General features: G+C 64.6%; 108 protein-coding genes and 3 tRNA genes (2 of these 111 running past the window's edge). 68 read left to right on the forward strand and 43 right to left on the reverse strand.

Annotated elements, in window-relative coordinates; translation table 11 throughout:
• On the reverse strand, nucleotides 1-686 hold the 5' portion of the coding sequence (tyrS, locus tag FNJ84_RS05395) for a tyrosine--tRNA ligase (RefSeq protein WP_143791996.1). It extends 562 nt beyond the left edge of the window; only the first 686 of its 1248 coding nucleotides appear in the window; it begins with the start codon at nucleotides 684-686; its stop codon lies off the left edge, out of view.
• Nucleotides 687-747: 61 nt separating this feature from the next.
• Here tyrS and FNJ84_RS05400 point away from each other — a divergent pair, with 61 nt between their 5' ends.
• The 7 genes from FNJ84_RS05400 (at nucleotide 748) to FNJ84_RS05430 (ending at nucleotide 4929) form a co-directional block, all read left to right on the forward strand.
• On the forward strand, nucleotides 748-1845 hold the full coding sequence (locus FNJ84_RS05400; RefSeq protein ID WP_143791997.1) for an anhydro-N-acetylmuramic acid kinase: 1098 nt from the start codon (nucleotides 748-750) through the stop codon (nucleotides 1843-1845).
• A gap of 145 nt (nucleotides 1846-1990) precedes the next feature.
• The gene (locus FNJ84_RS05405) at nucleotides 1991-2878 is read left to right on the forward strand and encodes a PRC-barrel domain-containing protein (RefSeq protein ID WP_185968430.1); all 888 of its coding nucleotides are present in this window, start codon (nucleotides 1991-1993) and stop codon (nucleotides 2876-2878) included.
• A 150-nt stretch (nucleotides 2879-3028) separates the two neighbouring features.
• Nucleotides 3029-3105, forward strand: a tRNA-Asp gene (locus tag FNJ84_RS05410).
• Nucleotides 3106-3131: 26 nt separating this feature from the next.
• A tRNA-Asp gene (locus FNJ84_RS05415) sits at nucleotides 3132-3208 on the forward strand.
• Between the two features lie 206 nt (nucleotides 3209-3414).
• Nucleotides 3415-4152, forward strand: a complete 738-nt coding sequence (locus FNJ84_RS05420; protein ID WP_143791998.1) for a calcium-binding protein — start codon at nucleotides 3415-3417, stop codon at nucleotides 4150-4152.
• Between the two features lie 96 nt (nucleotides 4153-4248).
• Nucleotides 4249-4809, forward strand: a complete 561-nt coding sequence (locus FNJ84_RS05425) for a histidine phosphatase family protein (protein WP_143791999.1) — start codon at nucleotides 4249-4251, stop codon at nucleotides 4807-4809.
• Nucleotides 4810-4853: 44 nt separating this feature from the next.
• A tRNA-Val gene (locus FNJ84_RS05430) sits at nucleotides 4854-4929 on the forward strand.
• Here FNJ84_RS05430 and cbiB read toward each other — a convergent pair.
• From cbiB to FNJ84_RS05455, 5 genes are read right to left on the reverse strand one after another with little or no spacing between them, the layout of a single operon-like run.
• Nucleotides 4917-5894, reverse strand: coding sequence for an adenosylcobinamide-phosphate synthase CbiB (cbiB, locus tag FNJ84_RS05435; protein ID WP_143792000.1), 978 nt, complete (start codon nucleotides 5892-5894; stop codon nucleotides 4917-4919). The genes FNJ84_RS05430 and cbiB overlap by 13 nt on opposite strands.
• The gene (locus tag FNJ84_RS05440; protein WP_143792001.1) at nucleotides 5891-6433 is read right to left on the reverse strand and encodes a histidine phosphatase family protein; all 543 of its coding nucleotides are present in this window, start codon (nucleotides 6431-6433) and stop codon (nucleotides 5891-5893) included. The genes cbiB and FNJ84_RS05440 overlap by 4 nt, the downstream gene beginning before the upstream one ends.
• Before the next feature lie 30 nt (nucleotides 6434-6463).
• Complete coding sequence (locus FNJ84_RS05445; RefSeq protein ID WP_143792002.1) at nucleotides 6464-7768, reverse strand: TRAP transporter large permease; 1305 nt, start codon at nucleotides 7766-7768, stop codon at nucleotides 6464-6466.
• A complete protein-coding gene (locus FNJ84_RS05450; protein WP_143792003.1) occupies nucleotides 7769-8323 on the reverse strand; it encodes a TRAP transporter small permease in 555 nt (184 codons plus the stop codon).
• Entirely contained in the window at nucleotides 8320-9285 is a 966-nt protein-coding gene (locus tag FNJ84_RS05455) for a TRAP transporter substrate-binding protein (RefSeq protein ID WP_255471058.1), read from the reverse strand. Before FNJ84_RS05455 ends, FNJ84_RS05450 begins: the two co-directional genes overlap by 4 nt.
• A gap of 123 nt (nucleotides 9286-9408) precedes the next feature.
• Between FNJ84_RS05455 and FNJ84_RS05460 the strand changes: the two genes are divergently transcribed.
• The 13 genes from FNJ84_RS05460 (at nucleotide 9409) to FNJ84_RS05520 (ending at nucleotide 22448) form a co-directional block, all read left to right on the forward strand.
• Nucleotides 9409-10482 (forward strand): CaiB/BaiF CoA-transferase family protein, encoded by a 1074-nt coding sequence (locus FNJ84_RS05460; RefSeq protein WP_143792004.1) that lies wholly within the window; start codon nucleotides 9409-9411, stop codon nucleotides 10480-10482.
• Nucleotides 10483-10587: 105 nt separating this feature from the next.
• The gene (locus tag FNJ84_RS05465; RefSeq protein WP_143792005.1) at nucleotides 10588-11751 is read left to right on the forward strand and encodes an isovaleryl-CoA dehydrogenase; all 1164 of its coding nucleotides are present in this window, start codon (nucleotides 10588-10590) and stop codon (nucleotides 11749-11751) included.
• On the forward strand, nucleotides 11748-12293 hold the full coding sequence (locus FNJ84_RS05470) for a lysozyme inhibitor LprI family protein (RefSeq protein ID WP_143792006.1): 546 nt from the start codon (nucleotides 11748-11750) through the stop codon (nucleotides 12291-12293). The genes FNJ84_RS05465 and FNJ84_RS05470 overlap by 4 nt, the downstream gene beginning before the upstream one ends.
• Nucleotides 12294-12295: 2 nt before the next feature.
• Nucleotides 12296-13825 (forward strand): AMP-binding protein, encoded by a 1530-nt coding sequence (locus FNJ84_RS05475; protein ID WP_143792007.1) that lies wholly within the window; start codon nucleotides 12296-12298, stop codon nucleotides 13823-13825.
• Nucleotides 13822-14289 (forward strand): lysozyme inhibitor LprI family protein, encoded by a 468-nt coding sequence (locus FNJ84_RS05480; protein ID WP_143792008.1) that lies wholly within the window; start codon nucleotides 13822-13824, stop codon nucleotides 14287-14289. The genes FNJ84_RS05475 and FNJ84_RS05480 overlap by 4 nt, the downstream gene beginning before the upstream one ends.
• Before the next feature lies 1 nt (nucleotide 14290).
• A complete protein-coding gene (locus FNJ84_RS05485; protein ID WP_143792009.1) occupies nucleotides 14291-15895 on the forward strand; it encodes a carboxyl transferase domain-containing protein in 1605 nt (534 codons plus the stop codon).
• 8 nt (nucleotides 15896-15903) lie between these two features.
• Nucleotides 15904-16317, forward strand: coding sequence for an ASCH domain-containing protein (locus FNJ84_RS05490; protein ID WP_363323839.1), 414 nt, complete (start codon nucleotides 15904-15906; stop codon nucleotides 16315-16317).
• 79 nt (nucleotides 16318-16396) lie between these two features.
• Nucleotides 16397-18334, forward strand: coding sequence for an acetyl/propionyl/methylcrotonyl-CoA carboxylase subunit alpha (locus tag FNJ84_RS05495; protein WP_143792010.1), 1938 nt, complete (start codon nucleotides 16397-16399; stop codon nucleotides 18332-18334).
• Entirely contained in the window at nucleotides 18331-18984 is a 654-nt protein-coding gene (locus tag FNJ84_RS05500) for a glutathione S-transferase family protein (RefSeq protein ID WP_185968431.1), read from the forward strand. The genes FNJ84_RS05495 and FNJ84_RS05500 overlap by 4 nt, the downstream gene beginning before the upstream one ends.
• Nucleotides 18977-19834: a hydroxymethylglutaryl-CoA lyase gene (locus FNJ84_RS05505; RefSeq protein ID WP_143792011.1), complete on the forward strand. Its 858-nt coding sequence runs from the start codon at nucleotides 18977-18979 to the stop codon at nucleotides 19832-19834. The genes FNJ84_RS05500 and FNJ84_RS05505 overlap by 8 nt, the downstream gene beginning before the upstream one ends.
• A complete protein-coding gene (locus tag FNJ84_RS05510) occupies nucleotides 19831-20343 on the forward strand; it encodes a hypothetical protein (RefSeq protein WP_143792012.1) in 513 nt (170 codons plus the stop codon). The genes FNJ84_RS05505 and FNJ84_RS05510 overlap by 4 nt, the downstream gene beginning before the upstream one ends.
• Before the next feature lie 11 nt (nucleotides 20344-20354).
• The gene (locus FNJ84_RS05515) at nucleotides 20355-21137 is read left to right on the forward strand and encodes a crotonase/enoyl-CoA hydratase family protein (RefSeq protein ID WP_143792013.1); all 783 of its coding nucleotides are present in this window, start codon (nucleotides 20355-20357) and stop codon (nucleotides 21135-21137) included.
• Between the two features lie 126 nt (nucleotides 21138-21263).
• Nucleotides 21264-22448, forward strand: coding sequence for an MFS transporter (locus tag FNJ84_RS05520; protein WP_143792014.1), 1185 nt, complete (start codon nucleotides 21264-21266; stop codon nucleotides 22446-22448).
• Here the strand turns inward: FNJ84_RS05520 and FNJ84_RS05525 are convergent.
• Entirely contained in the window at nucleotides 22369-23124 is a 756-nt protein-coding gene (locus FNJ84_RS05525; protein ID WP_143792015.1) for a DUF599 domain-containing protein, read from the reverse strand. The genes FNJ84_RS05520 and FNJ84_RS05525 overlap by 80 nt on opposite strands.
• 78 nt (nucleotides 23125-23202) lie before the next feature.
• Here FNJ84_RS05525 and FNJ84_RS05530 point away from each other — a divergent pair, with 78 nt between their 5' ends.
• The 5 genes from FNJ84_RS05530 (at nucleotide 23203) to FNJ84_RS05550 (ending at nucleotide 27827) form a co-directional block, all read left to right on the forward strand.
• Entirely contained in the window at nucleotides 23203-23454 is a 252-nt protein-coding gene (locus FNJ84_RS05530) for a YdcH family protein (protein WP_255471059.1), read from the forward strand.
• 33 nt (nucleotides 23455-23487) lie between these two features.
• The gene (locus FNJ84_RS05535) at nucleotides 23488-24933 is read left to right on the forward strand and encodes an FAD-linked oxidase C-terminal domain-containing protein (protein ID WP_143792016.1); all 1446 of its coding nucleotides are present in this window, start codon (nucleotides 23488-23490) and stop codon (nucleotides 24931-24933) included.
• Complete coding sequence (locus FNJ84_RS05540; protein WP_143792017.1) at nucleotides 24923-25960, forward strand: FAD-binding protein; 1038 nt, start codon at nucleotides 24923-24925, stop codon at nucleotides 25958-25960. Before FNJ84_RS05535 ends, FNJ84_RS05540 begins: the two co-directional genes overlap by 11 nt.
• Nucleotides 25961-27268 (forward strand): glycolate oxidase subunit GlcF, encoded by a 1308-nt coding sequence (gene glcF / locus FNJ84_RS05545; protein WP_143792018.1) that lies wholly within the window; start codon nucleotides 25961-25963, stop codon nucleotides 27266-27268.
• A gap of 103 nt (nucleotides 27269-27371) precedes the next feature.
• Entirely contained in the window at nucleotides 27372-27827 is a 456-nt protein-coding gene (locus FNJ84_RS05550) for an Hsp20 family protein (RefSeq protein WP_143792019.1), read from the forward strand.
• 101 nt (nucleotides 27828-27928) lie between these two features.
• Here the strand turns inward: FNJ84_RS05550 and recR are convergent, their stop codons facing one another.
• The 16 genes from recR to FNJ84_RS05630 all read right to left on the reverse strand — a co-directional run bounded on the left by recR (nucleotide 27929) and on the right by FNJ84_RS05630 (nucleotide 42406).
• Nucleotides 27929-28528 carry a recombination mediator RecR gene (gene recR / locus FNJ84_RS05555; RefSeq protein WP_143792020.1) on the reverse strand — a complete coding sequence of 200 codons (600 nt, stop codon included), beginning with the start codon at nucleotides 28526-28528 and terminating at the stop codon, nucleotides 27929-27931.
• 21 nt (nucleotides 28529-28549) lie between these two features.
• Complete coding sequence (locus FNJ84_RS05560; RefSeq protein ID WP_143792021.1) at nucleotides 28550-28894, reverse strand: YbaB/EbfC family nucleoid-associated protein; 345 nt, start codon at nucleotides 28892-28894, stop codon at nucleotides 28550-28552.
• A gap of 3 nt (nucleotides 28895-28897) precedes the next feature.
• Nucleotides 28898-30706 (reverse strand): DNA polymerase III subunit gamma/tau, encoded by a 1809-nt coding sequence (locus FNJ84_RS05565; RefSeq protein WP_143792022.1) that lies wholly within the window; start codon nucleotides 30704-30706, stop codon nucleotides 28898-28900.
• A 68-nt stretch (nucleotides 30707-30774) separates the two neighbouring features.
• Nucleotides 30775-31482 (reverse strand): urea ABC transporter ATP-binding subunit UrtE, encoded by a 708-nt coding sequence (gene urtE / locus FNJ84_RS05570; RefSeq protein ID WP_143792023.1) that lies wholly within the window; start codon nucleotides 31480-31482, stop codon nucleotides 30775-30777.
• Between the two features lie 3 nt (nucleotides 31483-31485).
• The gene (gene urtD, locus FNJ84_RS05575; RefSeq protein ID WP_143792024.1) at nucleotides 31486-32226 is read right to left on the reverse strand and encodes an urea ABC transporter ATP-binding protein UrtD; all 741 of its coding nucleotides are present in this window, start codon (nucleotides 32224-32226) and stop codon (nucleotides 31486-31488) included.
• Nucleotides 32223-33446 (reverse strand): urea ABC transporter permease subunit UrtC, encoded by a 1224-nt coding sequence (gene urtC, locus FNJ84_RS05580; RefSeq protein ID WP_370454581.1) that lies wholly within the window; start codon nucleotides 33444-33446, stop codon nucleotides 32223-32225. The genes urtD and urtC overlap by 4 nt, the downstream gene beginning before the upstream one ends.
• A 5-nt stretch (nucleotides 33447-33451) precedes the next feature.
• On the reverse strand, nucleotides 33452-35353 hold the full coding sequence (gene urtB, locus FNJ84_RS05585) for an urea ABC transporter permease subunit UrtB (protein WP_143792230.1): 1902 nt from the start codon (nucleotides 35351-35353) through the stop codon (nucleotides 33452-33454).
• Between the two features lie 61 nt (nucleotides 35354-35414).
• Complete coding sequence (urtA, locus tag FNJ84_RS05590; RefSeq protein WP_143792026.1) at nucleotides 35415-36695, reverse strand: urea ABC transporter substrate-binding protein; 1281 nt, start codon at nucleotides 36693-36695, stop codon at nucleotides 35415-35417.
• Between the two features lie 280 nt (nucleotides 36696-36975).
• The gene (ureG, locus tag FNJ84_RS05595; RefSeq protein WP_143792027.1) at nucleotides 36976-37593 is read right to left on the reverse strand and encodes an urease accessory protein UreG; all 618 of its coding nucleotides are present in this window, start codon (nucleotides 37591-37593) and stop codon (nucleotides 36976-36978) included.
• The gene (locus FNJ84_RS05600; protein WP_370454584.1) at nucleotides 37590-38225 is read right to left on the reverse strand and encodes an urease accessory protein UreF; all 636 of its coding nucleotides are present in this window, start codon (nucleotides 38223-38225) and stop codon (nucleotides 37590-37592) included. Before FNJ84_RS05600 ends, ureG begins: the two co-directional genes overlap by 4 nt.
• A complete protein-coding gene (locus tag FNJ84_RS05605) occupies nucleotides 38221-38694 on the reverse strand; it encodes an urease accessory protein UreE (RefSeq protein ID WP_255471060.1) in 474 nt (157 codons plus the stop codon). Before FNJ84_RS05605 ends, FNJ84_RS05600 begins: the two co-directional genes overlap by 5 nt.
• Nucleotides 38695-38702: 8 nt before the next feature.
• Nucleotides 38703-40406: an urease subunit alpha gene (gene ureC, locus FNJ84_RS05610; RefSeq protein ID WP_143792029.1), complete on the reverse strand. Its 1704-nt coding sequence runs from the start codon at nucleotides 40404-40406 to the stop codon at nucleotides 38703-38705.
• Entirely contained in the window at nucleotides 40407-40712 is a 306-nt protein-coding gene (locus tag FNJ84_RS05615; protein ID WP_143792030.1) for an urease subunit beta, read from the reverse strand.
• 3 nt (nucleotides 40713-40715) lie between these two features.
• Nucleotides 40716-41279 (reverse strand): HupE/UreJ family protein, encoded by a 564-nt coding sequence (locus tag FNJ84_RS05620; protein WP_143792031.1) that lies wholly within the window; start codon nucleotides 41277-41279, stop codon nucleotides 40716-40718.
• Between the two features lie 11 nt (nucleotides 41280-41290).
• Nucleotides 41291-41593, reverse strand: a complete 303-nt coding sequence (locus tag FNJ84_RS05625) for an urease subunit gamma (RefSeq protein WP_143792032.1) — start codon at nucleotides 41591-41593, stop codon at nucleotides 41291-41293.
• Nucleotides 41594-41602: 9 nt separating this feature from the next.
• Nucleotides 41603-42406 carry an urease accessory protein UreD gene (locus FNJ84_RS05630; RefSeq protein ID WP_143792033.1) on the reverse strand — a complete coding sequence of 268 codons (804 nt, stop codon included), beginning with the start codon at nucleotides 42404-42406 and terminating at the stop codon, nucleotides 41603-41605.
• Between the two features lie 330 nt (nucleotides 42407-42736).
• Here FNJ84_RS05630 and frr point away from each other — a divergent pair, with 330 nt between their 5' ends.
• The 7 genes from frr to FNJ84_RS05665 all read left to right on the forward strand — a co-directional run bounded on the left by frr (nucleotide 42737) and on the right by FNJ84_RS05665 (nucleotide 50551).
• Complete coding sequence (gene frr / locus FNJ84_RS05635; protein WP_143792034.1) at nucleotides 42737-43300, forward strand: ribosome recycling factor; 564 nt, start codon at nucleotides 42737-42739, stop codon at nucleotides 43298-43300.
• 28 nt (nucleotides 43301-43328) lie between these two features.
• Nucleotides 43329-44048, forward strand: a complete 720-nt coding sequence (gene uppS / locus FNJ84_RS05640; protein ID WP_255471061.1) for a polyprenyl diphosphate synthase — start codon at nucleotides 43329-43331, stop codon at nucleotides 44046-44048.
• A 44-nt stretch (nucleotides 44049-44092) separates the two neighbouring features.
• The gene (locus FNJ84_RS05645; RefSeq protein WP_255471062.1) at nucleotides 44093-44875 is read left to right on the forward strand and encodes a phosphatidate cytidylyltransferase; all 783 of its coding nucleotides are present in this window, start codon (nucleotides 44093-44095) and stop codon (nucleotides 44873-44875) included.
• Between the two features lie 4 nt (nucleotides 44876-44879).
• Nucleotides 44880-46037 (forward strand): 1-deoxy-D-xylulose-5-phosphate reductoisomerase, encoded by a 1158-nt coding sequence (gene dxr / locus FNJ84_RS05650; protein WP_143792037.1) that lies wholly within the window; start codon nucleotides 44880-44882, stop codon nucleotides 46035-46037.
• Nucleotides 46034-47365: an RIP metalloprotease RseP gene (gene rseP / locus FNJ84_RS05655; RefSeq protein WP_143792038.1), complete on the forward strand. Its 1332-nt coding sequence runs from the start codon at nucleotides 46034-46036 to the stop codon at nucleotides 47363-47365. The genes dxr and rseP overlap by 4 nt, the downstream gene beginning before the upstream one ends.
• 106 nt (nucleotides 47366-47471) lie before the next feature.
• Nucleotides 47472-49820 (forward strand): outer membrane protein assembly factor BamA, encoded by a 2349-nt coding sequence (gene bamA / locus FNJ84_RS05660; protein ID WP_143792039.1) that lies wholly within the window; start codon nucleotides 47472-47474, stop codon nucleotides 49818-49820.
• On the forward strand, nucleotides 49820-50551 hold the full coding sequence (locus FNJ84_RS05665) for an OmpH family outer membrane protein (RefSeq protein WP_143792040.1): 732 nt from the start codon (nucleotides 49820-49822) through the stop codon (nucleotides 50549-50551). Before bamA ends, FNJ84_RS05665 begins: the two co-directional genes overlap by 1 nt.
• Here FNJ84_RS05665 and FNJ84_RS05670 read toward each other — a convergent pair.
• Nucleotides 50548-51486, reverse strand: coding sequence for a nucleoside hydrolase (locus FNJ84_RS05670; protein ID WP_143792041.1), 939 nt, complete (start codon nucleotides 51484-51486; stop codon nucleotides 50548-50550). The two genes, FNJ84_RS05665 and FNJ84_RS05670, sit on opposite strands and share 4 nt — an antisense overlap.
• Before the next feature lie 138 nt (nucleotides 51487-51624).
• On the opposite strand from FNJ84_RS05670, the gene FNJ84_RS05675 reads away from it, so the two are divergent.
• From FNJ84_RS05675 to FNJ84_RS05700, 6 genes are all read left to right on the forward strand, one after another.
• The gene (locus FNJ84_RS05675; RefSeq protein ID WP_185968432.1) at nucleotides 51625-52539 is read left to right on the forward strand and encodes a MoxR family ATPase; all 915 of its coding nucleotides are present in this window, start codon (nucleotides 51625-51627) and stop codon (nucleotides 52537-52539) included.
• Nucleotides 52539-53768 carry a VWA domain-containing protein gene (locus tag FNJ84_RS05680; protein ID WP_143792042.1) on the forward strand — a complete coding sequence of 410 codons (1230 nt, stop codon included), beginning with the start codon at nucleotides 52539-52541 and terminating at the stop codon, nucleotides 53766-53768. The genes FNJ84_RS05675 and FNJ84_RS05680 overlap by 1 nt, the downstream gene beginning before the upstream one ends.
• Before the next feature lie 119 nt (nucleotides 53769-53887).
• Nucleotides 53888-54349, forward strand: a complete 462-nt coding sequence (locus FNJ84_RS05685) for a carbon monoxide dehydrogenase subunit G (protein ID WP_143792043.1) — start codon at nucleotides 53888-53890, stop codon at nucleotides 54347-54349.
• A 39-nt stretch (nucleotides 54350-54388) separates the two neighbouring features.
• Nucleotides 54389-54886, forward strand: a complete 498-nt coding sequence (locus FNJ84_RS05690; RefSeq protein WP_143792044.1) for a (2Fe-2S)-binding protein — start codon at nucleotides 54389-54391, stop codon at nucleotides 54884-54886.
• Between the two features lie 15 nt (nucleotides 54887-54901).
• Nucleotides 54902-57262 carry a xanthine dehydrogenase family protein molybdopterin-binding subunit gene (locus tag FNJ84_RS05695; RefSeq protein WP_143792045.1) on the forward strand — a complete coding sequence of 787 codons (2361 nt, stop codon included), beginning with the start codon at nucleotides 54902-54904 and terminating at the stop codon, nucleotides 57260-57262.
• 13 nt (nucleotides 57263-57275) lie between these two features.
• The gene (locus FNJ84_RS05700) at nucleotides 57276-58073 is read left to right on the forward strand and encodes a xanthine dehydrogenase family protein subunit M (RefSeq protein WP_143792046.1); all 798 of its coding nucleotides are present in this window, start codon (nucleotides 57276-57278) and stop codon (nucleotides 58071-58073) included.
• Nucleotides 58074-58166: 93 nt separating this feature from the next.
• On the opposite strand, the gene kdsA is transcribed toward FNJ84_RS05700, so the two are convergent.
• Nucleotides 58167-59012 carry a 3-deoxy-8-phosphooctulonate synthase gene (gene kdsA / locus FNJ84_RS05705; RefSeq protein ID WP_143792047.1) on the reverse strand — a complete coding sequence of 282 codons (846 nt, stop codon included), beginning with the start codon at nucleotides 59010-59012 and terminating at the stop codon, nucleotides 58167-58169.
• 218 nt (nucleotides 59013-59230) lie between these two features.
• Here kdsA and FNJ84_RS22325 point away from each other — a divergent pair, with 218 nt between their 5' ends.
• A complete protein-coding gene (locus FNJ84_RS22325) occupies nucleotides 59231-59362 on the forward strand; it encodes a hypothetical protein (RefSeq protein WP_255471063.1) in 132 nt (43 codons plus the stop codon).
• Nucleotides 59363-59483: 121 nt separating this feature from the next.
• Nucleotides 59484-59732, forward strand: coding sequence for a hypothetical protein (locus FNJ84_RS22170; RefSeq protein ID WP_143792048.1), 249 nt, complete (start codon nucleotides 59484-59486; stop codon nucleotides 59730-59732).
• Between the two features lie 279 nt (nucleotides 59733-60011).
• Here the strand turns inward: FNJ84_RS22170 and FNJ84_RS05715 are convergent, their stop codons facing one another.
• From FNJ84_RS05715 to FNJ84_RS05735, 5 genes are read right to left on the reverse strand one after another with little or no spacing between them, the layout of a single operon-like run.
• Nucleotides 60012-60842, reverse strand: a complete 831-nt coding sequence (locus FNJ84_RS05715; protein WP_143792049.1) for a sulfite exporter TauE/SafE family protein — start codon at nucleotides 60840-60842, stop codon at nucleotides 60012-60014.
• A gap of 3 nt (nucleotides 60843-60845) precedes the next feature.
• The gene (locus tag FNJ84_RS05720) at nucleotides 60846-62636 is read right to left on the reverse strand and encodes a gamma-glutamyltransferase family protein (protein WP_143792050.1); all 1791 of its coding nucleotides are present in this window, start codon (nucleotides 62634-62636) and stop codon (nucleotides 60846-60848) included.
• A gap of 25 nt (nucleotides 62637-62661) precedes the next feature.
• Nucleotides 62662-63429 carry a LamB/YcsF family protein gene (locus FNJ84_RS05725; protein ID WP_143792051.1) on the reverse strand — a complete coding sequence of 256 codons (768 nt, stop codon included), beginning with the start codon at nucleotides 63427-63429 and terminating at the stop codon, nucleotides 62662-62664.
• Complete coding sequence (locus tag FNJ84_RS05730; RefSeq protein WP_143792052.1) at nucleotides 63429-64445, reverse strand: biotin-dependent carboxyltransferase family protein; 1017 nt, start codon at nucleotides 64443-64445, stop codon at nucleotides 63429-63431. The genes FNJ84_RS05725 and FNJ84_RS05730 overlap by 1 nt, the downstream gene beginning before the upstream one ends.
• Nucleotides 64442-65191, reverse strand: coding sequence for an allophanate hydrolase subunit 1 (locus tag FNJ84_RS05735; protein ID WP_185968434.1), 750 nt, complete (start codon nucleotides 65189-65191; stop codon nucleotides 64442-64444). Before FNJ84_RS05735 ends, FNJ84_RS05730 begins: the two co-directional genes overlap by 4 nt.
• A 194-nt stretch (nucleotides 65192-65385) precedes the next feature.
• Between FNJ84_RS05735 and FNJ84_RS05740 the strand changes: the two genes are divergently transcribed.
• From FNJ84_RS05740 to FNJ84_RS05755, 4 genes are all read left to right on the forward strand, one after another.
• Nucleotides 65386-66390 (forward strand): hypothetical protein, encoded by a 1005-nt coding sequence (locus FNJ84_RS05740; RefSeq protein WP_143792054.1) that lies wholly within the window; start codon nucleotides 65386-65388, stop codon nucleotides 66388-66390.
• Nucleotides 66391-66584: 194 nt separating this feature from the next.
• Complete coding sequence (locus FNJ84_RS05745; protein WP_143792055.1) at nucleotides 66585-68744, forward strand: malate synthase G; 2160 nt, start codon at nucleotides 66585-66587, stop codon at nucleotides 68742-68744.
• Between the two features lie 109 nt (nucleotides 68745-68853).
• The gene (locus FNJ84_RS05750; protein ID WP_143792056.1) at nucleotides 68854-70008 is read left to right on the forward strand and encodes an RsmB/NOP family class I SAM-dependent RNA methyltransferase; all 1155 of its coding nucleotides are present in this window, start codon (nucleotides 68854-68856) and stop codon (nucleotides 70006-70008) included.
• 89 nt (nucleotides 70009-70097) lie between these two features.
• A complete protein-coding gene (locus FNJ84_RS05755; protein WP_143792057.1) occupies nucleotides 70098-72158 on the forward strand; it encodes a PAS domain-containing sensor histidine kinase in 2061 nt (686 codons plus the stop codon).
• Between the two features lie 70 nt (nucleotides 72159-72228).
• Here the strand turns inward: FNJ84_RS05755 and FNJ84_RS05760 are convergent, their stop codons facing one another.
• Nucleotides 72229-72813: a sulfotransferase family protein gene (locus FNJ84_RS05760; protein WP_143792058.1), complete on the reverse strand. Its 585-nt coding sequence runs from the start codon at nucleotides 72811-72813 to the stop codon at nucleotides 72229-72231.
• Nucleotides 72814-73047: 234 nt separating this feature from the next.
• Here FNJ84_RS05760 and recA point away from each other — a divergent pair, with 234 nt between their 5' ends.
• From recA to FNJ84_RS05785, 5 genes are all read left to right on the forward strand, one after another.
• Nucleotides 73048-74115: a recombinase RecA gene (gene recA, locus FNJ84_RS05765; protein ID WP_143792059.1), complete on the forward strand. Its 1068-nt coding sequence runs from the start codon at nucleotides 73048-73050 to the stop codon at nucleotides 74113-74115.
• A gap of 241 nt (nucleotides 74116-74356) precedes the next feature.
• Nucleotides 74357-75376, forward strand: a complete 1020-nt coding sequence (locus FNJ84_RS05770; RefSeq protein WP_143792060.1) for a hypothetical protein — start codon at nucleotides 74357-74359, stop codon at nucleotides 75374-75376.
• A gap of 76 nt (nucleotides 75377-75452) precedes the next feature.
• Nucleotides 75453-78110, forward strand: a complete 2658-nt coding sequence (alaS, locus tag FNJ84_RS05775; protein WP_143792061.1) for an alanine--tRNA ligase — start codon at nucleotides 75453-75455, stop codon at nucleotides 78108-78110.
• Nucleotides 78107-78406, forward strand: coding sequence for a DUF1330 domain-containing protein (locus FNJ84_RS05780; RefSeq protein WP_143792062.1), 300 nt, complete (start codon nucleotides 78107-78109; stop codon nucleotides 78404-78406). Before alaS ends, FNJ84_RS05780 begins: the two co-directional genes overlap by 4 nt.
• A gap of 63 nt (nucleotides 78407-78469) precedes the next feature.
• On the forward strand, nucleotides 78470-79264 hold the full coding sequence (locus tag FNJ84_RS05785; RefSeq protein WP_143792063.1) for a class II glutamine amidotransferase: 795 nt from the start codon (nucleotides 78470-78472) through the stop codon (nucleotides 79262-79264).
• Here FNJ84_RS05785 and FNJ84_RS21930 read toward each other — a convergent pair whose 3' ends face one another.
• Complete coding sequence (locus FNJ84_RS21930; RefSeq protein WP_185968435.1) at nucleotides 79265-79714, reverse strand: DUF4177 domain-containing protein; 450 nt, start codon at nucleotides 79712-79714, stop codon at nucleotides 79265-79267.
• A 312-nt stretch (nucleotides 79715-80026) separates the two neighbouring features.
• Here FNJ84_RS21930 and FNJ84_RS05795 point away from each other — a divergent pair, with 312 nt between their 5' ends.
• Nucleotides 80027-80461 carry a cell wall hydrolase gene (locus FNJ84_RS05795; RefSeq protein ID WP_255471077.1) on the forward strand — a complete coding sequence of 145 codons (435 nt, stop codon included), beginning with the start codon at nucleotides 80027-80029 and terminating at the stop codon, nucleotides 80459-80461.
• A gap of 228 nt (nucleotides 80462-80689) precedes the next feature.
• On the opposite strand, the gene gatB is transcribed toward FNJ84_RS05795, so the two are convergent.
• The gene (gene gatB / locus FNJ84_RS05800; RefSeq protein WP_143792065.1) at nucleotides 80690-82204 is read right to left on the reverse strand and encodes an Asp-tRNA(Asn)/Glu-tRNA(Gln) amidotransferase subunit GatB; all 1515 of its coding nucleotides are present in this window, start codon (nucleotides 82202-82204) and stop codon (nucleotides 80690-80692) included.
• 74 nt (nucleotides 82205-82278) lie between these two features.
• Complete coding sequence (locus FNJ84_RS05805) at nucleotides 82279-82797, reverse strand: hypothetical protein (RefSeq protein WP_143792066.1); 519 nt, start codon at nucleotides 82795-82797, stop codon at nucleotides 82279-82281.
• Between the two features lie 211 nt (nucleotides 82798-83008).
• On the opposite strand from FNJ84_RS05805, the gene FNJ84_RS05810 reads away from it, so the two are divergent.
• The 3 genes from FNJ84_RS05810 (at nucleotide 83009) to FNJ84_RS05820 (ending at nucleotide 85450) form a co-directional block, all read left to right on the forward strand.
• Complete coding sequence (locus FNJ84_RS05810) at nucleotides 83009-83674, forward strand: transglycosylase SLT domain-containing protein (RefSeq protein ID WP_143792067.1); 666 nt, start codon at nucleotides 83009-83011, stop codon at nucleotides 83672-83674.
• On the forward strand, nucleotides 83674-84054 hold the full coding sequence (locus FNJ84_RS05815) for a YigZ family protein (RefSeq protein WP_143792068.1): 381 nt from the start codon (nucleotides 83674-83676) through the stop codon (nucleotides 84052-84054). Before FNJ84_RS05810 ends, FNJ84_RS05815 begins: the two co-directional genes overlap by 1 nt.
• Before the next feature lie 106 nt (nucleotides 84055-84160).
• Entirely contained in the window at nucleotides 84161-85450 is a 1290-nt protein-coding gene (locus FNJ84_RS05820; protein WP_143792069.1) for a sorbosone dehydrogenase family protein, read from the forward strand.
• A gap of 24 nt (nucleotides 85451-85474) precedes the next feature.
• Here the strand turns inward: FNJ84_RS05820 and FNJ84_RS05825 are convergent, their stop codons facing one another.
• On the reverse strand, nucleotides 85475-86212 hold the full coding sequence (locus FNJ84_RS05825; protein ID WP_143792070.1) for a cytochrome c biogenesis CcdA family protein: 738 nt from the start codon (nucleotides 86210-86212) through the stop codon (nucleotides 85475-85477).
• A 207-nt stretch (nucleotides 86213-86419) separates the two neighbouring features.
• Between FNJ84_RS05825 and FNJ84_RS05830 the strand changes: the two genes are divergently transcribed.
• Genes FNJ84_RS05830 through FNJ84_RS05840 form a run of 3 tightly spaced genes read left to right on the forward strand, consistent with a single transcriptional unit; the run spans nucleotide 86420 to nucleotide 90581 of the window.
• Complete coding sequence (locus tag FNJ84_RS05830) at nucleotides 86420-86800, forward strand: hypothetical protein (RefSeq protein ID WP_143792071.1); 381 nt, start codon at nucleotides 86420-86422, stop codon at nucleotides 86798-86800.
• Nucleotides 86797-89670 carry a response regulator gene (locus tag FNJ84_RS05835; RefSeq protein WP_143792072.1) on the forward strand — a complete coding sequence of 958 codons (2874 nt, stop codon included), beginning with the start codon at nucleotides 86797-86799 and terminating at the stop codon, nucleotides 89668-89670. The genes FNJ84_RS05830 and FNJ84_RS05835 overlap by 4 nt, the downstream gene beginning before the upstream one ends.
• Entirely contained in the window at nucleotides 89667-90581 is a 915-nt protein-coding gene (locus FNJ84_RS05840; protein WP_143792073.1) for a diguanylate cyclase, read from the forward strand. The genes FNJ84_RS05835 and FNJ84_RS05840 overlap by 4 nt, the downstream gene beginning before the upstream one ends.
• Before the next feature lie 405 nt (nucleotides 90582-90986).
• On the opposite strand, the gene FNJ84_RS05845 is transcribed toward FNJ84_RS05840, so the two are convergent.
• Nucleotides 90987-91457, reverse strand: coding sequence for a GNAT family N-acetyltransferase (locus FNJ84_RS05845; RefSeq protein ID WP_143792074.1), 471 nt, complete (start codon nucleotides 91455-91457; stop codon nucleotides 90987-90989).
• Nucleotides 91454-93271, reverse strand: a complete 1818-nt coding sequence (locus tag FNJ84_RS05850) for a M3 family oligoendopeptidase (RefSeq protein WP_143792075.1) — start codon at nucleotides 93269-93271, stop codon at nucleotides 91454-91456. The genes FNJ84_RS05845 and FNJ84_RS05850 overlap by 4 nt, the downstream gene beginning before the upstream one ends.
• A 149-nt stretch (nucleotides 93272-93420) precedes the next feature.
• On the opposite strand from FNJ84_RS05850, the gene FNJ84_RS05855 reads away from it, so the two are divergent.
• From FNJ84_RS05855 to FNJ84_RS05870, 4 genes are read left to right on the forward strand one after another with little or no spacing between them, the layout of a single operon-like run.
• Nucleotides 93421-94008: a YdeI family protein gene (locus FNJ84_RS05855; protein ID WP_143792076.1), complete on the forward strand. Its 588-nt coding sequence runs from the start codon at nucleotides 93421-93423 to the stop codon at nucleotides 94006-94008.
• A 56-nt stretch (nucleotides 94009-94064) separates the two neighbouring features.
• Nucleotides 94065-95288, forward strand: a complete 1224-nt coding sequence (locus FNJ84_RS05860) for a glycosyltransferase (protein WP_143792077.1) — start codon at nucleotides 94065-94067, stop codon at nucleotides 95286-95288.
• A gap of 30 nt (nucleotides 95289-95318) precedes the next feature.
• On the forward strand, nucleotides 95319-96728 hold the full coding sequence (gene cysS, locus FNJ84_RS05865) for a cysteine--tRNA ligase (RefSeq protein WP_143792078.1): 1410 nt from the start codon (nucleotides 95319-95321) through the stop codon (nucleotides 96726-96728).
• A complete protein-coding gene (locus tag FNJ84_RS05870; protein WP_143792079.1) occupies nucleotides 96725-97492 on the forward strand; it encodes a squalene/phytoene synthase family protein in 768 nt (255 codons plus the stop codon). Before cysS ends, FNJ84_RS05870 begins: the two co-directional genes overlap by 4 nt.
• Before the next feature lie 4 nt (nucleotides 97493-97496).
• Here FNJ84_RS05870 and FNJ84_RS05875 read toward each other — a convergent pair whose 3' ends face one another.
• Entirely contained in the window at nucleotides 97497-99389 is a 1893-nt protein-coding gene (locus tag FNJ84_RS05875) for a propionyl-CoA synthetase (protein ID WP_143792080.1), read from the reverse strand.
• Between the two features lie 139 nt (nucleotides 99390-99528).
• Nucleotides 99529-101808 (reverse strand): NADP-dependent malic enzyme, encoded by a 2280-nt coding sequence (locus FNJ84_RS05880; RefSeq protein WP_143792081.1) that lies wholly within the window; start codon nucleotides 101806-101808, stop codon nucleotides 99529-99531.
• A gap of 138 nt (nucleotides 101809-101946) precedes the next feature.
• Here FNJ84_RS05880 and FNJ84_RS05885 point away from each other — a divergent pair, with 138 nt between their 5' ends.
• The 6 genes from FNJ84_RS05885 (at nucleotide 101947) to FNJ84_RS05910 (ending at nucleotide 107488) form a co-directional block, all read left to right on the forward strand.
• Nucleotides 101947-102342, forward strand: coding sequence for a cytidine deaminase (locus FNJ84_RS05885; protein WP_143792082.1), 396 nt, complete (start codon nucleotides 101947-101949; stop codon nucleotides 102340-102342).
• Nucleotides 102339-103631 (forward strand): thymidine phosphorylase, encoded by a 1293-nt coding sequence (locus FNJ84_RS05890; protein ID WP_143792083.1) that lies wholly within the window; start codon nucleotides 102339-102341, stop codon nucleotides 103629-103631. The genes FNJ84_RS05885 and FNJ84_RS05890 overlap by 4 nt, the downstream gene beginning before the upstream one ends.
• Nucleotides 103624-104814, forward strand: a complete 1191-nt coding sequence (locus FNJ84_RS05895) for a phosphopentomutase (protein WP_143792084.1) — start codon at nucleotides 103624-103626, stop codon at nucleotides 104812-104814. Before FNJ84_RS05890 ends, FNJ84_RS05895 begins: the two co-directional genes overlap by 8 nt.
• The gene (locus tag FNJ84_RS05900; protein WP_143792085.1) at nucleotides 104811-105779 is read left to right on the forward strand and encodes an adenosine deaminase; all 969 of its coding nucleotides are present in this window, start codon (nucleotides 104811-104813) and stop codon (nucleotides 105777-105779) included. Before FNJ84_RS05895 ends, FNJ84_RS05900 begins: the two co-directional genes overlap by 4 nt.
• Entirely contained in the window at nucleotides 105776-106414 is a 639-nt protein-coding gene (gene upp / locus FNJ84_RS05905; RefSeq protein ID WP_143792086.1) for a uracil phosphoribosyltransferase, read from the forward strand. Before FNJ84_RS05900 ends, upp begins: the two co-directional genes overlap by 4 nt.
• Before the next feature lie 90 nt (nucleotides 106415-106504).
• Nucleotides 106505-107488: an SPOR domain-containing protein gene (locus FNJ84_RS05910; RefSeq protein ID WP_221931936.1), complete on the forward strand. Its 984-nt coding sequence runs from the start codon at nucleotides 106505-106507 to the stop codon at nucleotides 107486-107488.
• A 164-nt stretch (nucleotides 107489-107652) separates the two neighbouring features.
• Here FNJ84_RS05910 and FNJ84_RS05915 read toward each other — a convergent pair whose 3' ends face one another.
• The 3 genes from FNJ84_RS05915 to FNJ84_RS05925 form a co-directional block, all read right to left on the reverse strand.
• Complete coding sequence (locus FNJ84_RS05915; protein ID WP_143792088.1) at nucleotides 107653-108675, reverse strand: hypothetical protein; 1023 nt, start codon at nucleotides 108673-108675, stop codon at nucleotides 107653-107655.
• A gap of 116 nt (nucleotides 108676-108791) precedes the next feature.
• Nucleotides 108792-109697 carry an RNA polymerase sigma factor RpoH gene (gene rpoH, locus FNJ84_RS05920; RefSeq protein ID WP_143792089.1) on the reverse strand — a complete coding sequence of 302 codons (906 nt, stop codon included), beginning with the start codon at nucleotides 109695-109697 and terminating at the stop codon, nucleotides 108792-108794.
• Nucleotides 109698-109862: 165 nt separating this feature from the next.
• The gene (locus FNJ84_RS05925; protein ID WP_143792090.1) at nucleotides 109863-110882 is read right to left on the reverse strand and encodes an RluA family pseudouridine synthase; all 1020 of its coding nucleotides are present in this window, start codon (nucleotides 110880-110882) and stop codon (nucleotides 109863-109865) included.
• On the opposite strand from FNJ84_RS05925, the gene FNJ84_RS05930 reads away from it, so the two are divergent.
• The gene (locus tag FNJ84_RS05930) at nucleotides 110881-111186 is read left to right on the forward strand and encodes a DUF6476 family protein (protein ID WP_143792091.1); all 306 of its coding nucleotides are present in this window, start codon (nucleotides 110881-110883) and stop codon (nucleotides 111184-111186) included. The two genes, FNJ84_RS05925 and FNJ84_RS05930, sit on opposite strands and share 2 nt — an antisense overlap.
• Here FNJ84_RS05930 and FNJ84_RS05935 read toward each other — a convergent pair.
• On the reverse strand, nucleotides 111177-111425 hold the full coding sequence (locus tag FNJ84_RS05935; RefSeq protein WP_143792092.1) for an accessory factor UbiK family protein: 249 nt from the start codon (nucleotides 111423-111425) through the stop codon (nucleotides 111177-111179). The two genes, FNJ84_RS05930 and FNJ84_RS05935, sit on opposite strands and share 10 nt — an antisense overlap.
• Before the next feature lie 117 nt (nucleotides 111426-111542).
• Here FNJ84_RS05935 and lgt point away from each other — a divergent pair, with 117 nt between their 5' ends.
• A protein-coding gene (lgt, locus tag FNJ84_RS05940; protein ID WP_143792093.1) for a prolipoprotein diacylglyceryl transferase crosses the window boundary here: on the forward strand, nucleotides 111543-112140 show its 5' portion. It continues 239 nt past the right edge of the window; the window shows 598 of its 837 coding nt (coding positions 1-598); the start codon lies at nucleotides 111543-111545; its stop codon lies off the right edge, out of view.

The following is a 112140-nucleotide window of genomic DNA, read 5'->3' on the forward strand; positions in this document are numbered from 1 at the left end:
AGCAAAGGCGAGGTCAGGCCCCAGATCTCGCGGTCCAGCACCCGGCGGGTCAGGTCGATGCCGTTGATGATATTGCCCCATTGATCCGAGCCGCCCATCTGCAACCGGCAGTCATAGCGCCGATACAGCTCAAGGAAATCATAGGCTTGCAGGATCATGTAATTGAATTCCAGGAAGGACAGCGATTGTTCGCGATCCAGCCGGGATTTCACCGATTCAAAGGCCAGCATGCGGTTGACGCTGAAATGCCGCCCGATATCGCGCAGAAAATCCAGATAGTTCAGCCCGTCCAGCCATTCCGCATTGTTCAGCATCAGCGCGCCGCCATCGTCGCGGTAATCCAGGTAGCGGGCAAAGACCTGCTGCATCCCGTCGATATTCGACTGGATCTGTTCCGGCCCCAGCAGCGGGCGTTCGTCGCTGCGGAAAGACGGATCGCCCACCTTGGTGGTGCCGCCACCCATCAGCGTGATCGGCCGGTGGCCGGTTCTCTGGAACCAGCGCAGCATCTTGATGTTCAGCAGATGGCCGACATGCAGCGATGCCGCCGTCGCGTCATAGCCGATATACGCCGTAACCGAGCCGCTGCTGAGCGCCTCATCCAGCGCCTGATAATCGGTGCAGTCGGCCAGAAAGCCGCGTTCGATCATGATGCGCAGGAAATCGGATTTGGCGTGATAGGTCATCGGGGTGGTTCCTTTCCAATGGCGCGGATATACCGCCGGCAGGACCAAAGGGAAAGGCGCGATGATCCGGGCTTTGGGGATGATGTCGGGAACCTCGCTGGACGGGGTCGACGCGGCAATGATCGAGACCGATGGCGTCAGGATCGACGGCTTTGGCCGGTCGGCCTATCGCGCCTATTCCGATAATGAGGCCGCGGTGCTGCACGGCGCGCTTGGGCAGTGGCAGGATGGCCCGAACGTGGCCGAGGCCGCCGAAATCTCGCAGTCCAGCCATGCCGCGCTGGCCGAGTCCTTCCCCGAGGCCGAATTGATCGGCTTTCACGGTCAGACGCTGGCCCATGATCCGGGCGGGCGGGGCACCCATCAGGCCGGCGACGGCGCGGCGCTTGCCCGCGCGACGGGGCGGCCGGTGGTCTGGGATTTTCGCAGCGAGGATGTGCGGCAGGGCGGCGAGGGCGCGCCGCTGGCGCCGTTCTTTCACTGGGCCTGCGCGGAATGGGCCGTGGGGCAGGGGCATCTGCCGGTGGCCCCGGTGGCGTTTCTGAACCTTGGCGGGGTCGGAAATATCACCTGGGTCGATCCCTCGGCCCCCGCGCCCGAGGCGCCGGGCGCCTGCCTTGCCTTCGATACCGGCCCGGCCAATGCGCCGATCAATGACCTGATGCGCGCCCGCCTGAGACAAAGCCATGACCGGGGTGGGGCGCTGGCTGCGTCGGGGCGGGTCGATCCGGCGGTGGTCTCGGAATTTCTGCGCCATCCGTATTTCGACCGGGTGCCGCCCAAATCGCTGGATCGCGATGCCTTTGCCGGTCTTGCCCCGGCCGTCGCGCCCTTGTCCGATGCCGATGCGGCGGCGACGCTGGTGGCGGCGCTGGCAGGTTCTGTGGCGGCGGGCTTCCGCTGGTTGCCCGAGACACCGGGAACCGTTCTGGTCTGCGGCGGTGGTCGCCACAATGGTGCGATCATGGCCGCGCTTCGGCAGGCCTTGCCGGCCCTTGTCCAGCCGGTCGAAAGCGCCGGTCTGGACGGGGATATGCTGGAGGCACAGGCCTTTGGCTGGCTGGCGGTCAGGGTGCTGCGGGGGCTGCCGACCTCTGGCCCCTCGACGACGGGGGCACCGGCGCCGATCTGCGGCGGCCGCATCAGTCAGCGGCGTTAAATCGGCGATAATCAAAAGTTTATCGGCAATATGTGGCAAGATTCCGCCGGTCGGAAACCGGGGCGGAACGGCCGATATTGTTCTGCGTTGTGATTGCGACGGGCCAAGCGCCCGGTTGGAAGACTCGTAAAGAGGAGTAGTCATAATGAAACGCTTGCTGATGAGCGCCGCAATCGCAGCCCTGGCCGTCCCGGCCTTTGCCCAGGACACCACGGCCCCCGAAACGGTCATGGAGGATAGCGCGCAGGCCGCAGAGGATGCCGCGTCGGATGCTGCTGATGCGGCAAACCAGGCTGCGGATGCGGCAGGTGATGCCGCCGCCGATGCGGCAGATGCCACCGGTGACGCTGCTGCGGACGCGGCCGATGCTGCTGCCGACGCCGCCGATTCCGCGGGCGAGGCGGCGGATGCTGCTGCCGATGCCGCAGCCGAAGCCACTGATCCTGTGATGGCCGATCCGGCTGCCGCGGAAGGCGAGATGGCCGCCGAGGCCGAGATGCCCGCCGAAGAGCCCGTGGTGGCCCCTGATGTCGCAGCACCTGCGATCAGCGCCGCCAATCCCGGCATGTTGTCCAGCTGGATCTCGGGTTTGCAGATCTATACGACCAATATGCCCGCCGACAGCGAATGGGGCGTGCTGGAAGGCGACGCGATTCCCGCCGAATGGGCGTCGATCGCCAAGGTTGGCGACATTGTAATCGACAATGATAACAATGTGATCGGCTATATTGCGGATATTGGCGGCTTCCTTGGCATCGGTGCCAAGAAGGTTCTGCTGGGCACCGAGGCGATCAAGCTGGGCCATTTCGGCAATGATTCGGTCTTTGCCACCAACTACACCAAGGAAGAGCTGGAGGCGCTGCCCGAGTTTGACGACAGCACGGTGCTGCCGCTGCCGGCTGTGCCTGTGGCTGATGCGCCGATGCCGGATCCTGCGGCAGACCCTGCGGTTGATCCCGCCGCAGCACCTGCCGATCCGGCGGCCGATCCAGCCGCAATGCCCGCCGAGGCAGAGGCTCCGGCCAGCAACTGACCCCGGCCATGTAACCCGTATCTTTTTGACGATTATCTGGGGGCGCCTTCGGGCGCCTCTTTTTTTCGCGCGATCCGCACTTGACCTTGTCGCGCGCTCTGCGTAAACCGCCCCTCACCCCGGCGGGCGATCGACCGGGGAGGTGAGTGTGCGGTTGTAGCTCAGTTGGTTAGAGTACCGGCCTGTCACGCCGGGGGTCGCGGGTTCGAGCCCCGTCAACCGCGCCACACACACCTTTCGCCCGGATATATGCGCGGTTGTAGCTCAGTTGGTTAGAGTACCGGCCTGTCACGCCGGGGGTCGCGGGTTCGAGCCCCGTCAACCGCGCCATCCATCCCCCCCTTGGACACATTCAGCTGATCTGATCCTGGTTCGCGCCTTGTTGCGATCGGTATTTGCCTGGCTGCGGGCCTTGCTGACATTTCTGTGATGATTTTTCTGCCTTGTCGGCGGAATAACCGTCCTGTCGCCACGTTTCCGACATGAACGGGCCGGATGGTCCGTCATCGCAGGCGAATGAAAAAGGAGCGAACAAGATGGCAAGAATCAATGGCACGGATGCGGCCAACCTGCTGCGCGGCACGGGTTTTGCGGACCTGATTTTCGGGCGTGACGGCGAGGACCGGATCTATGGCAATGCCGGCGCCGATACGATCTATGGCGGCGACGACGATGACCTGATCTATGGCGGTTTCGGTGCCGACCGGATCATCGGCGGCAAGGGCGAGGATCGCATGTATGGCGAGGCCGGCAATGACGTCATGACCGACGTAAGCGGCAATGACTACATGTCGGGCGGCGGCGGCAATGATCTGATGCTGCCGGGCGAGGGCAATGACACCGTCTTTGGCGGCACCGGCAATGACACGGTTCGCGCCGGCGAGGGCAATGACCGCGTCATTCTGGGCACGGGCGACGACTATGCGATGGGCGGCGAGGGCGATGACGTGCTGGCCGGAAATGGTGGCCGTGACCGGCTGATCGGCGGCGAGGGTAATGACGTGCTGGATGGCGGCAATGGCAATGACCGCCTGACCGGGGGGACCGGGGCTGACCGGTTCGTGTTTACCGCCGGCCGCGATTCGATCACCGATTTCGAGCCGGGTGACGACGATATCGACCTGCGCAGCTGGGGCGGGCTGGACAGCTGGTCCGATGTCTCGCGGCAATTGCGGCAGGTCGGTGACGACGTGCATTTCGTCCAGGGCAATCATCGGCTGGTGATCGAGGACACGCGGCTTTCGCAGCTGGACGCTGACGATTTCCTCTGGTGATTGACCTGCCGGGACCGATCCGGCAATCAACGGGGCAGGGCGGCGCGGGGTCGTCCTGCCCCGAAATCATGACCTGAAGAAATTGCGCGGCAGCTGATGTATCCTGATCTCTATCTCATGCGGCACGGCCAGACGGAATGGAATGCCGAGGGCCGGATGCAGGGTCGGCTTGATTCGCCGCTGACGCAACTGGGCATCGCCCAGGCCCAGGCCCAGAATCGGCTGATCCGCGGCGTCGAGGCGACCTGCTATGCCAGCACCCTTGGCCGCGCCCGCCAGACCGCCCAGATCGTCTTTGGTGACCGGCCCTATCAACTGGATGATCGGCTGGTCGAGATCAGCATAGGTGCGTTCAGCGGCATGCTTTACAGCGATCTGGTGGCGGCGAAGCCCGGTGTTTTCCAGATGCCGGGGCTGGGCTGGTATGATCATGCACCGGGTGGCGAGGGCTTTGCCGGCCTGACCGCGCGGGTGCGCGATTTCCTGGACAGCCTGACCGGCCCGGCGCTGATCGTGACCCATGGCATCACGCTGCGGATGATGCGGATGCTGGCGATGGGCTGGGACATGTCACGTTTCGAGGATCTGCCGCAATATCAGGGTGCGGTTCAGGTCATCCGCGATGGCCAGCACGAGATCTGGCGCGAAGACGGCTAGGTGGCTTGCCAGCCCCGGCCGGTCGGGCTAAGACCTGCGCCGTGGGGCGGTTAGCTCAGTTGGTAGAGCGTTTCGTTTACACCGAAAATGTCGGGGGTTCGAGCCCCTCACCGCCCACCAGTCCCAAATTCCGGCAGCCACAAACCTGAGGCGATGACCAGGATGGTCGCAGCCAGCGCCAGCTTTGCCAGCAGAAGGGCAGCCATGACTTGCGCCATGCGGATGACGGCGCCGCGATAAAGATCCAGCCCGCGTTGAATGTCGTGCGGCGCAGGGTCGGGTGCCTTGCCGTTAAGCCAGGGCTCCTGGGCGATCCGCTCGCCATATTGGCGCGGCCCCGACAGGCGCACGCCAAGGGCCGCGGCCATGGCGGCCTCGGGCCAGCCGGCATTGGGGGAACGGTGCTGGTGGGCCTCGTGCAAGGCGCATTGCCACGCTGCACGGGAATCGGCGGCCCAGGCAAACAGCAGCGCCGTCAGTCGGGCAGGGATCAGGTTCGCCACATCATCCAGCCGTGCGGCGAACTTGCCGAATTTCTCGTATCGCGCATTGCGATGGCCGATCATCGAATCCAGCGTGTTGATGGCCTTATAGGCCGCCACGCCCGGCAGCCCCGCCACCGCCAGCCAGAACAGCGGTGCGATCACGCCGTCGGATGCGTTTTCAGCAAGGCTCTCCAGACTGGCGCGGGACAGGGCGGGCGCGTCGGCCTGCGACACGTCCCGTCCCACGATCATCGAGGTCGCCTGTCGCGCGGCGGGCAGGTCGCCTGCCATCAGCGGGCGGGCGACGGCGGTGACATGGTCATAAAGCGAGCGCGCGGCGATTAGCGGCCAGGCCAGCAGCCCGGCGATCCAGGGGCCGAAGGCCTCGGCGATGATCCAAGCGGGCAGGGCGGCGGCGGCGATGGTCAGGGCCGTGGCCAGCGCGCCTTTGGCGATGCGGTGGGGGCCGTGGTTCAGGCGTGTCTCCAGCGCCGCGATCAGCCGGCCCAGCCAGGTGACCGGGTGGCCAATGCGGCGATAGATCCGGTCGGGCCAGCCGATCAGCGCATCCAGCGCAAGCGCAATCAGGGCGGTGATCATGGCGCGGTCAGGTTCACGGCCTCGACCGACCAATCGGTGCCGGCACGGCGCAGGATGGTCAGCGACAGGGGCGAGATGGTGAAGGACAGGGCCGCCGGGCCGACCACCAGCGACAGGGCCGCGCGGACGGTGCCGGCATGGGCGACGATCACGGTATCCTGCCGCGCCTTGGCCAGGCGGGGCAGCACGCGGGCCGCCATATCGGCAAAGCTTTCACCGCCTTCGGGGCGGTGGCGGGCAAGTTCGGGCGGGGCAAGCTGGCCAAGGTCGGGCAATTGGTCGAAGGGCAGGTTTTCCCATGCGCCGTAATCCTGTTCCCAAAGCTCGGGATGCAGGTCGGGGGCGTCCAGGCCAAGCGCATCTGCCGTCTGGCGGCAGCGCAGCGCCGGGCTGGTCCAGACCTGCGGCACATGGGCGATGCGCGTGCGGATGGCGGCAAAGGCGGCCGCATCGCTGCAATCTGCGGCGATGTCGCGGCGACCGGCCAGACGCCCCTCATGCAGGGGCGTGGCGTGGCGGATCAGGTAAAGGCGGGTCATGGCGGCACCCCTCTCAGGATGCCGCCACACCTAGCGTGCCATCATGGTCGAGGGCAACCACAGCGCGATGCCGGGAAAGGCCATCAGGATCAGCACGGCGGCCACCAGCAGCAGGAAGAACGGCAACGCACAGCGGGCGAGGTCAAAGATGTTCCGCCCCGTCACCGATTGCAGCACGAACAGGTTGAAGCCCACCGGCGGGGTGATCTGGCTCATTTCCACGACGAGGACCAGGAAGATGCCGAACCAGATCGGGTCGATCCCCGCAGCCAGCACCATCGGCAGGATCACCGAAACCGTCAGCACCACCATGGATATGCCGTCCAGGAAACAACCCAGCACGATGAACAGCGCCATCAGCGCGATCAGCAGCCAATGGGCGGCAAAACCCTGCTGCCCCACCCAGGCCGCCAGCGCGCGGGGAATGCCGGTATAGCCCATGGCGACGGTCAGAAAGGCCGCGCCCATCAGGATGAAGCAGATCATCGCGCTGGTCCGCGCCGCCCCCAGCAACGCCTGCACGGCATCTGCGCGGCTTAGCCCGCCCGTGGCCCATGCGATGATCATGGCGCCCAGAACACCGATCACCGCCGCCTCGGTCGGCGAGGCGATGCCAGCATAGATCGAGCCGATCACCGCCACGATCAGCCCCACCACCGGCACTAGCAACCGCAGCGCGGCCAGTTTCTCGCGCCGGGTGGAAACCGGCTCGGCCGGGGGCATCTTTCGGGGATTCAGCAGCGCCCAGGCAACGATCCAGCCCGAAAACAGCAAGGCCAGCATCAGGCCGGGCAGCACACCCGCCAAAAACAGCCGGGCGATGGATTGTTCGGTTGCCGCGCCATAGACGATCAGGATGATCGAGGGCGGGATCAGAAAGCCCATCGTGCCGGACCCGGCCAGCGATCCGACCGAGATATCTGGGTCATAGCCCCGCGCCTTCAGTTCGGGCAGCGACATGCGCCCGACCGTGGCGGTGGTGGCGGCTGATGATCCGCTGACAGCGGCAAAGACGGCGCAACCCAGCACATTGACATGCAGCAAGCCGCCGGGCAGCCGGCGGGTAAAGGGTGCGAGCCCCCGGAACAGGTCCGATGACAGCCGCGATCTGTACAAGATCTCGCCCATCCAGATGAACATCGGCAGCGCCGTCAGATCCCAGACATTCAGCGCGCCCCAGACCTTTGTGGCAAAGACCGGGCCGGGCGGCGCGGGGGCGGCGGTGACCATCGCCACCAGGCCCACGCCGATCAGCGCAAAGCCGACCCACAGGCCGGTGGCCAGCAACCCGAACAGGACCACGATCAGCAGCAGCGACAGCGGCAGAACCTCCATCTACTCGGCCCCCAGATCAGATTGCTGCTCGGCGGCCAGAAAGCCCGGAACGCCGCCCGACAGCAGGGTGACAAAGGCATCGACCAGCGCCACGGCCAGCAACCCCAGCCCCGATGTCATTGCCCCCTGCGGCAGCCATAGCGGGATCTTGACGATCCCGAAGCTGAGCGAATTGAACTGCCAGCTGTCCAGCGCCTGCAAACCCGAATGCCAGCTTGCCCAGATCGCCAGCCCCGCCGCCGTGGCGATGGCCAGCAAGGTGACGATCCGGCCCGCAGCCGCGGGCAATGCGCCGGTGATCATCGTCACCCGCACGTGCCCGCCCTGCTGCAAGGTTCCCGCCAGCGCCAGGCATGATGCCGCGACCAGAAGAAAGCCGCCGATCTCGGCCAATGAGGGCACGGCGATCTGCAAGGGGGCCGCGCCCATGGCCATGGCCAGCCGGTCGATCAACCGGCCCGCGACCTGCACCAGCACCAGCACGGCAATGGCCACAAGGCACAGGCAGGCCAACCACAGCCCCGCGGCATAGGCGCGGTCCAGCGCAGCCCTCATTCGGCGCGATAGGCGTCGACGACGGCACGACCGGCATCACCCGCCCGTTCCAGCCATTCAGTCGTCATCGTCTCGCCGATGGCCTGCAACTCGGTGCTGAAGGCCTCGGATGGCGGGGCGACGGTCATGCCGTTCTGGGCCAGCGTGGCGGTTGCTTCTTCCGCCTCGACGGCGGACATGTCCCAGCCCCGCGTCTCGGCCTGGGCGGCGGCCTGGATGATGGCGGTGCGCTGATCCTCGGGCAGGGCCTCGAAGGCGGCGGTGTTCACGATGACCATGTTCTTGGGCAGCCAGGCCTGCGCATCGGTGTAATAGCTGGTAAAGTCCCAGGCCTGCGATGTCACCCCGGTCGAGGGCGAGGTCGCCATGGCGCTGACCCGCCCGGTCGAAAAGGCGGTGGGAATATCACCCGCCTCGACCTGTGTTGGCGTCGCGCCAAGTAGCTGGGCCAGCCGTTCCGTCGCCGCGTTATAGGCGCGCATGTTCTGGCCCTGGAAGCTGGAGGCGTCGCTGACCGCATCCTTGGTATAGATCCCCTGACCCGGCCAGGGCACGACGAACAGCAGCGTCAGCCCCTGATCGGCCAGTTTCTGCGTGATTGCCGGCTCGCTGGCGTCCCAAAGCTTCAGCGCCTGTTCGTATCCGGTGGCGAGGAAGGGGACCGAATCGACCTCGAACAGCGGGTCTTCATTGGCCAGCCGGCTCATCAGAACCTCGCCGATGGGGGCCAGGCCCTTGCGCACCGAATCCTTGATCTCGGGATGCCCGAACAGGCTGCCGGAACTGTGCACGGTGATGGTCAGCTGGCCATTTGTGGCGGTGGCGACCTCTTCGGCGAACTGGGTGATGTTGCGGGTGTGGAAATCGCCATCGGCATAGGGCGTGGCCATGTCCCAATTGGTCTGGGCCAACGCCGGGCCGGCCATGGCAAGAAACGCGATGAGGCTGATCTGTCTGGTCATTTTTATTCTCCCTGTGATTGCCCGCAGGTTGGCCGGGCGGGTGGCGCCTGTCAACGCCGACGGTCGGGCTTGCACTGCACGCGAGGGCGGGCAAATCTGAAACCGGGAAGCGGGGGACAGGATATGGGCGCGCTGGACGGGTTGCGGGTGGTCGAGATCGCGGGGCTTGGCCCCACGCCCTTTGCCGCGATGTGGCTGGCCGATCACGGCGCACAGGTCATCCGCATCACCCGGCCCGGCGCGCGGCACGTGCTGGGCCTTGATCGTGACGTTCTGGACCGGGGGCGCGACTGGATCGAGCTTGACCTGAAATCCGACGCCGGCCGCGAAACCGCCCGCAGCCTGATCGCCCGCGCCGATGCGCTGATCGAAGGCATGCGCCCCGGCGTGATGGAGCGTCTTGGCCTTGGTCCCGGCGATTTCCCCGAGAATGCGGCCCTTGTCTATGGCCGGATGACGGGCTGGGGGCAAAGTGGGCCTCTGGCGCATTCGGCGGGCCATGACATCACCTATCTGGCGATCACCGGCGCGCTGCATGCCATCGGCCCGGCCGGGCACCCGGTGCCGCCGCTGAACCTGCTGGGCGATTTCGCTGGCGGGTCCATGTATCTGGTCGCAGGTATGCTGGCGGCGATTCTGCATGCCCGCCAGACCGGGCAGGGGCAGGTGGTCGATGCCGCGATCAGCGACGGGGTGGTGCACCTGATGGCGATGATCTCGGGCCTGCGGGCATCGGGCATGTGGGCCGACCACCGGCAGGCCAATCTGCTGGACGGGGCCGCGCCCTATTACGCGGTTTACGAATGCGCCGATGGCCGGCATCTGGCCCTTGGCGCCATCGAACCGCAATTCTGGGCCGAATTGCTGCACCGGCTTGGCCTTGATGCCGCCAATCTGCCCGACCGTGCCGATCCGGCGAATTGGCCCGCGATCCGCGCCGCGCTGGCCGGCATCATTGCCCGCCGCAGCCGCGATGATTGGGCCGCCCTGCTGGAAGGCACTGATGCCTGCGCCGCCCCGGTCCTGTCGATCGACGAGGCCCCGACCCATCCCCACATGCAGACCCGCGCTGCCTTTCAGGGCGGCCAGCCCATGCCCGCGCCGCGCCTGTCGTCGACGCCGGGGGGCGTGGGGCAGGGCCGCCAGATCGCCATCAAAGAGGCGCTTGCCAGATGGCAGGCAACGGCTCACGGTTGACGGATGGGCCCGGCTCGCGCACGGTTTTCCTTGACGCAGGCGGGGGCGGCAGGGCATAAGGCAATTAACTGAACGACCGTTCAATAAACTGGAGGGGGCCGGACGATGTTCACGCAAGGCATGGAATTTGATCTGGGCGAGGATGTGAATGCGCTTCGCGAGATGGTTCACCGTTGGGCACAGGATCGCGTGAAGCCCATCGCCGCCGAGGTTGACCGCAGCAACAGCTTTCCCAACGAATTATGGCCCGAAATGGGCGAGCTGGGTTTGCTGGGCATCACCGTCCCGGAGGAATATGGCGGCTCGGGCATGGGCTATCTGGCACATGTGATCGCGGTCGAGGAATTGGCCCGTGCATCGGCCAGCGTCAGCCTGTCCTATGGCGCGCATTCGAATCTGTGCGTGAACCAGATCAAGCTGAACGGCAGCGATGCACAGCGCGCGAAATACCTGCCCAAACTGTGCAGCGGTGAACATGTCGGCGCGCTGGCCATGTCCGAGGAAAGCGCCGGTTCCGATGTGGTCAGCATGAAGCTGCGGGCGGAAAAGAAGAATGATCGCTATGTGCTGAACGGCAACAAATACTGGATCACCAACGCGCCCGATGCCGATACGCTGGTGGTCTATGCCAAGACCGACCCCTCGGCCGGGTCCAAGGGCATCACCGCTTTCATCGTCGAGCGTGGCATGGCCGGCTTTTCGACCAGCCCGCATTTCGACAAGATGGGGATGCGCGGCTCGAACACGGGCGAGTTGATCTTTGAAAATTGCGAGATCCCGTTCGAGAACGTTCTGGGCGAAGAAGGCCGCGGCGTGCGTGTGCTGATGTCGGGGCTGGATTATGAACGTGTCGTGCTGTCGGGCATCGGCACTGGTATCATGGCTGCCTGTCTGGACGAGGTCATGCCCTATCTGCGCGACCGCAAGCAGTTCGGCCAGCCGATCGGGTCCTTCCAGCTGATGCAGGCCAAGATCGCGGATATGTATGTCGCGCTGAACACCTCGCGGGCCTATCTTTACGAGGTCGCGCGGGCCTGCGATGCGGGTCGCGTGACCCGGCAGGATGCCGGCGGCGCGGTGCTGTATTGCAGCGAACAGGCGATGGTGCAGGCGCATCAGGCGGTGCAGGCGCTTGGCGGCGCGGGTTTCCTGAATGACAGCGTGGTCAGCCGGCTGTTCCGCGATGCCAAGCTGATGGAGATCGGCGCCGGCACCAGCGAGATCCGCCGCATGCTGGTCGGCCGCGAGTTGATGGGCCTGATGGGATGAGCCACATCGCCCGCCTGCGCCTTGTTCCGCGCCTTGCACTGTGCCTTGCCCTTGGGGTTCCGGCCGTGATCGGACCTGGCGCGGCATGGGCGCAGGACGAGGGGCTGGATTACGACCCGCTGATCCTGGAAACCTGCCTGGCTGGGCGGCAGGCCGACCGTCAGGCAGAGTGTATCGGTATTGCCGCAGATCGCTGCATGGCGACGGGGGCGGGCGGCTCGAATGTCGGCATGGGCGGCTGCCTGGCGGCCGAGGCCGACCAGTGGGACGCGGCCCTGAACGCAAGCTATGCGTCATTGCTGGCGCAGGCCGAGGCCGCCGATGCCGATCTGGCGCAGCTGGGCTCGGCCGCCGGGCCGTCTGCGCCGGAATTGCAGGCGATGCAGCGCGACTGGATCGCCTTTCGGGATTCCGCCTGCGGATATGAGGTCAGCCGCTGGCAAGGCGGCAGTGGCAGCGGTCCGGCCTCGCAGGGGTGCCGGCTGCGGCTGACGGCCGCGCAGGCGATCTGGTTGTCCGGCTATGCCGGGACCCAGCCATGAGGATGCTGGCTGAAAAAGGCGACTATCAGGCCCTGCGCGACGGGTTCCGGTGGAACTTCCCGGCCCGGCTGAACATGGCCGATCAATGCCTGTCTCATCCCGGCGCGGCCACGGCGATCATCGAATATGATGGCAGCCCGCGCCCGGTCCGCTTTGCCGAACTGACCGCCATGACTGACCGGCTGGCCCATGCGCTGCGGGCCGAACGCGGCGAGCGGGTGGCGGTGCTGCGCACCCAATCCGCCTGGACCGCCGCCGCGCATCTGGCCTGCTGGAAATCGGCCGCCATATCGATCCCTCTGTTCAAACTGTTCGGCCCCGAGGCGCTGGCCCTGCGCCTGCGCGACGCGGGCGTCCGCACCGTCATCGCCGATCCCGAGGGCCGCGAGATGCTGGCGGGTTTCCCCGATCTGCGGGTGATCGTCCCCGAGGATGGCATGCACGATTCAGGCCCCTTCGTGACCCTTGAGACCGGCCCCGAAGATCCCGCCGTGATCATCTATACATCCGGCACCACCGGCGCGCCCAAGGGGGCGTTGCATGGCCACCGTGTGCTGACCGGCCATCTGCCCGGCGTCGAGATGAGCCATGACCGTCTTGGCCAGCCCGGCGATTGCCTGTGGACCCCGGCTGATTGGGCCTGGATCGGCGGGCTGTTCGACGTGGCCATGCCCGCGCTTGCGCTTGGTGTGCCGGTCGTTGCCGCAAGAATGCCGAAATTCGACCCCGCCGCCGTGGATGCGCTGATCCAGGGTTGCGGCGTGCGCAACGTCTTTTTCCCGCCCACTGCGCTGAAGTTGTTGAAGGCGGCGGATGTGGCCATTCCGGGGCTGCGCAGCGTTGCCTCGGGCGGCGAGACCCTGGGTGCGGAAATGCTGGACTGGGGTCAGCGTGCCTTTGGCCTGACGATCAACGAATTTTATGGCCAGACCGAATGCAACATGGTCGCAAGTTCGGCCGCCTCGCTGTTTCCGGCGCGGCCTGGCGCCATCGGCAAACCGACCCCCGGCTTTGATGTGCAGGTGATCGGCGAGGACGGCCAGCCCTCGGATGGCGAGGGCGACATTGCCGTACGGCGCGGCGCGGGCAGCATGATGCTGGGCTATTGGAACCGCCCTGACGAGACGGCGCAGAAATTCCGCGGCGACTGGGTGCTGACCGGGGATCGTGGCGTGATCGAGGATGGCTATATCCGTTTTGTCGGGCGCGATGATGATGTGATCACCAGCGCCGGCTATCGCATCGGCCCGTCCGAGATAGAGGATTGTTTGCTGAAACATCCGGCGGTCGCGCAGGTTGGTGTGATTGGAAAGCCGGATGACATCAGGACAGAAATCGTAAAGGCTTACATTGTCTTGCGTGATGGATTTGAACCATCTGATGAACTTTCCGCTGAGTTGCAGGCGCATGCGAAACGACTGTCGGCGGCGCATTCCTATCCGCGCGAGATCGCCTTTCTGGATGCCTTGCCGATGACGGTGACAGGCAAGGTCATGCGGCGCGAGCTGCGCAAGCTGGCAGAGGCGGAATGATGTTCGCCCGGATCATCCTGTTGCTTGCAGGCCTGTCTTCGCCCGCCCAGGCGCAGGATGTCAGCTTTGATGGCAGCATCGTCGAGGCCTGTTTCGCCAGGACGCGCAGCGGCATGACGGATCCCGATTGCATCGGTATCGCCTCGGCCGCCTGTCAGGTCGCCACACCGGGCGGTGACACGACATTGGGCATCTCGCAATGCGCGATGGCTGAAACGGCGGCATGGGACGCGATCCTGAACCGTGAATATCGCGCCGCACGGTCGGATTTCGCCGATATTCCGGGGATCGGCGATCTGCTGCTGGCGGCGCAACGCGGCTGGATCGCCTTGCGCGATGCCGATTGCCGGATTGCCTATGACCGATGGGGCGGCGGCTCGATGCGCAATATCGCCTCGGCCAATTGCCAGATGGAACACACGGCGCAACGGGCGCTGGAACTGAAACACATGCGGGAGCCGTGAGATGAAACTGAGATCGCAGGCGCTGACCAATTCCGACAGCTTCCGGGCCAACCGCGAGGCGCATCTGGCCCTGCTGGCCACCGCGCGCGAGGCCGCCGATGCCGTTCTGGCCGGTGGCGGGCCGAAAGCGATGGAGCGGCACACCTCTCGCGGCAAGATGCCGCCGCGCGAGCGGGTGGCGAATTTGCTGGACCCCGGCAGCCCGTTTCTGGAAATCGGCGCGACGGCGGCACATGGCATGTATGACGGCGACGCGCCGGGCGCGGGGGTGATCGCCGGGATCGGGCGCGTGCATGGGCAGGACGTGATGGTCGTGGCCAATGACGCGACGGTCAAGGGCGGCACCTATTACCCGATGACGGTCAAGAAACACCTGCGCGCGCAAGAGATCGCCGATCAATGCAACCTGCCCTGCGTCTATCTGGTCGATAGCGGCGGCGCGAACCTGCCCAATCAGGACGAGGTTTTCCCCGACCGCGACCATTTCGGCCGCATCTTCTATAATCAGGCGAATATGTCGGCCAAAGGCATTCCGCAAATCGCCGTGGTCATGGGGTCGTCGACCGCAGGCGGCGCCTATGTGCCCGCCATGTGCGACGTCTCGATCATCGTGCGCGATCAGGGCACCATCTTCCTTGCTGGCCCGCCCTTGGTGAAGGCCGCCACCGGCGAGGTCGTCAGCGCCGAGGATCTGGGTGGCGGCGATGTCCACACACGCCTGTCCGGCGTGGCCGATTACCTGGCCGAGGATGACGCGCATGCGCTGGCCATTGCCCGCCGCGCCGTGGCCAATCTGAACCGCCGCCTGCCGCAAACCGTGATGTGGCAGGCGCCCGAGGCCCCAGCCTATGACCCCGAGGAAATTCTGGGCGTCGTCCCCGGCGACCTGCGCACGCCCTATGACATCCGCGAGGTGATCGCCCGCGTGGTCGATGGCTCGCGCTTTGACGAGTTCAAGGCCCGCTATGGCGAGACGCTGGTGACAGGCTTTGCCCATATCGAGGGCTGCCCGGTCGGCATCGTCGCCAATAACGGCGTGCTGTTTTCGGAAAGCGCCATCAAGGGCGCGCATTTCATCGAGCTTTGCAGCCAGCGCAATATCCCGCTGATCTTCCTGCAAAACATCACCGGCTTCATGGTCGGTCGCAAATATGAAAACGAAGGCATCGCCCGCCACGGCGCCAAGATGGTGACGGCGGTGGCCACGACCAAGGTTCCGAAAATCACCATGCTGGTCGGCGGCAGCTTCGGTGCCGGCAACTACGGCATGTCGGGCCGCGCCTATTCGCCCCGCTTCCTCTGGACCTGGCCCAACAGCCGCATCTCGGTCATGGGCGGCGAACAGGCGGCGGGCGTTCTGGCCACCGTCCGTCGCGACGGGATCGAGCGCAAGGGTGGCACATGGTCGACCGAGGAAGAAACCGAGTTCAAACGCCCCACCATCGAGATGTTCGACCGCCAGTCGCACCCGCTTTACGCCTCGGCGCGGCTTTGGGACGATGGCATCGTCGATCCGCGCAAGACCCGCGAGGTGCTGTCGCTGAGCCTGCGCGCCAGCCTGAACGCGCCCATCGAACCGACGCGCTTCGGCGTGTTCCGGATGTAAGAGTGGTGATGATGGCTGCCTCCGGCGGGGATATTTCAACGAGCGAGAAAGCCGTGGGGTTCACCTTCGGAGATTCGCGTGCGTTGAATGCTGAATTGCTGGATCTTGTCCGTTCGGGGCGCAAAACCGCGACCTGCGGCGCCTTGCGCGATTTTCAGGATGGCGGTGAAGCCATGCCTGTGGTCGGGCGACAGGACGTCGCGCTGGATTGGAATGGCAAGCCCGCGCTGCTGATCGAGACGGTCGAGGTTACCATCCGCCGCTTTTGCGACCTGCCCGAGGATTTCGCCCTTGCCGAGGGCGAGGGTGATTTCGAGGCTTGGAAAACCGGCCATATCGCCTTTTTCACCCGCAACGGTGGCTTCGATCCGCAGATGGAACTGGTCTGCGAACGCTTCCGTCTGGTCGAGGTACTGTCATGACTTCTTCTTCATCCAAATATCCCGCGGGGGTCCGGGGGCGCGAAGCCCCCGTCCAACGCCACCAAAGCAAGGAGCCGCCATGTTCCAGAAGATCCTGATCGCCAATCGTGGCGAGATCGCCTGCCGCGTCATCGACAGCTGCCGCCGCATGGGCGTGGCCACCGTCGCGGTCTTTTCCGATGCCGATCGGGGCGCGCGCCATGTTGCCATGGCCGATGAGGCCGTGCACCTGGGCGGCCCCGCACCCGCTGACAGTTACCTTAAAGGCGATGCCATCATCGCTGCCGCCAAGGCCACCGGCGCGCAGGCGATCCATCCGGGCTATGGTTTCCTCAGCGAAAACCCCGATTTCGTCGATGCGGTGGAAGCGGCGGGGCTGGTCTTTATCGGCCCCTCGGCCAAGGCCATCCGCGCCATGGGCCTGAAGGACGCCGCCAAGGCGCTGATGGAAAAGGCCGGCGTGCCGGTCGTGCCGGGCTATCACGGCAGCAATCAGGACCCGGCCTATCTGGCCGAGCAGGCGGGCAAGATCGGCTATCCGGTGCTGATCAAGGCCGTCGCTGGCGGCGGCGGCAAGGGCATGCGGCAGGTCAATGATCCCAAGGATTTCGCCGATGCGCTGGTCTCGGCCCAGTCCGAGGCGAAGAATGCATTCGGCAATCCCGATGTGCTGATCGAGAAATACATCCTGCAACCCCGCCATATCGAGGTGCAGGTCTTTGGCGACGGTCACCGCGCCGTCCACCTGTTCGAGCGTGACTGTTCCTTGCAGCGCCGCCACCAGAAAGTGATCGAGGAAGCCCCGGCCCCCGGTATGACGCCCGAGATCCGCAAGATCATGGGCGCCGCCGCCACTCGGGCTGCCGAGGCCATTGGCTACAAGGGTGCGGGCACCATCGAATTCATCGTCGATGGCTCGAACGGCCTGCGCGAGGATGGCTTCTGGTTCATGGAGATGAACACCCGCCTGCAGGTCGAACATCCCGTGACCGAGGCGATCACCGGCGTCGATCTGGTCGAATGGCAGCTTCGCGTGGCCAGTGGCGAACCCTTGCCCGCCCGGCAAGAGGACCTGCATATCCACGGCCATGCCTTCGAGGCCCGGCTTTACGCCGAGGACGTGCCTGCGGGTTTCCTGCCCGCGACCGGCATGCTGGCGCATCTGCAATTCCCCGATCATGCCCGGATCGAGACCGGCGTGCGTCAGGGCGACACGATCAGCCCCTGGTATGACCCGATGATCGCCAAGATCGTCACCCATGGCCCGACCCGCGCCATCGCCCTGCGAGAGCTTGAGGCCGCGCTGGTCGATACCGAGGTGGCGGGCTCTGTCACCAACCTCGATTTCCTTATTGCCCTGACCCGGCATCAGGGGTTCCGCGATGGCGAAGTCGATACCGGGTTGATCGGGCGCGATCTGGATGCGCTGGTCGCGGCCAGTGAGCCCGATCCGCGCACCCGTGCGCTTGGTGTCATCGGTCTGGCGGGGCTGGACAAACCCGACACCAAGGGCGGCATGACCCTGTGGCAGCCCCTGCGCCGCACCATCACCTGGGATGGCGGTCAGGCCGTGCTCGAGGTGCTTGGCCCCGGTGCCGCCCGCGTCACGCTGGACGATGGCACCCCGCGCGAGGTGTGCTGGCGGGGCGACCGCTGGTGGGTCGATCAGGCGCTGCGGCGTCACCGCATCGTCAGCCATCCCGCTGGCGTCAGCGTCTTTGGCGGGCGCGCCGTGCATCTGACGCCGCTGGACCCGCTGGATCGCGACTCGGGTGCCGGCGGCAATCAGGCGCTGACCCTGTCGCCCATGCCGGGGCTGGTGAAGTCGGTGCATGTCGAGGCCGGTCAGGCGGTCAAGGCCGGTGACCGCCTTGCCGTCTTGGAGGCGATGAAGATGGAGCACAGCCTGACCGCCGCCCGCGATGGCGTGGTGGCCGAGGTTCTGGCCCGCGCTGGCGATCAGGTCGAGGCCGGCGCGCCCCTGATCCGCCTGGAAGAGGAAGAGACCGTCGCATGATCCGCCTGCACCACATTCCCGGCTCACGCTCGATGAGGGTCGTGTGGCTGCTCGAAGAATTGGGGCTGGACTACCAGTTGCAGGAATGGTCGCTGACCGATGGCGGGCTGCGCAGACCGGAATTTCTGGCCATGTCGCCAGCCGGTCGGGTGCCCGCGCTGGAAATCGACGGCCGGTCGATCTTTGAATCCTCGGCAATCGTGCAATACCTGACCGAACGCGAGGGGCGGCTGGCGCCCTTGCCCGGACAGGCCGACCGCGTCGCCTTTCTGGAATGGATGGGTTTTGCGGAAACGCAGGCCAATATCGTGCAGGCGCTGAACATCCAGCACATCTTTCTGCGCCCCGAGGCCGCGCGCTCGATCCCGCTGATGCGGCTGGATACCAAGCGTCTGGCCGTCACCGCGCGGGCACTGAATGCGCATCTGGCGGGGCAGGATACGTTGCTGCCCGGTGGTTTTTCCGCCGCCGATTGCATGCTGGGCTTCAATATCGACGCGGTTTTCCGCTTTCTTCCCGCCGCCGACTATCCCGCGCTTGCGGCCTATCGCGAGCGGATGCAGGCGCGGCCTGCCTATGCCCGCGCCGAGGCCAAGGCGGGCGGGAACGGCATTTACACGCAGGATTTCTACGAGGTGCCCGATGCCTGATCCGGTCGAGATCTTTGAAATGGGTCCGCGCGACGGGCTCCAGAACGAAAAGCGGCTGATCCCGGCTGCGGAAAAGATCGCGCTGGTCGACCTGCTGTCAACGGCGGGCTTCCGGCGGATCGAAGTCACCAGCTTCGTTTCCCCGAAATGGGTGCCGCAGATGGGCGATGCCGCCGAGGTCATGGCCGGCATTACCCGCACCCCCGGCGTCAGCTATGCCGTGCTGACCCCGAACCTGAAGGGCTATGAGGGCGCGCGGGCCGCCCGTGCCAGCGAAGTGGCGATCTTCGCCAGCGCGTCCGAGGGCTTCAGCAAGGCCAATCTGAACGCCACCATCGCGGAATCGCTGGAACGTTTCGCCCCGGTGGTTCAGGCGGCAGCGGCGGATGGCGTGCCGGTGCGCGGCTATGTCTCGATGGTGACGGACAGCCCGTTCGAGGGCGATGTGCCGCCCGGCGACGTGGCCCGCGTGGTGGCGGCTTTACGCGACATGGGTTGTTATGAGATCAGCCTTGGCGACACGATCGGCCATGCCACGCCGGAAAAGATCGACGCCATGCTGGGCCGGGTGCTGGACGAGGTGCCCGCGAACCGGCTGGCCGGGCATTACCATGATACGATGGGCCGGGCGCTGCTGAACATCGACGCCAGCCTTGCGCGCGGCCTTCGGGTCTTTGACGCGGCGGTTGGCGGGCTTGGCGGCTGCCCCTATGCGCCCGGCGCCAAGGGCAATGTCGCGACCGAGCGGGTGGCGGCGCATCTGGCGGCGCAGGGCTATGAGACCGGGCTTGATATGGAGGTGATTGCGCGCGCCGCCGAGATGGCGCAGGGCATGAGGGCAGCGGCATGACGCCCCGCGCTTCCCTGATGGCGCTGGCACTGCTGGCGGGTTGTGCCGCGCCGGTGGTGGTTCAGCAAGCTGCGCCTGTCACTGGCCCGATGGTATCCGCCGCTGCGATGCCAGACCGCGCCAGCCTGCGCCGCATCGGCTATCGCAATTGCGACGGCTACGCGATGGAGCTGCTGGCGCCCCGGCAGGTCTCGGTGGCCTCGGTCGCGGGGCAGGCGCTGTATCTGCGGGCCTATCCCTATCGCGCCGGCGGGGCGATCCAGACGCGGTTGCCGGGCGTTGCGGCACGCATCCAGCAGCAAACCGGCAGCGGCTGGCGTGATTTGCCGGTGGTCGCGGCAGGATCAGGCAGCACGGGCGGTGCGACGGCTTCGGTGTCGCTGGCCGGGCAGTTGGGGCAGGTTGCACCGCAGCCCGGCCATTACCGGCTGTGGCTGGGGCAGTTTTCGGCCAGTCGTGGCGGCGCCACATGCAGCATGTCGCCCGTCTGGCAATTCGATATCGGTTGAGGGAAGTCACCATGTTCAACACCATTCGCATCGACACTGACGCGCGCGGCGTCGCGACCCTGTGGCTGGCGCGACCCGAGAAACACAACGCCCTGTCGGCCGAAATGATCGACGAGCTGACACAGGCGGCCGCGCAACTGGGCGCTGATCCGGCGGTGCGGGTCGTCGTGCTGGCGGCCGAGGGTGCCAGCTTCTGCGCCGGCGGTGATCTGGGCTGGATGCGCCAGCAGATCGGCGCCGATGCCGAGACCCGGCGCAAGGGCGCGCGCAATCTGGCGATGATGCTGAACGGGCTGAACCTGCTGCCCAAGCCGGTGATCGCGCGGGTGCAGGGCAATGCCTTTGGCGGCGGCATCGGCATGATGGCGGTCTGCGACATCGCCGTTGCCGCGCGCGGGGCGAAATTCGGCCTGACCGAGGTGCGGCTTGGCCTGATCCCTGCCACCATCGGCCCCTATGTTCTGGCCCGCATGGGCGAGGACAAGGCGCGCAGGGTCTATTTCTCGGCCCGACTTTTCGACGCCGACGAGGCGGTGCGTCTGAACCTTGCCGCCGCAGCCGTCGGTGCCGCCGATCTGGATGCCAGCATCGAGGCCGAGATCGCGCCCTTCCTGCAAGCTGCCCCCGGCGCGGTGGCCGCCGCCAAGGCGCAATGCCGCGCCTATGGCCCGGTGATCGACGAGGCGCGAATCAATGACAGCATCGACCGGCTGGTTGCCGCGTGGGAAGGTGACGAGGCCCCCGAAGGCATCACCGCCTTCTTCGACAAGCAGAAACCACGCTGGCAAAGCTAGCCCGGCGCCCGGCGCCCGGCGCCCGATCCTGCCATGCGGTTTCTGCAAGCCAGCCCTTCATCTTTGTCGGGTGATTTTTGCTGCATTGCGGCATAATGGTATACCGGAACACCCCCGGAGTCTGTCATGTCTGAAGCGCGCAATCTTCGCCCCGCTATTCTTGCCCTGTCGCTTGGTGCCTTTGCCATCGGCACCTCGGAATTTGCGGCCATGGGGTTGCTTCCCTATTTCGCCGCTGATCTTGGCATCACCGATCCGCAGGCGGGCCATGTGATCAGCGCCTATGCGCTTGGCGTGGTTGTGGGCGCGCCACTGACCTCGATCCTGGGGGCGCGGCTGCCGCGCAGGCGCTATCTGGCGGCGCTGATGGCCTTTTATGGCGTGATGAACCTGCTGGCGGCGGTGCTGCCGGGCTTTGCCACGCTGACGGGGATGCGTTTTCTGGCGGGGCTGCCGCATGGCGGGTTCCTGGGTGTGGCGATGCTGTATGCTGCCGATGCGCTGCCGCGTGAACAGCGTGCGCGGGGGGCGGCGCAGGTCATTCTGGGGCTGACCGTGGCCAATATCGTCGGCGTTCCGCTGGCTGGTGCGCTTGGGCAGGGGATCGGTTGGCGATGGGGCTTTGCGCTGCCGGGGGTGCTGGCGCTGATCTCGGCCTGGGCAATCCTGAAGCTGGCGCCGCGCGTCGGAGGCAATCCGAATGCCCGCCCGCTGGATGAACTGGCCGCGCTGCGCAACCCGCGCGTGCTGTGGCTGCTGGCAGTGGGCGCGATCGGCTTTGGCGGGCTTTTCGCCGTCTACTCTTTCCTGACCGCCGCCATGCTGGCCACCACCGATGCGCCCGGTTGGGCGATCCCGGCCACGCTGGCGGTCTTTGGCGTCGGCGGCACGCTTGGCACCTGGGCCTCGGGCCGGCTGACCGAGATCTGGGGCGTGAACAAGACCGCCTATGCCAGCCTCGCCGCCATGGCCGTGACCCAGCTTTTCGCCGCGCAGGTGGTGGGGAACTGGCCCCTGATGATCCTGTCCAGCTTCCTTCTGGCGGCTGGCGCCGGGTTGGTCATTCCGCTGCAAACGCGGCTGATGGATGTCGCGGGCAATGCCCAAAGCATGGCCGCCGCGATGAACCACGCCGCCTTCAACGCCGCCAATGCGCTTGGGCCGCTGCTGGCGGGCGCGGCCTTGGCTGCGGGCTGGGGCTGGCAGTCCAGCGGCTATGTCGGCATCGCTCTTACGGCTGCGGGGGCGTTGATCCTGACCCTGGCAATCTGGCATGAGCGGGCAGGCGCGGCGCAGGCAGGCTGCGCATGATCACCCGGCGCGACCGGCTGGCAAATTCGCGCCGCCAGGTGATGAACAGGACCATTGCGCTGGCCACGATCAGCGCCCATGCCCCGGCCAGCCAGGCCAGCGCGGCAATTGCGAAATAGACGCTGCGCAGCCCGGAATTGAAGCTGCGGGCGGCGGTGATGTTCAGATCGGCGGCTTGGTCGGCGCGCGGCATTGCCTCGGGGTCGTCGGGGTCGTTGGGCACGGCGGCCATCATGATCGCGCAATAGCCGAACAGTCGATGCGCCCAGACAAATTTCAGAAAGGCGTTGACGACAAAGAACATCGGCACCAGCAGCTTGATTTCCCACAGGATCGCGCCGCCGCTGTCCAGTTCGAATTCCTGGGCCAATCCGCGCAGCCTTTCCGTATTGCCGATCAGCGCCAGCGTGCCGCCGATGGCGATCATGCAGGCCGATGCGAAAAAGGCTGTGCCCTCGCGCAGGCTGGTCAGGATATTGCCGTCGAAGATGCGTGGCTCTCGGGTCACGAAATGGCGCATCCATTCGCGGCGGAACCGCTTCATCAGCACCGAGACCGAGGGCTTGCCCTGCGGCGGATGCTCGGTGAACCAGCCGATCAGCAGCCAGCCTCCGAAAAGCAGGGCAAGTGCCGCAAGATCGGCGGGGTCAAGGATCATGTTCATCGGCAGGGTCATGGTGAATTTCTATGCTGTGCCAGCGGCCATTGAAAGCCCTCTGGTGCTGTCCTATCGTCAATGCACGCGACAGCTTTGATGACAGGAGAGATCATGGCGGCCCCTCATGCGATTCACGAAGAGTTTCCCGACGATGCGCAGAAGATCCACGATCTGAAGCTGTCGAACAACCATTTCGCCCGCTTGCTTGAGGAATATGACGAGGTGAATGACAAGGTCCACAGCGCCGAAAGTTATAACCCTCCGATCACCGACGAGGCCGAGAAGCAGCTGCGCCAGCAGCGTGCGCATCTGAAGGACCAGATCGCGGCCATGCTGTCCGGCGCATGAAGCCGCGCCCACCGGAATTTGGAGGAGGTTCCGATGCAGATGCCCACGCCCGATGCCGGCGTCATCGCCCGCCGCGACGCCATCACCGCGCGGCTGCGCATCGCCTTGCCCGATGCGGTGATCGACGATCCTGCCGAAACCCGCGCCTATGAATGCGACGCGCTGTCGGCCTATCGCTGCCCGCCCTTGGCGGTGGTTCTGCCGCGCTCGACCGCCGAGGTTTCGGCGGTGCTGCGCATCTGCCATGACGAAGCTGTGCCGGTTGTGCCACGCGGGGCCGGCACCAGCCTTGCGGGCGGGTCGATGCCAACCGCCGATGCCGTGGTGATCGGCCTTGCCCGCATGACCGAGGTGCTGGAAATCAGCCCCGAGGACCGGCTGATCCGCGTCCAGACCGGGCGCACCAACCTGTCGGTCTCTGGCGCGGTGGACGGCTTGGGCTTTTTCTATGCACCCGATCCATCATCGCAGCTGGCTTGCGCCATCGGCGGCAATATCGCGATGAACTCGGGCGGGGCGCATTGCCTGAAATACGGGGTCACGACCAACAATCTGCTGGGCGCGACCATGGTGCTGATGGATGGTTCCGTCGTGGAACTGGGCGGCCCGATGGGCGAGGCGGGCGGGTTGGACCTGCTGGGTGTGGTGTGCGGGTCCGAAGGCCAGCTTGGCATCGTGACCGAGGCCACGCTGCGCATCCTGCCCAAGCCGCCGGGCGCGCGGCCGGTGCTGATCGCCTTTGACGACAGCGAAACCGCGGGCGCCTGTGTGGCCGCCATCATCCGCGCCGGCATCCTGCCCGTCGCCATCGAATTCATGGACCGCCCCTGTATCCGCGCGACCGAGGCATTCGCCCATGCCGGCTATCCCGATTGCGAGGCGTTGCTGATCGTCGAGGTCGAGGGCACGCCCCCCGAGATCGACGAACAACTGGCCCTGATCCGCGACATCGCCATGCGCCACAAACCGCTGGAATTCCGCGAATCCCGCAGCGAGGCCGAATCCGCCCGCATCTGGCTGGGTCGCAAATCGGCCTTTGGGGCCATGGGCCAGATCAACGACTATATGTGCCTTGACGGCACCATCCCGGTTTCGGCCCTGCCAACGGTTCTGGCTCGCATTGGCGAGATGTCGCGCGAGGCGGGGCTGGGCGTCGCGAATGTGTTCCATGCAGGCGACGGCAACATGCATCCGCTGATCCTGTATAACGCCAATACGCCTGGCGATCTTGAAAAATGCGAGGCGCTTGGCGCTGACATCCTGCGTCTTTGCGTCGAGGTTGGCGGCTGCCTGACGGGCGAGCATGGCGTCGGCATTGAAAAGCGCGACCTGATGGATGTGCAGTTCGATGCTGCCGATATCGAGGCGCAGATGCGCGTCAAGGATGTGTTCGACCCGCAATGGCTGCTGAATGCGGCCAAGGTGTTTCCGCTGGACGCATCCGCCAGCCGTCGCGAGGCCCGCCCCAATGCGGCCTGAAACCGAACAGGAACTGGCGGGGATGATCCGCGAGGCCGGCGAACCTCTTTCGATTACCGGCGGCGGCACGCGGCTGCATCCGGGCGAAGGGCAGGGCGCGCGGCTGGACATGACCGGACTGACCGGGATCACCCTTTATGAACCCGAGGCGCTGACGCTGGTGGTTCGGGCCGGCATGCCGCTGGATCAGGTTCAGGCGGCGCTGAAGGCAGAAAATCAGATGCTGGGTTTCGAACCTGATGCGCGGGCCGGTTCGACCATCGGGGGCGTGGTGGCGGCCAATGCGTCCGGGCCGCGCCGGGTGCAGGTCGGGGCCTGCCGCGATGCGCTGATCGGCGTCCGTTTTGTCGGCGGCGATGGTGCGGTGGTCAAGAATGGCGGGCGGGTGATGAAGAACGTCACCGGCTATGATCTGGCCAAGCTGATGGCGGGCAGCCGCGGCACGCTTGGCGCGCTGACCGAGGTGGCCTTTCGCACGACGCCCATTCCGCCGGTCACGCTGACGCTGTCGATCCCGGCGCTTGGTCCGGCTGCGGCAATCCCGGCCCTGACCGCCGCCCTGACCGGCCCTTACGAGGTTTCGGCGGCGGGTTGGCTGCCCGGCCATGGTGCGGTGTTGCGGATTGAGGGGCTGGATGGTTCCGTCAAGATCCGCCGCAAGGCGCTGTTGCAACGGCTGGCGGGCTTTGGCGAGGTGGTCCATGCCAATGCCGATTGCTGGCGGCTGGCCCATCCGCGTGATCCGGCAGGTGGCGATCTGTGGCGGATCGTCTGCCGGCCCAGTGAGGCGCCGGCGCTGATTGCGGCTTTGCCGGACATCGCCGCGGTGGATTGGGGCGGCGCGCTGATCTGGGCGGTTCTGCCCGCGGGCACCATGCCGGCGCTGCCGCGGTTTTCGGGCCATGCGATGCGTGTCTCGGGCGATGCGCCCGCCTTGCTGCCTGCCGCCGATGCCGTGGCCGCCCGCTTGGCTGCCGGGCTGCGCCAGCGCCTCGACCCGCGCGCGATCTTTCAGGGGATAGGCTGAATGCAGACCAATTTCACCGAAGAACAGTTGAAGGATCCACAGATCGCGCGGTCGAACAAGGTGCTTCGCACCTGCGTTCATTGCGGCTTTTGCACCGCGACCTGCCCCACCTATCAGGTGCTGGGGGATGAGTTGGACAGCCCGCGTGGCCGCATCTATCTGATGAAGGACATGCTGGAATCCGGCCGTCCCGCAGATGCCAAGACCGCGCTGCATCTGGATCGCTGCCTTGGCTGCCTTGCTTGCATGACCACCTGCCCCTCGGGGGTGAATTATGCCCAGCTGATCGAACATGGCCGCGAACATGTCGAGAAAACCCTGCGCCGGCCCTGGCGCGACCGGGCGTTGCGCTGGATTCTGAAAGAGGTGATCCCGCATCAGCGCCGCTTTCGTCTGGCGCTGTTCGGCGCGAAACTGGCGCGGCCTTTCAGCCGCCTGATCCCCGATCAGCGTTTGCGCGCAATGATCGCCATGGCCCCGGCCAGCATCCCGCCTGTCAGCCGCAATGACGATGGCCAGACCTTTGCCCCGGTCGGTGAAAGGCGCGCCCGTGTCGCGCTGATGATCGGCTGCGCGCAACGGGCGCTGGATACCGATATCAACGACGCCACCATCCGCCTTTTGCGCCGCGCCGGATGCGAGGTGGTGATCCCCGAACGCTTTGGCTGCTGCGGCGCGCTGACCCTGCATATGGGCCGTACCGATGACGCCAAGGCCAGCGCCCGCGACAGCATCCACCGCCTGCTTGCCGCCGAGCAGCAGGGCGGGCCGCTGGATGCGATCATCATCAACACTTCGGGCTGCGGCACGACGATCAAGGATTACGGCCACCTGTTCGAGGGCGATCCGATCGAGGCCGATGCAAAGCGCGTCTCGGGACTGGCGCTGGATGTGACCGAGTTTCTGGAGCGTCATGGTCTGCCGCAGGGTCGGGCAAGCGGCCGTGTGGCCTATCACTCGGCCTGTTCGCTGCAACATGGCCAGCGGGTCAAGATGGCACCGAAAACCCTGTTGCAGCAGGTCGGGTTCACCGTGGTCGAGCCTGCCGATCCACATCTGTGCTGTGGCTCGGCCGGGACATACAACCTGTTGCAGCCCGAGATCTCGGGCGTGCTGCGCAGCCGCAAGGTCACCACGCTGGAGGCTACCGCCCCCGACATCATCGCGGCCGGCAATATCGGCTGCATGGTCCAGATCGGCGGGGGCACTGCGCTGCCGGTTATCCATACCGTGCAGCTGCTGGATTGGGCCACGGGCGGGCCGAAACCTGTGGCGCTGTATCGTGCGGGGCTTGAAAAGGCCGGCTGACGATCCCAGCTTTGCTTCAAGGCCGGATGGCGGATCCGCACCGGCCCGATGCCCGCCCGGTTGCCGGGGGGCAATTGACGCATCGCTTTGAAAGGATGTCACAATGCGTAACTTGGACCTGACGCCCCTTTACCGGGCCTCTGTCGGTTTTGACCGTATCGCAGATGCCATGGACCGGGCGCTGACCAGCGATCTGGCCCAGACCAGCTATCCCCCCTATAACATCGAAAAGACCGGCGATAACGCCTATCGCATTTCGATCGCCGTGGCCGGTTTTGCCGCCGACGATCTGTCGGTCGAGGTTCGTGACGGTGCCGTCATCGTCTCGGCCCGCAAGGCCGAGGAAGAGGGCGAGCGAAAGTTCCTGCATCGCGGCATTGCCACCCGCGCCTTCGAGCGCAAGTTCACCCTGGCAGATCATGTCCGCGTCAGCGGCGCCAGCCATGTCGACGGCATGCTGCATGTCGATCTGGTGCGTGAGATCCCCGAGGCGCTGAAGCCCCGTCAGATCGCGATTGAAAAGCTGGACGGCCGCCGGGTCGAAAAGCTGGACGCCTGAGCTTTTGCGTCCCGCGATGGCTGGGGGCTGTCTGCCCCCAGACCCCCGAGGATATTTTCGTGAAGAAGAAGGGGCGTGGCCGGTCGGCTGCGCCCTTTTCGTTACAGGCGGCGGCGGGCGCGCAGCGCGGCGGTGATTGTGCCGTCGTCGAGGTAATCCAGCTCGCCGCCAATGGGCACGCCCTGCGCGAGGCCCGTGACGGTGGTGCCGCTACCTTCCAGCGCGTCGGCGATGTAATGGGCGGTGGTCTGACCATCGACGGTGGCGTTCAGCGCCAGAATGACCTCGGTGACGCGGTCGCGGGCGATGCGGTCGACCAGCGCAGGGATGCCCAGATCTTCGGGGCCGATTTCATCCAGCGCGGACAGCGTGCCGCCCAGAACGTGATAGCGGCCCTTGAAGGCATGGCCGCGTTCCAGTGCCCAAAGGTCAGCCACGTCCTGCACCACGCAGATCTCGCCCGTGGCGCGGGCGGGATCGGTGCAGATCGCGCATTCGTCGCGGTCGGTGATGTTGCCGCAGGTCAGGCATTCGCGCGAATGGGTCGCGACACTGTCCAGCAGCTGCGACAGCTGTGCCATCTGCCCCGCACGCTTGCGGATCAGATGCAGCACGATCCGGCGGGCAGAACGGGGGCCAAGTCCGGGCAGCCGCGCCATCAGCGCGATCAGTGCCTGGATATCGTCGCTGCCTTCAGCCATGATCGCAGACCATCCGATGCCTCAGAAGGGCAGTTTCATATCAGCAGGCAGGCCAAGTTCCTGGCTGATACGCGCCATTTCCTGCTGCGTCCGGTCCTGTGCCCGGCGCTGTGCATCCTTGATCGCGGCAAGGATCAGGTCCTCGACCACCTCTTTTTCAGAGGCGACAAAGATCGAGGGGTCGATGTCCAGTGCCGTCAACTCGCCCTTGGCTGTTGCGGTGGCCTTGACCAGCCCGGCCCCGGCATCGCCGGTGACCGTGATCGCCGCAAGGTCGTCTTGCAGCTTTTGCATCTTTTCCTGCATGTCCTTGGCCGCCGCCATCATCTTGGCCATGTCGCCAAGACCGCCCAAACCTTTCAGCATGTCCTAAACCTCGTCCTCGAAGGGGTCCCATTCCTCGACCTCGGCCAGAACGCCGCCGGTCGTCTCATGGGGTGATGTAGCCTCGGCATCGGCCGTTTCAACCGGCTCGGGAGCGGGGGGCGTGGTGATGGTGGTGATCCGGGCGCCGGGGAAGGCCGCGAACACCGCCTGAATCGTGGGGTTCCGCATTGCGTCGGCGCGGGCCTTTTCATCTTCGGCTGCGCGGATTTCCGCAATGGTCGGCGCGCCGCCCGTGTTGACGACGCTGACACCCCATCGCTGCCCGCCGGTCCAGCCGCGCAACCTTTCGGCAAGCCGTTGGGCCAGATCGCGGGGGGCATCGCCGCGCGGCTCGAACTCGATCCGGCCGGGGCCGTAGCGCACCAGCGCGACGTGCTTTTCCACCTGTGTCAGCAAGACCATGTCGCGCATCCGGGCGATCAGTTCGACCACCGCGGCGAAATCAGGGAAAGCCGCGAAAGCCTCGGGCGCGATGGCAAGGGCGGTTGCCTGACCCGAGGGCTGGACCGCGACCGGTGCCGGCCGGGCGGCAGCGCGCGGCGCCTGCATCGCAGGCGACGACCCAAGATTCTGGCCCCCGTTCTGACCGGGCGCGGCGGTCTGGGGCCGGGTGAACTCGCCCGCTGCCTGTGCCTGCTGGACCTTGCGGATCAGCGCCTCTGGATCGGGCAGGTCGGCGACATGGGTCAGACGGATCACGGCCATTTCGGCGGCCATCATCGCATTGGGCGCCGCAGATACCTCTTCCAGCGCTTTCAGCAGCATCTGCCACAGCCGGGTCAGCACCCGCATCGGCAGTTTTTCCGCCAGATCCTTGCCGCGCGAGCGTTCGTCGGGCGACACGGTCGGGTCGTCGACGGCCTCGGGCGTGATCTTCACGATCGAGATCCAATGCGTGATCTCGGCCAGATCGCGCAGCACGGCGACCGGATCGGCGCCATCGGCATATTGCGCGCCCAGTTCCGCCAGCGCCGCTGCCGCGTCGCCGCGCAGGATCATCTCGAACAGGTCGATGACCCGGCCCCGGTCGGCCAGCCCCAGCATGGCGCGCACCTGATCGGCGGTGGTTTCGCCCGCGCCATGGCTGATCGCCTGATCCAGAAGGCTGGTCGCGTCGCGGGCGGACCCTTCGGCCGCTCGGGTGATCAGCGCCAATGCGTCATCGGTGATTTGCGCGGTTTCGGCGGTCGCAATCTTGCGCAGCAGCGCGATCATCACCTCGGGTTCGATCCGGCGCAGATCGAAGCGCTGACAGCGTGACAGCACGGTGACGGGCACCTTGCGGATTTCCGTGGTGGCGAAGATGAATTTCACATGCGGGGGCGGCTCTTCCAGCGTCTTCAGCAGCGCGTTGAATGCGCTGGTCGACAGCATGTGAACTTCGTCGATGATATAGATCTTGTAGCGAGCGCTGGCCGCCCGGTAATGCACGCTTTCGATGATTTCGCGAATGTCGCCCACGCCGGTGCGGGATGCGGCGTCCATTTCCAGCACATCGACATGACGGCCCTCGCTGATCGCGACGCAATGTTCGCATTTGCCGCAAGGCTCGGTCGTCGGGCCGCCATTGCCGTCGGGGCCGATGCAGTTCATGCCCTTGGCGATGATGCGGGCTGTGGTGGTCTTTCCCGTCCCGCGAATGCCCGTCATGATAAAGGCCTGCGCGATGCGGTCGGCGGCAAAAGCGTTCTTCAGGGTGCGCACCATCGCGTCCTGACCGACGAGGTCGGCAAAGGTCTCGGGCCGGTATTTTCGTGCCAATACCTGATAGGTCTGTTCGGTCTCGCTCATGCCTGCCCCGTTATTGCCGCGCCACCTTAGCGGGGCGGGCAGGGGGCGGCAACAGCGCGTCGAGGCGCCTATGCCGCCGCCAGCCCTGACAGCCGCCGATGCAGGTCGTCGCGGGCGACCGTGCTGCGGGGTCCGCCCATGACGACCGCGCCGCGTTCCAGAAGCGCGAAGCTGTCGCCAAGATCATAGGCGAAGTCGAAATACTGCTCGACCAGCACGATGGCCATGTCGCCCCTGTCGCGTAGCGCCGCGATGACGCGGCCGATCTGGGCGATGATATTGGGCTGAATGCCCTCGGTCGGCTCGTCCATCAGCAAGACGCGCGGCCGGATCACCAAGGCGCGGGCGATGGCAAGCTGCTGTTGCTGCCCGCCTGACAGGTCGCCGCCGCGCCTATGCGCCATTTCGGCCAGCACCGGGAAGCTGTCATAAATCTCATCGGGCACCCGCCTGTCTGCGCGTGGAAGGCAGCCAAAGCCGGTTTCCAGATTCTCGCGCACGGTCAGCATCGGAAAGATCGCGCGGCCCTGCGGAACATAGCCCACGCCGCGACGTGCCATGTCCTGCGCCGTGACCGCGCCCAGCTTTTCACCCATCAGGCGCAATTCGCCGCCCGAACGCGGATGCCGCCCCGCCAGCAGGTTCATCAGGCTGGTCTTGCCCACCCCGTTATTGCCCATGACACAGGTGACCTGACCCGGCTGTGCCGACAGGGACACCCCGTGCAAAATCTGCGAGCCGCCGTAATGCAGCGCGACGTTTTCAGCCTCGATCATCTTTCATCGCCCCAGATACACTTCGATCACCTCGGGATTGGCGGATACGTGATCCAGCGATCCCTCGGCCAGAACCGCGCCCTGATGCAGCACGGTTACCCGGCAAGCCAGCCGGCGCACGAAATCCATGTCATGTTCCACCACGACCACAGCCCGCGTTTCAGCCAGACGGCGCAGCAGCGTGGTGGTCTGTTCGCGTTCGGCCAGGGTCATGCCGGCGGCGGGTTCATCGACCAGCAGCAGGCGCGGTTCCTGCGCCAGCAGCATGCCGATTTCCAGCCACTGCTTCTGGCCGTGGCTCAGTTCGCCCGCTTTGCGGGCCAGTTGATCGCCCAGGCCCACCTCGCTGGCCAGTTCCGCAATGCGCTGGCTGCTGTGTTCTGACGGTTTCCAGCGCAGCACCCTGAACGGGCCGCGCGGGGCCTTCAGCGCCATGGTCAGGTTGCCCGCGACCGACTGATCCTCGAACACGGTGGGGCGCTGGAATTTGCGGCCCACGCCGGCACGGGCGATCTGTGCCTCGCTCAGCTTCAGAAGCGATTGCGATTTCTCGCCCCACAGCACCTGCCCCTGATCGGGGCGGGTCTTGCCGGTGACGATATCCATGAAGGTGGTCTTGCCCGCGCCATTGGGGCCGATCACCGCACGCAATTCCCGCGCGCCAATGCTGAAGGACAGGTTGTTGATCGCCTTGAACCCGTCGAAGGATTTCGAGACGCCGGATACTTCCAGAAGCGCGGTCATGCTTCGGCCTCACTTTCGCGCAATGCACCCAGATCGGGGCCAAGATCCTTGCCACGGCGCATTGGCGGACGCAGCCCGGCCAGCGCGTCGATGATGGATGACAGCCCGCGCGGCGCGAACAGAGTGACACAGACAAAGGCCAGCCCCAGAAGCACCTGCCACCAATCGACCCAGTTGACGGTATAGAAGCCAAGGTTCAGGTCGGGCGCCCGCCCCCCGGTGAACCAGCTTGACAGAAGCGACACCACCACCGCGCCGATGACCGCGCCATACAGTCGCCCGCGCCCGCCAATCGCCACCCAGACCGCCAGATAGATCGAGGCGATGGGCGCCAGCTCTGCCGGGTTGATGATCCCGGCCTGCGGGTAATAAAGCGCCCCGGCAATGGCGCAGATCATCGCCGAAAGGGTGAACACCGTCATCTTATAGGCCTCGACCGAATAGCCCAGAAACCGCACGCGGCTTTCGTCGTCGCGGATGGCGCGGATGACGCTGCCGAATTTGCCGCTGACCAGCCAGGCCGCCAACACATAGCACAACGCCAGAGCCGCCGCCGATGCCCAGAGGAACCAGACCGAAATATCTGCCTGTGACACATGGGTCAGGCCGGGGATGTTCTGCAACCCGGACAGCCCGTTATTGCCGCGAAAGCCGCTGTCATTCTGATAAAGCCACAGCGCCAGCGCCAAGGTCATCGCCTGTGTCAGGATCGACAGATAGACGCCATTCACGCGCGAGCGGAAGGCAAGCCAGCCGAACAGAAAGGCAAAGATGCCGGGCACCGCCAGCACCAGCAGAAGTTGCATCGGCAGGCTGCCTGCAAAGGCCCAGGTCAGCGGCAGCTCGGCAGATCCGACGACGCCGAAGATCTGGCCGGCAATGCCGTCACGGATCTCGGTGGCAGTGGGCGGGATCTGGGCATTCATCAGCGTGGCGGTGACGATCTCGCCGGTGCGGGCATACATCAGCCACTGCCCGATCATATAACCGCCAAGGGCGAAAAACGCCATGTGGCCAAGCGACAGGATGCCGGCATAGCCCCAGACGAGATCCATCGCCAATGCGGCCAGCGCAAGGCATAGTGTCTTGCCAAGCGTCTTGACCATCGAGGTCGGGATCGCGCCGGTGCCTCCGGCCTCGGACATGACGGTTACGGTCAGGGTAAAAATCGCCAGTATTGCCAGAAAGGCCAGAACCGAGGGGTTTTTGCGGATGAACATGGGGATCAGGCCTCTGCCGCGCGGCCCTTTTGCGGCATGATGCCGCGTGGCCGGAACTGGATGAAGATGATGATGAACAGGATCATATAGGTCTGGGCGGCCAGCGTATTCGCCGGGTTCAGCACCTCGATCCCCTTTTGCAGGCCACCGATCAGCGCGGCCCCGGCCAGCGTGCCCCAGATATTGCCGACCCCGCCGACAACCACCGTCATGAAGCTTTGCACGATGTAATCGCTGCCCAGTTCGGATGTGACCTTGGCAAACAGCCCGATGGCCACGCCTGCGATACCGGCGATGCCAGAGCCAAGACCAAATGTCATCATCGCCACGCGGTCGGGGTTGATCCCCATGCTTGCAGCCATGCCGGGGTTTTGCGTCACCGCGCGGACCTGAAGGCCCAGCCTTGTGCGGTTCATCACGATCAGGAACAGCCCCAGAAACAGCAGCGCCAGAACGAAGATCGCCACCCGGATCGAGCTGATCGAAACGTCACCGCCAAAACTGACCGATCCTTCAAGCCATGCGGGGGCCGTCAGCGGACGGGCCTGTGTGCCGAAGATGTTCTTGGCGATCTGTTGCAATGCGATTGACACGCCAAATGTCGCCAGCAGCGTTTCAAGCGGGCGCTTGGCCAGATGCTTGATGACCAGCTGATACAGCAGCACCCCGGCAAGGAAGGTCACGGCGAATGCCGCAGGCAGCGCCACGACAAGCGAGACCGTGCGATCGGAAATCAGCGTTTGCACCACATAGCCGGTATAGGCGCCCATCATGATGAACTCGCCATGGGCCATATTGATGACGCCCATGACGCCAAAGGTGATGGCCAGCCCGATGGCCGCGAGGAAATAGATCGAGGCCAGAGACAGCGCGTCCAGCGCCAGATCGGCGGCCTGCAATGTGCCCTCGCGCGTGGCCATGCCGCGCAGGGCGGCGCGGGCGGCATCGGTTATCTTTGGTTCAGGCTCGACATAAAGGTCGGCAAATTGATGTGCCTCAAGCGCGGCCGTCACCTGATCGGCGCTGGCGGCGGGCGCGACCTTGCCCTCGGCCACCAGCGTGGCATAGGCCGCATCGCGGCGGTCGGGATCGGTCAGTTGCCCGATCGGAACCCCGCCCACGCCGCCATTCTGAATATTGCCGGCAAGAGCCGCCTTGATGTCTGCATCGCTTGGCCGGGCCTCGGCCAGGCCTGCATCGACCAGCAGGCGATAGGCCTCGGCGCGGGGCAGGGTGTCGCTGCCCGGTTCCAGTTCGGCGGCGAGATTGGCGCCCTCGGGCAGGGTCGTCGCGGCGATCCGGTTCGTGGTCAGCAATGGGTTCAGCACCGCCTGAAAATCGGCGCCGGTATCGCCGCCAAAACCGTCGATGGCGTCCAGCCGCGCCTGTGTGTCAGGGTCGAAACGGATGGTCAGCAGCCGTTCCAGACGGGCGCGACGTGCGGCCAGCACCGGGTCGGTTTCCGCCGCCGCCTCGCGCAGGGCTTGCAGATGGCTTTCATCGGGTTCCCGCGCGATGGCGGCCAGCGCGGCGCGGCGGCGGGCGGGGTCGGGATCGGTCAGTTGGAACTGCACCAGCGCCGCAGCGATCAGCCCGCGCACACCGGAATTGGGGCGCAGCGCCTTGACCTCGCCCTTGACAGGAACGCCGGTCACGGCATCAATCGCGGTATCGCCCTCGATGATGGCGAAACGCTCGCCCGCAAGGCCAAGACGGCGATCCTCCCATGCCTCCAGCACCGGACCGGCCGAGGGGCCGGCCGTGGCCAGCGCCGCGATCACCGGGGCGATGGTCTGGCGAGAGGGTTTCGAAATCTGGTCGCGATGAGTGTCCAGCACGTTCGCCAGATCCTGCGCCCAGACAGGCGAGGCAGCCAGCAAGAGCAGCGAAAGAAGAAGGTGACGCATCATGTCCGCCCGATTGGTTCAGATACGGCGACCCGGATGCGCCGGGCCACCGCTGCCTTGGTCAGTAATTCGACTGCACTTGCACGCAGCTATTGGTGGTGGTGTTCCACATGCCGCATTGCTTGCCCGGCCAATCGGCATCCAGCACGGCGCTTTCGGGCAGGAAATCGGTCCAGGCGTCGCCGGCCACCGGCTCGGTCTGGCTGACGATGTCGAACTGGCCATCGTCGCGGATCTCGCCGATCAGCACCGGCTTGGTCAGGTGGTGGTTCGGCAGAACCTGCGCCGTGCCGCCGGTCAGGTTGGGCACCTCGACGCCGACAATGGCATCCAGCACGGCATCGGTATCGGTGCTGCCTGCCTTTTCCACCGCCGCGACCCAGGCGTTGAAGCCGATCATCGTGGCCTCCATCGGGTCATTGGTCACGCGGGTCCCGCCCATCTTCGCCTTCCATTCGGCGATGAAGGCGGCATTGGCGTCACTCTCGGCGGTTTCAAAGTAATTCCAGGCGGCCAGATGCCCGACGAGGTTGGCGGTATCCAGACCCGACAATTCCTCTTCGCCCACCGAGAAGGCCATGACCGGGATGTCATCGGCGGAAACGCCCGCAGCGGCGAGTTCCTTGTAGAAACCCACATTGGCATCGCCATTGATGGTCGAGACGACGCCGACCTTCTTGCCGTCCTTCCCAAGCGCAACCACATCGGCCACGATCTTGGACCAGTCGGAATGACCAAAGGGGGTGTAGTTGACGAAGATATCACCCTCGGCGACGCCCTGAGCTTTCAGATAGCTTTCCAGAATGGTATTGGTCGTGCGCGGATAGACATAGTCGGTCCCCAGAAGCGCCCATTTCTCGACGCCCAGTTCCTCGGTCATGTATTCGACCGCAGGGATCGCCTGCTGGTTCGGCGCGGCGCCGGTATAGATGACGTTCTTGCTGCTTTCCTCGCCCTCATATTGCACCGGATAGAACAGCAGCCCGTTCAACTCCTCGATCACCGGCAGCACCGATTTGCGGCTTACCGAGGTCCAGCAACCAAAGATCGCATCGACGCCCTGCACGCTGATCAACTCGCGCGCCTTTTCCGCGAAAAGCGGCCAGTCCGAGGCCGGATCGACCACCACGGCCTCGATCTGCTTGCCAAGGATGCCGCCCTTGGCGTTCTGCTGATCCACCAGCATCAGCACGGTATCCTTCAGCGTGGTTTCCGAAATCGCCATCGTCCCCGAAAGCGAATGCAGCACCCCGATCTTGATCGTTTCATCCTGCGCCCATGCGGCAGCCGCAAAGGCCATCACCGCGCAGCCGGCCATCAGGCCCTTCATCACTCGCGTCATTCTTCGTCCCCAGATTTTTGGCCGCAGAGACGCTGCCGCTTCCCCCGGCAGGGGCGCGGTGCTAGTCTGACGCGGCAACCTTGTTGCACCCGTGCGGCGGTGTCGTTTCCAAGGCTTCGCCGCCGCACACTACCGGTCTGTATCCGACCTTTCGCACTTGCAGCAAAAGCTGCCGAAGGGCCGAGGGCAATGATTTGCGGCGCTTTTTCGCAGGCCCGCCCGGATCTGCTGAATTTCGCGCCACCCGCCGTGCGGGCTGGTCAATTCACGGGCAACCCGCCTATCCGCGCGGCTTAAGGCCCCCCTCGCGGATCAGAAAATCGGCAATCTCGGCCACGCCCTGATCATGCCGCAGCGCCGCCATCACCACCGCCCGCCCGGCCCGAGAGGCCCGCGCATCGCTTTCCAGCAGTGCCGTATCGACGCCGACATGCGGGCCCAGATCGGTCTTGTTCACCACCAGCAGATCGGATCGCGCCAGCCCCGGCCCCTTCTTGCGCGGAATATCCTGCCCGGCGGCGGTGTCGATGACATAGATCGTCAGATCCGCCAGTTCCGGGCTGAAGGTCGCGGCCAGATTGTCGCCACCGGATTCGATCAGGATCAGTTCCAGGTCGGGAAAGGCCGCGTTCAGGTCGGCGATGGCGGCCAGGTTGATGCTGGCATCCTCGCGAATTGCGGTATGGGGGCAGCCGCCGGTCTCGACGCCCCTGATCCGCTCCTGCGGCAGGACCTGGGCGCGCATCAACGCCTCGGCATCCTCGCGGGTATAGATGTCATTCGTTACCACGGCCATCGACAGGCGCGGGGCCAGCGCGCGGGCCAGCTTCTCGGTCAGCGTGGTCTTGCCTGCGCCGACCGGGCCGCCGATGCCGACGCGAAGGGGTCCATTGCTCATGTCCTGAAAATCCTCGTTTCCATCGTCTCATGCCGGGCCTGCGCGATCTCGGCGCCAATCGCGCAGCCTCCCAGATCGTCCTCTGATGCCACTGCCGCCCGCGCCGACAACCGCAGGATCAGCGGCGCCAGATCGGCCAGCACCTGCTGACCCTCACCTTGCCCCAAAGGCAGAAACCGCACCGCCGCCTGAACCAGGGCCAGCGCCTGCCCATGCAGATAAAGCCCGATCATCTCGGCGGCAGGCAGACCCAGCCCCGCACAGGCGCGACCCACGGCCACCGGCAAAGGCGCAGGCGAGGCGTCCGCCCCCATCAACCCCGCCGCGACCCGCGCGAAAGCCGCACCCTGTTCCATCACCTCGGTGAACCGCTCGGCGGTCAGACACATCGCCCGCGCCAGATCGGCCAGCGCGCCATGATGCGCCCCATCCTGCAAGGCCAGCGACAGGATCACCGCATCCGACCAGCCAGAACCATATTCCAGCACATCCACAATCCACCGTGCCAGCGTCGCCCCATCCCGCACCGCGCCGCTATCCATCGCCCATTCCAGCCCCTGCGCATAGGCGAATGCCCCGGTCGGAAAGGCCGGAGACAGCAGCTGAACCGCCAGCAGGCGCCCCGCTTCAATGGGAATGACCGAATGTCCGTCCATGACCATAGGCCCCTCCCTCAGGGCGGAACGGGGCAAAGCTGCGAGTGATCGTCGCGCCCAGTTGCACCAGCATCGCCTCAAGCACCGGATCGGCGCGGATCACCAGATGATCGCCCGCCAGGTCGCAGGGGCAATGCCGGTTGCCGATATGCCAGGCCAGACGCGGCAGATCGCCCGAAATCACCAGAACCTGCTCGCGCGCCTCGACCACCTCGACCACGCGGCCATCGTCCAAGGCAAAAGCGGCGCCGACCGAAAGGCTGATCGTCTGCGGCAGATCCACCAGAAACCCCGCACCGCCATCCGTCACCAGCCGCTTGCGCCGCAAACAGCGCCCCTCGTAATCCAGCACCACACGCCCGGCCACCGCCCGGCCATGGCCTGCCTCAAGAACCGCGCCCGCCACGCCCAGATCCATGGGTTTCTCTTTCGCATAAATACCCATTTCCGACCTCAAAACAGGAAATACCGCTGCGCCAGAGGCAATTCCGCCGCCGCCTCGCAGGTCAGCAGCACGCCATCCGCCCGCACCTCATAGGTCTCGGGATCGACCTCGATCATCGGCGTCGCATCGTTCAACCGCATATCGGCCTTGCCGATGCCGCGCGTCCCCTCGACCGCGATCATCGCCTTGGCCAGCCCCTCCCCGCAGCCCGCCTCAAGCCCCGCGCGGCTGACGAAGACCACCGCAGCCGTTTGCGCCGCCCGGCCAAGCGCGCCGAACATGGGCCGCGAATACATCGGCTGCGGCGTCGGGATCGAGGCATTGGGGTCGCCCATCTGCGCCATGACAATCTGCCCGCCGATCAGCGACATCTCGGGCTTGGCGCCGAAAAACGCCGGATGCCAGATCACCAGATCGGCACGCTTTCCGACCTCGACGCTGCCGACATGACCCGAGATCCCATGCGCCACTGCCGGGTTGATGGTATATTTCGCCACATAGCGCCGGGCGCGCAGGTTGTCATTCGCGCCCGCCTCGCCCTGCAACCGCCCGCGCTGGACCTTCATCTTATGCGCCGTCTGCCAGGTCCGGGTGATCACCTCGCCCACGCGGCCCATGGCCTGACTGTCCGATGAGATGATCGAGAAGGCCCCCAGATCATGCAGAATATCCTCGGCCGCGATGGTCTCGCGGCGGATGCGGGATTCAGCAAAGGCCACGTCCTCGGGGATCGAGCGGTCGAGGTGGTGGCAGACCATCAGCATGTCCAGATGCTCTTCGATGGTATTTTTCGTATAGGGCCGCGTCGGGTTGGTGGATGAGGGGATCACGTTCTGCGAGCCCACCACGCGGATGATGTCGGGCGCATGGCCGCCGCCCGCGCCCTCGGTGTGATAGGCGTGGATGGTGCGGCCCGCGATGGCGGCCAGGGTGTTTTCCACGAAGCCGCTCTCATTCAGCGTGTCGGTATGGATCATCACCTGGATATCCTGCCCCTCGGCCACGCCAAGGCAGCAGTCGATGGCGGCGGGGGTGGTGCCCCAATCCTCGTGCAGCTTCAGCGCGCAGGCCCCGGCGCGGATCTGTTCCTGCAATGCCTCGGGGCGCGAGGCGTTGCCCTTTCCCGCAAGGCCGATATTCATGGGCAGGGCATCGGCGGCCTCCAGCATGCGGCGGATATGCCAGGGGCCCGGAGTGCAGGTGGTGGCCAGCGTGCCATGGGCGGGGCCGGTGCCGCCGCCGATCATGGTGGTGATGCCGGAATGCAGCGCGTCATCGACCTGCTGGGGGCAGATGAAATGGATGTGGCAGTCAATGCCGCCTGCGGTGACGATCCGGCCCTCGGCGGCGATGATCTCGGTTCCGGGGCCGATGATCAGGGTCACGCCCGGCTGCGTATCTGGGTTTCCGGCCTTGCCGATCCCGGCGATCCGGCCATCCCGCAGCCCGATATCGGCCTTGTAGACACCCGCGTGGTCAAGGATCAGCGCATTGGTCAGGACCGTATCCATCGCCCCGCCCGCGCGCGTAACCTGAGACTGACCCATGCCGTCGCGGATCACCTTGCCGCCGCCGAATTTCACCTCTTCGCCATAGATGGTCAGGTCGCGCTCGACCTCGATCACCAGATCGGTATCGCCAAGCCGCACCCGGTCGCCGGTGCTCGGCCCGAACATATCGGCATAGGCCGCGCGGGACATTTCAACAGGCATCTACAGCGCCCCCATGACTTTGGCGTTGAACCCCCAGACGGCGCGACCGCCCGCATAGGGGATCAGCCGCACCTCGCGGCGTTGGCCGGGTTCGAACCGGACGGCGGTTCCGGCGGGAATATCCAGCCGCATCCCGCGCGCGGCGGCGCGGTCGAAATCAAGCCCCGCATTCGTCTCGGCAAAGTGGTAATGGCTGCCGACCTGCATGGGGCGGTCGCCGGTATTGGCGACCATCAGGGTGATCGTCTGGCGGTTCGCGTTCAGGGTGATCGTGCCTTCAGCGGGGATGATTTCACCGGGGATCATGGCTTATCCCGCCAGTGCCAGGACGAGGCCGCCAAGCGCGGTGCCGGCGCCGGCCAGTCGCAAGGTCAGCGCCGGAACCGTGCGGCCTGCCGCAATGCCCAGCAGATGCAGCAGCGCCGTGGCCACGGCGAAACCGGCGGCATAGATCACCAGACCTTGCGCCGGACCTTCCGCCCCATGCGCCCAGCCATGGGCAAAGCCAAAACCGGCGGCCATGGCAGCCATCGCGGCAAGCGGCAGCCGGACGGCAAGTGCGACCAGCGCGCCCAGCACGATGACCGAGGCCATAATCGCAGGCTCGACCACCGGGAAAGGCAAACCTGCCCAACCCGCGACACCGCCCGCAATCATGGCCGCGACGAAGCCGAGCGGCATAAGCCACACGGCGCGCCCGCCCGCCTGCGCCGCCAGCAGACCAAGTGCCACCATGGCCAGTATGTGATCGGTTCCGCCAAGCGGATGGCCAAAGCCGCCCGCGAATGTGCCCGTGTCATGACCCGGATGGGCCAGCGCAGCCACCGGCAGCAGGGTGGTGATCACTGCGGTATGGGCGAACAGCTTTTTCATCGGAAGAACTCCTATCGAATGGGATGATGGACGGTAACCAGCTTGGTTCCGTCGGGAAAGGTGGCCTCGACCTGGACGGTTTCGATCATCGAGGGGATGCCCTCCATGCAGTCTTCGGCGCGGATCACCTCGGCGCCCTCGGCCATCAGGTCGGCGACGGAACGGCCGTCGCGGGCGCCCTCGACCACGAAATCGGTGATCAGCGCGATGGCCTCGGGATGGTTCAGCTTGACGCCGCGCGCCAGACGGCCACGCGCGACCATGGCGGCAAGGCTGACCAACAGCTTGTCCTTCTCGCGAGGGGTCAGGTTCATTCGGCTCTCCTAGTTCTGCCAGACGCGGGGCAAGCCGCCCGGACGCAGGGCTTCGATCAATCGCATCATCTGGCGCCGCAGCGGCCAGGCATCGGGGGCAAGGCAGCGCACCACCAGCAGCCCCTCGCGGGCCGAGGCGGCGGCGGTCACGCCGGGCTCGTCCAGAACCGCCCGCAGGCTGGGCAGCGCGTCGACCGCCGGATCGCCGGCCATGACCAGCACCGCCATTGCCCGCATGCCGCCCAGCAGGGCCGCCCCCCCAAAGCGGGTCATCGCGGCATCGTCCATCCTGAACGGATCCAGCAGCACCGGGCGGCCGTCGCGCAGGATCAATCGCCGGTCTGCAAAGGCCAGCCGCGTGACATGCTCGCCCATCGCGGCCCGGCCCAGGACGACGGTTTCAATCCCCAGGAATCGCGCCTTTCCCGTCAGCTCCACCCGCGTTTCGCGATGCAGCGCGGCACCGTTGAACAGGATCGTTTCCTGCGGCAGCCAATCCAGGCCCGCACCATCGCCAAGCGTCAGGCTGATCCGGGCATGGGCGGGCGGGCCATCGGCGCGATAGGCGCGCTCGGCCGTCTGGGTGGTGACGACGGCGCGCATGCCTTGCCCAAGCGCCACCGACAGATCCAGCCTGTCGCCCGATGTCAGCCCGCCAGAGGTGTTCAGGAACACGATTTCGGGGCAGGGGCCATGGCAGCGCGGCAGCATCACCTTGGCCGAACCCGATTGCCGCAGGCGGCACAGCCGGCCGCCGTCAAAGGCGATCTCGGCCTGGCCGCTGCTGCGCTGAAATGGGGTGCCGTCCAACATGAGCGCAGCCTTGGCATGCGATCCCGGTGACGAACAACGGGTGGACCATCCGCCTTGGCCATGGTGACGAAAACGGCGGGATTGCTGATCGTCGATTGGGCAGGGTGATGAAATTGCAGGCAGATCGCGAATGGCCTGCGTGATTGGCCATGGTGATGAAGGCCGGCCGCGCGATGTCGCAGATCAGCCGCGCAGGGGTGGGTGCGCCAATGGAGGGGTGGATATGCGGGCCGATGCGCGGGATCATGCGCGCCGGGACGGGCAAAGGCTTTGCCATGGCCGGTCATTGTGGTTACAAGCTGACGAAACAGAACACACAGGCAGGCCGACATGGCAGAGGAATTTGAAGTCGATACCGACGATCTGGAACGTCGGATGAAGGGCGCGATGGAGGCGTTGCGCCATGAATTCGGCAGTTTGCGGACCGGGCGCGCCTCGGCCAGCATGGTCGAGCCGATCATGGTGGACGCCTATGGCAGTCTGACGCCGATCAACCAGGTCGGCACGGTGAACGTGCCCGAACCGCGCATGGTTACCATCAATATCTGGGATAAGGCGTTGGTCGGAAAGGCGGAAAAGGCGATCCGCGAATCCGGTCTGGGGATCAATCCGCAGCTGAATGGCACCATCATCATGCTGCCGATTCCCGAGCTGAACGAAGAACGCCGGCGCGACTTGACCAAGGTTGCCGCGCAATATGCCGAAAGCGCCCGCGTGGCGATCCGCAACGTGCGCCGCGACGGTATGGACCAGATCAAGAAGGGCAAGGCCGCCGGCATGTCCGAGGACGACCAGAAGCTGTGGGAATCCGAGGTGCAGGACCTGACCAACAAGATGATCGCTGCCGTCGATCAGGCGCTAGAGGCCAAGCAGGCCGAGATCATGCAGGTCTGACCAGATGGCTGAAACCGCCAAGACAGGCATGCCTATCCGATCCGGCGACGACCAGCCGCTGCGCCATGTGGCGATCATCATGGACGGCAATGGCCGTTGGGCGACGGAACGCGGCTGGCCGCGTCTGGTCGGTCATCGGCGCGGGGCCGAGCGGGTCAAGCAGATCGTGCGGGCCTGCCCCGATCTGGGGGTCAACTGGCTGACCGTCTATGCCTTTTCGACCGAAAACTGGAAGCGTTCGGCCGAGGAAGTGCTTGGCCTGATGAAAATTTTTCGCCGCTATATCGAGCGCGAGGCCGATGGCCTGTCGGCCGAGGGCGTGCGGATGCGTTTCATCGGCGACCGCGAGCGGCTGGACCAGAAGTTACAGGACCTGATGCGCGGGATCGAGGCGCGGACCGCCTGCAATGCCCGGCTGAACCTGACTGTGGCGATCAATTACGGCGGCCGCGACGAACTGGTGCGTGCCTCGGCCCGCCTGGCTCAGCAGATCGCCTCGGGGCAGCTGGGCGATCGCCGTCCGACGGAACGCGATTTGCAGGATTGTCTGGATACGGCCGGCCATCCCGACCCCGATCTGGTGATCCGCACCTCGGGCGAGACGCGGACCTCGAATTTCCTGCCCTGGCAGGCGGCCTATGCCGAATATGAATTTACCCAGACCCTTTGGCCTGATTTCACGCCCGACACGCTGGCCGAGATCCTGGACCGTTTCGGCCTGCGCAAGCGGCGCTTCGGAGGGGTATGACGGGGGGCGCGCAATCCGGCCGCTGGTCTGATCTGGGCCGGCGTATGACTTCGGCTGCGATTCTGCTGGGAATCGGTCTGGCGCTGGCGCTGTCGACCGGGGTGACGTTGCGGTTGTTCATGTCGGCATTCGTGGCGCTGACCTTTTGGGAGCTGGCCAATATGACCGGCTGGCGCCATCCCTCGATGCATGAAACCGTGTTTGGCCGTTTGCGCCCCATCGTGCTGGCCGCACTGGCGGGGATATCGCTGATGATCGCGCTCAGCACCTATTCCCACTGGGGACTGCTGGCGCTGGCAGTGCCGATTCTGGCGGGGCTGCCCGGTGCGATTGCCCGCGATCGCTTGACCTATGCGGTATTCGGGCTGGCCATCCTGCTGGTGGGCTATGGCGTTGTCGGCATGCGCGAGCAATACGGGCTGGGCTTTGTGGTCTGGCTGATGGGTGTTGTGTTTCTGTCCGATATTCTGGGCTATTTCGCCGGCAAATTCTTTGGCGGTCCGAAGTTCTGGCCCCGGCTCAGCCCCAAGAAAACCTGGTCGGGCACGATTGCGGGCTGGGTCGGTGGCGCCGTGCTGGGGCTGGTGCTGTGGCTTAGCGGGCATGGCGATCCGGCGCTGATCTGGGTGTCACCTCTGGTGGCCTTTGCCGGGCAGATGGGCGACATCGCCGAAAGCTGGCTGAAGCGCCGGGCCGGGGTCAAGGACAGTTCCAACCTGATCCCCGGACATGGCGGCTTCATGGACCGTTTCGACGCGGTTTCCGGCGCGGTTCTGGCGGTTCTGGCCATTGCGGCACTGGTGCATATTCCCGAACTGGTTTTCTGACAAGATGCGCAGCATTTCCATCTTTGGCGCGACCGGCTCGGTCGGGGAAAGCGGTTTTGACCTGCTGATGCGCGCGGGCGGCCCCCAGGCCTATCGCACGGTTGCACTGACCGGGGGGCGCAATGTCGCCCGGCTGGCGCAGATGGCGCGGGCCCTGCAAGCTGAAATCGCCGTCACCGCCCATGAGGAGGAATTGCCCGCCCTGCGTGACGCGCTGGCCGGGTCGGGGGTTCAGGCCGCCGCAGGCACCGCCGCGCTGATCGAGGCAGCCGCGCGGCCCGCCGACTGGACCCTCTCGGCCATTGTCGGCTCGGCCGGTCTGGCGCCGGGGCTGACGGCCCTGCGGCGCGGCGGCACATTGGCCCTTGCCAACAAGGAATCGCTGGTCTGTGCCGGGGCGCTGCTGCATGGCGTCGCCCAGATCGGTGGCGCAAGAATTCTGCCCGTCGATTCAGAACATTCCGCCATTTTTCAATCCCTTGGTGCGGAAAACATCGAAAATGTCGAACATGTGACCATTACCGCATCTGGCGGCGCCTTCCGCGACTGGCCGGTCGAGCGGCTGGCGGCGGCGACCGTGGCCGAGGCCTCGACCCATCCCAATTGGCAGATGGGTCAGCGCATCACAATCGACAGCGCCAGCATGTTCAACAAGGCGATGGAAGTTATTGAGACGCATGAATTTTTTGGATTGTCTGCGGATAAGATCAAGGTGCTGGTCCATCCCGAATCCATTTTGCATGCCATGGTGACGCATAAGGATGGCGGCACCATTGCCCATCTTGGCCCGCCCGATATGCGCCATGCCATCGGCTATGCGCTGAACTGGCCGCATCGGCAGCCCCTGCCTTTGCCGGTGCTGGATCTGGCCGCGGCCGGCAGCCTGAATTTCCGCCAGCCCGACGAAAACCGCTGGCCGGCGCTGCGTCTCGCGCGCGAGGTCATCGCGGCGGGCGGGGCGGCGGGGACGGTGTTCAACGCCGCCAAGGAACAGGCGCTGGATGATTTCATTGCCGGGCGCATCGCCTTTACCGAAATGGCCCCGCGCGTCGAGGCGACACTGGACCGCATGGCGGGCGAGCCCCATTTCGGGGATGAACCGGGCGATCTGCCCACTGTTCTGGACTGGGACCGCGCTTCACGAAAGGCCTCTGCCGCATGACCGATCTGATCCCGCAATTTGGCAATACGCTGTATACGCTGGTCGCCTTTATCCTGGCGCTGTCGATCATCGTGACGGTGCATGAATTCGGCCATTACATCATCGGCCGCTGGTCCGGTATCAAGGCCGAGGTCTTTTCGGTGGGTTTCGGTCCGCGGCTGTTCTCGCGCCGGGATAGGCATGGCACGCTGTGGCAGGTGGCTGCGGTGCCCCTGGGCGGCTATGTGCGTTTTCTGGGCGACGAAAACGCAGCCAGCGCCGGGCCGGGGCGGCAGGTTGATCCGGCGCTGCGCCGGCAAACGCTGGCCGGCGCGCCGCTTTGGGCCCGCTTTGCCACGCTGCTGGCGGGGCCGGTATTCAATTTCATCCTGTCGATCCTGATTTTCGCGGGTTTTGCCATTTTCATGGGGCTGCCCCGCGATCAGGTGGTGGTCGGCCGGATCGCGCCCATGCCGCCCGAGGTGACCAGCGAATTGCGCCCCGGCGATCAGGTGCTGGGGATCGGCGGGGTGCCGGTCGCGGGCTGGGCCGATATGCGGCGGGTGATTGATCAGGTGCCGCCGGCGCCGGTGCAGGACTGGCTGGTCATGCGCGATGGCGAGGAGCTGACAGTCCCCGGACCTGACCCGATGCCGCCGCGCGTCTCCGGCGTGGGCGCGCGCAGCGCCGCCGCAGATGCCGGCATCCGGCCCGATGATGTGATCCTGTCGGTGGACGGGGTGGCCGTGACCCGGTTCGACCAGATCGCCAGCAAGGTGGCCGAGGCCGAGGGCCGGCCGCTGGACCTGGCCGTCTGGCGCAGTGGCGACGGCACGTTGAGCTTCACTCTGACGCCCAAGCAACAGGATTTGCCGGCAGTCGGCGGCGGGTTCGAGCGGCGCTGGCTGATCGGCGTTACCGGTGGTGATGGCTATTTCACCCCGGCCACCCGCAGCGCCGGCCTGTTCGAGGCGCTGTGGTTGGGCGCAGAGCGGACCTGGTCGGTGATCACCATGTCCTTGTCGGGTCTGTGGGCGATGATCTCGGGGCAGATCGACAGCTGCAATCTGGGCGGCGCGATCTCGATTGCGCAGACGACGGGGCAGGCGGCCAGCGCGGGTGGCGCAAGTTTCATCACCTGGATCGCGTTTCTCTCTGCGGCCATCGGTTTTCTGAACCTGTTGCCGATCCCGGTTCTGGATGGCGGGCATCTGATGTTTTACAGCTACGAGGCCGTGACGGGCCGCCCGCCTTCGGATCGGGCGCTGAACCTGCTGACGGCCTTGGGCTTCGCCACTGTCATCGCCTTGATGATTTTCGGCCTCACCAACGACCTTTTCTGCCCGTGAAGGTGACTGCGCTTTTGACAGTCGCGGCGAAACGGGGTTAGAGCATTAACAAAAGCAAGGCGTCCGATAAGTGGCGCGCACAGGCTGGAAATCGAGAGGGGCGGCAATGACACGCAAACTGGGAACGCGCGCAGTGGCGCTGATGACGGCGCTGGCGATCGCCACGCCAGTGGGGATGGTGGCGACACCGGCCTCGGCCTATACCTTCACGGATGTGCGCATCGAGGGGGCCGAACGGGTCGAGGCGGCGACCATCCTGTCCTTCGCCAATATCGCACGCGGGCAAGAGGTCTCGGCCGGCGAGGTGAATGATGCGCTGCAACGGTTGCAGAATTCGGGCCTGTTCGAGACGGTCGAGGTCATCCCGCAGGGCAATACGCTGATCATCCGGGTCAGCGAATATCCGACGATCAACCAGATCAGCATCGAGGGCAACCGCCGCATCAAGGACGAGAATCTGACCAGCGTGATCCAGTCGCAGGCCCGCCGCGTCTATCAGCCCAGTCAGGCGCTTGCCGACGCCAACGCCATCGCGCAGACCTATGCCGCGCAGGGCCGGCTGGCCGCCCGTGTCGATCCGCGCATCATCCGGCGCAGCGGCAACCGCGTCGATCTGGTGTTCGAGGTCCGCGAGGGCGATCTGACCGAGATCGAGCGTATCGGCTTTGCCGGCAACCGCGCCTTTTCCGACCGCCGCCTGCGGCAGGTGCTGGAAACCAAGCAGGCCGGTATCCTGCGCACCTTTATCCGCAGCGATACCTTTGCGCCCGAGCGGATCCCGCTGGATGAACAGCTGCTGACCGATTTCTACCGCTCGCGCGGTTATGCCGATTTCAAGGTGCAGGCGGTGGCACCGGAAATCGCGCGTGAACGCGACGCCTTCTACATCACCTTCAATATTCAGGAAGGTCCGATGTACCGCTTTGGCAATGTCGATACGGTTTCGGAAATCGCCGGTGTCGAAGCGGGGATGTTCGCGGCACAGAACCGTGTGCGCACGGGCGCCGTCTATAACCCCGCCGTGATCGACAATACCATCCGCCGGATGGAAACCGTGGCCATTGAGCAGGGGCTGGATTTCGTCAGTATCGAGCCGCGCGTGACCCGCAATCCCGGTTCGCAGACGCTGGATCTGACCTTTGCGCTGACCCGTGGCCCGCGCATTTTCGTCGAACGCATCGACATCGAGGGTAACACCACCACGCTGGACCGGGTGATCCGCCGCCAGTTCCGCACGGTCGAGGGCGATCCCTTCAACCCGCGCGAGATCCGCAACAGCGCCGAGCGTATCCGCGCGCTTGGCTATTTCAGCGATGCCCAGGTCGAGACCCGTCAGGGCAGCAGCGATCAGCAGGTCATCGTCGATGTGAACGTCGAGGAACAGCCCACCGGCTCGCTGTCTTTCGGGGCCAGCTATGGCCAGAACTCGGGCGTCGGTTTCAACGCCGCCCTGACGGAACGCAACTTCCTGGGTCGTGGCCAGCAGGTTTCGGTGGCGCTGTCGACGGCCAAGGGCGACCAGCAGGCCGAGTTCAGCTTTGCCGAACCCTATCTGCTGGGGCGCGACCTGCGCTGGCGGCTGTCGGGCGGCTATGTCGAGACTGAACAGCTGAACTCGAAATACGATACCCGCTCGACCAGCATCGGCACGGGGCTTGATTTCCCGGTCTCGCAGAATGGCCGTCTGGAAGTGCGCTATCGGCTTAGCCGCGATGCGATCCTGAACGTCGCCGATGGCATCCCCGACGAGGATGAAGATGTCGAAGCCCGCAGCTCGTCGCTGATCCTTGATGACGAGGGCACGCTGATCACCTCGGCGATCGGTTACAGCTATACCTATGACAGCCGGATCACCGGACTGAACCCGCTGACCGGCTACAAGCTGACCTTCAGCCAGGATTTCGCGGGTCTGGGCGGCGATGTGAAGAACGTCAAGACCAGCGTTCTGGCCGGGCTTGAAAGCCGCGCCTGGCGCGAAGAGGTGACGCTGCGGGCCGAGTTCGAGGCCGGGGCGATCGTCAGCTATGGCGATACCAATACGCGGATCATCGACCGCTATCGCGGCAACAGCGGCAGGGTTCGCGGTTTCGAGCCGAACGGCTTTGGTCCGCGTGATCTGGAGGCCGAGAACGAGGATGCGCTTGGGGGCAACTATTTCTGGGCGCTGCGCACCGAAGCGCAGTTCCCGCTTGGCCTGCCCGAGGAATACGGCATCTCGGGTGGTCTGTTCGCCGATGTCGGCTCGGTCTGGGGGCTGGACAACACCACCGCCTATACCCCGGCGGGCGATGCCTATGAGGTCGACGACAGCATGAAGGTGCGTGCATCCATCGGCGCCTCGCTGTTCTGGACCACGCCGATCGGACCTCTGCGCTTCAACTTCTCGAAAGCGATCAAGAAGGAAGATTACGACAAGGAACAGAACTTCGACCTGACCATCTCGACCAACTTCTGATGCTGGCGCGCGGCCTTGTCGTGCTGTGCCTGTCCCTGCTGATCGCGGGGCCGGGCGCCGCGCAAGAGGCGCCGCCCCTGCCGGGAATCGAGCCGCGAGCCCCGCGTGCATCGGGTGATGCTGCCGCCGATCCACCCTCGCAGATCGTCGAGGATCAGCCCCAACAAAGCCCGGTGGCGCAAATTGCCGCGCCGGTGCTGACGGTCGATCAGGAATTGCTGTTCAGCGGTTCGGCCTGGGGCAAGCGGGTGCAGGCCGAACTGGATGCGGCGGGTCAGCGGCTGGATGAGGAAAACGACCGGCTGTATAATCAGCTGGCGTCCGAAGAGGCAGAGCTGACCAGCCTGCGCAAGACCCTTGACCCGGACGAGTTTCGTCAGCGCGCCGACGCTTTTGACATTCGTGCGACCCAGATCCGCCGCGAATTTGCGCAATCGGTCGACGATCTGAATACCGATGTCCAGAACGAGCGGGCGACATTCTTTCAGGCGGTCGGCCCGATCATGGGCCGGCTGATGCAGGAACGTGGCGCGCTGGCGGTGCTGGATCGTCGTACGGTGCTGGTGTCGGTCAGCAGCATCAATATCACCCCCGACCTGATCGACCGGATCGACGTCGAACTGGGCGATGGTGCCGATCTGGCCCAGACCCGCCCCGCCCCGGCCCAGGAAACCGACACCGCCCCGGTCGCGGAAGAAACCGCCCCGCCGGCGCCCGGAAGCAGCGATTAGGGCAGCCGGGCGATGCGGTCACCGATCAGGGCAAACAGCCCGTCGCGGTCGACATGGCGCAGGAACAGGGCGTTTTCCGGCCGGCCGGTGACGCGCCAGTAATCGGCGACCGTCATGCCCAGGGTGAAGGTGCCGGCGGTCTCGATTTCCACATTGATGCGGCGGCCCTGGAACAGATCGGGCCTGATCAGCCAGGCGATCGTGCAGGGATCATGCAGCGGCGCGCCCTTGCTGCCGTATTTTTCCTTGTCGAAGCGTTCGAAGAAATCGGTCCAGCTGGCCACGGCGGGGCCGCAGCGATTGGGCAGGGCGCGCATGGCCTCGACCCAGGCCGCCGAGGTCATCGCCTCATGCGTCACATCCAGCGGCAACATCACGATGGGCAGGCCAGAGGCAAAGACTTCGGCGGCTGCTTCGGGATCGACATAGATGTTGAACTCGGCCGCCGGGGTGATGTTGCCGACCTCGAAATAGGCGCCGCCCATCAGCACGATTTCCTGAACGCGGTTGATGATGTCAGGGGCGCGGCGAAAGGCCTCGGCGATATTGGTCAGCGGCCCGATGGGCACCAGCGTGACCGTGCCCGCAGGCTCGGCCCGCAAGGTGTCGATGATGAAATCAACGCCGTGACGATCTTGCAGCGGCAGCGTCGGTTCCGGCAGGGTGATGCCATCGAGGCCGGTCTTGCCGTGGACATGTTCGGCCGTGACAAGCTTGCGTGCCAGCGGCGCATCGCAGCCGGCAAAGACCGGGACGTCGCCCCGCCCGGCCAGTTCAAGGATCTTGCGCGCGTTCAGCTGGGTCAGCGGCAGCGGCACATTGCCGGCAACGGCCGTCAGGCCCAGAACCTCGACTTCGGGGCTGGCCAGCGCCAGCAGGATCGCCACGGCATCATCCTGCCCCGGATCGGTGTCAATGATGATCTTGCGTGCCATGGTCGATCCCCCGTTTTCGTATCAAACGCCCATATCGACGCATTGCTGCCCGCGACGCAAGCCCCTGCGACCAATGGACAGGGGCGGCCCATCCGCGTTACCGGTTAGGATGACCCGAACAACAGGCGGAGGGGTGATTTGAACAACCTGCCCACCAGCATCGACACGACCATCGGCCTGCTAGGCGGTCAGAACTATATCTGCGGGCGCGATCTGGGCACGGTGGCCTTTCTGGCGCTGACCCTTGGCAAACCCTTGTTTCTGGAAGGCGAGGCCGGCGTCGGCAAGACCGAGATTGCCCGCGCGCTGGCTGCGGCGCTTGGCCGGCGGCTGATCCGGCTGCAATGCTACGAGGGGCTTGATGCCTCGACCGCGATCTATGAATGGAATTTCGCCGCCCAGATGGTCGCCATCCGCACCGCCGAGGCCGCAGGCCAGACCGACCGTGCCGCCTTGCAGGACGAGCTTTTCTCGGATGCCTATCTGATCCGCCGCCCGCTTTTGCAGGCGCTGGAACCGCAGCCCGAGGGCCCGCCTGTGCTGCTGATCGACGAGATCGACCGCACGGATGAACCTTTCGAGGCCTTTCTGCTGGAGATGCTGTCCGATTTTCAGGTCACCATCCCCGAGCTTGGCACGATCAAGGCCAAACAGCCGCCGATCGTCATCCTGACCTCGAATCGCACGCGCGAGGTGCATGACGCGTTGAAGCGGCGCTGCCTGTATCACTGGGTCGACTATCCCGGTTTTCAGCGCGAATTGTCGATCCTGCGGGCACGGGTGCCGCAGGCCAGTGAAAAACTGTCGGCCGAGGTGGTCGCCTTTGTCCAGAACCTGCGGGCCGAGGATCTGTTCAAAGCGCCGGGCGTGGCTGAAAGCATTGATTGGGCGCGGGCGCTGGTGGCGCTGGATGCGGTGGCGCTGTCACCCGATCTGGTGACCGACACGCTTGGCGCGGTGCTGAAATATCAGGATGACATCGCCCGGATCGCCGGGGCCGAAACAACGCGGTTGCTGGATCAGACAAAGGCGCAGCTGGCGGCGGTCGAATGATGTCAGGCGGACCCGCCCGGACTGCGCCCGACGGGCGGCTGGTCGAGAATATCGTCCATTTCGCCCGCGCCCTGCGCAAGGCCGGGGTCAAGCTGGGCACGGCGCAGGTCGAAACCGCGATCCGCGCTCTGGAGGCGGCGGGCTTCACCCGGCGTGTCGATTTCTACTATGTGCTGCGCGCCACCATGGTCACGCGGGCCGATGATTTGCAGATCTTTCATCAGGTTTTCGCGATGTTCTGGCGCGATCCGCAATTTCTTGAATCCATGCTGCACATGCTGTCGCCGAAGCTGCGCGAGGACAAGCCACCCTCACCGAAGCCCGCCGCCCACAGACGCGCCGCCGACGCCATGGGCGACATGCCCGAGCGTAATCCCCGCGACCTGCCCGAACGGCAGGAACTAGAGCGTGATGCGCTGTTAAGCTGGTCCGACAACGCCGTCTTGCGGCGGATGGATTTCGAACAGATGAGCAGCGCCGAACTGGCCGAGGCCCAATCCGCCATTCGCCGCCTGACCCTGCCGGTGCCGCCGGTTCTGACCCGACGGATGCGTCCCGATCCGCATGGTGCGCGCCCCGATCCCCGCGCCACCCTGCGCGCTGCCCTGCGCCGGGGGGGCGAGATCGGCCGCATCGCCCGCCGCTCGACCCTGCGGCGGCCGCCCGATCTGGTGGCGATCTGCGATATTTCCGGGTCGATGTCGGTTTATTCACGGCTGCTGCTGCGCTTTCTGCATGCGCTGGCCCATGCACCCGGACGCCAATGGGGGCGGGTCAGCGCCTTTACCTTCGGCACTCATCTGACGAATGTGACCCGCGCCCTGCGGCAGGCCGATCCCGATCTGGCGCTGGCGGCGATCGGGGCCGAGGCCGATGACTGGCAGGGTGGCACCCGCATTGGCGAGGCGATTGGTCGCTTCAACAAGGATTGGTCGCGGCGGGTGTTGGGGCAGAATGCCGTGGTTCTGCTGATCACCGACGGGCTGGAACGCGGTGATCCGGCGCAATTGGCGGCGCAGATGCAGCGCCTGTCGCTGTCGGCGCGGCGGCTGATCTGGTTGAACCCGCTGCTGCGCTTTGACGGATTCCAGCCCCGCGCCGCTGGCGTCAGGGCGATGTTGCCGCATGTGAGCAGCCTGCATGCCTGTCACTCGCTGGACAGCCTTTCGGCGCTTAGCGATGCGCTGACAGAGCCGGGTTTGCGCGACCGGCTGCTGCATCAGGTCTGATCCGCGGGTCTATACGACCAATTGCCAGTTTGCCGCCCGGCCAAAAACCTTGCGTTGTGGGCATCGCCCGATAAGCTTGGCGGGCATGGCATACCCGGTTCCTGAGGAGGACAGACCGCATGGATATGACTGGCGAATTTCGGATTTCCGCCCCGCGCGACGTTGTCTGGCAGGCCCTGAACAGCCCCGACGCGCTGCGCGCCTGCATCCCCGGCTGCGAGGCGCTTGAGAAGACCTCGGATAACGGGTTCAGCGCGACGGTGATGCAGAAGATCGGCCCGGTGAAGGCGCGCTTCAATGGCGAGGTGCAGCTGGAAAACATCAATGCACCCGAAAGCTATACCATCCGGGGCGAGGGCAAGGGCGGCGTGGCCGGGTTTGCCAAGGGCGGTGCCGATGTGCGCCTGGCCGAGGATGGTGGCGACACCGTCCTGACCTATACCGTCAATGCCCAGATCGGCGGCAAGCTTGCCGCGCTTGGCAGCCGTCTGATCGAGTCGACCTCGAAAAAGCTGGCGGCCAAGTTCTTCGAGAATTTCCAGACCTACATAACCGAGGGCGGGGCAGGGCGCATGTCCTGAACCCGGCCCAACCATCAGACGACCCTAGGGAGAAGCAAGATGACCAAGGTGAGCATGAAGGTGAACGGCAAGGCGGTCAGCCGCGATGTGCCGGACAACACGCTTCTTGTCGATTTTCTGCGTGAACAACTGCGCCTGACCGGCACGCATGTCGGCTGTGACACGACCCAGTGCGGGGCCTGCGTGGTGCATGTGAATGGCAAGTCCATCAAGTCCTGCACCCAGCTTGCCGTCTCGCTGGCGGGCGCCGAGGTGACCACCATCGAGGGCATCGCCAACGGCGCTGACCTGCACCCGATGCAGGTGGCCTTCAACGACCATCACGGGCTGCAATGCGGTTTCTGCACGCCGGGTATGATCATGACCGGCATCGACATGGTGAACCGCTATCAGGCGCAGGGGCGCGAGCTGACCGAAGAGGCCATCCGCTTCGAGCTTGAGGGCAATATCTGCCGTTGCACGGGATACCACAACATCGTCAAGGCCATCGACGCCGCCGCTCAGCAGATGTCCGGCATGGCCAAGGCCGCCGAGTAGGGAAGGGATCAGTCAATGAGCACCGGAATCGGCGCGCGCGTAAAGCGCAAGGAAGACAAGCGGTTCACCACCGGGCAGGGCCGCTATACCGACGATGTGCGGGTGGATAATCAGGCCTATGCGGTCTTTGTCCGCAGCCCGCATGCCCATGCCAAAATCACTGGCATCGACAAATCCGAGGCCGAGGCGATGGATGGCGTGATCGCCGTTCTGGACGGCCATCAACTGACCGGCGACGGCATTGGCAACCTGATCTGTGGCTGGGCGGTCAGTTCCAAGGATGGCAGCCCGATGAACATGGGCGCCTGGTCTGCGCTGGCGACCGATACGGCGCGCTATGTCGGCGATGCAGTCGCCGTCGTGATCGCTGACAGCCGCCAAGAGGCCCGTGACGCGGCCGAGGCGGTGGTGGTCGATTACGAGGAACTGCCCGTGGTCGTCACCTCGGACAAGGCGCTGGAATCCGGTGCGCCTCAGATCCACGACAATGCGGCGGGCAACCTTTGCTTTGACTGGGAAATCGGGGATGAGGCCGCCGCCGACAAGGGGCTGGCCGAGGCCGCCCATGTCACCCAGATGCGGATCGTGAACAACCGGCTCAGCCCCAACCCGATGGAACCGCGTTCGGCCGTGGCGATCTATGATTCAGCCGAGGAACATTACACGCTTTATACCACCAGCCAGAACCCGCATGTCGCGCGGCTGGTGCTGTCGGCCTTTTATAATGTCGCGCCCGAACACAAGCTGCGGGTGATCGCGCCCGATGTGGGCGGTGGCTTCGGGGCCAAGATCTATATCTACCCCGAGGAAATCACCTGCCTCTGGGCCTCGATGAAAACCGGGCGTTCGGTGAAGTGGACGGCGGACCGGTCCGAGGCTTTCATGACCGATGCCCATGGCCGCGACCATATCACCAATGCCCGCATGGGCTTTGACCAGAATGGCAAGATCACCGGCTTCAAGGTCGATACGCTGGCCAATCTGGGGGCGTATATGTCGCTGTTTTCCAGCGCCACGCCGACTTACCTCTACGCCACGCTGTTGTCGGGGCAGTATGACATTGCCAACATCTATGGCAATGTGAAGGGCGTCTATACCAACACCGTGCCCGTCGACGCCTATCGCGGTGCGGGACGGCCCGAGGCCAGTTTCCTGGTCGAACGGATGATGGAAACCGCCGCGCGCGAGATGGGGATGGACCCGGCAGAGTTGCGGCGCCGCAACTTTATCGGCAGCTTCCCGCATCAGACGCCGGTGATCATGACCTATGACGCGGGCGATTTCGCCGGCAATCTGGACATGGCGCAGAAGGCCGCCGATGTGGCGGGCTTCCCGGCCCGCCGCGCCGAGGCCGCCCAACGCGGCAAGCTGCGGGGCCTGGGTTATTCCTGCTATATCGAGGCGTGCGGCATCGCGCCCTCGGCTGCCGTCGGCAGTCTGGGCGCGGGCGTCGGCCTGTGGGAATCGGCCGAGGTGCGGGTGAACCCGGTCGGCACGATCGAGATCCTGACGGGCAGCCACAGCCACGGGCAGGGGCATGAGACGACCTTCAGCCAGATCGTCGCCGAGCGATTCGGCCTGCCCATCGAGAATGTCTCGATCGTGCACGGCGATACCGACAAGGTGCAGTTCGGCATGGGCACCTATGGCTCGCGTTCCGGCGCGGTCGGCATGTCGGCCATCGTCAAGGCGATGGACAAGGTCGAGGCAAAGGTGCGCAAGATCGCGGCGCATGTACTGGAAGCCAGCGAGGATGACATCGTCATCGAAAACGGCGCGGTGAAGGTCGCGGGCACCGACAAGCAGATGCTGTGGCACGAGGTCGGGCTGGCGGCCTATACCGCCCATAACCTGCCTGCAGGGATGGAGCCGGGCCTGAAAGAAACCGCCTTCTATGACCCGGTGAACTTCACCTTCCCCGCTGGATGCTACATCGCCGAGGTCGAGGTCGATCCCGAAACCGGCGTGACCAAGGTTGTCCAGTTCACCGCAGCCGATGATTTCGGCACCATCATCAACCCGATGATCGTCGAGGGGCAGGTGCATGGCGGTGCCGCCCAAGGGATCGGGCAGGCGATGCTGGAGGGCGTGGTCTATGATCAGGACGGACAGCTGCTGACCGGTTCCTATATGGATTACTGCATGCCGCGCGCCGATGACGTGCCCTTCTACACGATCGAGCACAACAAGACCGTCTGTCCGGGCAACCCTCTGGGCATCAAGGGCTGTGGCGAGGCCGGGGCCATCGGCACCCCGCCCGCGATCATCAACGCGATCACCGATGCGATTGGCAATAACGACCTTCAGATGCCGGCCACGCCGCTGAAGGTCTGGACCGCCCTGCAAGCGGCTGCAAAGCCCATGGCGGCGGAATAGGGGAGGCGACGTCATGTATCAGACCAAATATCACAAGGCCGCCAGTTTCGATGATGCCGTAGCGGCGCTTGGCGCGGCCGAGGATGGCAAATATCTGGCCGGTGGCCAGACCCTGCTGGCCACCATGAAGCAGCGCCTGGCCGCGCCGACCGATCTGGTCGACCTGCGCGGGATCGACGGCATGGTGGGCATTTCGGTCGATGGCGACAGCGTCACCATCGGTGCGGCCACCACCCATGCCGAGGTGGCCTCGAACGCGGCTTTGCGGGCGGTCATTCCGGTTCTTTGCGATCTGGCGGTGCTGATCGGGGATCCGGCGGTGCGCCACATGGGCACCATCGGCGGCTCGCTTGCCAATAACGACCCGGCGGCGGATTACCCGGCCGCCGTTCTGGGCCTGAATGGCACCGTCATCACCAACCAGCGCGAGATCCCCGCGGACGAATATTTCGAGGGGCTGTTCACCACCGCGCTGGACGAGGGCGAGATCATCAAGGCCGTGCGCTTCCCGAAGCCACGCCGCGCCGCCTATCAGAAATTCCCCAACCCGGCCTCGCGCTTCGCGCTGGTGGGCGTGCTGGTGGCTGACACGGGCGACGGCCCGCGCGTTGCGGTGACGGGCGCGGGTTCCGATGGGGTATTCCGCGCAGAAGCGCTGGAAGAGGCGCTGGCAGGGGGCTTCTCGGCCGCCTCGCTGGAAGGCGCCAGCGTGGATAGCGATGGGCTGATGGGGGATATCCATGCCACCCCGGAATATCGCGCGCATCTGATCGGAGTGCTGGCGAGACGCGGAGTTGCCGCGGCGGGCTGAGGCCAGCTCAGCAGAAACCGGATGCCGGGCCAAAAGCCCGGCATTCTTCGATACGCCGTCAGGTTCTGTCGGGCTGCAAAATGCCCGCGATGGTCATCGGATGTCCAGCGGCGGCAACGATTTCACAAGGTCATCCACGGCCTTCATTTGCGACAGGAAGGCCGGCAGCTGGTCCAGTGGCAATGCACTTGGGCCATCGCATTTGGCATGGTCTGGATCAGGATGCGCCTCCAGAAAAAGCCCGGCAATGCCGACGGCCAGACCGGCACGACCAAGTTCCGCGACCTGATTGCGCCTGCCGCCTGACGCATTTGCGCTGGCGTCACGCATTTGCAGGGCATGGGTCACGTCGAAGATGATCGGCGCATCCTTGCTGTTGTCACGCATGACCCGGATTCCCAGCATATCGACCACAAGATTGTCATAGCCAAAGCAAGATCCCCGTTCACAAAGCAGGACCTTGTCATTCCCGCATTCGTTGATCTTCTCGACAAGATTTCGAACCTGACCGGGGCTCATGAACTGTGGCTTCTTGACATTGATGACCGCGCCGGTTTGGGCCGCCGCGGCGACCAGATCGGTCTGCCGCGCAAGAAAAGCAGGAATTTGCAGGATGTCGCAAATCTCGGCGACAGGGGCGGCCTGACTTGGATCGTGGATGTCGGTGATGACGGGAACCCCGAAGGTTTCCTTGACCTCATTCAGCACCTTCAGACCTTCGTAAAGGCCCGGACCACGAAACGAATGAATGGAGGAACGGTTTGCCTTGTCGAATGAGGCCTTGAAGATGAACGGCATGTTCAGCTCGCCGGTGATTTTGACGAAGCGTTCGGCGGCCGTCATGACAAGATCGCGCGACTCGATAACATTCACGCCGCCGATCAGGGTCATGGGGCGGGTGTTGCCGATCACGAGGTTTTTCAGATTCACATCGCTCATGAGGCGCTTCCTTTATAAGATCGTGGATATGATGCAGCTAGGTTTTCGGCGGCAAATACGCAACAGCAAGGGGACTGCGCCGGCGAAGCGCCCCTTTCGGAACGAACCAAAAGCCAAACCCGCAGGAAGGGCTTACCCCGAAAGCAGATCCATGAACATACGAAGCGCTGTCACCAACAGGAAACCCACCGAAGGCCAGGTGCAGCGGATCGAATGGCGTGGTCCGCGCCGATGCCCTGGAGGATGCCTTGGCGGGCGGCTTCTCTGCGGCCTCGCTGGACGGGGTTGGCGTAAACCGCGACGGGCTGATGGGGAAATCCATGTCACCCCGGAATATCGCGCGCATATGATTGGCGTTCTGGTCAGGCGCGGGGTCGCAGCGGCTGGTCAAGAGATTGCTCTGAAAATAAAATCCGGGCGTGAGGCCCGGCATTTCTTTTGGCAAATCACCTGGGCCGCGCGCGTGTAGCCATGCGGGGGCTAGCGATATTCTTCCCCTTCTGCGCCATAGATTCCGGCGTCCAGATCCTTGGCAAGCTGGCGCAGCAGGATGCGAAGAAAGCTGTCCGGCTGGTCGAAGTCGTGTGTGGCGTTGATCCTGGCCGTGCCATCATCGCTACATCGGAAGGCATGCACCCAGCTTTGGCTTTCCTCAAGCCAGATCTCTGCATCACCTGCCGAACCTACACGGCTGATCCGCTGCCCGTTTGCGGGTTCTGAACCGCGATTTCGGCCTCTTGGGAAAGCCGCACAAGCGGATGCTTCTCGACAGCGCTTTGCCATTGCTGAAGGCTGATCTGCGAACCAGAATTTCGCGATAAACGCAGAGAATATCCCATGATTTTCGCCCGCTATTTTGTTTCTCCGGCGGGTCAGATCAGATTTCCGTCGCCGTCGCAAAGGTCAATTGCCCCTGTTTTCCGCAAAGCGGGGCGCGGCAGGGTCTTGCGACATCAGTTTTCGCGGGTCCCATGACAGCCATGACCCCTGGCAGAAGCGTCAGCCTGAAAACAGGTCCATGAACATGCGCAGCGCTGTCACCAGCAGGAACCCTCCGAAGGCCAGCCGCAATGTCCGGCGCGGAATGGAATGTGCCAGCTTTACGCCCAGCTGCGAGAAGGTGGTGGTCAGCGGCGTGATCACCGCCGCCGCCAGCAGGTTGACATAGCCAAGCGAGAAGGGCGGCAACCCATCCACCCCCAGCCCGGTCCCGGCATAGATGATCGCCCCCGGCACCCCGATCAGAAAGCCGATGGCCGCCGAGGTGCCGACCGCGCGGCGGATGTCATAGCCGAGGAAGTTCAACAAAGGCACGCCGATGGTGCCGCCGCCAATGCCCATCATCGCGCTTAACGTGCCGGTGATCACGCCGAAGAACGCCCAGACCGGCTTGCTGAACCCGCGCGGCTGCGGATCGGCGCGTCCCTTGCGCAGGATCATGTCCGCCGACACGATCAGCGCCACGGTCGCAAAGACCGCCACCAGCACATTGCCCGAGACATAGCCCCCCAGCAGGCTGCCCACGACCACACCCACAAGGATCGAGGGCGCCCAAAGCCGCAGCAGCTCCATGTCGATGGCGCCCTTGCGGTAATGCCCCCAGCTTGAAGCCAGCGAGGTGAAAACGATCGTCGCCAGCGAGGTGCCGACGGCGATCTTCATGGCGATATCGCCCTCCATCCCGGTCAGGGTCAGGGCGAAATACAGGGCCGGGACGATGACGATGCCGCCCCCTACGCCCAGAAGCCCGGCCAGAACGCCGCCTGCGATACCCGCGCCAATGGCGACGGCAGCCAGTTCCAGCAATGTGCCGGTGGTCAGCCCGTCCATGTCCTAGCGGCCCACCGCATATGCTTGCATCAGTCGCGGCGTGGCGGCGGCGGTCAACAGCCCGTCAGGGTCGCGCCGCGCGGCGGTCAGCCGACCGATGGCCCAGGGTTGGGACACGGTGACCCGATGGCCGCGCGCCCGAAGATCGGCAATGACCGCCTCGCCAATATCGGGTTCGATCAGCATCTCGCCCGGCTTCGCCTCGCGCGGGTAGAAGCTGGATTGGAAATGCAGGCTGTGGAACAGGGGGGAATCCATGCCTTTCTGCATGTCCAGCCCGTGATGGACGTAACGCAGGAACCAGATCAGCTGCCATTGGTCCTGCTGGTCGCCGCCAGGCGTGCCAAAGGCGATACGGGTGCCATCCTTTTCCGCCAGCGAGGGCGTCAGCGTCGTGCGTGGCCGCGCGCCGGGTTTCAGCGAGGTGGGCAGGCCCTCTTGCAGCCAGAACATCTGCGCCCGGCTGTTCAGCGGGAAGCCCAGCCCCGGCACCACCGGGTTCGATTGCAGCCACCCGCCCGAGGGCGTAGCGCTGACCATATTGCCCCAACGGTCGATCACATCGAGATGCACGGTATCGCCCCGGCGCTCGGTCAGATGCGCCATGGTGGGTTCACCCGCGCTGACCCCGCGGGCGGCGGCGAAATCGCGGGCGGCGCGGGCGATGGCGGCATCGGCCAGATGTTCCAGACCGGGCAGCCGGCCGGGGCGCTGTTCCAGACTGGCCTGCGGCCCGATCAGCCGGGCACGCTCGGCCCCGTATTCGGGGGACAGCAGCACATCAAGGGGAATGTCGAAATGCGCGGGATCGCCGTAATAGGCCTCGCGGTCGGCATAGGCCAGTTTCATCGCCTCGATCACGGTATGGACGAAATTGGCGCCCATCGGATCCATCGCGGCGATGTCGAAATTGCGCAGGATCTGCAAGGCTTGCAACAGCACCGGCCCTTGCGACCAGGGCGCGGTCTTCATTACCGTCCAGCCGTGATAGTCGATGCTGACCGGGGCCTCCCATCTGGCCTGCCAGCCCGCCATATCGGCGCGCGACAACACGCCTGCATGGGCAGCGCCCGAGACGTCCATCACCTTTGCCCCGTCCAGATAATCGCAGATCGCATCGGCGATGAAGCCCTGCGACCAGATGCGGCGGGCGGCGTCGATGCGCGCCTCGCGGCTGTCGCCCTGTGTCTCGTCGACAAGGCGCTGCCAGGTGGCGGCCAGATCGGGGTTCCTGAACAGCGACCAATCGGCGGGCGGCTGCCCGCCCGGAAGCCAGGTGTCAAAACTGCTGGGCCATTCCTCGCGGAAGAAGCCGGCGATCCCCGCAATGGTTTTCACCACGGCAGGCAGGATCGGATGGCCGTCGCGGGCATAGCCGATGGCGGGTTCCATCACCTCGGCCAGTTCCATGCTGCCATGGTCGCGCAACATCAGCATCCAGCCATCGAAAGACCCCGGCACCACGGTCGCCAGCAGGCCCGATCCGGGGATCAGCCCGTCGCCGAAGAACTGCCGGTAATGGTCCATCGTCGCGCCGGCCGGCGCCACGCCCTGCGCGCAGAGAACCTTGGTTTCACCCGTTTCGCCGATATGGACGATCGCCGGCAGATCGCCGCCCGGCCCGTTCAGATGCGGCTCGACAACTTGCAGGACCAGCCCTGCGGCAACGGCCGCGTCAAAGGCATTGCCGCCGCGTTCCAGCATCGCCATGCCGGCGGCCGAGCCAAGCCAATGGGTCGAGGTGACGGTGCCGAAGGTGCCGCGAATATCGGGGCGGGTGGTGAATTGGTTCATGGATTCCTGCTTTCGGTTCGTCGGATCAGGCGGTCGCGCCCGAGAACTGCCGCACGGCAATGCCCGAGCCAGTCAGGTGATCGCGCACCGCCGCCGCGATGGCCACCGCGCCGGGGCTGTCGCCATGCACGCAGATGGTGTCGATCCGGCAAGGGATGCGCTTGCCGCTTTCGGTGATGATGCCGCCGGCGCGGATCATGTCCTCCATCCGCTTGCCGACGATGGCCGGGTCGTGCAGCACCGCGCCGGGCTTGCTGCGATCGACCAGTGTGGCATCGTCATTATAGGCGCGGTCGGCAAAGATTTCGTTGGCATAAGCCGCGCCCAGTTCGCGGGCGACGGCCTCAGAGGCGGTGGCGGCCAGGGTGACAAGGATGATCTGCGGATCGACCCGCAAGGCGGCGCTGTAACAGGCGCGGGCGATGTCGGCATCCTCGCTGGCCATGTTGGCGACCGCGCCATGCAGCTTCAGATGCCGCACCGCGCCCCCGGCCAGTCGCGCCATGCCCTGCGCCGCGCCCAGCTGATAGGCGACCATATTGCCCAGCTCTTCGGCTGACAGTTTCATCCTCCGGCGGCCAAAGCCCTGAAGATCGGCAAAGCCCGGATGGGCACCAATGCCCACGCCGTTTTCCGCCGCACGCCGCATGGTCGCCGCCATCACATCGGCATCGCCCGCATGAAAGCCGCAGGCGATATTGGCCGAGGTGATGATATCCAGCAGCGCCGCATCGTCGCCCATGCGCCATGGCCCGAAGGATTCCCCCATATCCGAGTTCAGATCCACCTGCATCAGCCGTCCTCCAGTTCATCCCCTCGGGTTACACCGCCGACCAGCTGAAAGCCCAACAGATCGGGTATCATGGCTGGGTCGCGCACCAGATTGCGGCAGCGCCCGGCTGTTTCTCGTAACAGTTGCGCATCGCTGCGGTAAAGCGCATCGGCCTGATCAAGGCTCAGCCGCAAAAACTGGATCTGCCCGCCCGGCGGTGTTTGGGCGATCTGGGCCAGATCGGTCGGGATCACCGTGCCGATGCGGGGATAGCCGCCCATGGTCTGACATTCCGCCAGCAGCACATAGGGCACACCGTCGCCGGTCATCTGCACATCCCCCGGTCCCACCATCTCGGATGCCAGCCCGCCGGCCTGGTCCGAGGCAAACCGCGCCTCGGCATCCAGCCGCACACCCTGGCGATTGCCGCGCGGGGCGCGGGTGAACCGGGTTTCGACGAAACTGGCCAGGGTTTCGGGGGTGAACAGCGCGGTCTGCGGCCCGTCGATGATACGGATCAGGCCGCCGCGAAAGCGGTTTGAGACCTCAATGATGCGCGCGGGCGCCTCGGGGTCGGGATCGGTCCCAAGCGGCAGGCGGTCACCTGCGGTCAACATGCCGCCAAGCCCGATGTTCAGATGGGCCGCGCGACTGCCCAGCCAGGGGGGCGTGGCAATTCCACCCGCAGGCGTCAGATAGCTGAAGGCACCCGATTGTGCGCCGCCGATCCGCAAGTGCTGCCCCGGTTCGATCCGGTGACTGGCCTGCCATTGCAGGGGGGCGTCGTCCAGCGTGGCGGTCATGGGCGCGCCGGTCAGGGCGATGCGCATGGGTTTGGTGGTGGCAAAGACGCCGCCTGCGCCCGCCATCTCGACCCCGGCGACGACGGCGTTCAGACCCAGCAAGGCCGCCGCCTCGATCAAGGCCAGCCGGTCCATCGCGCCGCCCCGTGACAGGCCTTGCGCGATATGGCCCGGACGTCCGTGATCCTGCACGCTGAGCAGCCCATCTGCCCGGATGACTTGCAATTCGTTCATCCCAGAACCTCAAGCCGCGCGCCACCCAGCCCGTCATCACGGGCCATCAGCCCGTCCAGCTGGTCAGCCGCGACAGCTGCATAGCGGATGGCATCGCCGGCCCGCAGCGGCATCGGATCCTGACGATCCGGGTCGAAGGCGCGAAACCCCGTTCGTGCGATCTGGCGCCATCCGGTTGCAGAAGCTGCGGTGAACATGACCAGCTGGCGCACGGCTGATACGACCGCCCCGGCCGGGACCATCGGATTCAACTCGCTCATCCGGGGCAGATTCCACGGCTCGGGCAGCAGGCCGATATAGGGCTGGCCAGGGGCGTATCCGATCGCCAGAACGCGCAGATCGGCTTGGCACAGCTGGTCCACCGCGGCCTGTTCCGACAGGTCGATGGCACGTGCGATCTGGCCCAGTTGCGGGCCGTGTTCGCCACCAAAGGCCGCGGGAATGGTCCAGCGCCGCGCAGGGGCGGGCAGGGCACGCGGATGCGCTGCCACCGCCTGCGCGCGTGTCAGCGCGTCCCGCATCAATGCCGCTCGTGCGATGATCGCGGCGTCAAAGCGCATCAGAACCGAGACAAGTCCCGGCGCGATCTCGGTCACGCCCTGCGGCGCATCGCCCGCCAGATCGGCGGCCAGCAACTGCGCGGCGGCCATCGCCCGAGGCTCTGGGTTCAGCGAGAAGCGGATGACCACGCCATCCAGCCCGGCTGGCAAGGCTTCGGGGACAAGGATCGGCATGTCATCGGGCATTCGGCTATCCTTCGGACCCAGGCCGTGGTCTGGCGGCATCCTGCGTCGCAATCTGCAACATGTGCAAGCCGCAGCATGGATATTTGCCGCAAATCGTCTGGGCGGAAACCTTTTGTCAGGTATTTCATCGTATTCCTGGTCAGGCCCGGAGATTTCAGCCGGGAACAAAGGCATCGAAAACGGAGGCGCCGCCCATGTTCAAACCCGCGCTGACCCAAAATGTTCTGGCAGGTGCCGCCGACCGTCCGGCCGCATCGGATTATTTCTATCTTGAGGGGCGGACCATCGCCACGCCGGTCTTCAGAATCCTGCTGTGGTGCGATGGTCACTGGCGGGACCGGGCGAATCGGCAGGCGATGCTGGGGGTGTTCGACCTGTTCTGCCTGCGATGGTCCGGCCAGTTCCACAGTCTGACGCGGGCGAGTGCCGATCAACCGCCACGCACCTGCCCGAACACCGATGCATCACTTGCGGCCCTGCGTGCGGAACTGGCTGCGGGCACCGCGCGCATGGATAGCGGCATCCGTCTGGCGGGCTGGACAGACAGCCCTCATTTCATCGAATCCGCGCCCTGTCTGCGGCTTGGTGAGCTTGGCGATCTGGCGTTTCTGGCGCTGGAACTGCCGCCCGACGCAGATGATCTGGTGGACTTTACCGATCAGGTGACGGAATTTGCTTCGGCCATGTCATTGCGCTGTGGTGTTGCAGGGTTCGGATATTTTCTGCCTGACTATCTGGAAAGCCTGGTCTTTGCCTTGCCGATGGCCATGGCACGGACGAATGCCGCCATTGAGGTGACGCCACGCTGTGTCGCTTTCTGTATCATGCCGCAGGCCCTTGCAACGCAAGACGTCGACGAGGATCCCCCGGTTGCTGTCGGATTGGCTGATATCGGCTGGCGCACGCTGATCGGCGCGGGCTTCCGTGACCGGCTGCCGGATCTGTCGATGCTGGCGAAAGGGGGGGATGTGGCCGTTGACCGGCGTGGCGAGCTGGTGGTCGTGACCGCCGGTGATCGGCCCGTTTGGGGCAGGGTCCTGCCGCAAGAGGACATTGCACCCTATCAGCGTGTTGCCAAGGCGCTTGGCCCATTGCGGATCAGCCCGCGCCTGGCGCAGCGGCACCTGTTTGGTGGCGACAATGGCGACCCCGAGCGGAATGACAGGGTGCAGGCCTATCTTAACCGTCTGGATGATTGATGGTGGCCAGACCCCAAATCGGCGCGGCGGCGTCCGTCGCTTTGACCGCCATCCATTCTTGGTCGGGCCGGCGGCTCTTCTGCACTTGAGGCGGGGCGCGCTGGGGACTAGATACCCCCAATGTCAATGAACTGGTTGACGAAATCGCCTGCTGGTTGGCGGTATCGGATCTGACAATGCTGTGCGGAGGTATCATGACTTCATATGTTTCGCGACATGGGCTGGAGGTAGCCGCACCGCTTGCCGAACTGATCGAGACCCGGATTCTGACCGGCGTGGATGCCGATGCGTTCTGGTCCGGTTATCATGCGCTGCTGCGCGATCTGATGCCGGAAAATGCCGCATTGCTGGACCGGCGCGCCGCATTGCAGGCCCGGATCGACGACTGGCATGTCGCGCATCGTGGGCAACCCCATGATGCCCAGGCCTATCGGCAATTCCTGACGGAAATCGGCTATCTGGTGCCGGCACCAGAGCATTTTTCCCTTGGAACCACCAATGTCGATGCTGAAATCACCTCGACTGCGGGGCCGCAGCTGGTTGTTCCGGTCATGAACGCGCGCTTCGCGCTGAATGCGGCGAATGCACGGTGGGGATCGCTTTACGATGCGCTCTACGGCACTGACGCGATTGCAGGTGCGCCACAAGGCAAGGGTTTCGATGCAGCGCGGGGCGCGGAGGTGATTGCCTGGGCGCGGGCGCATCTGGACAGGGTTGCGCCGCTGGCAAGCGGCAGCTGGGCTGATGTCACGGCGCTGGATCTGCTGGACGGCGTGCTGCGCGTCACGAACGCCGCAGGGGCAACCGGCCTCGCCGATTCTGCCCAGTTCGCAGGCCATGCGGAGGCAGGTGATATCTTCTTGCGGGTCAACGGGCTGCTGATCCGGCTGGTGATAGACCCGACATCCACCATCGGCAGGAACGATCCGGCGGGGATCGCCGACATCCTGCTGGAAAGCGCTGTCACGGCAATCCAGGATTGCGAGGATTCGGTGGCCGCCGTCGATGCCGAGGATAAATGCCTGGTCTATGCCAACTGGCTGGGCCTGATGCGCGGAGATCTGGCCGAGACCTTCGAGAAGGGCGGCAAGACGCTGACCCGGCGGCTGAATCCCGATATCGACTATATTGATCCCATGGGCCGGTCGGTCAGCCATCCGGGCCGGGCACTGCTTCTGGTGCGCAATGTGGGCCATTTGATGCAGACCGACGCGGTCCGCATGGATGGGCGGGATACACCCGAAGGCATCATGGATGCCGTTGTCACGGTCGCCGCCGCCATGCATGACCTGAACCGGTCCGAGGGGCCGCGCAACAGCCGCAGGGGCTCTGTCTATGTGGTCAAGCCCAAGATGCACGGCCCCGACGAGGCCGCCTTTGCCGACAGGCTCTATGGCCGGGTCGAGCAGTTGCTTGGCCTGCCGCGCAACACCGTGAAGCTGGGCGTGATGGACGAAGAGAGGCGAACTTCTGCCAATCTGGCGGCCTCGATCGCGGCGGTCCGGGACCGGTGCGTGTTTATCAATACCGGATTTCTGGACCGCACCGGGGACGAGATCCATACCTCGATGCAGGCCGGCCCGATGGTTCCCAAGGGCGAGATGAAATCCGCCGCGTGGCTTGGCGCATATGAGGATGGGAATGTCGATACCGGCCTGGCAAACGGCCTGGCGGGGCACGCCCAGATCGGCAAGGGGATGTGGGCCAAGCCCGACGCCATGGCCGACATGCTGCGCGAGAAGATTGCCCATCCGCAAGCTGGCGCCAACACTGCCTGGGTGCCTTCGCCAACCGCCGCAACATTGCATGCGACCCACTACCACCTTGTTGACGTGACCGGGGTGCAGCGTGCGCTTGCCGACCGGGCACCAGCGTCGCTGGACCAACTGCTGATCCTGCCGCTGCTGGGCGGGCGCAATCTTTCCGACGACGAGGTCCGGCGCGAACTGGACAATTCCTGCCAATCCATCCTGGGTTATGTCGTGCGATGGGTCGATCAAGGTGTCGGCTGCTCGAAAGTGCCTGACATCAACGACGTCCCCCTGATGGAGGATCGCGCGACGCTGCGGATCTCGGCCCAGCATCTTGCCAATTGGCTGCTGCATGGGCTGTGCAGCATCGAGGATATTGATGCCGCGCTGCGCCGCATGGCGCCCAAGGTGGATGTCCAGAATGCGGACGACCCGGCCTATCAGCCAATGGCGCCCGGTTTTGACGGTGTGGCCTTCCTGGCTGCGCGCGATCTGATCTTGCAGGGCGCGACCCAGCCCTCGGGCTATACCGAGCCACTGCTGCATGCCGCCCGCCGCAAGGCGAAGCGGCAGCAAGCCATGGCTTCGGCTGCGGTCGGCTAGGGGTTGGCGTGGCACTTGCCGCCATCTCCAGGGGATCGGCCGTGATCACTGCCGTGGGCCCGTCGCAGCGTGACCGGCGACATCGGCGGTATGATCAAGGCATGATCCGATGACGCCGCAGGCGCGCGTTGCCGCGGCGATCGACATTCTTGATCAGATCGCCGGTGGCGCTTGGGCCGAGCCGTCGTTGCTGCGCTGGTCACGGTCTAGCCGGTTTGCCGGATCGGGTGATCGGGCCGCCGTGCGCGATCTTGTCTTTGACGCGCTTCGGCGGCGCGAAGCCTATGCAGCACTGGGCGGCGGGCATGGGGGGCGCTGCCTGATGTTGGGCAGGATCCGCCATGACGGTGGTGATCCTGATCAGATATTCAATGGCGCGGGCCACGCGCCGGCGCCGCTGACCAAGGCCGAGCGTCTGGCCGGTATGGCCCCAGACCGCGTTCAGTCGATGAATTTGCCCGAATGGGTGCTGCCGCTTTGGGACACGGCACTGGGGCGCGAGGCCCAACCCGTCGCCCTGGCGATGGCTGACCGGGCACCGGTGTGGTTGCGGGCAAATCTGGCCAAGGTCACGCCGGATCAGGCCATGGTGGCATTGGCCGAGGACGGCATAGCGGTCCGGTCCGATCCGCGCCTGCCCTCGGCGCTTGAGGTCGTGTCGGGCGAGCGAAGGATCGGCGGGTCGCGGAGCTATCGCGACGGATTGGTCGAATTACAGGATCTGTCACCGCAATTGGCCTGCGCGGCGCTGCCCTTGGTGGCAGGGCAGAGCGTCCTGGACTACTGCGCCGGTGGGGGCGGCAAGGCGCTTGCGGTTGCTGCCGGATTTCGGGTGTCGGTCGATGCGCATGACGCCGATCCCGCGCGCATGGCCGATCTGCCTGCGCGCGCAACCCGCGCGGGAACGCCGATCAGACCCGTGGCGCGGCCGCAAGGCGCCTATGACCTTGTCATCACTGATGTGCCCTGTTCCGGTTCGGGCACCTGGCGCCGCAGCCCTGATGCCAAATGGCGACTGGATCGACGTTCTATGGATAGTCTTTTGAATATTCAATCGAATATCATGGACGAGGTGGTGCCCCTTGTTCGGCGGATGGGCTATCTGGCCTATATGACATGCTCGGTTCTGGTCGAGGAAAATGACGGGCAGGCGCAGGCATTTCTCACCCGAAATCCAGATTTCACGCAGGTCATACGGCGGCAATGGACCCCCCTCGATGGCAGTGACGGGTTCTTTCTGTCCTTGTTTCAAAGACAAGGATGAACTGACTGTCAGTTGCCGGTCTTGTTAACGTCATATTAACGAAAGCGCTGCTAGGATGACCGCGGCGCAATCAGCACGAAGGACGAGACATGACCGGGTTGGAGCGGGTGATCGGCCTGCCGCGCGGCGCAGTGGCCTTTCTGCCCGTGCTGGTGCTGCCGGCACTGGTTGGCAGTATTTTGCTGCTACTGTTTCCCGGCAGCAGCAGCGGCACGGCAGCGGTCGTCTTCGCGACGATGGCGGTTGCGTGGTATCTGCTGGGGGGCGCGATTTCGCTGTTGCAGGCGGCGCGCGCGCTGACGGGGCGCCGCGCGCTGGCCGCGATCAAGTCCGAGGTGGTCGCAGCGCCCGAACCGATCTGGATTACCGATTCTGACGGTCTCGTTCTGTTTCAGAACGCGGCCTCGCTTGACGGATTCGGGGATATCCTGGGACAGAATATTCTCAGCTGGATGTCGCATATCCGCGCCAATGCGGCGGGGTTGATTGCAGATCTGATTGCTCGCGCCGACCGGTCCGGCTTTGCAGAAACGCGATTGCCTGACGGTGACATGCTGGCCCTTGGCAGGGCGGCGGATGCCCCGCTTCAAATCTGGTCCTATCACGCTGCCGGCGATGACGTGGGCGATGATGATCTCGCCGATGCGGGAGAGCCAGAGCCGGATGACGAGTTCGATGCCCTGCCGGTGGCTTTGCTGCGCCTGACCGGCGATGGAATGATCAATCGCGCCAATCCGGCTGCGCAGCGATTACTGGGCCGCAACCCCGTTCAGACACATATGGGCGCCATCCTTGACGGACCGGGCAGGCCGGTGGGCGACTGGTTGGCCGATGTGGCGACGGGGCGCACGGATCAACGGGCCGAGATGTTGCGCCTGCGCGCCGGCGGTGACAGGCATTTTCAGGTGTCGCTGGCCCGTGACCCGGCCGAATCGGCTGGGTTGATCGCCGTGTTGAACGATGCCAGTGCGCTGAAAACGCTGGAAGCACAGTTCGTCCAAAGTCAGAAAATGCAGGCGATAGGCCAGTTGGCGGGCGGCGTGGCACATGACTTCAACAATCTGCTGACGGCGATCAGCGGTCATTGCGATCTGCTGATGATGCGCCATGACAAAGCGGATCAGGACTATGCCGATCTGGATCAGATCAGCCAGAATGCCAATCGGGCTGCGGCGCTGGTCGGTCAGCTGCTGGCATTTTCGCGCAAGCAGACGATGAAGCCCGAGATTCTTGATCTGCGCGACACACTTGCTGATCTGACCCACCTGCTGAACCGTCTTGTTGGGGAACGCGTCGCACTGAACATCTTGCACGATCCCAGGCTGCTGCCGATCCGCGCCGACAAGCGGCAGCTGGAACAGGTGATCATGAACCTGGTCGTGAATGCACGCGATGCGATGCCATTGGGCGGCGATATTACCATCAGGACGCGCAATATGCGCCTGGATACCCCCCTTGAACGGGATCGTGCGATTGTGGCCAAGGGGGCCTATGTCATGGTCGAATTGCGCGATGAGGGCAGCGGAATCGCACCGGACATCCTGACCAAGATTTTCGAACCTTTCTTCACGACCAAGCGGACCGGAGAGGGGACCGGGCTGGGCCTGTCCACCGCCTATGGTATCGTCAAGCAGACAGGAGGGTTCATCTTTTGCGACAGTAAACTGGGGGAAGGGACTGTTTTCTCACTCTATTTTCCTGCGCATGATCTTGATGAAATCGTTGTGTCATCCGAACCGCAGGGTGACGCAGCCGACAGTGGGGCCGAGGCGCGGAAGGCCACAATTCTTCTGGTCGAGGACGAGGCGCCCGTGCGGGCCTTTGCTGCCCGCGCTTTGCGCCTGAAGGGCCATGAGGTGCTGGAGGCCGAAAATGCAGAAGCGGCTTTGGCGTTGTTGTCCGATCCGGCGGTCGAGGTCGACGTGTTCGTGACCGATGTTGTCATGCCTGGTATGGACGGTCCCAGTTGGGTTCGCAGCGCATTGCGTGATCGGCCCAGAACGCGCGTTGTCTTCATTTCGGGCTATACCGAGGATATTTTTGCCGAGGGCCAAAGCCCGGTGCCCAATTCCGTCTTTCTGGCAAAGCCGTTCTCTCTGGTTGAACTGACCCAGACAGTCGAGCGTCACCTGCACGGTGGCAGAGCATGAGCCGATGAAATGCCGGCAGGGCGCTGGACGTCCGGTCCGACGCAGATATCGGGTGCAGAAAGGCGGCGTGCTATAGCGTCTGGTACAGCCGGATATCGGCTGCCATCGCGATGCGCAGTGCTGCTTCCTGGTTGGCATCAAGATCGACATCGACGATTGGCGGCACGTTCACGCGCGGCAGATTGATGGCGCAATCCAGTTGATCTTCGAGAAATTCGACGAATCGCGGCATTTCTTCATATCGAAATATCCGGTCGGCAGGACTGCTGCCGCCGGTCAGAAACTGTGCCTGGCCGACCATGCTCATCTGCTTGGGGCCGTTCTCGGATGCGTAATTGCTGGCGAATTGGGCGAAGCTGACACCTTCCATCAGGTGTTCGGGGTCTTCGTGATCGTCGCGCAGCTTGAACCGATACCAGCTGCGCAGCCAGTCGACGGGTTCGCGCATCAGGGCGACGGTGGTGAAGCTGCCACCGCCCACCGATTCCAGCCAAGGTTGAACATGGTCGCGAAACGCCTTGATATCGACATGCTTCAGCGCGGCCGGGCGCTGCACCGCCACCGCGGCCAATGGCTCCAGCGCGGCTTCGATGGCGGTCGATCCAGCCTTGGGCGTGGCCAGAAAGACCAGACGCGGTTCCCAGAAGATCAGCATGTCTTCCCCAATTCGGCGCAATGTTCCAAGGCCGGTGGCAATATCCGGGCCGCTGCCGGCTGTAAACCGTTTCTTAAGACATGCCATGCAATATCGAGCGATCGACCGCAGAAGAAAGCACTTGCGTCACCGGGCCAATTCGCGCAAGAACAATGGAACAAGGGGTGAACATCCCCGGCGGATCGAGGCAGATTGCCCCTTGACGGGGTGTGTGGAATAACGGGCGAGGACAAGATGGCGACGGCGAGCATTCTGGACATGAACGACAAACGCAGCGCGGACAAGCAGAAGGCGCTGGACAGCGCCCTGGCGCAGATCGAACGGCAATTCGGCAAGGGTTCGATCATGAAGCTGGGCAAGGATAACCCGGTGGCCGAGATCGAGGCGACCTCGACCGGCTCTCTTGGGCTGGATATTGCGCTTGGCATTGGCGGCCTGCCCAAGGGCCGCATCATCGAGATTTTCGGCCCCGAAAGCAGCGGCAAGACGACGCTTACGCTTCATGCCGTGGCCGAAGAACAGAAAAAAGGCGGCATCTGCGCCTTTGTGGATGCAGAACATGCACTGGATCCGCAATATGCCCGGAAGCTGGGCGTGAATCTGGACGAATTGCTGATCTCGCAGCCCGATACGGGCGAGCAGGCGCTGGAGATCGTGGATACGCTGGTGCGTTCCGGCGCGGTCAGCCTGGTCGTGGTCGACTCGGTTGCAGCGCTGACACCCAAATCCGAAATCGAGGGCGACATGGGCGACATGCAGATGGGCTCTCATGCCCGTCTGATGAGCCAGGCGATGCGCAAGTTGACCGCCAGCATCGGCCGGTCAAACTGCATGGTGATCTTCATCAACCAGATCCGCATGAAGATCGGCGTGATGTTCGGCAGCCCCGAGACGACCACCGGCGGCAATGCGTTGAAATTCTATGCGTCGGTCAGGCTGGATATCCGCCGCACCGGCTCGATCAAGGACCGCGATGAGGTTGTTGGCAACCAGACCCGCGTGAAAGTCGTAAAGAACAAGGTCGCGCCGCCGTTCCGGCAGGTGGAATTCGACATCATGTATGGCGAAGGAATCAGCAAGACGGGTGAGTTGATTGACCTTGGCGTCAAGGCTGGCGTGGTCGAGAAGTCCGGTTCGTGGTATTCTTATGGTGATGAGCGGATCGGTCAGGGGCGCGAGAATGCCAAGCAGTTCTTGCGTGACAATCCAGATGTGGCCTATGCCATCGAGGATAAGATCCGCGCCAGCCACGGTCTGGATTTCGGCGCTTCGGAGGAAGATGACAATGTGACCGAGGATTGATGCCGGCCATCAGCCTGCCGCCTTGGTGTGGTGGTGAGGTATTGGTTTGCGTTTCGGTACACTTGTCCTTTCAGGCTTTGCGGCAGGGTTCCTGACCGCAACGCCTGTTTTAGCCGAGTTGCGGCAGTTCGGGGCCGTTATCTATCCGACCATCCCGGATTGGTCTGATCCGGGCGGTAACAGGGGTCACGTCACGATGTGGTCCGAACTGCGAGATGATCGCTGCGATTATTGCACGATATTGATCGGCAGAAGTGAGACGGCAGTCGGCGGGCTTGTTGACTGGTTGGATCGCAATCGCTTTGCCTTTGTCGACGAGGACGACCGCGCGCAGTTCCAGATTGGAATGCCGGCCGAAAGCACCTCGGTTGGCGCGCGAGAGGCCGCGACACTGGTGATGGGCGACGGAACCGAAATGCAGGTTCTGGTCGCGATCAGGGCCGGCTCCGATTTTGTTCTGACAGGATTTTCGGCCTATAACAGCGAGCCGGAAGGGCTGATGGCGGATATGGAATTCATGTCCACCACCTATCTGCCCTGGTTGGCGCTGTTACGTTATCGGTCTGACGGGGCGCCGTCGCTATTGCCCGCGCCAACGCCGGGCGAAATGGAAGGACTGTGGTGGGCATCGCGGCTGGATACCAATCTTGGCATGGATATGCTGATCCGGCTTGACAGCAGTTTCCGCCGGATCAGCTTTTGGCCCGATGGCAGTTTTTACGAGGGAACATCGCCTGGTGGGACCGCTGTGCCGGATAGGGCCGCGTTGGACAGGGCGATGCTGGCCGATTGGGGGAACTATCTGGTTAGGGGTGACAGCATAGATCTGACCTATGCCGACGGACGCACGGCGACGCTTGAACGCAATGGTGAATTTATCAGCGGTGATGGCTATGACATGACGCGGGTGACGCCATTGCCTGATGGCAGCCGGCTGGATGGTGAAATTTCGTCGGTCTATTATTCCGGCTTCAGCCCCGGCAGCGGGATTTTCGGCGGCATATCCTCGTCCAGCTCGACCGTGTTCCATTCTGATGGTCGCTATGACGGCAGCAGCTTTGGTGGCAGCTTTGGCAGTTTCGACAGTGGCGGGGGCTATAGCGTGGGCAGCAGCGATGACGCGAATGGTCAATACGAGATCCGCGACGGATTGATTGTCTTTTCACCCGCGAACGGCGCCGCAGGCAGGGCCGAGGCGGTGTTCTGGGCTGACGATTCGATCATGATCGGGGATAGCGTGTTCAAGGGCACCGCGAATTGACGCTTGCGCTTGTCGCCGCCGCCCGGCGCTGATATTTCCGGGTCTCGCCCGTCCCACGCCTAGCCGAGGCCCGATCATGCCCAGTCTAAACGATATCCGCTCGACCTTCCTTGATTTCTATGAGCGGAATGGTCACCGCAAGGTAGACAGCAGCCCGCTGGTGCCGCGCAATGACCCGACGCTGATGTTCGCCAATTCGGGCATGGTGCAGTTCAAAAATCTGTTCACCGGGGTCGAGACGCGCGACTACAAGCGGGCAACGACGGCGCAGAAATGCGTGCGCGCGGGCGGCAAGCATAATGACCTTGACAATGTGGGCTATACCGCGCGCCATCATACCTTCTTTGAAATGCTGGGGAATTTCAGCTTCGGCGACTATTTCAAGGCCGACGCGATCCCCTTTGCATGGGAGTTGCTGACCAAGGATTTCGGCATTCCGAAGGACAAGCTGCTGGTCACGGTCTATCACACCGATGACGAGGCGGCGACGATTTGGAAAAAGGTTGCCGGTCTGTCGGATGACCGCATCATCCGCATCCCGACCGATGACAATTTCTGGCGCATGGGCCCGACCGGCCCCTGCGGCCCCTGCACCGAAATCTTCTATGACCACGGCGACAAGATCTGGGGCGGCCCTCCGGGCAGCGCCGAGGAAGACGGCGACCGCTTCATCGAAATCTGGAACCTCGTCTTCATGCAGTTCGAGCAGTTCGAAGATGGCAGCATGAAGGAACTGGCCTCGCAGTCGATTGACACCGGCATGGGGCTGGAACGCATCGGCGCGCTGTTGCAGGGCAAGCATGACAATTACGACACCGACCTGATGCGTAGCCTGATCGAGGCCAGCGCCCATGCGACGAACAGCGACCCCGACGGCCCCGGCAAGGTGCATCATCGGGTGATCGCGGATCACCTGCGCTCGACCTCTTTCCTGATTGCCGATGGCGTCATGCCCTCGAACGAGGGGCGCGGCTATGTGCTGCGGCGGATCATGCGCCGGGCGATGCGGCATGCGCATATGCTGGGGGCGACGGACCCGGTGATGTTCAAGCTGGTCCCGGCGCTGGTGCGCCAGATGGGCGCGGCTTACCCGGAGCTGGGGCGCGGTCAGGCGATGATCGAGGAAACGCTGCGCAGCGAGGAAACCCGCTTCCGCCAGACGCTGGACCGGGGCCTGCGCCTGCTCGATGACGAGCTTGCAAAGCTGCCCGATGGCGCGAACCTGCCGGGCGAGGCGGCGTTCAAGCTGTATGATACCTATGGTTTCCCGCTGGACCTGACGCAGGATGCGCTGCGCGAAAAGGGCCGGGCGGTGGATGTTGCCGGTTTTGACACCGCCATGGCCGAGCAGAAGGCCAAGGCCCGCGCCGCTTGGGCCGGCACGGGCGAGACCAAGGATGCCGCGATCTGGTATGACTTGGCCGAAAAGAACGGCGTGACCGAATTTCTGGGCTATGACACCGAGGAAGCCGAGGGGCAGATCCTGTCTCTGGTCGCGAATGGGGTGGAAACGCCCGAGGCGAAGCAGGGCGACAAGGTGCAGATCGTTGTGAACCAGTCGCCCTTCTACGCCGAATCCGGCGGGCAGGTCGGCGATACCGGCCTGATCAAGACCGAGACCGGCGCCGCGCAGGTGACTGACACGAAGAAGGTCGCGGGCGTCTATGTCCATGTGGCCGAAGTTACTTTGGGCACGATCGGCAAGGGTCAGGGCGCGCAATTGTCGGTCGATCACGACCGGCGCGGGATGATCCGCGCGAACCACTCGGCCACGCATCTGCTGCACGAGGCGCTGCGCCGGACCCTGGGCGAACATGTCGCGCAGCGCGGCAGCCTGAACGCACCGGATCGGCTGCGCTTCGATTTCAGCCATAACAAGGCCATGAGCCCCGAGGAATTGGCGCGGGTCGAGCGCGAGGTGAATGATTTCATCCGCCAGAACACGCCGGTCGAGACCCGGATCATGACCCCCGACGATGCCCGCGCGATCGGCGCGCAGGCGCTGTTTGGCGAGAAATACGGCGATGAGGTTCGGGTCGTTTCCATGGGGCGGCAGCCGAATTCCGGGAAGGGCACGGATGGCCAGACCTATTCGCTGGAACTGTGCGGCGGCACCCATGTTGCCCGGACCGGCGATATCGGTCTGTTCGCGCTGACCACCGAGGCGGCTTCGGCCGCTGGCATCCGGCGCATCGAGGCGTTGACCGGCCAGGCTGCCATGGCCGAGTTGCGCCGTGTCGATCAGGAACTGGCCGAGGTCGCAGGCATCCTCAAGGCGCAATCGGGCGATGTGGTGAACAAGGTTCGTGCGTTGTCGGATGAACGCAAGGCGCTGGCCAATGAGGTGGCGCAGCTGAAGCGGCAACTGGCCATGGGCGGCGGCGGTGCGTCTGAGGCCAAGGAAATCGGTGGGGTCAAGTTCATCGGCCGCAAGGTCGAGGGCGTCGGCGGTAAGGAACTGGGTGCGCTGGTCGACGAAATGAAATCGCAACTGGGCAGCGGCGCTGTGCTGGTCCTGGCCGAGGCCGATGGCAAGGCCACGGTCGCGGCGGGCGTGACCGGCGACCTGACCGACCGGATCAGCGCGGTGACGCTGGTGCAGACCGCGGTCGCGGCGCTTGGTGGCAAGGGTGGCGGTGGCCGTCCCGACCGTGCGCAGGGTGGTGCGCCCAGCCTGGCGGCCGCCGATGCGGCCATCGCCGATGTCGAAAAGCTGATCGGAGAAACCGCATGACCGCCCTTTGGATTGCCCATGTCCATGTGACCGATGCCGAGGCCTATGGCCGCTATGCCGCGCTGGCGGGGCCCGCCATTGCGGCGCATGGTGGCTTGTTTCTGGCGCGCGGCGGGCGCTACAAGCAGCTGGAAGGTAATGACCGGCCGCGCAATGTCGTGGCCCGTTTCCCCAGCTTCGAAGCGGCGGTGGCCTGCTATGACAGCGCCGAATACCAGGCCGCGCTGGACCATGCGCGGCACGCATCCGAGCGCGATCTTGTGATCATCGAGGAAACGCCTCCGCCTGCGGAATAGGATGAATTCTTAAAACCTTCGTGGTAGTTCTGTGACAAAAGCAGAACCGCGAAGGGGCAGGGCATGTGTCGTTGGGCCGCCTATCTGGGCCAGCCGATCTTTCTTGAGGATATCGTCAGCCGGCCGGCGCATTCGCTGATCCGCCAAAGCCATGGCGCGATGCGCTGTCACACGCCGGTAAATGCCGATGGTTTCGGGTTGGCCTGGTATGGCGAAAGGCCCGAGCCGGGGCTGTATCGCGATGTGATGCCCGCCTGGTCCGACCCCAATCTGCGCAGTCTGGTTGCGCAGGTCAGATCCGGTTTGTTCATGGCCCATGTCCGCGCCTCGACTGGCACCGCGACCAGTCGCAACAATTGCCACCCCTTCACCGTCGGCCGGTGGTGCTTTATGCATAACGGACAATTCGGCGGCTATGACGGGTTCCGTCGCGATGCCGATGTGCAGATCACTGACGAGTTCTATCCGCACCGCAAGGGCGCGACCGACAGTGAGGCGCTGTTTCTGATCGCACTTGGCGAAGGGTTGGAACAGGATCCGAAAGCCGCGATGGAACGCGCCGCCGGGCGGCTGGCCGATCTGGCCATGCGGCGGGGGACGGCGCCATATGTGCGGCTGACGGCGGCATTTTCAGATGGGCAGCGGCTTTACGCGATCCGCTATGCCAGCGACGAGCAGGCGCCGACGCTTTATCACCGCTGGTCGGCCAGCCGGGGCGGCCGGGCCGTGGTGTCCGAGCCGCTTGAGACCGATGAGGACGATTGGCAGGAGGTGCCGCAGGGCAGTTTCTGCATTTTCGAGGGCGAAGGGGTTCAGATCAGTCCCTTCTGCCCTGTTCGACAGGCGCGGGCGGCCTGATCACGCCGATGGCGCGGTGCGCGGCGCCGGGGGCGTTGCGGGTTCGGTCTCATCCGTCGCAGGCTGCGTTTCGATTATGGTGGCCTGATCGCGCGATTGCGGCGCGGCGGCCTGCGGCAGTTCCGGCGTCTGCTGCGGTGCGCGCACGGGGCTGGCGCTGACTGGGTATTCGGGCTGCGGCGTTGCGGCCGCGGCGGGGTCGGCCACGGATTCGATCCCGGCCGAGGCGCGGCGGAAAACCAGAAGATTGTGATAGATGGTCGAACGGCCGGTCAGCCCGCTGCGTTCCTCGGATGGCAGGGTCTCGGCCCGGACATAGTCCCAGCCTTCGGCGGCCATCCGGTTCAGCTCGGCCGTCAGGGACAATGCGAATCGGTCGGTCGGGGTCTTGGCGCCCTTGGCCTTGTCGCCTTTCGCGGGGGCAGGGATGACGGTGTATTCATAGCGCATCGGTTGAATCCTGAACATCGGCTTGGTCCGAGTGATAGGCCAGATGGCCGGGCATGGAAAGTGCCGCCCGACGCGTCCGCGCCCCTGTCACGGCAGGTGACGGTTCCCCGCCGATGCGGCGACTGGCCGCGTTTTTGTCGTTGAAATCACCGAAGCGGCCCAGCAAAACAGAGCAAAACAAGACCGCCACAAGGCAGGCCAAAACAATCGAGGGCAGAGCAGGCCATGAAAATCAACCGATCGACAGCCCGATTGGGCATTGCGCTGATGACAACGCAGCTTGTGCTGGCTGCCTGCGGCGGGGATTCCGGTATGGGCGGGCGCAGCAGCAGAAACGATCTTGCCTGCATGGAACGGGCGATCTTCTTCGAGGCCAACCGGTCCAGCCGAACCGGCATGGTTGCGGTCGGCAATGTGGTGATGAACCGGGTGGCCTCGGATGATTTTCCCGATACGGTCTGCGGCGTCGTGGGGCAGAAGAACCAGTTCGCGCCGGGGGTGATGACGCGCAAGATGAACTCGAAGGCGCTGCCAGAGGTGCGCGAGGCAGCGGTTGCGGCGCTGCGTGGCGAACGCGCGCCGGGTATCGGTCGCGCCCGGTTCTTCCATACCTATGGATACCGTTTTCCCTATGACAACATGCACTATACGCTGACGGCGGGCGGAAATGCGTTCTATGAAAAGCGCAAAAGCCATCTGGTGACGCAGCGCGTGCCGCTGCCGCCGATCGACGGAATTGGCCGGTAAGGCGGCATCTCGCCGCCTGGCAAGGCTGTGACAGGCCGCCGTCAAGGAAAGATGACGAAATCTTTAAGGTCGCCCAAAAGCCGGTCGCCCGATCAAAGCTGGGCGGCCGCCAAGCATATGCAGCAAAGGCGACCGAACCAACAGATGGTTCGGTCGTTTCTCAAGTCTCTGGGTTCTGACGTGTTCAATCTGGAATAGCTGTTCGGCGTCGACTGCCGATGTCGCGCCTCAGCCGCCCAGCTTTTTCGCCACCAGATCCTGCACCGCCGCCGGGTTGGCCTTGCCGCCCGTGGCCTTCAGCACCTGGCCCACAAACCAGCCCGCCAGCTTGGGATTGGCCTTGGCTTTTTCCACCTGTGCGGGGTTCTCGGCGATGATCTGGTCGACGGCGGCCTCAATGGCGCCGAGGTCGGTGACCTGCTTCATCCCGCGCGCTTCCACGATCTGCGCCGGATCGCCGCCCTCGGTCCAGAGGATCTCGAACAGATCCTTGGCGATCTTGCCGGAAATCGCGCCATGGCCGATCAGGTCGATCACGCCGCCAAGCTGGGCCGCCGAAACCGGCGAGGTCTCGACCGTCAGCCCCTCTTTGTTCAGGCGGCCGAACAACTCATTGATGACCCAGTTCGCGGCCTGCTTGCCATCGCGGCCCGCAGCCACGGCTTCGAAGAAATCGGCATTCTCGACCTCGGCGGTCAGCACGCCGGCGTCATATTCGGACAGGCCCAGCACCTGCACGAAACGCGCCTTCTTGGCGTCGGGCAGTTCGGGCATGTCGCCGGCGATGGCATCCACCCAAGTTTGTTCGATTTCCAGCGGCAGCAGGTCAGGATCGGGGAAATAGCGGTAATCATGCGCCTCTTCCTTGCTGCGCATTGACCGGGTTTCGCCCTTGTCGGGATCGTAAAGCCGGGTTTCCTGAACGATGCTGCCCCCGTCCTCCAGAATGGCGATCTGGCGGCGGGCCTCATACTCGATGGCTGCCTGGATGAAACGCAGCGAGTTCATGTTCTTGATCTCGCAGCGGGTGCCCAGATGGCTGAAATCCTGCGTTTCCTGATAGCGCTCATAGGCGCCGGGCGGGCAGACGCTGACGTTCACGTCGGCGCGCAGGTTGCCGTTTTGCATATTGCCGTCGCAGGTGCCCAGATAGCGCATGATCTGGCGCAGCTTGGCGACATAGGCGGCGGCTTCCTCGGGGCCGCGGATGTCGGGGCGGCTGACGATCTCCATCAGGGCGACGCCGGTGCGGTTCAGGTCGACGAAGGACATGGTCGGGTCCATGTCATGGATCGACTTGCCGGCATCCTGTTCCAGGTGGATGCGCTCGATGCGGACGCGGCGGCCGATGCCGGGGCCCATATCCACGATCACCTCGCCCTCGCCGACGATGGGGTGGTAGAGCTGGCTGATCTGATAGCCCTGCGGCAGGTCGGGATAGAAGTAGTTCTTGCGATCAAAGGCCGAGGTCAGGTTGATCGCGGCCTTCAGACCCAGACCGGTCTTGACCGCCTGCGCCACGCAGAATTCGTTGATGACGGGCAACATGCCGGGCATGGCGGCGTCGACGAAGGCGACATGGCTGTTGGGCTCGGCGCCAAAGCCGGTCGAGGCGCCCGAGAACAGTTTCGCATTGCTGCTGACCTGTGCGTGAACCTCCAGCCCGATCACCAGTTCCCAATCCTGCTTGGCGCCAGAGATGACTTTCGGCTCGGGGGCGGTAAAGGACAGGTGGTCAAGCATCTTGGGCCTCGTTTAGCTGTGGCCCGTGTTTTACGGCAGGGTCGGGGGCACGGCAAGGGTGCGCGCCGGGTGCGTCAGGACAGTTTCATCACGCGGGCGATATCGGCCAGCGCATCACGCTGCCGGTCGCTTAGGCCGCCGGCGCGTTGCCCGATATCGTTCAGCACCGGCAGAAGCGTCTGAAACGCGCCGCGATCCAACCGCGCCAACCGCTTGGCCAGGCGCGTGATCGCGGGTTGAGGGCCGTTGCATTCATTGACCAGCCAGCGGCCGACGATCATCATTTCCTCGATCTTGGTGCGGGTCGAGGCCAGTTGCTTTGTCAGCGATTGTGCCAGGGCCTGCTGATCCTCGCGCGAGGGCAGCCCGTCCAGTTCCAGAAAGGCCATGGCGGTGGCGGTGATTGCCAGTTCGGGATCGTCGATGCTGTCGGCAGGATGGGTGTTCGCCCGGCGGCGAAACCCAAGCGCCCGCGCAGCACCCAGGACATCGTTGGCCATATTGCCCAGTTCGCGGGCGGCCTCGCCTGCCATGCGTATGCGCCAGATCCAGAAACCTGCGGCGGCCAACGCGCCGATGATAGCAAAAACCATCCCAACCCCGAAATGAACACATGTCGCAAGGCGCGGCACTGCCGCGACTATGAAAGAGAACTCGGGCCATGGCAATCGGCGGAATCGCGTCGCGGGCTCGGCGGATTGTTGCGCAAGCCGTGGCGATCACGAAAACTGGACTGACATAGGCATTTGAGGAATGGCCGCTTTGGGCTAGCGACGTGACAACAGCAACAAACCTGTCGAGCACATGCCCCGTCTGACCCAGCTTTTCGCCCCGCTTGCCCTGTGCCTTGCCATCGCCGGATGCGACAGCGCCGTTACTGCGGATGGGGGGGGCGGTGTGAACAACCTGGTTCCCGTCAGCCCGCGGACCGCTGCCGTTGCTGCGCCGGTGGCGACGCAGGTGGCGATGCGGTGGGGTGATCGCAGCGGCTCGGACGCCTGGACCCAGGCCACGCTGGAGGCGTTGGACCGTCACGGCGTTCAGATCATGTCGCAGGTGCCCAAGGATATCGACGCCTATTGCCCCGGCTATGCCGAACGGGGGACCAACGGCCGCCGGGCTTTCTGGGCCGGCCTTCTGTCGGCGGTGGCCAAGCATGAAAGCACCTATAATCCGCAAGCCAAGGGCGGTGGCGGCAAATGGCTGGGGCTGATGCAGATCGCGCCGGCGACCTGGCGGTCCTATGGCTGCAACGGGCAGATGCTGGACGGGGCCGATAACATGGCTTGTGCGGTGAAAATCATGACCCAGCAGGTCGGGCGCGACAATGCGGTGGTGCGCGACGGCTCGGGCGGGTGGCGCGGCATCGCGCGGGACTGGGCTCCGCTGCGCAGCGCGGCCAAGCGGGCCGATATCGCGGCCTGGACCAGCCAGCAAAGCTATTGCCAGCAGCCGGTTACCAAGGGCTGATGGCCGAAGCCTCGGCCGGCGGGCTGCTGACCTTTGACAAGATCATCAGTGATCGTGGTTCGCGCTATGCCGTCAGCGGCGGGGTGGCGCATGACCGTGATCAGGTGGCGGCGCTGCTGGCCGGGCTGAAGCGGCAGAAACGGTTCGCCAAGGCCACCCATAACAGCTGGGCCGCGATCCTGTCCGGCGAGCCGGTCAAGGATGACGACGGCGAAAGCGGCGCCGGCACGCTGATACTGCAAATGCTGGAACGCGCGGGGATCAGCAATCATGTGATCGTCGTGACGCGCTGGTATGGTGGCAAGCATCTGGGCGGCGACAGGTTTCGCCATGTGGCCGATGCGGTGCGGCACTATCTGGATCAGACCGGGCTGGGATAGCGGCGCCCGGCTGGCCCAACCGGCTTGCCGTGACATCACGAAAAATCGCCTCTGGCCTCTTCGCGCCCGGCCGCTAGTATGATCTGGCATACCAGATGAGGGCATCATGGATTTCATGACGAAACTGGCCGAGGTCGTCGGCGGCGCGATGGTTCGGCTGCGGCGTTCGTCCGCGCCGCGGAAACAGGCCATCGGCGCCAGTCCCGACATCCCCGAGGCGCGCCGGCAGGGAATCATGACGCTGAAGATGCCCACGGCGAAAGGCTGGGTGCCGGGACACAAACCCAAGGCGGCGGACGGGTTGCAGGTCAATGCCTTTGCCTCGGGCCTGGCCCATCCGCGCTGGATCGAGGTTCTGGCGAACGGCGATGTGCTGGTGGCCGAGGCCCTGGCCGAGGAACGCCCGCCGCGCGACCTGTTCGACCGGGCCATGGTCGGCACGATGAAGCGCGCGCATGCCATGGGGGTCAGCGCCAATCGCGTCTCGCTGTGGCGGGACCGCGATGGCGATGGCGTGGCCGAGATCCGCAACGATTTCCTGACCGGGCAGAACCAGCCCTTCGGCATGGCCGTGGTGGGGGATACCTTCTATGTCGGCAATACCGATGGCATCGTCGCCTTCCCCTATCAGGCCGGTGCCGACCGCATCACCGGCGAGGGGCGGCGCCTGGTCGATTTCAAACCCGGCGGTCACTGGACGCGCAGCCTGATCGTCTCGGCCGATGGGCGGCGGATCTATGCTGGCGTCGGCTCGCTGTCCAATATCGGTGATCGCGGCATGCAGGAAGAAGAGGGGCGTGCCTCGATCTGGGAACTGGATCTGGAAAGCGGCGCGGCCCGCGAATTTGCCACCGGCCTGCGCAACCCCGTGGGCCTGGCGTGGGAGCCGGTGACGGGCAGGCTGTGGACCGTGGTGAACGAACGCGATGGGCTGGGCGACGAAACACCGCCTGACTATCTGACCTCGGTTCAGGATGGCGGCTTTTACGGCTGGCCCTATTGCTATTGGGGCCAGATCGTCGATGACCGCGTCCCGCAGGACAGCGCGCTGGTTGCCCGTGCGATCCGGCCCGATTATGCGCTTGGCGGGCATACCGCATCGCTTGGCCTTTGCTGGATGCCCGAAGGCACGCTGCCGGGCTTCGGCGATGGCATGGTGATCGGCCAGCACGGATCCTGGAACCGCTCGACCCTCAGCGGCTACAAGCTGATTTTCGTGCCTTTCGCGGATGGCCAGCCCTCTGGTCCGGCGCGCGATATTCTGTGGGGCTTTCTGTCGGAGGACGAAAAATGGTCCTATGGCCGACCTGTTGGCGTGGTCATCGGCCCGGATGGGAAATCGCTGCTGATGGCCGATGACGTGGGCAATGTGATCTGGCGGGTCAGCGGCGCCTGATCCGCCAAGTCGGGGGTCGGAGGCTCAGATGACGGTGGCGGACCAGTCGAAATTCTCGATCATCCACTGACCGATCCGGTTAACGCTGCCGGTGGCGATCAGCACCGCAAACAGGATCAGCATCAGCCCGGTCGCTTTCTCGGCATGCCCCAGCAGGCGGCGATGCCGGCTGGCCCAAGTCAGGAACGGGCGCGCAAAAGCGGCGATCATGACAAAGGGCATCGTCATGCCCAACCCGAAGATCAGCAACAGCGACACCCCCCGCCACAGATCACCGCTGCCCGAAGCGATCAGCAGAATCGCTGCCAGCGCCGGCCCGACGCAGGGCGTCCAGCCAAATCCGAAGGCAAGGCCGATCACATAGGCGCCAAGCGGCGACCCGCGAGGGGCCTTGGGCGCATATCGACTGTCCCGGTCAAGAAAGGGGACCCGCAGCGCGCCTAGAACATGCAGGCCAAGCATGAACAGGATGGCGGCCGCCAGATAGCTGAGCGGCTGCCGATAGTCGGCAAAGACCTTTCCAAGCGCCGTGGCCCCCAGTCCCAGCAGCATGAAGATCGAGGTGACGCCAAGCGCAAAGGCCGCCGCCGAAACCACAAGCCGGGCTTGCATGCCGGCGGGGATCGCATCCTGGCCGCGCAGTTCGGATATGGTCAGCCCGCCCATATAGGCCAGATAGAATGGGACCATCGGCAGAATGCAGGGCGACAGGAATGACAACAGCCCCGCCAGTCCTGCGCCGAGATGGCCGATATCCAGCATGTCAGCGACCCTCCTGCGGCGATGTTTCGGGCGGTGCAGCGCGGAAGTCAATCGCAGGGTATAGCGTCTGTCCGGGCCGGGCAGAAAAATGCATCAAATCCTATTAAATTACCGATTGTTTTCAGCGGGTTCATTTACGATTTGCTGGGCTAATCCTGCTAATTCCAGGGGCAGGGGCGCGTCATGCCCGGACAAGGGGCGAATGTCGTGAAGGTGATACCAAACAGCCAGACAGAATCGGGCCAGCGACCGAAGCCGGGCGGTTCGGTGGTCGGCGATATGCTGCCGGCCCTTGCATTGGCGGGGGTTGGCCTGATCGCGCTTGTCATCGCAACCCTGGCCGTGGCGAAGGGCACAGGACAATATCTGGTGCTTGGTCCGCCCTGGGCCGACCGGGCGCAGATGCACAGCATCGTCTGGCAGGCCGGAGGCGGGGTTGCGGGCGATGGCGGCCTGTCATCGGTGGTCATCGCCATGTCCGATGATGTTGATTTCGCGGATGCGCTGCGCGCGCAGGGTGCATGGCTGGTGATTGCGTCGCCGGTTCTGCAAGGCTGCTTCCGCCTGGCGCGCGGGGATGACCGATGACCGTCGAACTGGAGATGCTGCGCGAGCGATATGGCCGGCTTGTGGTCTGGCTGCTCTGGGTTCATGTCCCTGTGATGGGGCTGGCTGCGTTGTGGAACAAGGCGATGCCGGTCTGGGTCGCGTTGCTTGTCGCGTCGGTTTTTGCGCTGGCCTATCAGCTCAGCTTCGTCCGCCGGGGAACGACAAGGACGACGCAGTTCATCGCCACCGTCGCGCTGATCGCAGAGCCCGCCTTTCTGCTGGTGCTGTTCACAGGTCATCCGTGGCAGATGGACATGCATATGTATTTCTTCGCGGTGATGGCGCTGAACATCGCCTGGTTCGACCGGGCGCCAATATTTCTGGGCGCGATCCTGACGGCGCTCCATCATCTGGTTCTTCTGTATCTGCTACCTTATGTCGTGTTTCCGGCCGAAGGAGATTTGCCGCGCGTTCTGTTGCATGCGGTGATCGTCGCCTTTCAGATGGTCGTGTTGCTCTGGGTTGTCGGCAAGGTGCAGGAGACTTTTTCACGGATGAGTCGGCTCAGTGCCGAACTGGTCCAGAAAGGTGTCGCGCTGGAGGAGCGCACCCGTGACGCCGAATCCGCCAATCGCGCCAAAAGCATGTTCCTTGCCAATGTCAGCCACGAGATCCGCACGCCGATCAACGCGATTTTGGGGTTTTCTCACCTTCTTCAGCGGACGGCGCTTGAGCCTCGGCAAAAGGATCAGGTGTCCAAGATCAGTACGGCGGGCGTCGCGCTGTTGCGGCTGATCAATGATGTCCTGGATTTTTCGAAGATCGAGGCTGGCAAGCTGCAATTCGACGAACATGAATTCGATCTGCGCGCGGCGATCGAAAGCCAGCTGCAAATGGTATCCGAGACGGCTCATGCAAAGGGATTGCGGGTCGAGATCCGCGTGGACAGTACCATTCCGGCCTGTCTGATCGGCGATGACATGCGGTTCAACCAGATTGTGCTGAACCTGCTGAGCAATGCGATCAAGTTCACGCCAGCCGGCAGGATCGTGCTGACCGCCGAGATGCTGCGGCAAAAGAACGGGATCGCGGTCATCCAGTGCAAGGTGCAGGATACCGGCATAGGCATGACGGCCGAACAGAAAAACATCCTGTTCAATTCATTCGCGCAGGCTGATGCCTCGACCACCCGGCGTTTTGGCGGCACCGGTCTGGGCCTGGCGATCTGCCGGCAGATCGTCGAGCAGATGGGCGGACAGATCGGGGTCGAAAGCGAACCAGACCGGGGCAGCACGTTTACCTTCACCGTCTGCATGCGCGTCTCGGACAAGCTGACGCTGACCGAGACGCGGCCGGATCCCGCATTGAAGCGGCTGCGTGTGCTGATTGCGGATGACAATCCGGCGGCGCGGCAGATCATCCAAGAGATATTTGCCCGTTGGGGGATGCAGGCGGATCTGGCCAGTTCGGGCGAAAAGGTGATTGAAATGCTGCGGATCGCGGCGGTCGCGGGGCGTCCTTATGACTTGCTGATGCTGGATTGGAAGATGCCGGTGCTCGATGGTTTCGAGACGCTGCGGCGGATGCGCGCGACGCCCGAGATTTCACCGCAGCCCGCCACGATCATGATGACCGCCTATGATATCGAGGAATGCATCCAGCAGGGCGCAGGCCACCGGCTTGGGTCATTTCTGGGAAAGCCGGTCGACGCAGCGCGGCTCTGCGACGCACTGGCCCAGCTTTTTCCGCAGGATGCGGCCCTTAAACGTCAACAACCCGCTGTTGCGGTGCCTCCGATTGACTGCCCAAAGGTGCGAAGGGATCTGCATGGCTTGCGGATCCTGCTGGTCGAAGACAATGAAATCAACCGCGAGATCGCTGTCGAACTGCTGAAGGATGCCGGGCTTGACGTCGATTGCGCTGAAAACGGACTGGTCGCATGCAGAATGGTCAGCGAACGCGGGGACAGCTTTGCGGCCGTTCTTATGGATGTCCAGATGCCCGAGATGGACGGGGTCGAGGCGACACGGCAAATCCGCCGCGACTGGTCAGCCGAAGATCTGCCCATTCTCGCGATGACAGCCCATGCCTATGAAGAGGACCGTCAGCGCTGTCTTGCCTCGGGGATGAATGATCACATCGCCAAACCGATCGACCCGCAGGTATTCCTGGCCACGCTGGAGCGTTGGTTGCGTCGTTCTGCACCCTCAGGTCCTGCTTCGGCGCAGGGTGAGACGCGGCTGATATCAGGCGGCGCTGATCTGCCGTCGGAATTGCCGCCTTTCGACATTCCAGCGGCGCTTTTGCGGGTGAATGGAAAGCAACCGTTGCTGCGTCGGCTGATCATCGGCTTCCGCGACAGCTATAATGACGTGGCGGAACGGCTTGGCGCAATGCTGCATGCCGGCCAAGCCGATGATGCCGCGCGTCTGGCGCATGGGCTGAAGGGGGTTGCCTCGTCGTTGGAGTTGGCAGAGGTCGCAGCCATCGCCCGTCGGTTGGAAGATCGTCTGCGAGCCGGTCAGGAAGATGGCATGGGCAGCCTTCTGTCTGATCTGGGTGATGCAATGCGCGAGGCCATGGCAGCCGTTGCACTGCTGGATGGCGGGCCGGTTGCGCAAGGGGATCAGATCGCCGCAACGATGCCCGCGACGGGCCAGGGAAAAATACTGAACCTGTCTGAAGCGGCCGAAGCACGCCGGGCGCTGCGTGAGCAGATCAATCGCCACAGTCTCTCGGCCCGCAAGGGATTTCAGAATTATGCCGAGATTATGGGTATGACCCTGGACGAACGAGACGTCGATCCTATCGGGATTGCGATCCTGCGTTTGGACTATCACGAGGCACTGGCCCTGCTGGATGCGCGCTATGACGATCTTCGCCCCCGTGAAAGGGATATGTCGGCATGAACCAAAGACCCGTTGTCCTGATCGTCGATGATGAGATCGCCAATATCGAGATGATCGGCGCCGTCCTGGAAGATGACTATGAGATACTGTTCGCAAGATCCGGCAATCAGGCAATTGAAATTGCCAGGAAAACAAAGCTGGATCTGATCCTTCTGGATATCGTCATGCCGGGACTGGACGGGTATGAAACCTGTCGGCTGATCAAACAGGATCCCAAGCTTGCCGATCTTCCCGTGATCTTCACCACGGGCCTCGATTCAGTGGAATACGAGGTTCAGGGCCTGGCGGCGGGTGCCATCGACTATGTCACCAAGCCGGTCCAGCCGGTTGCGCTGCGTCGGCGTGTGGGCAATCATGTCGAGATGAAGCAGATGCGGGATCGCCTGACCAGCCTGGCGATGGTCGATCCTCTGACCGGGCTGGGAAATCGCCGCATGCTGGAAGCTGCGCTGGAAGAGGAAATCAGCCGCATGGCTCGGGAATCTCAATGGTTGAGCATGATCCTGGTTGACATTGATTTCTTTAAACAGTTCAACGACATCTATGGCCACCTAGAGGGGGATAAGTGCCTGCAAGCGGTTGCGAAGGCAATTGGCGCCGTGATGCGGCGAGGCAGCGATCATTGCACGCGTTTCGGTGGCGAAGAATTTGCATGCGTCTTGCCCAAGACCGATCTGGCCGGGGCGTTGCATATTGCCGAACAGATGCGCCGCAAAGTCGAGGATCTGGCCATCCCGCATGCCGGGTCGAAAATTGGGCCCTCTGTGACGATCAGTTCGGGGGTGCTGAGCCGCTATTGCGAACGTGGTATGACGATTCCGTCCTGGATCGAGAGTACCGACAAGCTGCTTTACGAAAGCAAGAACCTGGGAAGGAACCGGGTCACAGGGCGGGTGATCGGATTGATTTAACGATTGTTGCGCGGTGGCTTGTCCGACGGGAGTGAGGGAATGATGGAAAGCAGGCAAGCTGGGTGCTCTTTTCCGGTGTCACCCATGCAGCGGAGCCGCTGAGGGCATAGGATCTGCGCAGGCACGCAATACGAACTTTCCCACGGCATTTGCGGCCGGGCACGGATATGAACGTCCGATCGCCTAAAGCGAGGGCGGACACGCGGCCCGGACGGTATTCGGTGTTCGCCACCGCCACCAGAACCGTTCTGCCTCGCCCCGAAAGGGGACGGTGCTCCGGCCCTGCCGGCATTCATCAGCGACGATCCGGGGCGCGCAGCACCGGTCAAAGGTGGCCGTCACCCAGGGCATCACCGCAGTACGGCAGCACCGCAGCACTGGCATGGGTGATGGCTGCCGGCCGCTTCAGCCCAACATCATCCGCATGATATGTTGGGGCCCGATGCTGCCGCTGTGACACAGCTTTCCGGTATCGACAAAACCGGCTTTCCTGTAGGACGCGATTGCGGCCGGGTTGATCATGTTCACCGTCAGAATAAGGGCCCGCGCCTGCGGGTAGCGCGGCGGCACATATTCCGCCAGCGCCGCCATGGCCGCCGTCCCGGTGCCGCGCCCCTGTTCCGCTAGATCCACCATGACCCCGCGCACCCCCAGATCGCCGGGCAGGGCATAATCCAGCCGCTCGGCATAGCCGCGATCCAGCTTGAAGAACCCCACCGCCTGCCCATCGCGCAGAATTCGGTGAAAATCGACAAGCGGCTCGTCCGCCGCAAAATGCCCGGCGATGGTGCCGCAGAACGGTTCCTGCGCCGGGGCGACGCGGATATGGGCGACCGGCGTTGGGTCGCCCTTGGCCAGAGGCGCCAGCGTGATCACGCCTCGAGCGCCTCCAACTCGTCAATCAGCCCCTCGATCATCGACAGGCCCTTGTCCCAGAAGGCCGGGTCCGAGGCGTCGAGGCCGAAGGGCGCCAGCAATTCCTTGTGGTGCATCGCCCCCCCCGCCTTCAGCAGATCGAAATATTTCGACTGGAAGTCGGGCAGACCATCCTCATAGGCCGCATAAAGCGCATTCACCAAACCGTCGCCGAAGGCATAGGCATAGACATAGAAGGGCGAATGCACGAAATGCGGAATATAGGCCCAGAAGGTTTCATAGCCCGGCATGAATTCGAAGATGGGACCAAGGCTTTCGGCCTGCACCGACATCCACAGCGCGTTGATGTCGTCGGGCGTCAATTCGCCCTCGGCGCGGGCGGCGTGCAGTTTCACCTCGAAATCATAGAAGGCGATCTGGCGGATCACGGTGTTGATCATGTCCTCGACCTTGCCCGCCAGCAGTGCCTTTTTCTGAACCGGATCCGTGGTCTGGGCCAGCAGCGCGCGGAAGGTCAGCATCTCGCCAAAGACGCTTGCCGTCTCGGCCAGCGTCAGCGGAGTCGAGGCCAGCAGCTCGCCCTGTGCCGCAGCCAGCCGCTGGTGGACACCATGCCCCAGCTCATGCGCCAGCGTCATCACGTCGCGCGGTTTGCCCAGATAGTTCAGCAGCACATAGGGGTGGACCGTCACCACCGTCGGATGCGCGAATGCACCCGGCGCCTTGCCGGGCTTCACGCCTGCGTCGATCCAGCCCTTTTCGAAGAAAGGTTCAGCAAGTTCAGCCAGGTCCGGCGAGAAACTGCCATAGGCATCCAGCACGGTTTTGCGTGCCTCGGGCCAGTCGATCACGCGCGGCGTCTCGGTCGGCAGCGGGGCGTTGCGGTCCCACACCTGCATTTTTTCCAGCCCCAGCCATTTCGCCTTCAACGCGTAATAGCGATGCGACAGGCGCGGATAGGCGGCGGTGACGGCGTTGCGCAGGGCCTCGACCACCTCGGGCTCGACATGGTTTGACAGGTGCCGGCCATATTGCGGCGTGGGCATCTTGCGCCATTTGTCCTCGATGGCCTTTTCCTTGGCCAAGGTGTTGTGAACGCGGGCGAAAAGGCCGATGTTTTTCTGGAACACCACGGCCAGCGCGCGGGCGCCGGCCTCGCGCCGGGCGCGGTCATGATCGGTCAGCAGGTTCAGTGTGGCTTCAAGGCCAAGCGTCTCGCCGTCCACCTCGAATTCCAACCCGGCGGTGGTTTCGTCGAAAAGACGATTCCAGGCGGCGGCGCCGACGACCGAATTGTCGTGCAGGAACTGTTCCAACTCGTCCGACAGCTGGTGCGGCCGCATGGCGCGCATCCGGTCAAATACCGGCTTATAACGGGCGGGGCCGTCCGGGGCAGTGAATACGGCCTGATAGGTCGCATCGGGGATACGGTTGAATTCAAGGCTGAAAAACACCAGCGGCGTGGTGAAGTCGGTGATCTTCGACTGATAGTCGCCCAGCATCTTTGCCCGCGCAGGATCGGTCGTCAGCTGGTAATAGCGCAGGCCGACATAGGACATGATGCGCCCGCCAAGGATGTCGATCGCCTCGTATCTCAGGATGGCCCCCAGCATCTCGGCCGGGGTCAGGTCGGCCAGTTTTCCCTGATAATCGGCGGCAAAGCTGGCGGCCTGATTCTTCAGTGCCTCCATGTCGCGGGCCAGATCCGGTGCATCGGGTGCGGGGTAAAGGTCGGTCAGGTCCCATTCGGGCAGGTCGCCAAAGGGCTTGTCGGTTACAGGGTCCTGGGCATCGTAAAGCGGCTTCGGCAGCATGAGAGGTCCTTTCTGTTGGGACCAGATGTGGACCGCAGATGGGCTGGGTGCAAGGGCGCGGCTTTGGTAATCTGCGCCGGCATGGGCATGGACAGGCCCCGCGGAAGGGGGGACAATCACCCCGATGAATGCAGCAAAAGGGGCATCGCATGGGCGCGCCAAATCCACGGCTGGACAGGTTCTTTGCGCGGGACAAGCCGTGGCGGGCGGAAATGCAGGCCCTGCGCCGGGTGGTTCTGGATGGTCCGGTGGACGAGGATCTGCGCTGGCGCCAGCCTTGCTATCGGGCGCATGACGGCAATATCGCGATCCTGGGCGCGATGAAGGAAGGCGCGTTCCTGTCCTTTCTGAAAGGGGTGCTGCTGCCCGATCCGCAGGGGTTACTGCTGGCGCCGGGGGAAAATTCGCGCTCGGCCCGAATGATGAAGTTCACCAGCGTCGAGCAGGTCGAGACCCAGGCCGCAGCCATTCGCGCCTTTGTCGATGCGGCGGTCCAGAACGAGAAGGACGGCCGCAAGATCACCTTTGCCAAGGATGATCTGGACTGGCCGCCCGAGTTGGAGGCCGCGCTGGACGACGATCCGGCCCTGCGCGCGGCGTTCGAGGCGCTGACTCCGGGCAGGCGGCGTGGCTGGCTGCTGCATTTCAGCCAGCCCAAACAATCGAAAACAGTCGTGGCACGGATACAGAAGGCCGCGCCGCGGATTCTGGCCGGGCAGGGCATGCATGACCGCTGACGACCGGCCGGTGGCGGTGGATTGCGGGGCGCGGGCGGGCGCGCTATCACCCGACCATGCGTATCCTGTTCGTTCATCAGAATTTTCCCGGTCAGTTCCTGCATCTTGCGCCGGCCCTGGCGGCACGCGGCCATCAGGTTCTTGGCCTGACGGATGAGCAGAACGAACGGCCCAGCCCGGTGCGGGTGGTCCGCTATGCCACCCCCACCAAGGTCGAGATCAGTTCGGGTTTTGGGCGAACCTATGCCGATTACGCCGAGCGCGGCTATCTGACCGCTAGAGGATGCCGGGCGTTGCGGGACCGCCACGGCTTTGTCCCCGACGTGATCTTTGGCCATTCGGGCTGGGGTGAGACGCTGTTTCTGCGCGAGATCTGGCCCGAGGCAAAGTTGCTGGTCTATGCCGAGCTGATGTATCGCACGCGCGGGCATGATGTGGGTTTTGACGCCGAGATCAGTCCTGCCACCGATGAAGGGCGGTTCATGACCATCGCGCGATCCGCGCATCTGATTCAGGGTCTGGTTCAGGCCGATGCGGCAATTGCGCCGACACGCTATCAGGCCGAAAGTTTTCCGCCCGAGCTGCGCGGCAAGATCACCACCATCCATGATGGCATCGACACGGATCTGTTGCGCCCGAACCCGCAGGCCAGTGTCACCCTGCCCGACGGGACGGTGATGCGCGCGGGTGATGAGGTGATCAGCTTTGTCAACCGCTCGCTGGAACCCTATCGTGGCTTTCACATCTTCATGCGCGCCTTGCCCGAGGTGCTGGCCGCGCGTCCCGATGCGCATGTGGTTCTGGTCGGCGGAGAAGGTGTCAGCTATGGTGCGATGCCCAAGGATGCTGACAGCTGGAAGGCCAAGATCCTGGCCGAGCTGGACGGCAGGCTTGATCTTGAACGTGTGCATTTTACGGGCCGGTTGCCCTATGGCGACTATGTCTCGTTGTTGCAGGTCGCGCGGGTGCATTGCTATCTGACCTTTCCTTTCGTGCTGTCCTGGTCGCTGACCGAGGCGATGGCGGCGGGCGCCTATATCGTCGCATCCGATACAGAGCCGGTGCGCGAAATGATCCGCGATGGCGAAAATGGCAGGCTGGTACCGTTCTTCGATGTGCCCGCCCTGTCGGCGGCGCTGATCCGTGGCTTGCAGGGCGACGCTGATGCCGCGCGGCTGAAGGCAGCGGCGCGGCAGAGTATCCTGGACGGCTATGACCTGCGCCGGCACAGCCTGCCACGGCTGATCGAATGGGTGGAAAGCTTCGGACCGAAGGTGTAAGCGGGCCTCTGATCTGAAAAGAGGCGAGCCATGGTCGAGATCCGGCTGACAAACACGAAGACGCGGCGGAAAGAGGGATTCACGCCGCTGGATCCGTCAAATGTGCGGCTGTATCTGTGTGGCCCGACCGTCTATGATCGCGCCCATCTGGGCAATGCGCGGCCGGTTCTGGTCTTTGACGTTCTGGTGGGGTTGCTGCGCCATGTCTATGGCGCGGATCAGGTGACCTATGTGCGCAATTTCACCGACGTCGATGACAAGATCAATGCCGAGGCGCAGCGCCGCAAGGGGTTGGGCAGCCCGCTGTCACTGGAAGACCTGATTTCCGAGCGGACCGAGGAAACGATCGGCTGGTATCACGCCGACATGGATGCACTTGGCGCGGCGCGGCCCGACTTTGAGCCCCGCGCGACCCAATATATCCCGCAGATGATCACGATGATCGAGACGCTGATCGCGCGCGGGAATGCCTATGCGAAGGCTGGGCATGTGCTGTTCCGGGTCCGCAGCTTTGACGATTACGGCAAGCTGTCGGGGCGGTCGGTCGATGACATGATCGCGGGCGCCCGCGTCGAGGTTGCGCCGTTCAAGGAAGATCCGATGGATTTCGTTCTGTGGAAGCCGTCCGATGACGATCTGCCGGGTTGGGACAGCCCCTGGGGCCGGGGGCGTCCGGGCTGGCATATCGAATGCTCGGCCATGTCGGCGGAACTGCTGGGTGACAGTTTCGACATTCATGGCGGCGGCATCGACCTGCAATTCCCCCATCACGAAAACGAGGTCGCCCAAAGCTGCTGCGCCCATCCGCATGCGGGCTTTGCGAATGTCTGGCTGCATAACGAGATGTTGCAGGTCGAGGGCAAGAAGATGTCCAAATCCCTGGGCAACTTCTTCACCGTTCGCGACCTTCTGGATCAGGGCGTGCCGGGCGAGGTGATCCGCTTTGTCATGCTGTCCACGCATTACCGCAAGCCGATGGACTGGACCGATGTGAAACGCGCCGAGGCCGAGGCGGTGCTGCGTCGGTGGCGTGGCCTCACGGCGGGCATCGAGCCCGCCGCGACGCCTGCGCCCGCCGTCATCGCGGCGCTTGCCGATGACCTGAACACTGCGGGCGCGATTGCGGCGCTGCATGAATTGGCGGGGCAAGGCGATGGGGCGGGGCTGCTGGCCGGGGCGCGGATGCTGGGGCTGCTGACCGATGATCTTGGTGGTTGGGCCGAGGCGGGCGATGAGGCCGGCGCACTGATCGAGGCGCTGCTGGCGGCCCGGACCGACGCCCGCAAAGCCCGCGATTTCGCCCGCGCCGATGCGATCCGTGACGGGTTTGCAACGGCCGGGGTCGAGGTCAAGGATACGGTGGCGGGGGCCGAATGGTCGCTGGCCACGGGCTTTGATCTGGCACGGCTGAAGGCCTTGGTCGCAGAGGTTGGATCTTGACCCTTGCGATCTGCGCCGAGGCGCTGCGCGAACAGGACCCGGACCGCTTTGGCGCCATGCTGGCGGCTGCGCCGGATGACCGGCCCCGGCTGATCACGCTTTATGCGCTGAACCTGGAACTGGCCCGCGCGCCCTTTCAATCGGCCGAACCGATGCTGGCCGAGATGCGGTTGCAATGGTGGATCGACCGGCTGGCGGAAATGGGGCAGGGCACGGCCCCGCCTTTTCATGACGTGCTGACGCCGCTATGGGACAGCTGGGGCCTTGCGGCCGGATCGCTGGTGCCGCTGGCCGACGCGCGGCGGCGCGACGCGGCGCGCGACGCCTTTGCCGATCAGGCCGAGGTGCTGGCCTATGTCGATGCGACGGCGGGCGGTGTAATGTGGGCTGCGGCGCAGGCGCTTGGCGCGCCGGACGCTGCGCGGCAGGTGGTGGCGGCGCAGGCGCGGGGCGCGGGGATGGCGGCGTGGCTGCGGGCCTTGCCGCAATTGCAGGGCATGGGGCTGGGATTGGCGCGGCCGGGGCCGGATCACGTTGTGGCATTGGTACGGGCCGGAACCGACGCCTTGTCACAGGCGCGGGAATTGCGCCGCATCGTGCCGCGCCGGGCGGCGCCCGCGCTGTTCGCGGGATCGGGGACCGGCGCATTTCTGGCCGCGCTGGTCCGTGATGCCGGCGATATTGCGGCGCAGCCGACGGTTTCACCCTTTCGTCGCCGGGCCGCGCTGGCCCGGCTGGCCCTGACCGGGCGCTGGTGGGTCTGAGCGGTCAGGTCGCGCCGGGATAACCCACCGATTTCAGCGCCGTTGCGATTTCGTCCAGAACGACCGGGTCGTCGATCGTGGCGGGCATCTTGAAATCGTCGCCATCGGCGATCTTGGCCATGGTCGCGCGCAGGATCTTGCCTGACCGGGTCTTGGGCAGCCGGTCCACGACCACCGCCGTCTTGAAGGCCGCGACGGGGCCAATTTCATCGCGGACGCGGGCCACGACCTCTTTCACCACCTGCGCATCGGGGGTGTCGACGCCCTTTTTCAGGCAGAGGAACCCAAGCGGCGATTGGCCCTTCAGGCTGTCAGCCACGCCAATCACCGCACATTCGGCAACGGCGGGATGGCCGGCCAGAACCTCTTCCATCGCGCCGGTCGACAGGCGGTGGCCAGCCACGTTGATCACGTCGTCGGTGCGCGCCATGATGTAAAGATAGCCGTCCTCGTCAACATAGCCCGCATCGCCGGTTTCGTAAAAGCCGGGGAAGTGGTCCAGATAGGATTTTCGAAACCGCCCTTCGGCATTCCACAGCGTCGGCAGGGTGCCGGGCGGCAGCGGCAGCTTCACGGCGATCGCGCCAAGCGTGCCGGCGGGAACGGGATGGCCGGCCTCGTCCAGGATCTGCACGTCATAGCCGGGCATGGGATGGGTCGGGCTGCCTTTCTTGACCGGCAGCAACTCGATCCCCAAAGGGTTGGCGGCGATGGCCCAGCCCGTCTCGGTCTGCCACCAATGGTCGATGACCGGGACATTCAGATGATCCTCGGCCCATTGCACGGTGTCGGGGTCGGCACGCTCGCCCGCCAGAAACAGCGCTTGCAGGGACGACAGGTCATAGGCGCCGATCAACTCGCCCTTCGGATCCTCGCGCTTGACGGCGCGGATGGCGGTGGGGGCGGTAAAAAAGCTTTTGACCCCGTGATCCTGAATCACCCGCCAGAAGGTGCCGGCATCGGGTGTGCCCACGGGCTTGCCTTCGAAGACGATGGTGGTGGCGCCGGCGATCAGCGGGGCATAGCAGATATAGCTGTGGCCCACGACCCAGCCCACATCGGACGCCGCCCAGAACACGTCGCCGGCCTCGATGCCATAGACGTTCTTCATCGTCCACATCAGCGCGACCAGATGCCCGCCAGTGGCGCGCACCACGCCCTTTGGCTGGCCGGTCGTGCCGCTGGTGTAAAGCACATAGGCCGGATGGTTGCCCGGCACCGGCACGCAATCGGCGGGGATGGCGCCCTGCTGGAAGGCCTGCCATTCGAAATCGCGGCCCGGCGTCAGCGCGGCCTGATGTTCGGGGCGCTGGTAGATGACGGTGAAATCGGGCTTGTGCCCGGCCTGGTCGATGGCGCGGTCCAGCAGGGGTTTGTATTCGACGATCCGGCCCGGCTCCAACCCGCAGGACGCGGCGATGATCGCCTTGGGCTGGGCATCGTCGATGCGCACGGCCAGTTCATGGGCGGCGAAACCGCCAAAGACGACGGAATGAATCGCGCCAAGCCGGGCACAGGCCAGCATTACCACCAGCGCCTCGGGGATCATGGGCATATAGATGATGACCCGGTCGCCCTGGCTGATGCCGCGCGCGGCCAGCGCGCCGGCCAGCTGCGCGACCCTGCCTTGCAGGTCGGCATAGGTGATCGAGGTTTTCCGCCCGGTGATCGGGCTGTCATGGATGATCGCCGCCTGATCGCCGCGCCCGGCCTGAACATGCCGGTCCACCGCGTTCCAGCAGGTATTGACCATGCCATCGGCAAACCATTCGCCCGCCGGACCCTGATCGAAGAAGGCGCGGCTTGGTGCCGCGATCCAGTCGATCGCCCGCGCCTGTTCCATCCAGAACCCCTCGGGATCGGCCTTCCAGCCCTCATAGATTTCGCGATAAGCCATGATCCTCCTCCGGTGCTGCGGGCAGCTTGCGCCATGTTGTTACGCTGCGTCAGGTGCCCGCGCAAGAATCCTGCGCGGGGTGGTGGCGTCAACCCTGGCAGGGGCGCGACGATCCGCCGCAGTCGGGCGGGGGGCCGGATCAGCCGTAATGCGAGACAGGCGTTCCGGCCAGCGCCGACATGTTCAGCAGCCCCCGCGCGGTGATCGAGGGCGTCACGATATGGGCGCGGTTGCCCATGCCCATCAGGATCGGCCCGACCTCCAGCCCGCTGGCGCGCATCTTCAGCGCGTTCCTGACGCCCGAGGCGGCGTCGCTGCTGGCAAAGATCAGCACATTGGCCGGGCCTTCCAGTCGCGATCCGGGGAAGATCCGCTCGCGCAGATCGGGGTCCAGCGCGCTGTCGACCTGCATTTCGCCATCGAACATGAAATCGACCTCGTGGCCTTTCAGCAGGTCCATCGCCTCGCGCATCTTGTGCCCGCCGGGCGTGTCGAGATTGCCGAATTGCGAATGGCTGCACAGGGCGATGCGCGGGGTGATGCCAAACCGGCGGACATGGCGTGCCGCGCCGATCGTGGCCTCCATCACCTCCAGCGGGGACGGGTCGTGATGGACCTGCGTGTCGGCAATGAACAGCGGCCCGTCTTCCAGGATGACCATCGACAAGGCACCCACCGGGTGCAGCCCGTCGCGCGCCAGGATCTGTCGCACATATTGCAGATGCCAGCTGTATTGGCCGAAGGTGCCGCAGATCAGGCTGTCGGCCTCGCCCCGGTGAACCATGACCGAGGCGATGGCGGTGGTGTTGGTGCGCATGATCGCCCGCGCGATGTCGGGCGAGACGCCGCGCCGCGCCATCAGGTGATGATAGGTTTCCCAGTAATCGCGGTAACGCGGGTCGTTTTCCGGGTTCACGATCTGGAAATCCTTGTCCGGCCGGATCGGCAGGCCGGCCCGTTCGGCCCGCATCTCGATCACCTCGGGACGGCCGATCAGGATCGGCACGTCGGTCGTTTCCTCGATCATTGCATTGGCGGCACGCAGCACGCGTTCATCCTCGCCCTCGGCAAAGACGATGTTGCGCGCGGCAAGCGCCGATGCCTCGAATACCGGGCGCATGATCAGCGCCGATTTGAAGACCGAGCCATCCAGCTTGCGCTTATAGGCATCCAGATCCTCGATCGGGCGCATTGCGACCTTGGTTTCCATCGCCGCGCGCGCAACGGCGGTCGAGACAACGCCGATCAGCCGCGGATCAAAGGGCTTGGGGATCAGGTAATCGGGGCCGAAGGTCAGGATCTCGCCGCGATAGGCGGCTGCGGCCTCGGCGGCGGTGGTGGCGCGGGCAAGGGCCGCGATGCCCTCGACGCAGGCGATTTCCATCTCGTCATTGATTTCGGTCGCGCCGACATCCAGCGCGCCCCGGAAGATGAAGGGAAAGCACAGGACGTTATTGACCTGATTGGGAAAATCGCTGCGGCCGGTGGCGATGATCGCGTCGGGGGCGACGCTGCGGGCAGCGTCGGGCAGGATCTCGGGCGTGGGGTTGGCCAGCGCGAAGATGATCGGCGCCTTGGTCATACGCGAGACCATTTCAGGTTTCAGCACACCAGGCCCGCTGAGACCCAGGAACATGTCGGCGCCGTCGATCACCTGGCCAAGGGTGCGCAGGTCGCTGTCCTGCGCGAACTCGGCCTTTTGCGGGTTCATATCCTCGGCACGGCCCTTGTAGACCAGCCCGTGAATGTCGCAGAGCCAGATATTCTCGCGCTTCACGCCCAGTTTCAGCAGCATGTTCAGACAGGCGATTCCCGCCGCGCCGCCGCCGGTCGAGACGATCTTGATGTCCTCGAACCGCTTGCCGGCCACGCGCAGCGCATTGGTGGCCGCCGCACCGACGACGATGGCGGTGCCGTGCTGGTCATCGTGAAAGACCGGGATGTTCATCCGTTCGCGGCACAGGCGTTCGACGACGAAACATTCGGGCGCCTTGATGTCCTCAAGGTTGATGGCGCCGAATGTCGGTTCCAGCGCGCAGACGATATCGGCCAGCTTTTCGGGATCGGCCTCGTCCACCTCGATGTCGAAACAGTCGATATTGGCGAATTTCTTGAACAGGACGGCTTTGCCTTCCATCACTGGCTTGGATGCCAGCGCGCCGATATTGCCCAGCCCCAGCACCGCCGAACCGTTGCTGACAACCGCGACCAGATTTCCGCGCGCGGTGAAGCGGGCGGCATTTGCCGGGTCGATCTTGATCTCGACACAGGCCTCGGCCACGCCCGGCGAATAGGCCCGGCTAAGGTCGCGGCCATTGGCCAGGGGCTTGGTCGCCCGGACCTCCAGTTTGCCGGGGCGCGGAAATTCGTGATAATCCAATGCCGATTGGCGCGCATTGTCCTGCCTGCGATCGTCCATTCTGCTTCTTCCCCCGCTGCCGACCTGTTGTCGTTGACCCTTGGTTAGCGCATTTTCTTTGCCACGAACAAGCGGGGCAACGCTTGCAAACACCTCTGACGGCGGCGAAACTGTCCGTCAGATTTCAGGAGAATGCCGATGTCACTGCTGGATGCGGCGCGCGACGTGCGCGAGGCGGCCTATGCGCCCTATTCGAAATTCAAGGTCGGCGCGGCCGTCAGAGGGGCCTCGGGCGCGGTCTATCGCGGCTGCAATGTCGAGAATGTGGCCTATCCCGAGGGCACCTGCGCCGAGGCCGGCGCCATCGCGGCCATGGTGGCGGCCGGCGAGACGCGGCTGGTCGAGGTTGCCGTCATCGCCGACAGCCCGGCCCCGGTGCCGCCCTGCGGTGGCTGCCGTCAGAAGCTGGCCGAATTTGGCGCGGCCGAGGTGCCGGTCACGCTGGCCACGACCGCAGGCGTGTTGCAGCAGACCACGATCGGGGATTTGCTGCCGGGCCGGTTCGACCTGTCGCATATGAGCCGCGCGGAATGAGCACTGATCCGCGCCCGGTCATTGCGCGCATTCGCGACGGGCGGGGGCTGGATGCGGCCGGGGCCGCGCTGATCGCACGCGGGCTTGCGGATGGTTCGGTCAGCGACGCGCAGGCGGGGGCCTTTGCCATGGCGGTTCTGACGCGCGGCGCGGGGCAGGGCGGGCGCGCGGCCCTGACCGCCGCGATGCGCGATTCGGGCGATGTACTGGTCTGGGATCTGCCAGGCCCGGTGCTCGACAAGCATTCAACCGGTGGCATCGGCGATACCGTCAGCCTGGTTCTCGCGCCGGTTCTGGCCGCGCTTGGGGCTTATGTGCCGATGATCTCGGGGCGGGGCCTGGGCCACACCGGCGGCACGCTGGACAAGCTGGAGGCGATTCCCGGCTATCAGGTCGACATCAGCGAAGGCGAATTTCGCCGCGTTGTCGCTGATGTGGGTTGCGCCATCGTTTCCGCCACCGGCGAGATTGCCCCGGCGGACCGGCGGCTTTACGCGATCCGCGACGAAAGCGGCACGGTGGAAAGCCTTGATCTGATCACCGCCTCGATCCTGTCCAAGAAGCTTGCGGCTGGCTTGCAGGGCCTGGTGCTGGACGTGAAATGCGGCTCGGGCGCGTTTTCCAAGACGCCGGATGCGGCCGAGGCCCTGGCCCGTGCGCTGGTGCGAACCGGGACCGAACTGGGCTGCCCGACGCGCGCGCTGATCACGGATATGGATCAGCCACTGGCGCGCGCCGCCGGCAATGCGCTGGAATTGCGCGCGGCCATCGCGGCCCTCAGGGGTGAGGGTGGTGCGCTGGCCGATCTGTCGCTGGCCCTTTCGGCGCGATGTCTGGATCTGGGCGGGTTGACCGGCGATCCGTCTGCGGTCATCGCCAGCGGCGCTGCGGCGGAACGCTTTGCGCGCATGGTCGCGGCGCTTGGCGGGCCTGCGGATCTGCTGGACAATCCCGATGCCCATCTGCCGGCCGCCCCGGTGATCCGCGCGGTCCATGCGGTCCGGCCCGGCCATGTCACGTCCATCGACACCGAGGCGCTTGGCCATGCGGTCGTGGCCCTTGGCGGCGGGCGGGTACAGGCGGGGGACCGCATCGACCCTCGGGTGGGGCTTGCCGATCTGCTGCGGATCGGCGAAGAAACGCGATCAGACCGACCGCTGGCCATGGTGCATGCCGCAACCGAGGCGCAGGCCGACCGGGCCATCCGGGCCGTGGCGGCGGCCTATCACCTGGGCGAGGCGCCCAAAGCGCGCCCGCTGATCCTGAAGGACATTGCCGCCGATGACTGACGCGCGCGCCTTTCTGATCGTCATGGACAGCGTCGGCATCGGCGGTGCGCCCGACGCCGATCGCTTTTTCAACGACGGCCGGCCCGATACCGGGGCCAATACCCTTGGCCATATCGCACAGGCGCGCCCGTTGCACATGCCGGTGCTGGCGGGGCTGGGGCTGGGGGCGGCGGTGCGGTTGGCCTCGGGTCAGGAGGCGCCGGGGCTGATGGCCGAACCGCAGGGTCTGTGGGGTGCCGCAACCGAAGTGTCGAACGGCAAGGATACGCCGTCGGGCCATTGGGAAATCGCCGGCGTTCCCGTCCCCTGGGACTGGCATTATTTTCCCGACACCCATCCCAGCTTTCCGCCCGAGGTGACGGCCCGCATCCGTGAACTGGCCGGGACGGCGGGGATTCTGGGCGACTGCCACGCCTCGGGCACCACCGTGATCGAGCAGCTGGGCGAGGAACATCTGCGGACCGGCTGGCCGATCTGCTATACCTCGGCTGACAGCGTGTTGCAGATTGCCGCGCATGAGGAAGCCTTTGGCCTGCAACGGCTGCTGGATCTGTGCCGCGATCTGGCGCCGATGCTGCATGCGATGCGCGTGGGCCGGGTGATCGCGCGGCCCTTCCTCGGGACCGACAGGGCCAGTTTCCAGCGCACCCCCAACCGTCGCGATTTCGCCATCGCACCGCCCTCGGATACCATCCTGGACATTGCCGCCGCCCATGGCCGCGTGACCCATGCCATCGGCAAGATCGGTGACATCTTCAGCCATCGCGGCATCGCCCATCTGCACAAGGGCAAATCCGATGCCGACTTGGCCGAACACCTGATCCGCCTTGGCCATCAGGCCGAGCCGGGCAGTCTGACATTTGCCAATTTCGTCGAGTTCGACACAAATTTCGGCCACCGGCGCGATATTCCCGGCTATGCCGAACAGCTGGAATGGTTCGATACCATTGCCGGTCGGTTCCTTGCCACGCTGCGCCCCGGCGATCTGGCCATCTTCACCGCCGATCATGGCAATGATCCCTCCTGGACAGGCTCCGACCACACCCGCGAAAGGGTGCCGGTCGTGGGCTGGGGGCGCGGGTCGCGCGCCATCGGGCAGGTGGCATTCAGCGATCTCGGCGCATCGGTCCTTGATGTGCTGGATCTGCCCATAACAACAAGAAAAGGCACAAGCTTTCTATGAAAGGTCTCAAGAAAACCGAATTGCACCTGCATCTGGAAGGTGCTGCCACCCCGGCCTTCATCCGCGGTCTGGCCGCCGAGAAAAGCGTGAACCTGACTGGCGTTTTCGATGAACGCGGCCATTACGCCTATCAGGATTTCAACGAATTTCTCAGCGTGTACGAAGCCGCGACCAGCGTGCTGAAAACGCCCGCCGATTATGCGCGTCTGTTGCAATCGGTGCTGGAGGAATGCGGTGAACAGGGCGTGATCTATGCCGAGCTGTTCGTCTCGCCCGAGTTTTGCGGCGGCGGCGATCTGTCGGCCTGGCGCGACTATCTGGGTGCGATGACCGAGGTGGCCGACAAGATGCGCGCCGAGGGTGTCGACAGTCGCGCCATCGTGACCCTTATCCGCCATTTCGGGCCGGATCGCGGCAGGAAAACCGCCATCTGTGCCGCCGAGACAGCGGGCGATTGGGTGACCGGCTTTGGCATGGGCGGCGCCGAACTGATGGGCCGCGCCACCGATTTTGCCTGGAGCTATGATGCCGCGCGCGAGGCCGGGCTGGGCCTGACCTGTCATGCAGGCGAATGGGGTGGCCCTGCCAGCATCCGCGACGCACTGGAACTGGGCATCAGCCGCATCGGCCACGGCGTTCAGGCCATCGACGACCCCGCACTGGTCGAGGAACTGGCCGAACGCGGTATCGTGCTGGAGATCTGCCCCGGATCGAATGTCGCGCTGCGGGTCTATCCTGACTGGCGGTCACACCCCATTGCCCGGCTGCGCGATGCCGGGGTGAAGGTCACCGTCTCGACCGATGATCCGCCGTTTTTCCACACGACGATGGGGCGCGAATATGACCTTCTGGCCCAGACCTTCGGCTGGCAAGAGGATGATTTCCGCCAGATCAACCTGATGGCGGTCGATGCCGCCTTCTGCGACGATGCGACCAAGAACCGCCTGAGGAAGGAATTTGCATGAGCCAGCAGCCGCACCTGACCGTCGTGACCCACCCGCTGATCCAGCACAAGCTGTCGATCATGCGCGACAAGACCACCTCGACCGCCAGCTTTCGCCGGCTGCTGCGCGAGATCAGCCTGCTTCTGGCCTATGAGGTCACGCGCGAACTGGACCTGACGACCGAGCGGATCGAAACCCCGCTTGGCCCCATGGACGCCCCCCGGCTAGAGGGCAAGAAGCTGGCGCTGATCTCGATTCTTCGGGCTGGCAACGGTCTGATGGATGGGATCCTCGAACTGATTCCTGCGGCGCGGGTGGGCTTTATCGGCCTCTACCGCGACCCCGAGACGCTGCAACCGGTAAAATACTACTCAAAAGTTCCGGCGCAGCTGGATGCGCGCATGACCATCGTGGTCGACCCGATGCTGGCCACCGGCAACAGCTCGGCAGCGGCCATCGACATGCTGAAGGCCGAAGGTGCGAAAAACATTCGTTTTCTCTGCCTTCTGGCCGCGCCGGAAGGGGTCGAACGGATGCGCCAAAGCCATCCTGACGTGCCGATTTTCACGGCTGCGCTGGACGAACGGCTGGATGATCACGGCTATATCGTGCCGGGGCTGGGAGATGCAGGAGATCGGATGTTCGGCACGAAATAGCGGCGCATTAACCGGCGATTAGCCTGCCTGGTCTAGAACAGGGCCATGGAAGCGCGAATTGACGGATATGGGATGCGAACCGGGTTTCGGATGATGCTTGTCTTGCTGGCAATCTGGCCGGCATCCGCGATTCTGGCCGGAACGACCGGCCCGGTCGAACTGCCGCCCGACGATTTCACGGCGCCGCAATATATAGACAGCGCCGGCTGCGTCTATCGCAGGCAGGGCGCGGTCTGGGCGCCCAGGTTGGACAGCGCGGGGGCGGTGATCTGCGGCTTTCCGCCGTCGCTGCCCGGCCATGCCGCTGCTGGCGACGAAATCGAGGCAGCCAGCCCGGCATTACGCCTGTCTGTAACCCTTGCCGAAGGGTTGCAGAACGGCGATGTCATTGGCAGCACCGATGAAAACCTGCGCCGGACGCCTGTGGCGACGCCACAGCCCAGATCGGGCGAACTGGCCGAACTGGGGCGCGCCATGGATGCGATACCGGCCATGCGCTCTGCCGCGGCTGGCCAACCTGCGGGGGGCAAGCAGCTTTGCGAGTTGTTGGGATATGAAACGGCCAGTGCGGGCGGAGGCGGTGCCACGCTTGGCATCTGCGCAGCCGGCGGTGGGGCAATGTTGCCGGCGCAAGTGGTGACGGCGGCAGCCCCGACCGAGGGGCGGACAGGACGCTCCCGAGACGAAAAAGTGCAGGTGACGGCCGTTTCCAGTCGTCCCCGGATGCCGGTCGCGGGGGCGAATGCATCCGGTTCGGCCGACCGGAAACCCGACCAGCGCAAGATGCCGGCCGAGCCGCGCGCGCCCAGTACCGTGGCCGCCGGCCCTGCAATCGAGATGGTGCCCGCAGGCGCCCGCTATATCCAGGTCGGCCGGTTCCCGATTCCGGCGGATGCGGATGCCGCGATCCGCCATCTTTCCGGGATGGGGTATCCCGTCGTGCGTGGTGTCGGTGATCGCGCAGATGTCGGTGGCCGTCTGGTCATGGCGGGGCCATTTGCGGATCGCCGGGCGGTGATTGCCGCGTTGGACCATCTTCGCGCGACCAGCTATCCCAAGGCCACCGCCCGTTAGGGTCGCAGCGCCCTTGGGCAGACGGCCGATCCGGGTCGTTGCATTGCAGCCTTGCTGCGCGGCGGGTGCGCCGCGCAATCCGGTCGGATCTGACCGTCGGGATGAGTTTCAGAAATGGTCGGTGGATGGATGATGCGATTCAAAAATGTGGATCATCCCAATTGTCAGCCTGCGCAGATCAGCCGCAGGGCCTGCCATTGCGGCTCGGTCAGGACCGGCGCCGGAGGGGGCTGCATGCCATAGGGGTCGGCCTCGATCAAGCCCAGGACGGTCTCGCCGCTTGGGTCGATACCGCGCGCATAGGGTGTCGAGGGGATGCCCTTCGCGGCCATCTCGGCCAGCAGGATCGCGTCATCGGGTCGCTCTGATGCCTGGGTCAGCACAATTTCGCCATAACCCAGCAAGGCATCCTGCGGCAGGTGGCCTTGTGTCAGCAGTTGAACCGCCGCGCGCGGTCCGGCATGATCCAGGGCCTGCTGAAGCGCCATCCGCGCCGTGGGGGCAAGCGAGGCGGCCAGCAACTGACCGGCAAGCAGTTCCGGGGCGGAATCCTCGGACAGCAGATCCTCGCCGATCAGAAACAGGTCGCCGGGCAGGCGCCGCGCACCGGAAAGATTCGCCGGCACGACGACGATCCGCGCATTTGCCGGCAGCAGGCGGTCTGCCAGATTGCCAAGGACCGCATCACCGGACACGCGATGGCAGGGCGCCCCGGTGGAACGGGTGATCTCGGCCAGGACCGCATCGCCGATCTGGGCGGCCTGTGCGGGCTGTGCGATGGCGCCGGCATGGCGCACCAAGGCACCGGGCAGCCACAGCAGGCCCGCGCCGACCATCGCCACGGCGGCAAGCGCCATCAACCCGCCGCGCAGCCGCCCCGGATGGGCGCGCCGCGACTGGATCGCGCGATGCACCCGCTCGATCGCGTCGATCATCAGCTCTTCAGTGATTTCAAGCTGTTCGTCTGGCTGATCGGCGGTCGGCGAATAGATCGCGGGCAATTTTCCGGGGTTCAGTCGCGTAACGGCCGGCAGCGACCAATGCGACAAGGGACGGTCCGATTTAGGATCGCTGAGAATCAGCGTCGCATCGCCGACCGACACCACCACCTCTTGAAGGCGCGAATCTGGCCCGGCGCGCCATGCGCCCGGTGATTCCAGCCGTACAAATTCGGTCAGCGCCGTCATTCATGCCTGCCTGCCTGCCGCGGGGCTGTCACGCCCGGCCTTGCACAGCCGACCATACAAGCAGCCCCGCGCCGGTCAATCAGCAGGACGGCCCGACGCGCGGCAGCCGGACAGGATCAAGCCGTCTCGGGAACGACCATCCCCTTGTCGCGGGCCAGAACCCGCATGCGGTCCTGCAACTTTTCAAAGGCGCGGACCTCGATCTGACGGATGCGCTCGCGCGATACATCATAGCGCGCGGACAGATCTTCCAGCGTCATCGGCTCGTCACGCAGGCGGCGTTCCATCAGGATGTCTTTCTCGCGGTCGTTCAGCACATCCATCGCTTGCAGCAGCATGTTGCGCCTTGTGTCCATCTCGTCCGCCTCGGCATAGGCGCCTGCCTGGTCGGCATCTTCATCCTCCAGCCAGTCCTGCCATTGCGCGGTGCTGTCGCCATCGGACGATCCCACCTGGGCATTCAGCGAGGCGTCACCGCCCGACATGCGGCGGTTCATCTCGATGACTTCCTGTTCGGTCACATTCAGGTCATTGGCGATCTGGGCGACATTTTCAGGGCGCAGATCGCCCTCTTCCAGCGCGCCGATCTTGGATTTGGCCTTGCGCAGATTGAAGAACAGCTTTTTCTGCGCGCTGGTGGTGCCCATCTTTACCAGCGACCAGGACCGCAGGATATATTCCTGGATCGAGGCCCGGATCCACCACATCGCATATGTCGCCAGCCGGAAACCCTTTTCCGGGTCGAACCGCTTGACCGCCTGCATCAGCCCGACATTCGCCTCGGAGATCACCTCGGCCTGGGGCAGGCCATAGCCGCGATAGCCCATGGCGATCTTTGCGGCCAGGCGCAGGTGACTGGTCACCATCTTATGCGCGGCCTCGCTGTCCTCATGATCGGCCCAGGCCTTGGCCAGCATGTATTCCTCTTCGGGTTCCAGCAGCGGGAACTTGCGGATTTCTTGCAGATAGCGGTTCAGGCCCTGTTCGGGGCTGGGGGCGGGAAGACCAGTGTAATTCGCCATGTGGATGCACTTTCTCTATCAGAGGGAAACGCAGCCTTGTCAGTCACGGTTCCGCGAATGGTGTGGCGTCGGTCGCGCATGGGCCGTGATGGCAGCGTGGACGTGGCTGGGAAAACTGTGCCGCAGCACGCGGGTTATGCAATGTAGGTAGCGGTAACGTTTCCGTCAAGGTGCCCGCAGGATGGCAAGAAGATCGGCGATGTCGGCGGGCAGAGGGCTGTCGAAAGCCAGCGGCTGACCCGTCACCGGATGGTCAAAGCCCAGATGTGCCGCGTGCAGCGCCTGGCGCGGAAAGGCGGTCACGATTTGCGCGGCCGGGCCAAGCGCGCGGGCAGAGGCCTTGCGCGCCCCGCCATAAACCGGATCGCCGATCAGCCCCAGCCCGGCATGGGCCATATGGACGCGAATCTGATGGGTGCGCCCGGTTTCCAGCCGGCATTCGACCAGCATGGCCGAGGGCGGGTTGCCGAAACGCTCCAGCATCCGGGCGCGGGTCACGGCATGGCGGCCCTTGTCGAAATAGACCGCCTGTTTCTGCCGATCGGTCGCATGGCGGCCAAGGCGCGAGGTGATCTTCAGCACCTGACCATCCTCGAAATTCACGCCAGGCGTGCCGCGCAGGCGCGGATCGGCGGGGTCAATCACGCCATGGGCCAGGGCAAGATAGCGGCGCTGCGCGGTATGCGCCTCGAACTGGGCGGCAAGACCGTGATGGGCGCGGTCGGATTTCGCCACGACCAGCAGGCCCGAGGTGTCCTTGTCGATACGATGCACGATGCCGGGGCGACGTTCGCCGCCAATGCCCGACAACGTGTCGCCGCAATGGGCCAGCAACGCATTGACCAGCGTGCCGTTGGGGCTGCCGGGGGCCGGATGGACGACCATGCCGGCGGGCTTGTCGATGACGATCAGGTCATCGTCCTCATAGGCGACGACCAGCGGGATCGCCTCGGGCCGGGTCTCGACCGGCTCGGGGTCGGGCACCGAGATGCGATATTCCTGACCTTCGGTCACGCGGGCCTTGCCGTCCCGTGCCGGGCCATCGGGGCCGGTCACGGCGCCATCGGCGATCAGGCGCGCCAGCCGGGATCGCGACAGCGCGGCTGCCTCTGGCACTGCGGCGGCAAGGGCCTTATCAAGCCGGTCGGGCGGATTGGCCGGGATGGTAATCAGAAGGTCGGGCATGGATCAGGATGATAACGACTGGAAAGAGGCTGCGAAAGCGGTGCCCGAGCTGCGCTGGCTGAAGCTGCTGGTCACCGGGCTGACTTTTGTCATGGGGCTGGGCGTGATCGCCATTGTCGCCCTGCTGTGGATGCGCCTCAGTCAACCGATGCTGCCGGACCTGCCTGCCAGCATCGCGCTGCCCGATGGCGCAGAGGTGCAGTCGCTGACCTTTGCGCCCGATCACATCATCGTGGTCACCCGGACGGGCGAAATCCTGCTTTACGACCGCAACGGCGCGCTGAAGGATCGGCTTCAGCCCTGAATTTTCGCGGCCAGCGCGTCCAGACGGGCCTTAAGCTCGGCGTTTTCGGTGCGGGCCTTGATGGCCATGTCGCGGACTGCCTCGAACTCTTCCCTGGTTACGAAATCGCGATCGGCAAGCCAGCGGTCAACCCAGGATTTCATGGCGTTTTCGGCCTCGGTCCGGGCGCCTTGGGCGACGCCCATCGCGTTGGTCATCAGCTTCGACATATCGTCGAAAAAGCGGTTGTTCGTGCTCATCGTCGGACCTTCCTGACTGAATTGTCATCCATATGGGCCAGAAGGCGGCCGGGTTCAATGTTGACAGTAAGACCTGCGCCGCTAAGCCTGCCGCCCGACTGAAAACTTAAAGGCCCCATGATGCCCTTTCCCGATATCAGCCCCGAGATCTTTACCATCAATCTTGGCGGGTTCTCGTTCTCGCTGCGCTGGTATGCGCTGGCCTATCTGGCGGGGCTGATCATCGGCTGGCGGCTGGTCGTGGCGCTGATGCGGCGTCCGGCGCTGTGGGGCGGCAGCGCGCCGATGCGGCCAGAGCTGGTCGACGACCTGCTGACCTGGATCATCCTCGGCGTGATCGTCGGCGGGCGGTTGGGCTTCGTGCTGTTCTATGAGCCGGCCTATTATCTGGCCAATCCGCTGGATATTCCAAAGGTCTGGCTGGGCGGAATGAGCTTTCACGGCGGCTTTCTGGGGGTCATTGTCGCCGCGTGGGCCTATGCTCGCCGTCATGACATCGCGCCCTTGCGACTGGCCGATGCGCTGGCTGTGGTTGCGCCGGTCGGTCTGTTCTTTGGCCGGATCGCGAATTTCATCAATGCCGAATTGTGGGGCCGGCCGACCGATGTGCCGTGGGGGGTGATCTTCCCCGGCGACGATTTCGCCCGTCATCCCAGCCAGCTGTATGAGGCCGGGCTGGAGGGGCTGATCCTTGGCCTGATCCTGTGGCTGCTGG

The organism is Paracoccus sp. M683 (genome assembly GCF_007096355.1).
Lineage (GTDB): Bacteria > Pseudomonadota > Alphaproteobacteria > Rhodobacterales > Rhodobacteraceae > Paracoccus.

Bases quoted from the DNA above. Each gene is read 5' to 3' on its own strand.
- FNJ84_RS05400 (WP_143791997.1), top strand. From the start codon at position 748: ATGATCCGGGCTTTGGGGATGATGTCGGGAACCTCGCTGGACGGGGTC.
- FNJ84_RS05405 (WP_185968430.1), top strand. From the start codon at position 1,991: ATGAAACGCTTGCTGATGAGCGCCGCAATCGCAGCCCTGGCCGTCCCG.
- FNJ84_RS05420 (WP_143791998.1), top strand. From the start codon at position 3,415: ATGGCAAGAATCAATGGCACGGATGCGGCCAACCTGCTGCGCGGCACG.
- FNJ84_RS05425 (WP_143791999.1), top strand. From the start codon at position 4,249: ATGTATCCTGATCTCTATCTCATGCGGCACGGCCAGACGGAATGGAAT.
- cbiB (WP_143792000.1), bottom strand. From the start codon at position 5,894: ATGATCACCGCCCTGATTGCGCTTGCGCTGGATGCGCTGATCGGCTGG.
- FNJ84_RS05440 (WP_143792001.1), bottom strand. From the start codon at position 6,433: ATGACCCGCCTTTACCTGATCCGCCACGCCACGCCCCTGCATGAGGGG.
- FNJ84_RS05445 (WP_143792002.1), bottom strand. From the start codon at position 7,768: ATGGAGGTTCTGCCGCTGTCGCTGCTGCTGATCGTGGTCCTGTTCGGG.
- FNJ84_RS05450 (WP_143792003.1), bottom strand. From the start codon at position 8,323: ATGAGGGCTGCGCTGGACCGCGCCTATGCCGCGGGGCTGTGGTTGGCC.
- FNJ84_RS05455 (WP_255471058.1), bottom strand. From the start codon at position 9,285: ATGACCAGACAGATCAGCCTCATCGCGTTTCTTGCCATGGCCGGCCCG.
- FNJ84_RS05460 (WP_143792004.1), top strand. From the start codon at position 9,409: ATGGGCGCGCTGGACGGGTTGCGGGTGGTCGAGATCGCGGGGCTTGGC.
- FNJ84_RS05465 (WP_143792005.1), top strand. From the start codon at position 10,588: ATGTTCACGCAAGGCATGGAATTTGATCTGGGCGAGGATGTGAATGCG.
- FNJ84_RS05470 (WP_143792006.1), top strand. From the start codon at position 11,748: ATGAGCCACATCGCCCGCCTGCGCCTTGTTCCGCGCCTTGCACTGTGC.
- FNJ84_RS05475 (WP_143792007.1), top strand. From the start codon at position 12,296: ATGCTGGCTGAAAAAGGCGACTATCAGGCCCTGCGCGACGGGTTCCGG.
- FNJ84_RS05480 (WP_143792008.1), top strand. From the start codon at position 13,822: ATGATGTTCGCCCGGATCATCCTGTTGCTTGCAGGCCTGTCTTCGCCC.
- FNJ84_RS05485 (WP_143792009.1), top strand. From the start codon at position 14,291: ATGAAACTGAGATCGCAGGCGCTGACCAATTCCGACAGCTTCCGGGCC.
- FNJ84_RS05490 (WP_363323839.1), top strand. From the start codon at position 15,904: ATGATGGCTGCCTCCGGCGGGGATATTTCAACGAGCGAGAAAGCCGTG.
- FNJ84_RS05495 (WP_143792010.1), top strand. From the start codon at position 16,397: ATGTTCCAGAAGATCCTGATCGCCAATCGTGGCGAGATCGCCTGCCGC.
- FNJ84_RS05500 (WP_185968431.1), top strand. From the start codon at position 18,331: ATGATCCGCCTGCACCACATTCCCGGCTCACGCTCGATGAGGGTCGTG.
- FNJ84_RS05505 (WP_143792011.1), top strand. From the start codon at position 18,977: ATGCCTGATCCGGTCGAGATCTTTGAAATGGGTCCGCGCGACGGGCTC.
- FNJ84_RS05510 (WP_143792012.1), top strand. From the start codon at position 19,831: ATGACGCCCCGCGCTTCCCTGATGGCGCTGGCACTGCTGGCGGGTTGT.
- FNJ84_RS05515 (WP_143792013.1), top strand. From the start codon at position 20,355: ATGTTCAACACCATTCGCATCGACACTGACGCGCGCGGCGTCGCGACC.
- FNJ84_RS05520 (WP_143792014.1), top strand. From the start codon at position 21,264: ATGTCTGAAGCGCGCAATCTTCGCCCCGCTATTCTTGCCCTGTCGCTT.
- FNJ84_RS05525 (WP_143792015.1), bottom strand. From the start codon at position 23,124: ATGACCCTGCCGATGAACATGATCCTTGACCCCGCCGATCTTGCGGCA.
- FNJ84_RS05530 (WP_255471059.1), top strand. From the start codon at position 23,203: ATGACAGGAGAGATCATGGCGGCCCCTCATGCGATTCACGAAGAGTTT.
- FNJ84_RS05535 (WP_143792016.1), top strand. From the start codon at position 23,488: ATGCAGATGCCCACGCCCGATGCCGGCGTCATCGCCCGCCGCGACGCC.
- FNJ84_RS05540 (WP_143792017.1), top strand. From the start codon at position 24,923: ATGCGGCCTGAAACCGAACAGGAACTGGCGGGGATGATCCGCGAGGCC.
- glcF (WP_143792018.1), top strand. From the start codon at position 25,961: ATGCAGACCAATTTCACCGAAGAACAGTTGAAGGATCCACAGATCGCG.
- FNJ84_RS05550 (WP_143792019.1), top strand. From the start codon at position 27,372: ATGCGTAACTTGGACCTGACGCCCCTTTACCGGGCCTCTGTCGGTTTT.
- recR (WP_143792020.1), bottom strand. From the start codon at position 28,528: ATGGCTGAAGGCAGCGACGATATCCAGGCACTGATCGCGCTGATGGCG.
- FNJ84_RS05560 (WP_143792021.1), bottom strand. From the start codon at position 28,894: ATGCTGAAAGGTTTGGGCGGTCTTGGCGACATGGCCAAGATGATGGCG.
- FNJ84_RS05565 (WP_143792022.1), bottom strand. From the start codon at position 30,706: ATGAGCGAGACCGAACAGACCTATCAGGTATTGGCACGAAAATACCGG.
- urtE (WP_143792023.1), bottom strand. From the start codon at position 31,482: ATGATCGAGGCTGAAAACGTCGCGCTGCATTACGGCGGCTCGCAGATT.
- urtD (WP_143792024.1), bottom strand. From the start codon at position 32,226: ATGACCGCGCTTCTGGAAGTATCCGGCGTCTCGAAATCCTTCGACGGG.
- urtC (WP_370454581.1), bottom strand. From the start codon at position 33,446: ATGTTCATCCGCAAAAACCCCTCGGTTCTGGCCTTTCTGGCAATACTG.
- urtB (WP_143792230.1), bottom strand. From the start codon at position 35,353: ATGCGTCACCTTCTTCTTTCGCTGCTCTTGCTGGCTGCCTCGCCTGTC.
- urtA (WP_143792026.1), bottom strand. From the start codon at position 36,695: ATGACGCGAGTGATGAAGGGCCTGATGGCCGGCTGCGCGGTGATGGCC.
- ureG (WP_143792027.1), bottom strand. From the start codon at position 37,593: ATGAGCAATGGACCCCTTCGCGTCGGCATCGGCGGCCCGGTCGGCGCA.
- FNJ84_RS05605 (WP_255471060.1), bottom strand. From the start codon at position 38,694: ATGGGTATTTATGCGAAAGAGAAACCCATGGATCTGGGCGTGGCGGGC.
- ureC (WP_143792029.1), bottom strand. From the start codon at position 40,406: ATGCCTGTTGAAATGTCCCGCGCGGCCTATGCCGATATGTTCGGGCCG.
- FNJ84_RS05615 (WP_143792030.1), bottom strand. From the start codon at position 40,712: ATGATCCCCGGTGAAATCATCCCCGCTGAAGGCACGATCACCCTGAAC.
- FNJ84_RS05620 (WP_143792031.1), bottom strand. From the start codon at position 41,279: ATGAAAAAGCTGTTCGCCCATACCGCAGTGATCACCACCCTGCTGCCG.
- FNJ84_RS05625 (WP_143792032.1), bottom strand. From the start codon at position 41,593: ATGAACCTGACCCCTCGCGAGAAGGACAAGCTGTTGGTCAGCCTTGCC.
- FNJ84_RS05630 (WP_143792033.1), bottom strand. From the start codon at position 42,406: ATGTTGGACGGCACCCCATTTCAGCGCAGCAGCGGCCAGGCCGAGATC.
- frr (WP_143792034.1), top strand. From the start codon at position 42,737: ATGGCAGAGGAATTTGAAGTCGATACCGACGATCTGGAACGTCGGATG.
- uppS (WP_255471061.1), top strand. From the start codon at position 43,329: ATGCCTATCCGATCCGGCGACGACCAGCCGCTGCGCCATGTGGCGATC.
- FNJ84_RS05645 (WP_255471062.1), top strand. From the start codon at position 44,093: ATGACTTCGGCTGCGATTCTGCTGGGAATCGGTCTGGCGCTGGCGCTG.
- dxr (WP_143792037.1), top strand. From the start codon at position 44,880: ATGCGCAGCATTTCCATCTTTGGCGCGACCGGCTCGGTCGGGGAAAGC.
- rseP (WP_143792038.1), top strand. From the start codon at position 46,034: ATGACCGATCTGATCCCGCAATTTGGCAATACGCTGTATACGCTGGTC.
- bamA (WP_143792039.1), top strand. From the start codon at position 47,472: ATGACACGCAAACTGGGAACGCGCGCAGTGGCGCTGATGACGGCGCTG.
- FNJ84_RS05665 (WP_143792040.1), top strand. From the start codon at position 49,820: ATGCTGGCGCGCGGCCTTGTCGTGCTGTGCCTGTCCCTGCTGATCGCG.
- FNJ84_RS05670 (WP_143792041.1), bottom strand. From the start codon at position 51,486: ATGGCACGCAAGATCATCATTGACACCGATCCGGGGCAGGATGATGCC.
- FNJ84_RS05680 (WP_143792042.1), top strand. From the start codon at position 52,539: ATGTCAGGCGGACCCGCCCGGACTGCGCCCGACGGGCGGCTGGTCGAG.
- FNJ84_RS05685 (WP_143792043.1), top strand. From the start codon at position 53,888: ATGGATATGACTGGCGAATTTCGGATTTCCGCCCCGCGCGACGTTGTC.
- FNJ84_RS05690 (WP_143792044.1), top strand. From the start codon at position 54,389: ATGACCAAGGTGAGCATGAAGGTGAACGGCAAGGCGGTCAGCCGCGAT.
- FNJ84_RS05695 (WP_143792045.1), top strand. From the start codon at position 54,902: ATGAGCACCGGAATCGGCGCGCGCGTAAAGCGCAAGGAAGACAAGCGG.
- FNJ84_RS05700 (WP_143792046.1), top strand. From the start codon at position 57,276: ATGTATCAGACCAAATATCACAAGGCCGCCAGTTTCGATGATGCCGTA.
- kdsA (WP_143792047.1), bottom strand. From the start codon at position 59,012: ATGAGCGATGTGAATCTGAAAAACCTCGTGATCGGCAACACCCGCCCC.
- FNJ84_RS22170 (WP_143792048.1), top strand. From the start codon at position 59,484: ATGCGGGGGCTAGCGATATTCTTCCCCTTCTGCGCCATAGATTCCGGC.
- FNJ84_RS05715 (WP_143792049.1), bottom strand. From the start codon at position 60,842: ATGGACGGGCTGACCACCGGCACATTGCTGGAACTGGCTGCCGTCGCC.
- FNJ84_RS05720 (WP_143792050.1), bottom strand. From the start codon at position 62,636: ATGAACCAATTCACCACCCGCCCCGATATTCGCGGCACCTTCGGCACC.
- FNJ84_RS05725 (WP_143792051.1), bottom strand. From the start codon at position 63,429: ATGCAGGTGGATCTGAACTCGGATATGGGGGAATCCTTCGGGCCATGG.
- FNJ84_RS05730 (WP_143792052.1), bottom strand. From the start codon at position 64,445: ATGAACGAATTGCAAGTCATCCGGGCAGATGGGCTGCTCAGCGTGCAG.
- FNJ84_RS05735 (WP_185968434.1), bottom strand. From the start codon at position 65,191: ATGCCCGATGACATGCCGATCCTTGTCCCCGAAGCCTTGCCAGCCGGG.
- FNJ84_RS05740 (WP_143792054.1), top strand. From the start codon at position 65,386: ATGTTCAAACCCGCGCTGACCCAAAATGTTCTGGCAGGTGCCGCCGAC.
- FNJ84_RS05745 (WP_143792055.1), top strand. From the start codon at position 66,585: ATGACTTCATATGTTTCGCGACATGGGCTGGAGGTAGCCGCACCGCTT.
- FNJ84_RS05750 (WP_143792056.1), top strand. From the start codon at position 68,854: ATGACGCCGCAGGCGCGCGTTGCCGCGGCGATCGACATTCTTGATCAG.
- FNJ84_RS05755 (WP_143792057.1), top strand. From the start codon at position 70,098: ATGACCGGGTTGGAGCGGGTGATCGGCCTGCCGCGCGGCGCAGTGGCC.
- FNJ84_RS05760 (WP_143792058.1), bottom strand. From the start codon at position 72,813: ATGCTGATCTTCTGGGAACCGCGTCTGGTCTTTCTGGCCACGCCCAAG.
- recA (WP_143792059.1), top strand. From the start codon at position 73,048: ATGGCGACGGCGAGCATTCTGGACATGAACGACAAACGCAGCGCGGAC.
- alaS (WP_143792061.1), top strand. From the start codon at position 75,453: ATGCCCAGTCTAAACGATATCCGCTCGACCTTCCTTGATTTCTATGAG.
- FNJ84_RS05780 (WP_143792062.1), top strand. From the start codon at position 78,107: ATGACCGCCCTTTGGATTGCCCATGTCCATGTGACCGATGCCGAGGCC.
- FNJ84_RS05785 (WP_143792063.1), top strand. From the start codon at position 78,470: ATGTGTCGTTGGGCCGCCTATCTGGGCCAGCCGATCTTTCTTGAGGAT.
- FNJ84_RS21930 (WP_185968435.1), bottom strand. From the start codon at position 79,714: ATGCGCTATGAATACACCGTCATCCCTGCCCCCGCGAAAGGCGACAAG.
- FNJ84_RS05795 (WP_255471077.1), top strand. From the start codon at position 80,027: ATGGGCGGGCGCAGCAGCAGAAACGATCTTGCCTGCATGGAACGGGCG.
- gatB (WP_143792065.1), bottom strand. From the start codon at position 82,204: ATGCTTGACCACCTGTCCTTTACCGCCCCCGAGCCGAAAGTCATCTCT.
- FNJ84_RS05805 (WP_143792066.1), bottom strand. From the start codon at position 82,797: ATGGTTTTTGCTATCATCGGCGCGTTGGCCGCCGCAGGTTTCTGGATC.
- FNJ84_RS05810 (WP_143792067.1), top strand. From the start codon at position 83,009: ATGCCCCGTCTGACCCAGCTTTTCGCCCCGCTTGCCCTGTGCCTTGCC.
- FNJ84_RS05815 (WP_143792068.1), top strand. From the start codon at position 83,674: ATGGCCGAAGCCTCGGCCGGCGGGCTGCTGACCTTTGACAAGATCATC.
- FNJ84_RS05820 (WP_143792069.1), top strand. From the start codon at position 84,161: ATGGATTTCATGACGAAACTGGCCGAGGTCGTCGGCGGCGCGATGGTT.
- FNJ84_RS05825 (WP_143792070.1), bottom strand. From the start codon at position 86,212: ATGCTGGATATCGGCCATCTCGGCGCAGGACTGGCGGGGCTGTTGTCA.
- FNJ84_RS05835 (WP_143792072.1), top strand. From the start codon at position 86,797: ATGACCGTCGAACTGGAGATGCTGCGCGAGCGATATGGCCGGCTTGTG.
- FNJ84_RS05840 (WP_143792073.1), top strand. From the start codon at position 89,667: ATGAACCAAAGACCCGTTGTCCTGATCGTCGATGATGAGATCGCCAAT.
- FNJ84_RS05850 (WP_143792075.1), bottom strand. From the start codon at position 93,271: ATGCTGCCGAAGCCGCTTTACGATGCCCAGGACCCTGTAACCGACAAG.
- FNJ84_RS05855 (WP_143792076.1), top strand. From the start codon at position 93,421: ATGGGCGCGCCAAATCCACGGCTGGACAGGTTCTTTGCGCGGGACAAG.
- FNJ84_RS05860 (WP_143792077.1), top strand. From the start codon at position 94,065: ATGCGTATCCTGTTCGTTCATCAGAATTTTCCCGGTCAGTTCCTGCAT.
- cysS (WP_143792078.1), top strand. From the start codon at position 95,319: ATGGTCGAGATCCGGCTGACAAACACGAAGACGCGGCGGAAAGAGGGA.
- FNJ84_RS05875 (WP_143792080.1), bottom strand. From the start codon at position 99,389: ATGGCTTATCGCGAAATCTATGAGGGCTGGAAGGCCGATCCCGAGGGG.
- FNJ84_RS05880 (WP_143792081.1), bottom strand. From the start codon at position 101,808: ATGGACGATCGCAGGCAGGACAATGCGCGCCAATCGGCATTGGATTAT.
- FNJ84_RS05885 (WP_143792082.1), top strand. From the start codon at position 101,947: ATGTCACTGCTGGATGCGGCGCGCGACGTGCGCGAGGCGGCCTATGCG.
- FNJ84_RS05890 (WP_143792083.1), top strand. From the start codon at position 102,339: ATGAGCACTGATCCGCGCCCGGTCATTGCGCGCATTCGCGACGGGCGG.
- FNJ84_RS05895 (WP_143792084.1), top strand. From the start codon at position 103,624: ATGACTGACGCGCGCGCCTTTCTGATCGTCATGGACAGCGTCGGCATC.
- FNJ84_RS05900 (WP_143792085.1), top strand. From the start codon at position 104,811: ATGAAAGGTCTCAAGAAAACCGAATTGCACCTGCATCTGGAAGGTGCT.
- upp (WP_143792086.1), top strand. From the start codon at position 105,776: ATGAGCCAGCAGCCGCACCTGACCGTCGTGACCCACCCGCTGATCCAG.
- FNJ84_RS05910 (WP_221931936.1), top strand. From the start codon at position 106,505: ATGATGCTTGTCTTGCTGGCAATCTGGCCGGCATCCGCGATTCTGGCC.
- FNJ84_RS05915 (WP_143792088.1), bottom strand. From the start codon at position 108,675: ATGACGGCGCTGACCGAATTTGTACGGCTGGAATCACCGGGCGCATGG.
- rpoH (WP_143792089.1), bottom strand. From the start codon at position 109,697: ATGGCGAATTACACTGGTCTTCCCGCCCCCAGCCCCGAACAGGGCCTG.
- FNJ84_RS05930 (WP_143792091.1), top strand. From the start codon at position 110,881: ATGGATCAGGATGATAACGACTGGAAAGAGGCTGCGAAAGCGGTGCCC.
- FNJ84_RS05925 (WP_143792090.1), bottom strand. From the start codon at position 110,882: ATGCCCGACCTTCTGATTACCATCCCGGCCAATCCGCCCGACCGGCTT.
- FNJ84_RS05935 (WP_143792092.1), bottom strand. From the start codon at position 111,425: ATGAGCACGAACAACCGCTTTTTCGACGATATGTCGAAGCTGATGACC.